The organism is Mycobacterium persicum (genome assembly GCF_002086675.1).
In the GTDB taxonomy this organism is placed as follows: domain Bacteria; phylum Actinomycetota; class Actinomycetes; order Mycobacteriales; family Mycobacteriaceae; genus Mycobacterium; species Mycobacterium persicum.
This window is the reverse complement of sequence record NZ_MVIF01000002.1, coordinates 57,672-173,014: the sequence shown is the minus strand read 5'-3', so window position 1 is coordinate 173,014 and position 115,343 is coordinate 57,672. Positions and strand designations below refer to the sequence as shown.

The 115,343-nt window shown below is 65.6% G+C and carries 93 protein-coding genes, 3 tRNA genes and 1 pseudogene (1 of these 97 only partly in view); 33 read left to right on the top strand and 64 right to left on the bottom strand.

Features of this window, described 5'->3' with window-relative positions:
* Positions 1 to 212 precede the first annotated feature (212 nt).
* The 3 genes from BST40_RS01925 (at position 213) to BST40_RS01915 (ending at position 3,144) form a co-directional block, all read left to right on the top strand.
* A complete protein-coding gene (locus BST40_RS01925) occupies positions 213 to 1,379 on the top strand; it encodes an acyl-CoA dehydrogenase family protein (protein ID WP_075549366.1) in 1,167 nt (388 codons plus the stop codon).
* Positions 1,380 to 1,386: 7 nt separating this feature from the next.
* Positions 1,387 to 2,496 (top strand): acyl-CoA dehydrogenase family protein, encoded by a 1,110-nt coding sequence (locus BST40_RS01920; RefSeq protein ID WP_083153232.1) that lies wholly within the window; start codon positions 1,387 to 1,389, stop codon positions 2,494 to 2,496.
* Positions 2,497 to 2,571: 75 nt separating this feature from the next.
* Positions 2,572 to 3,144, top strand: a complete 573-nt coding sequence (locus BST40_RS01915; protein ID WP_075549368.1) for a VOC family protein — start codon at positions 2,572 to 2,574, stop codon at positions 3,142 to 3,144.
* A 72-nt stretch (positions 3,145 to 3,216) separates the two neighbouring features.
* Here BST40_RS01915 and BST40_RS01910 read toward each other — a convergent pair whose 3' ends face one another.
* A complete protein-coding gene (locus BST40_RS01910; RefSeq protein ID WP_075549379.1) occupies positions 3,217 to 4,410 on the bottom strand; it encodes a GNAT family N-acetyltransferase in 1,194 nt (397 codons plus the stop codon).
* Positions 4,411 to 4,510: 100 nt separating this feature from the next.
* Here BST40_RS01910 and BST40_RS01905 point away from each other — a divergent pair, with 100 nt between their 5' ends.
* The 4 genes from BST40_RS01905 (at position 4,511) to BST40_RS01890 (ending at position 10,786) form a co-directional block, all read left to right on the top strand.
* A complete protein-coding gene (locus BST40_RS01905) occupies positions 4,511 to 5,560 on the top strand; it encodes an NAD(P)H-dependent amine dehydrogenase family protein (protein ID WP_083153230.1) in 1,050 nt (349 codons plus the stop codon).
* 174 nt (positions 5,561 to 5,734) lie between these two features.
* Positions 5,735 to 6,154 (top strand): MmpS family transport accessory protein, encoded by a 420-nt coding sequence (locus BST40_RS01900; protein WP_396669940.1) that lies wholly within the window; start codon positions 5,735 to 5,737, stop codon positions 6,152 to 6,154.
* Positions 6,151 to 9,030: an MMPL/RND family transporter gene (locus BST40_RS01895; RefSeq protein WP_083153226.1), complete on the top strand. Its 2,880-nt coding sequence runs from the start codon at positions 6,151 to 6,153 to the stop codon at positions 9,028 to 9,030. Before BST40_RS01900 ends, BST40_RS01895 begins: the two co-directional genes overlap by 4 nt.
* A 229-nt stretch (positions 9,031 to 9,259) precedes the next feature.
* On the top strand, positions 9,260 to 10,786 hold the full coding sequence (locus tag BST40_RS01890) for a PecA family PE domain-processing aspartic protease (protein WP_083153224.1): 1,527 nt from the start codon (positions 9,260 to 9,262) through the stop codon (positions 10,784 to 10,786).
* 4 nt (positions 10,787 to 10,790) lie between these two features.
* On the opposite strand, the gene BST40_RS01885 is transcribed toward BST40_RS01890, so the two are convergent.
* The 6 genes from BST40_RS01885 to BST40_RS01860 form a co-directional block, all read right to left on the bottom strand.
* Positions 10,791 to 11,627 carry a DegV family protein gene (locus BST40_RS01885; RefSeq protein WP_075549372.1) on the bottom strand — a complete coding sequence of 279 codons (837 nt, stop codon included), beginning with the start codon at positions 11,625 to 11,627 and terminating at the stop codon, positions 10,791 to 10,793.
* 3 nt (positions 11,628 to 11,630) lie between these two features.
* On the bottom strand, positions 11,631 to 12,368 hold the full coding sequence (gene octT, locus BST40_RS01880; protein ID WP_075549373.1) for a diglucosylglycerate octanoyltransferase: 738 nt from the start codon (positions 12,366 to 12,368) through the stop codon (positions 11,631 to 11,633).
* Complete coding sequence (gene gpgP / locus BST40_RS01875) at positions 12,358 to 13,023, bottom strand: glucosyl-3-phosphoglycerate phosphatase (protein WP_075549374.1); 666 nt, start codon at positions 13,021 to 13,023, stop codon at positions 12,358 to 12,360. Before gpgP ends, octT begins: the two co-directional genes overlap by 11 nt.
* A complete protein-coding gene (gene rsfS / locus BST40_RS01870; protein ID WP_075549375.1) occupies positions 13,020 to 13,400 on the bottom strand; it encodes a ribosome silencing factor in 381 nt (126 codons plus the stop codon). Before rsfS ends, gpgP begins: the two co-directional genes overlap by 4 nt.
* A complete protein-coding gene (nadD, locus tag BST40_RS01865; RefSeq protein WP_083153222.1) occupies positions 13,397 to 14,062 on the bottom strand; it encodes a nicotinate-nucleotide adenylyltransferase in 666 nt (221 codons plus the stop codon). The genes rsfS and nadD overlap by 4 nt, the downstream gene beginning before the upstream one ends.
* Before the next feature lie 461 nt (positions 14,063 to 14,523).
* A complete protein-coding gene (locus tag BST40_RS01860) occupies positions 14,524 to 14,712 on the bottom strand; it encodes a hypothetical protein (RefSeq protein WP_122511600.1) in 189 nt (62 codons plus the stop codon).
* Positions 14,713 to 14,853: 141 nt separating this feature from the next.
* Between BST40_RS01860 and BST40_RS01855 the strand changes: the two genes are divergently transcribed.
* On the top strand, positions 14,854 to 15,846 hold the full coding sequence (locus BST40_RS01855; RefSeq protein ID WP_075548340.1) for a class I SAM-dependent methyltransferase: 993 nt from the start codon (positions 14,854 to 14,856) through the stop codon (positions 15,844 to 15,846).
* 6 nt (positions 15,847 to 15,852) lie between these two features.
* Here the strand turns inward: BST40_RS01855 and BST40_RS01850 are convergent, their stop codons facing one another.
* The 3 genes from BST40_RS01850 to BST40_RS01840 are packed head-to-tail and all read right to left on the bottom strand — an operon-like array spanning position 15,853 to position 19,508.
* Entirely contained in the window at positions 15,853 to 17,292 is a 1,440-nt protein-coding gene (locus BST40_RS01850) for a vWA domain-containing protein (RefSeq protein ID WP_075548341.1), read from the bottom strand.
* Positions 17,293 to 17,305: 13 nt separating this feature from the next.
* Positions 17,306 to 18,181, bottom strand: a complete 876-nt coding sequence (locus BST40_RS01845) for an AAA family ATPase (RefSeq protein ID WP_075548342.1) — start codon at positions 18,179 to 18,181, stop codon at positions 17,306 to 17,308.
* Positions 18,182 to 18,206: 25 nt separating this feature from the next.
* A complete protein-coding gene (locus tag BST40_RS01840; protein ID WP_075548343.1) occupies positions 18,207 to 19,508 on the bottom strand; it encodes a glutamate-5-semialdehyde dehydrogenase in 1,302 nt (433 codons plus the stop codon).
* A gap of 192 nt (positions 19,509 to 19,700) precedes the next feature.
* Between BST40_RS01840 and BST40_RS01835 the strand changes: the two genes are divergently transcribed.
* Positions 19,701 to 21,413: an amidohydrolase gene (locus tag BST40_RS01835; RefSeq protein ID WP_082275538.1), complete on the top strand. Its 1,713-nt coding sequence runs from the start codon at positions 19,701 to 19,703 to the stop codon at positions 21,411 to 21,413.
* A 17-nt stretch (positions 21,414 to 21,430) separates the two neighbouring features.
* Here BST40_RS01835 and BST40_RS01830 read toward each other — a convergent pair whose 3' ends face one another.
* The gene (locus tag BST40_RS01830; protein WP_075548344.1) at positions 21,431 to 22,834 is read right to left on the bottom strand and encodes a mechanosensitive ion channel family protein; all 1,404 of its coding nucleotides are present in this window, start codon (positions 22,832 to 22,834) and stop codon (positions 21,431 to 21,433) included.
* Positions 22,831 to 25,014: an adenylate/guanylate cyclase domain-containing protein gene (locus BST40_RS01825; RefSeq protein WP_083153220.1), complete on the bottom strand. Its 2,184-nt coding sequence runs from the start codon at positions 25,012 to 25,014 to the stop codon at positions 22,831 to 22,833. Before BST40_RS01825 ends, BST40_RS01830 begins: the two co-directional genes overlap by 4 nt.
* Positions 25,015 to 25,244: 230 nt before the next feature.
* Between BST40_RS01825 and BST40_RS01820 the strand changes: the two genes are divergently transcribed.
* The 8 genes from BST40_RS01820 to BST40_RS01785 all read left to right on the top strand — a co-directional run bounded on the left by BST40_RS01820 (position 25,245) and on the right by BST40_RS01785 (position 33,294).
* Positions 25,245 to 25,925: an esterase gene (locus BST40_RS01820; protein WP_083153218.1), complete on the top strand. Its 681-nt coding sequence runs from the start codon at positions 25,245 to 25,247 to the stop codon at positions 25,923 to 25,925.
* A gap of 616 nt (positions 25,926 to 26,541) precedes the next feature.
* Entirely contained in the window at positions 26,542 to 27,801 is a 1,260-nt protein-coding gene (locus BST40_RS01815; RefSeq protein WP_131808334.1) for a DUF4878 domain-containing protein, read from the top strand.
* A gap of 37 nt (positions 27,802 to 27,838) precedes the next feature.
* A complete protein-coding gene (locus BST40_RS01810) occupies positions 27,839 to 28,840 on the top strand; it encodes an AAA family ATPase (protein ID WP_075548348.1) in 1,002 nt (333 codons plus the stop codon).
* Positions 28,841 to 28,847: 7 nt separating this feature from the next.
* Entirely contained in the window at positions 28,848 to 29,720 is an 873-nt protein-coding gene (locus tag BST40_RS01805; RefSeq protein WP_083153216.1) for a DUF58 domain-containing protein, read from the top strand.
* Complete coding sequence (locus tag BST40_RS01800) at positions 29,710 to 30,183, top strand: hypothetical protein (RefSeq protein WP_083153214.1); 474 nt, start codon at positions 29,710 to 29,712, stop codon at positions 30,181 to 30,183. The genes BST40_RS01805 and BST40_RS01800 overlap by 11 nt, the downstream gene beginning before the upstream one ends.
* The gene (locus BST40_RS01795; protein WP_083153212.1) at positions 30,174 to 31,268 is read left to right on the top strand and encodes a hypothetical protein; all 1,095 of its coding nucleotides are present in this window, start codon (positions 30,174 to 30,176) and stop codon (positions 31,266 to 31,268) included. The genes BST40_RS01800 and BST40_RS01795 overlap by 10 nt, the downstream gene beginning before the upstream one ends.
* Positions 31,265 to 32,323, top strand: a complete 1,059-nt coding sequence (locus BST40_RS01790; RefSeq protein WP_083153210.1) for a vWA domain-containing protein — start codon at positions 31,265 to 31,267, stop codon at positions 32,321 to 32,323. The genes BST40_RS01795 and BST40_RS01790 overlap by 4 nt, the downstream gene beginning before the upstream one ends.
* Positions 32,323 to 33,294, top strand: a complete 972-nt coding sequence (locus BST40_RS01785) for a hypothetical protein (RefSeq protein WP_083153208.1) — start codon at positions 32,323 to 32,325, stop codon at positions 33,292 to 33,294. Before BST40_RS01790 ends, BST40_RS01785 begins: the two co-directional genes overlap by 1 nt.
* A gap of 52 nt (positions 33,295 to 33,346) precedes the next feature.
* On the opposite strand, the gene BST40_RS01780 is transcribed toward BST40_RS01785, so the two are convergent.
* Both BST40_RS01780 and BST40_RS01775 read right to left on the bottom strand, forming a co-directional pair.
* Positions 33,347 to 34,750 (bottom strand): mechanosensitive ion channel family protein, encoded by a 1,404-nt coding sequence (locus tag BST40_RS01780; RefSeq protein WP_075548354.1) that lies wholly within the window; start codon positions 34,748 to 34,750, stop codon positions 33,347 to 33,349.
* Positions 34,747 to 36,954: an adenylate/guanylate cyclase domain-containing protein gene (locus BST40_RS01775; protein WP_083153206.1), complete on the bottom strand. Its 2,208-nt coding sequence runs from the start codon at positions 36,952 to 36,954 to the stop codon at positions 34,747 to 34,749. The genes BST40_RS01780 and BST40_RS01775 overlap by 4 nt, the downstream gene beginning before the upstream one ends.
* Before the next feature lie 127 nt (positions 36,955 to 37,081).
* Between BST40_RS01775 and BST40_RS01770 the strand changes: the two genes are divergently transcribed.
* Positions 37,082 to 37,945: a ribokinase gene (locus BST40_RS01770; RefSeq protein ID WP_089024970.1), complete on the top strand. Its 864-nt coding sequence runs from the start codon at positions 37,082 to 37,084 to the stop codon at positions 37,943 to 37,945.
* Here the strand turns inward: BST40_RS01770 and BST40_RS01765 are convergent.
* On the bottom strand, positions 37,938 to 38,753 hold the full coding sequence (locus BST40_RS01765; RefSeq protein ID WP_075548356.1) for a GntR family transcriptional regulator: 816 nt from the start codon (positions 38,751 to 38,753) through the stop codon (positions 37,938 to 37,940). The genes BST40_RS01770 and BST40_RS01765 overlap by 8 nt on opposite strands.
* An 82-nt stretch (positions 38,754 to 38,835) precedes the next feature.
* On the opposite strand from BST40_RS01765, the gene BST40_RS01760 reads away from it, so the two are divergent.
* Genes BST40_RS01760 through BST40_RS01750 form a run of 3 tightly spaced genes read left to right on the top strand, consistent with a single transcriptional unit; the run spans position 38,836 to position 41,470 of the window.
* Complete coding sequence (locus BST40_RS01760; protein ID WP_075548357.1) at positions 38,836 to 39,723, top strand: isocitrate lyase/PEP mutase family protein; 888 nt, start codon at positions 38,836 to 38,838, stop codon at positions 39,721 to 39,723.
* On the top strand, positions 39,714 to 40,961 hold the full coding sequence (locus BST40_RS01755) for an aconitase/3-isopropylmalate dehydratase large subunit family protein (RefSeq protein ID WP_083153204.1): 1,248 nt from the start codon (positions 39,714 to 39,716) through the stop codon (positions 40,959 to 40,961). Before BST40_RS01760 ends, BST40_RS01755 begins: the two co-directional genes overlap by 10 nt.
* Positions 40,958 to 41,470 (top strand): LeuD/DmdB family oxidoreductase small subunit, encoded by a 513-nt coding sequence (locus BST40_RS01750; RefSeq protein WP_075548359.1) that lies wholly within the window; start codon positions 40,958 to 40,960, stop codon positions 41,468 to 41,470. The genes BST40_RS01755 and BST40_RS01750 overlap by 4 nt, the downstream gene beginning before the upstream one ends.
* Positions 41,471 to 41,664: 194 nt before the next feature.
* Here the strand turns inward: BST40_RS01750 and BST40_RS01745 are convergent.
* Positions 41,665 to 42,052, bottom strand: a pseudogene (locus tag BST40_RS01745) (DUF222 domain-containing protein); the annotation flags it as partial.
* A gap of 250 nt (positions 42,053 to 42,302) precedes the next feature.
* Positions 42,303 to 44,378, bottom strand: coding sequence for an NAD(+) synthase (locus tag BST40_RS01740; protein ID WP_083153202.1), 2,076 nt, complete (start codon positions 44,376 to 44,378; stop codon positions 42,303 to 42,305).
* A gap of 71 nt (positions 44,379 to 44,449) precedes the next feature.
* Here BST40_RS01740 and BST40_RS01735 point away from each other — a divergent pair, with 71 nt between their 5' ends.
* Positions 44,450 to 45,304: a Sir2 family NAD-dependent protein deacetylase gene (locus BST40_RS01735; protein WP_371687245.1), complete on the top strand. Its 855-nt coding sequence runs from the start codon at positions 44,450 to 44,452 to the stop codon at positions 45,302 to 45,304.
* Here the strand turns inward: BST40_RS01735 and BST40_RS01730 are convergent.
* A complete protein-coding gene (locus BST40_RS01730) occupies positions 45,301 to 46,575 on the bottom strand; it encodes a cytochrome P450 (protein ID WP_075548362.1) in 1,275 nt (424 codons plus the stop codon). The two genes, BST40_RS01735 and BST40_RS01730, sit on opposite strands and share 4 nt — an antisense overlap.
* A 69-nt stretch (positions 46,576 to 46,644) precedes the next feature.
* Between BST40_RS01730 and BST40_RS01725 the strand changes: the two genes are divergently transcribed.
* The gene (locus tag BST40_RS01725; RefSeq protein ID WP_075548363.1) at positions 46,645 to 47,283 is read left to right on the top strand and encodes a TetR/AcrR family transcriptional regulator; all 639 of its coding nucleotides are present in this window, start codon (positions 46,645 to 46,647) and stop codon (positions 47,281 to 47,283) included.
* A 2-nt stretch (positions 47,284 to 47,285) separates the two neighbouring features.
* Here BST40_RS01725 and proB read toward each other — a convergent pair whose 3' ends face one another.
* The 17 genes from proB to clpX form a co-directional block, all read right to left on the bottom strand.
* The gene (gene proB, locus BST40_RS01720; RefSeq protein ID WP_075548364.1) at positions 47,286 to 48,392 is read right to left on the bottom strand and encodes a glutamate 5-kinase; all 1,107 of its coding nucleotides are present in this window, start codon (positions 48,390 to 48,392) and stop codon (positions 47,286 to 47,288) included.
* The gene (gene obgE, locus BST40_RS01715) at positions 48,392 to 49,831 is read right to left on the bottom strand and encodes a GTPase ObgE (protein WP_075548365.1); all 1,440 of its coding nucleotides are present in this window, start codon (positions 49,829 to 49,831) and stop codon (positions 48,392 to 48,394) included. The genes proB and obgE overlap by 1 nt, the downstream gene beginning before the upstream one ends.
* 53 nt (positions 49,832 to 49,884) lie before the next feature.
* A complete protein-coding gene (rpmA, locus tag BST40_RS01710; RefSeq protein ID WP_075548366.1) occupies positions 49,885 to 50,151 on the bottom strand; it encodes a 50S ribosomal protein L27 in 267 nt (88 codons plus the stop codon).
* A gap of 14 nt (positions 50,152 to 50,165) precedes the next feature.
* Positions 50,166 to 50,477: a 50S ribosomal protein L21 gene (gene rplU, locus BST40_RS01705; RefSeq protein WP_075548367.1), complete on the bottom strand. Its 312-nt coding sequence runs from the start codon at positions 50,475 to 50,477 to the stop codon at positions 50,166 to 50,168.
* Between the two features lie 214 nt (positions 50,478 to 50,691).
* A complete protein-coding gene (gene rne, locus BST40_RS01700; protein WP_083153200.1) occupies positions 50,692 to 53,622 on the bottom strand; it encodes a ribonuclease E in 2,931 nt (976 codons plus the stop codon).
* Positions 53,623 to 53,944: 322 nt separating this feature from the next.
* The gene (ndk, locus tag BST40_RS01695) at positions 53,945 to 54,355 is read right to left on the bottom strand and encodes a nucleoside-diphosphate kinase (protein ID WP_075512939.1); all 411 of its coding nucleotides are present in this window, start codon (positions 54,353 to 54,355) and stop codon (positions 53,945 to 53,947) included.
* A 49-nt stretch (positions 54,356 to 54,404) separates the two neighbouring features.
* A complete protein-coding gene (locus BST40_RS01690; protein ID WP_075548369.1) occupies positions 54,405 to 54,791 on the bottom strand; it encodes a DUF4233 domain-containing protein in 387 nt (128 codons plus the stop codon).
* Positions 54,788 to 56,221 carry a bifunctional tetrahydrofolate synthase/dihydrofolate synthase gene (gene folC, locus BST40_RS01685; RefSeq protein WP_083153199.1) on the bottom strand — a complete coding sequence of 478 codons (1,434 nt, stop codon included), beginning with the start codon at positions 56,219 to 56,221 and terminating at the stop codon, positions 54,788 to 54,790. The genes BST40_RS01690 and folC overlap by 4 nt, the downstream gene beginning before the upstream one ends.
* Complete coding sequence (locus BST40_RS01680; RefSeq protein ID WP_082275539.1) at positions 56,218 to 58,881, bottom strand: valine--tRNA ligase; 2,664 nt, start codon at positions 58,879 to 58,881, stop codon at positions 56,218 to 56,220. The genes folC and BST40_RS01680 overlap by 4 nt, the downstream gene beginning before the upstream one ends.
* Positions 58,882 to 58,957: 76 nt before the next feature.
* Positions 58,958 to 59,572, bottom strand: coding sequence for a LysM peptidoglycan-binding domain-containing protein (locus BST40_RS01675; RefSeq protein ID WP_075548371.1), 615 nt, complete (start codon positions 59,570 to 59,572; stop codon positions 58,958 to 58,960).
* Between the two features lie 44 nt (positions 59,573 to 59,616).
* The gene (locus tag BST40_RS01670; RefSeq protein WP_075548372.1) at positions 59,617 to 60,210 is read right to left on the bottom strand and encodes a DUF937 domain-containing protein; all 594 of its coding nucleotides are present in this window, start codon (positions 60,208 to 60,210) and stop codon (positions 59,617 to 59,619) included.
* 72 nt (positions 60,211 to 60,282) lie between these two features.
* Positions 60,283 to 61,539, bottom strand: coding sequence for a saccharopine dehydrogenase family protein (locus BST40_RS01665; RefSeq protein ID WP_075548373.1), 1,257 nt, complete (start codon positions 61,537 to 61,539; stop codon positions 60,283 to 60,285).
* 114 nt (positions 61,540 to 61,653) lie between these two features.
* Positions 61,654 to 62,277 carry a transglycosylase family protein gene (locus BST40_RS01660; RefSeq protein ID WP_075548374.1) on the bottom strand — a complete coding sequence of 208 codons (624 nt, stop codon included), beginning with the start codon at positions 62,275 to 62,277 and terminating at the stop codon, positions 61,654 to 61,656.
* 1,076 nt (positions 62,278 to 63,353) lie between these two features.
* Positions 63,354 to 63,959, bottom strand: a complete 606-nt coding sequence (gene mobA / locus BST40_RS01655) for a molybdenum cofactor guanylyltransferase (RefSeq protein ID WP_083153197.1) — start codon at positions 63,957 to 63,959, stop codon at positions 63,354 to 63,356.
* Position 63,960: 1 nt separating this feature from the next.
* On the bottom strand, positions 63,961 to 65,052 hold the full coding sequence (locus tag BST40_RS01650; RefSeq protein ID WP_075548375.1) for a 2-oxoacid:ferredoxin oxidoreductase subunit beta: 1,092 nt from the start codon (positions 65,050 to 65,052) through the stop codon (positions 63,961 to 63,963).
* A gap of 68 nt (positions 65,053 to 65,120) precedes the next feature.
* Positions 65,121 to 67,082 carry a 2-oxoacid:acceptor oxidoreductase subunit alpha gene (locus BST40_RS01645; protein WP_083153195.1) on the bottom strand — a complete coding sequence of 654 codons (1,962 nt, stop codon included), beginning with the start codon at positions 67,080 to 67,082 and terminating at the stop codon, positions 65,121 to 65,123.
* A 371-nt stretch (positions 67,083 to 67,453) separates the two neighbouring features.
* Positions 67,454 to 68,734: an ATP-dependent Clp protease ATP-binding subunit ClpX gene (gene clpX, locus BST40_RS01640; RefSeq protein ID WP_023365883.1), complete on the bottom strand. Its 1,281-nt coding sequence runs from the start codon at positions 68,732 to 68,734 to the stop codon at positions 67,454 to 67,456.
* A gap of 293 nt (positions 68,735 to 69,027) precedes the next feature.
* Here clpX and mmuM point away from each other — a divergent pair, with 293 nt between their 5' ends.
* Entirely contained in the window at positions 69,028 to 69,912 is an 885-nt protein-coding gene (gene mmuM, locus BST40_RS01635) for a homocysteine S-methyltransferase (protein ID WP_089024973.1), read from the top strand.
* A gap of 2 nt (positions 69,913 to 69,914) precedes the next feature.
* On the opposite strand, the gene clpP2 is transcribed toward mmuM, so the two are convergent.
* The 4 genes from clpP2 to BST40_RS01615 form a co-directional block, all read right to left on the bottom strand.
* On the bottom strand, positions 69,915 to 70,550 hold the full coding sequence (gene clpP2, locus BST40_RS01630; protein ID WP_023365890.1) for an ATP-dependent CLP protease proteolytic subunit ClpP2: 636 nt from the start codon (positions 70,548 to 70,550) through the stop codon (positions 69,915 to 69,917).
* Positions 70,547 to 71,155, bottom strand: a complete 609-nt coding sequence (gene clpP1 / locus BST40_RS01625) for an ATP-dependent CLP protease proteolytic subunit ClpP1 (RefSeq protein ID WP_089024968.1) — start codon at positions 71,153 to 71,155, stop codon at positions 70,547 to 70,549. Before clpP1 ends, clpP2 begins: the two co-directional genes overlap by 4 nt.
* A 105-nt stretch (positions 71,156 to 71,260) precedes the next feature.
* Entirely contained in the window at positions 71,261 to 72,742 is a 1,482-nt protein-coding gene (gene tig, locus BST40_RS01620; protein ID WP_082275541.1) for a trigger factor, read from the bottom strand.
* A 36-nt stretch (positions 72,743 to 72,778) separates the two neighbouring features.
* A tRNA-Pro gene (locus BST40_RS01615) sits at positions 72,779 to 72,855 on the bottom strand.
* A gap of 147 nt (positions 72,856 to 73,002) precedes the next feature.
* Here BST40_RS01615 and BST40_RS01610 point away from each other — a divergent pair.
* Positions 73,003 to 73,073: transfer RNA gene (locus BST40_RS01610), tRNA-Gly, on the top strand.
* Positions 73,074 to 73,102: 29 nt separating this feature from the next.
* Entirely contained in the window at positions 73,103 to 74,287 is a 1,185-nt protein-coding gene (locus BST40_RS01605; RefSeq protein ID WP_075548377.1) for a serine hydrolase domain-containing protein, read from the top strand.
* A gap of 72 nt (positions 74,288 to 74,359) precedes the next feature.
* On the opposite strand, the gene BST40_RS01600 is transcribed toward BST40_RS01605, so the two are convergent.
* The 3 genes from BST40_RS01600 to BST40_RS01590 are packed head-to-tail and all read right to left on the bottom strand — an operon-like array spanning position 74,360 to position 76,329.
* Positions 74,360 to 75,166, bottom strand: a complete 807-nt coding sequence (locus tag BST40_RS01600) for an Fpg/Nei family DNA glycosylase (RefSeq protein ID WP_075548378.1) — start codon at positions 75,164 to 75,166, stop codon at positions 74,360 to 74,362.
* 25 nt (positions 75,167 to 75,191) lie between these two features.
* Positions 75,192 to 75,671, bottom strand: a complete 480-nt coding sequence (locus tag BST40_RS01595) for a ribose-5-phosphate isomerase (protein WP_075548469.1) — start codon at positions 75,669 to 75,671, stop codon at positions 75,192 to 75,194.
* A gap of 46 nt (positions 75,672 to 75,717) precedes the next feature.
* Complete coding sequence (locus BST40_RS01590; RefSeq protein WP_075548379.1) at positions 75,718 to 76,329, bottom strand: Rv2466c family mycothiol-dependent reductase; 612 nt, start codon at positions 76,327 to 76,329, stop codon at positions 75,718 to 75,720.
* 154 nt (positions 76,330 to 76,483) lie between these two features.
* Here BST40_RS01590 and pepN point away from each other — a divergent pair, with 154 nt between their 5' ends.
* Positions 76,484 to 79,087: an aminopeptidase N gene (gene pepN, locus BST40_RS01585; RefSeq protein ID WP_075548470.1), complete on the top strand. Its 2,604-nt coding sequence runs from the start codon at positions 76,484 to 76,486 to the stop codon at positions 79,085 to 79,087.
* Positions 79,088 to 79,164: 77 nt separating this feature from the next.
* On the opposite strand, the gene BST40_RS01580 is transcribed toward pepN, so the two are convergent.
* The 3 genes from BST40_RS01580 to BST40_RS01570 form a co-directional block, all read right to left on the bottom strand.
* Positions 79,165 to 79,632, bottom strand: coding sequence for a DUF5130 domain-containing protein (locus tag BST40_RS01580; protein WP_075548380.1), 468 nt, complete (start codon positions 79,630 to 79,632; stop codon positions 79,165 to 79,167).
* A complete protein-coding gene (gene ctaJ / locus BST40_RS01575; RefSeq protein ID WP_075542532.1) occupies positions 79,619 to 79,846 on the bottom strand; it encodes an aa3-type cytochrome oxidase subunit CtaJ in 228 nt (75 codons plus the stop codon). The genes BST40_RS01580 and ctaJ overlap by 14 nt, the downstream gene beginning before the upstream one ends.
* A 63-nt stretch (positions 79,847 to 79,909) precedes the next feature.
* Entirely contained in the window at positions 79,910 to 80,584 is a 675-nt protein-coding gene (locus BST40_RS01570; protein WP_075548381.1) for an HNH endonuclease, read from the bottom strand.
* A gap of 220 nt (positions 80,585 to 80,804) precedes the next feature.
* Between BST40_RS01570 and BST40_RS01565 the strand changes: the two genes are divergently transcribed.
* From BST40_RS01565 to BST40_RS01550, 4 genes are all read left to right on the top strand, one after another.
* Positions 80,805 to 81,542 (top strand): hypothetical protein, encoded by a 738-nt coding sequence (locus tag BST40_RS01565; protein WP_075548382.1) that lies wholly within the window; start codon positions 80,805 to 80,807, stop codon positions 81,540 to 81,542.
* Positions 81,543 to 81,615: 73 nt separating this feature from the next.
* A complete protein-coding gene (locus BST40_RS01560) occupies positions 81,616 to 82,011 on the top strand; it encodes a globin (protein ID WP_075548471.1) in 396 nt (131 codons plus the stop codon).
* Positions 82,011 to 83,600, top strand: a complete 1,590-nt coding sequence (locus BST40_RS01555) for a glycoside hydrolase family 13 protein (RefSeq protein WP_075548383.1) — start codon at positions 82,011 to 82,013, stop codon at positions 83,598 to 83,600. The genes BST40_RS01560 and BST40_RS01555 overlap by 1 nt, the downstream gene beginning before the upstream one ends.
* Positions 83,601 to 83,610: 10 nt before the next feature.
* A complete protein-coding gene (locus BST40_RS01550) occupies positions 83,611 to 84,207 on the top strand; it encodes a class I SAM-dependent methyltransferase (protein WP_075548384.1) in 597 nt (198 codons plus the stop codon).
* Between the two features lie 16 nt (positions 84,208 to 84,223).
* On the opposite strand, the gene BST40_RS01545 is transcribed toward BST40_RS01550, so the two are convergent.
* From BST40_RS01545 to lipQ, 9 genes are all read right to left on the bottom strand, one after another.
* Complete coding sequence (locus tag BST40_RS01545) at positions 84,224 to 84,898, bottom strand: DUF8010 domain-containing protein (protein WP_075548472.1); 675 nt, start codon at positions 84,896 to 84,898, stop codon at positions 84,224 to 84,226.
* An 8-nt stretch (positions 84,899 to 84,906) separates the two neighbouring features.
* Positions 84,907 to 85,323 carry an acyl-CoA thioesterase gene (locus BST40_RS01540; RefSeq protein WP_083153194.1) on the bottom strand — a complete coding sequence of 139 codons (417 nt, stop codon included), beginning with the start codon at positions 85,321 to 85,323 and terminating at the stop codon, positions 84,907 to 84,909.
* Positions 85,320 to 90,143: an NAD-glutamate dehydrogenase gene (locus BST40_RS01535; protein WP_075548386.1), complete on the bottom strand. Its 4,824-nt coding sequence runs from the start codon at positions 90,141 to 90,143 to the stop codon at positions 85,320 to 85,322. The genes BST40_RS01540 and BST40_RS01535 overlap by 4 nt, the downstream gene beginning before the upstream one ends.
* A gap of 184 nt (positions 90,144 to 90,327) precedes the next feature.
* Positions 90,328 to 92,004 (bottom strand): energy-dependent translational throttle protein EttA, encoded by a 1,677-nt coding sequence (gene ettA / locus BST40_RS01530; RefSeq protein WP_063470914.1) that lies wholly within the window; start codon positions 92,002 to 92,004, stop codon positions 90,328 to 90,330.
* Positions 92,005 to 92,081: 77 nt separating this feature from the next.
* Positions 92,082 to 92,597 (bottom strand): single-stranded DNA-binding protein, encoded by a 516-nt coding sequence (locus BST40_RS01525; RefSeq protein WP_036392933.1) that lies wholly within the window; start codon positions 92,595 to 92,597, stop codon positions 92,082 to 92,084.
* Positions 92,598 to 93,506: 909 nt separating this feature from the next.
* On the bottom strand, positions 93,507 to 95,897 hold the full coding sequence (locus BST40_RS01520) for a glycerol-3-phosphate 1-O-acyltransferase (RefSeq protein WP_075548387.1): 2,391 nt from the start codon (positions 95,895 to 95,897) through the stop codon (positions 93,507 to 93,509).
* Positions 95,894 to 97,672, bottom strand: coding sequence for an HAD-IB family hydrolase/lysophospholipid acyltransferase family protein (locus tag BST40_RS01515; RefSeq protein ID WP_075548388.1), 1,779 nt, complete (start codon positions 97,670 to 97,672; stop codon positions 95,894 to 95,896). Before BST40_RS01515 ends, BST40_RS01520 begins: the two co-directional genes overlap by 4 nt.
* Entirely contained in the window at positions 97,669 to 99,141 is a 1,473-nt protein-coding gene (locus tag BST40_RS01510; protein ID WP_075548473.1) for a WS/DGAT/MGAT family O-acyltransferase, read from the bottom strand. Before BST40_RS01510 ends, BST40_RS01515 begins: the two co-directional genes overlap by 4 nt.
* A 212-nt stretch (positions 99,142 to 99,353) precedes the next feature.
* Positions 99,354 to 100,607 carry an esterase LipQ gene (gene lipQ / locus BST40_RS01505; protein WP_075548389.1) on the bottom strand — a complete coding sequence of 418 codons (1,254 nt, stop codon included), beginning with the start codon at positions 100,605 to 100,607 and terminating at the stop codon, positions 99,354 to 99,356.
* A gap of 187 nt (positions 100,608 to 100,794) precedes the next feature.
* On the opposite strand from lipQ, the gene BST40_RS01500 reads away from it, so the two are divergent.
* Positions 100,795 to 100,868 (top strand) — tRNA-Arg (locus tag BST40_RS01500).
* Positions 100,869 to 101,099: 231 nt separating this feature from the next.
* Here the strand turns inward: BST40_RS01500 and BST40_RS01495 are convergent.
* Positions 101,100 to 102,860, bottom strand: a complete 1,761-nt coding sequence (locus BST40_RS01495; RefSeq protein ID WP_075548390.1) for a PE family protein — start codon at positions 102,858 to 102,860, stop codon at positions 101,100 to 101,102.
* Positions 102,861 to 103,935: 1,075 nt separating this feature from the next.
* On the opposite strand from BST40_RS01495, the gene BST40_RS01490 reads away from it, so the two are divergent.
* Positions 103,936 to 105,207: a PPE family protein gene (locus BST40_RS01490; protein ID WP_075548391.1), complete on the top strand. Its 1,272-nt coding sequence runs from the start codon at positions 103,936 to 103,938 to the stop codon at positions 105,205 to 105,207.
* Between the two features lie 46 nt (positions 105,208 to 105,253).
* Here the strand turns inward: BST40_RS01490 and BST40_RS01485 are convergent, their stop codons facing one another.
* From BST40_RS01485 to BST40_RS01440, 9 genes are all read right to left on the bottom strand, one after another.
* A complete protein-coding gene (locus tag BST40_RS01485) occupies positions 105,254 to 106,450 on the bottom strand; it encodes a dihydrolipoamide acetyltransferase family protein (protein WP_075548392.1) in 1,197 nt (398 codons plus the stop codon).
* Positions 106,447 to 107,508: an alpha-ketoacid dehydrogenase subunit beta gene (locus tag BST40_RS01480; RefSeq protein WP_075548393.1), complete on the bottom strand. Its 1,062-nt coding sequence runs from the start codon at positions 107,506 to 107,508 to the stop codon at positions 106,447 to 106,449. Before BST40_RS01480 ends, BST40_RS01485 begins: the two co-directional genes overlap by 4 nt.
* 10 nt (positions 107,509 to 107,518) lie before the next feature.
* Entirely contained in the window at positions 107,519 to 108,610 is a 1,092-nt protein-coding gene (gene pdhA, locus BST40_RS01475) for a pyruvate dehydrogenase (acetyl-transferring) E1 component subunit alpha (RefSeq protein WP_075548394.1), read from the bottom strand.
* Between the two features lie 321 nt (positions 108,611 to 108,931).
* Positions 108,932 to 109,753 (bottom strand): HpcH/HpaI aldolase/citrate lyase family protein, encoded by an 822-nt coding sequence (locus BST40_RS01465; protein ID WP_083153192.1) that lies wholly within the window; start codon positions 109,751 to 109,753, stop codon positions 108,932 to 108,934.
* Positions 109,750 to 110,307, bottom strand: a complete 558-nt coding sequence (locus BST40_RS01460; protein ID WP_089024966.1) for a MaoC family dehydratase — start codon at positions 110,305 to 110,307, stop codon at positions 109,750 to 109,752. Before BST40_RS01460 ends, BST40_RS01465 begins: the two co-directional genes overlap by 4 nt.
* Positions 110,304 to 111,470 (bottom strand): acyl-CoA dehydrogenase family protein, encoded by a 1,167-nt coding sequence (locus tag BST40_RS01455; RefSeq protein ID WP_075548398.1) that lies wholly within the window; start codon positions 111,468 to 111,470, stop codon positions 110,304 to 110,306. The genes BST40_RS01460 and BST40_RS01455 overlap by 4 nt, the downstream gene beginning before the upstream one ends.
* Positions 111,467 to 113,440, bottom strand: coding sequence for an acetyl/propionyl/methylcrotonyl-CoA carboxylase subunit alpha (locus BST40_RS01450; RefSeq protein WP_075548474.1), 1,974 nt, complete (start codon positions 113,438 to 113,440; stop codon positions 111,467 to 111,469). Before BST40_RS01450 ends, BST40_RS01455 begins: the two co-directional genes overlap by 4 nt.
* 4 nt (positions 113,441 to 113,444) lie before the next feature.
* Positions 113,445 to 115,025, bottom strand: coding sequence for a carboxyl transferase domain-containing protein (locus BST40_RS01445; RefSeq protein ID WP_075548399.1), 1,581 nt, complete (start codon positions 115,023 to 115,025; stop codon positions 113,445 to 113,447).
* On the bottom strand, positions 115,022 to 115,343 hold the 3' end of the coding sequence (locus BST40_RS01440) for a CoA transferase subunit B (RefSeq protein WP_075548400.1). 326 nt of this gene lie beyond the right edge of the window; 322 of the gene's 648 nt are visible here — the last part of the coding sequence; the start codon falls outside the window, past its right edge; its stop codon occupies positions 115,022 to 115,024. Before BST40_RS01440 ends, BST40_RS01445 begins: the two co-directional genes overlap by 4 nt.

Sequence of the window (115,343 nt, the reverse complement as noted above, 5' to 3'; positions counted from 1 at the left end):
CGTGCCGTCCGTACCGCCCGCGACGTATCAGATTTGGCTCGCCGGCTCCCTGTGGTGGCGACGACCGGAGCCGACCGCTGCCGCGCCACCCCGGTTGACGTTCGGCACCACCCGACGCCTAACGTGCAGGGCAGGATTGCCGGTGGCCATGCGGATGGTTCCAGCTCCACGAGGGGCACGCACCGGCGGTCACCCGACACAGGAGGCTACCGATGAAGCTGGCGCTGACGACCGACGAAGCCGCCTTCCGCGACGACCTTCGCACCTTCTACACCACGCGGATCCCCCAAGACATTCGTGACCGGGTGCGCCGCGGCGACTCGCTGAGCAAGGATGACATCGTCGGCTGCCAGAAGATCCTCAACGATCACGGGCTGGCGGTACCGAATTGGCCGGTCGAATGGGGCGGTAAGGACTGGACACCCACCCAGCACCAAATCTGGGCCGACGAGATGCAACTCGCATGTGTCCCGGAGCCGCTGAACTTCAATACCAAGATGGTGGGGCCGGTGATCGCCGAATTCGGCTCCCAGGAGATCAAGCAGCGGTTCCTGCCGCCGACGGCCAGCATCGACATCTGGTGGTGTCAGGGCTTCTCCGAGCCGGAGGCCGGTTCCGACCTCGCCTCGCTGCGCACCACCGCGGTCCGCGACGGCGACAGTTATGTCGTCAACGGGCAGAAGACGTGGACGACGCTGGGCCAATACGCGGACTGGATTTTCTGTCTGGTGCGCACCGACCCGCAGGCGCCCAAACGGCAGGCCGGCATCTCGTTTCTGCTCGCCGACATGGCCACGCCCGGCATTACCCTGCGCCCGATCAAGACGATCGACGGCGGCCACGAGGTCAACGAGGTGTTTTTCTCCGACGTTCGGGTGCCCGCCGACCAGCTTGTCGGACAAGAGAATCAGGGCTGGACCTACGCGAAGTTCCTGTTGGGCAATGAGCGCACCGGAATCGCCGGGGTGGGCCGTACCAAGGTGCGCCTGGCCGAGGTGAAAAAACATGCCGCGCAGACGGGTTTGCTGCTTGATCCGCTGTTTGCGGCGCGGCTCGCCGAAGCCGAAAACGAGCTACTGGCACTGGAACTCACCCAAGCCCGGGTGGTCTCGGACTCCGCAGACGGTAAGCCGAATCCGGCGTCGTCGGTGCTCAAGCTGCGCGGCAGCCAACTGCAGCAGATCGCCACCGAATTACTGGTCGAGGTGGCCGGGCCCGATGCGCTACCGGCAGACGGCTCCCACGGCGACGAGATCGCTTCGCCGCCATGGGCACGAACCAGCGCGTCCCGCTACCTCAACTACCGCAAGACGTCGATCTACGGCGGCAGCAACGAAGTGCAGCGCAACATCATCGCGTCCACCATTCTCGGATTGTGAGGCAGTCATGGATTTTCAGCTGAGCGACGAACAGACGCTGCTGCGCGACACCACCCGCGACCTCCTGTCGCGCAGTTACGACGCGGAGAGCCGCAACAAGGTCATCGGCACCGATCTCGGGTGGAGCCGCGAGGTCTGGAGTCAACTCGCCGACACCGGGATCTTGAGCCTCGGATTCGACCCTGCCGAGTCCGGGCAGATCGAGATCATGGTGGTGATGACCGAAGTCGGGAGGCGGCTGGCGCCCGAACCCGTGGTGCATGCCGCGTTGGCCCCGGGAGCGCTCATCGCCGAGCTGGGCAACGACGCACAGCTACAGCTGCTCGACGACGTCGCCGCCGGGCAGCTGCTGCTGGCGTTCGCGCACTCAGAGCCCGGCCACCGGACGCCATCCGCCGATATCTCTACTCACGCTGTACGCCAAGGAGATTTGTGGCTGCTCAGCGGACGCAAGAATCCGGTGATGGCCGGCGACTGCGCCGACACGCTGGTGGTCAGCGCCGCGCTGCCCGACGGTGGCGTCGGGTTGTTCCTGGTCGACGGTGAGGCCGTCACCCGCCACCCGTACCCGACGTTCGACGGCCACCGGGGCGCCCAGGTCGATCTGGACCAGACGCCCGCTGAACCTCTGGGTGAGGCCGCTGAAGACGCGTCATCGGCGATCCGTGACGCCATCATTCGTATCCAGGCGGCGTTGTGCTCGGAAGCGGTCGGCGCGATGTCCGAAGCCCTGCGCCTGACCACCGATTACCTCAAGACCCGCAAGCAATTCGGCGTCACGCTCAACAAGTTCCAGGCGCTGACCCAGCGGGCCGCCGATATGTACGTGTCGCTGGAGATGGCCCGCAGCATGGATCTCTACGCAGCGATGTCGATCGCCGACGGCAACCTCGACCCGCTGATCGCGTCCCGGGCGAAGTTGCAGGTGGGCCGGTCCGCTCGGCACATCGCGCAGGAGTCGATTCAGTTGCACGGCGGCATCGGGATGACCGCGGAATATCCGGTGGGGCATTACGCGGCCCGACTCACCGCGATCGAGCACACTCTGGGTTCCGGCCAGGACCACCTGCACGTCCTTATCGACCACCTCGGCGACTACGAGCTTGTCCGGCTTTGATTCGGGCATCGACACGGTTGGCCGGACCGACGTAGCGAGTCGCCGGATTGCACCGGGTGGGCAAGGTTCGGCGAGATGGCCACACTGACCTGGCTCGGCGTGCCCGGCGATGAACAGGCATGGATCACACTCGGATTCACCGTCGACGATGGTGACATCCGGATCGGTCGGGTGTGTTGTACACTCACCGACGAGCGTTGCTGGGGTTTCGACGAAACCCACGACGACGCAGCGATTCTCGGGATACCGACGACGGTCCGGCCGGCGATGACCGGTGCCGTGCACCCATGTGGGGTGACCCAGGTCGACCACGTCGTGTATACGGTGCCAGACTTGGACGTCGGAATCTCCGCTCTCACAGCGACATTGGGCACCCCGCCGCGCCGGCGTTTTCATCCGCGCGGGCCAGACGGTCCGGAAATGGCGTTCTATCGTGTTGGTGAGGCATTCATCGAGGTGGTGGCCAGCGGCGCGGAGCCGGCGCTGATCGGGCTGGCATTGCGTTCTCCTGACCTGGATGGCAGCGTGAACGCGATCCGAGCGGCCGGTGGTCCGATCTCGGACCCGAAACCCGCGGTCCAAGGCGGTCGCATCGCCACCGTATGGCACGGCCACCTCGGTTGGGGCCTGGCCATCATGGGGCCATAGGATTTTCGGATCGCTGACCGGCCGCGCAACTGAGGCCGCGAGCGACTGTGGTAAGCAGCTCTGGCGGGTCCTTCAGAACTCGAACGCCGTTTGAGCGGGGACGTAGCTGGCAAACGCTGCATCGAGCCGACTCACCAAGCCAGAGTCCTTGGTGCGCAACCGGTTCGCCGCGGCCAACGTGGACGCCCGGTGCACCCCGAGGTACAGGCTGCCCAGCACGTCGCGACCCAACACGACGTCCGCCGCCGCATCCGTCGGGCTACAGCTGGCACGTCCGTCCCGGATCTGCAGCCGATATCGACCCCCATCAGATACGCCGATCACTGTGGCGAGGTCGGCACAATAGCCGCGCGCCTCGAGCGCGGCCGGGATATCCATAATTCGCAGCCACAGACCATCTTGGCGAAATGTCGGGCTGGCCAGACGCGTATCGGTGAGCAGGAACGCCAGCGGGTCGTCCGGATGGGTGATAACTCTGACTCGCTCCATCGAGTCAAGCCCGAGCAGCGCACGCCATAAGGAGATGTGCGCGTCGGCGGTTACAGCACGCAGCTCCTCGACCCGCGCCAACTTCTGATCCGAGGCGTCCACCCGATACAACGCATAGCCGTCGGTGTGCAGGAAGCCAAACAATCTTGCGTCACCGCGTGGTGAATTCGTGCATTCACCCAGCGCGTCTTCCCAAAGCACGTCAGGACGGACCAGCCCGCCGGGCACCTGTTGGCGCCAGCGCTCGTAGATCGCAGCGAACTCGTCGCGATGCTCGGCGGGGTTAACCAACCGGACCCTTCCGCCGTCGGGTGCGTCGAGGTGGAACCGGGCGAAACGCCGGTCGAGGGTCAACTCCTGCAGTACGGTGGCAGGCCCATAGCCGAACCGGCCGTAGATACCACCCTCGCTGGCATACAACGCCGCCATCGGGTACCCCGAATCGGCTATACGCCAGTGCAATTCGGCACACATCGCGCGCAACACGCCCCGACGGCGATGCGTCGGCGCGACCGCGACAAAGCTCAGGCCGGCGGTCTGCAGCACCGCGCCGCCGGGAACCGTCAACCGCAGATCCAGGTACAGCGCCATGCCCACGATGTCGCAACCGTCGCAAACCACCACTGCACCGTCAGCGGGTATCAGACTGCGCCAGGTGTTGGCCGGACGAGGACCCATGAAGTCCGGAAAGCTGGCGGCCGCCAGGAAGTACATTGACGGCCAGTCGTCCTCCGTTGGGCTACGGAGTATCAGGGATGTCGGTAAATCCTTTGGCACGGCGACGGTCACGAAACCGACTCTGGCACATACCCGCGCCCCCGCGCATCTGAATATCGCGGCAATAATGGTCCAATCGCACCCGGCAAAGGAGCCCTCGATGAACACAGACCGCCCGCTGCGGGTGATCCAGTGGACCACCGGAAACATCGGGCGGCGATCGCTGCACGCCATCATCGACCGGCCCGACATGCAACTCGTCGGGGTGTATGCCCACGGGCCGGACAAAGTCGGTGTGGACGCCGCCGACCTGGCGGGCTGGCCCGAGCCGACCGGAGTGCACGCCACCGACGACGTCGACGCGCTGCTGGCGCTGGGCGCCGACGCGTGTTGCTATAACCCGTTGTGGCCCAACATCGATGATCTGGTGCGTCTGCTGGAAGCGGGTGTCAACGTGTGCACCAGCGCCGCCTGGATCACCGGCGGCAAGCAGACGCCGCAGGATCGAGACCGCATCATCGCTGCCTGCGAGCATGGCGGCTCGACGATCTTCGGCAGTGGAGCGCATCCCGGCATGACCAACATGGTCGGCATGGTGCTCAGCGCCGCGTGCGAACGCGTCGACGAAATCCGCATCACCGAATCCGTGGACTGTTCCACCTACGAATCGGCGGAAACGCAGACGGCGATGGGCTTTTCGCGGGACCCCGACACCCCGGGCCTGGCCGAGAGTGTGCGTGCCGAAAGCGAGGTCTTCGCCGAATCGGCAGCCATGATGGCCGACGCGATCGGGGCCAAGCTGGACAGGATGACCTTCGACGTCACCTTCACCGCGGCCACCGCAGATACCGACCTGGGCTTCATGACGATCCCCGCCGGCACGGTCGGCAGCGTGTACGGCTACCACCGCGGCTGGCAGGGCGACCGCAACGTCGTCAGCGTCGGATTCAACTGGACCATGGGCAACCACGTGGTGCCGCCCAAACCGCTGGAGCACGGTCACGTCATCCAGGTCTTCGGCCTGCCGAACATGCGCACCGTGCTGCACTGCCTGCCGCCGAAGGATTGGACGGAGCCGGGTTTCATGGGCCTGGGCATGATCTACACGGCGATGCCGGTCACCAACGCGGTTCCGGCGGTGGTGGCCGCCAGACCGGGGATCGTGACGCTGGCCGATCTGCCGCCCATCACCGGCCGGGTGGCGCGCTAGCACTGAACCCGGGTATCCGACCGGCACCCCCGAGGAACGGTCACGTGCACTAAGGGTAAGGTGCTTAGCCAAGCAAAGGTTCTGTCTGCACCGGGCCTGGCTTACCGGGTGGGCCGCGACGACCTTTGGCGGTGAGCGGAAGGCGGTCAAGTGAAAACGATTCGCATTACCACCGTGACCAGGCACCTATGGATACCGCTGGTCCTGGTGATCGTGCTCGCGGTCTCCGGTTTGGTGGTGATGCGGCTGCACCGGATCTTCGGTTCCCAGGACCTCAACGCAAACGTCGGCGGCGGGATCGAGATCGTGCAATTCAACCCCAAGGTCGTCACCTATGAGGTCTTCGGTCCGCCCGGGAGCACCGCCAACATCAACTACTGGGACGCCGACGCCAACACTCACCAGGTCAACGCCGTAGCGCTGCCGTGGTCGGTGACGGTCTCGACGACGCTGCCCTCGGTGAGCGCCAACATCATGGCGCAGGGCGACGGCAGCCGGATCGGCTGTCGGATCACGGTGGACGGTGTCGTCCGGCAAGAGAAGAAGTCCGACGGCGTCAACCCGCAGACTTTCTGCCTGGTGAAATCCGCATGAGCCACGCGGAAGACCCGACCACGAGCGTGATCAGTACCCACCACGCCGAGACACGCCCCAGCAGCCACCCGCACCGGCCCGTCATCCCGCACACCATCCGTATCTTCGCGGTGCCGCTCATCCTGGCCTGGGTAGTGCTGACCGTCATCGTCAACGTCGCCGTGCCGCGACTGGAAGTCGTCAGCGAGGAACATTCCGCGCCGATGACGCCATTGGACGCCCCGTCGATGAAGGCAATGATGCTGTTGGGGCACAACTTCCGGGAGTTCGATTCCAACAGCACGGTCATGATCGTCCTGGAAGGTCAGCAACCCCTCGGCGACGACGCGCACCACTACTACGACAACTTGATTCGCCAACTGCGCCAAGATCCCAAGCACGTCCAGCACATCCAGGATTTCTGGGGAGACCGGCTCACGGCGGCCGGCGCGCAGAGCGCCGACGCCAAGGGCGCCTACGTCATGCTGAACCTCGCCGGCAACCAGGGCACCACGCTGGCCAACGAATCCGTCGAGGCCGTCCGCAAGGTGATCGACCACAACCCGCCGCCGCCCGGGGTGAAGGCCTACGTCACCGGTCCCGCCGCGCTCAGTGACGACATGCACATCATCGGCAACGCCAGCCTGGCCAAGATCACGCTGTTCACCCTCGGCGCCATCGCCATCATGTTGCTGCTGGTCTACCGCTCAATCGTCACCACGCTGGTCCAGTTGTTCATGACCGGCATTGCGCTGGCTTCCGCGCGCGGGGTGGTCGCGGTTCTGGGGTACCACAACGTCTTCGGGCTCACCACGTTCGCCGCCAACATCCTCACCATGCTGGCGATCGCCGCCGGAACCGACTACGGGATCTTCCTCGTCGGCCGTTATCAGGAGGCGCTAAGAGCCGGCGAAGATCGAGAAACCGCCTACTACACCACCTTTCGCGGGGTGGCCCCGGTGGTGTTGGGCTCGGGACTGACCATCGCCGGGGCGACCTACTGTCTGAGCTTCGCGCGGCTGCCCTGGTTCAACACCATGGGAGCGCCCGTGGCGATCGGCATGCTCGTGGTGGTGTTGGCCGGGGTGACGCTGGGTCCGGCGGTGGTGTTCGTGGGCAGTCGTTTCCACCTGTTCGCGTCCAGGCGGTCAGCCGGGAAGGGTCGGCTGTGGCGGCGGGTCGGCACCGCCGTGGTGCGTTGGCCGGCACCGATTCTGGCGGTCAGTGGGGCGATTGTGCTAGTGGGCATGGTGGCGCTGCCGACATTCAAAACCAGCTACAACGACCGCTACTATCTGCCGGCCGCAGCCTCCTCCAACCTCGGGCAAGCCGCCGCCGACCGGCATTTCTCCCAGGCGCGGATGAACCCGGACATGCTGATGATCGAGGCCGATCACGACATGCGAAATACCGCAGACATGCTGGTCTTGGACAAAGTGGCCAAAAACGTCATCCGGGTTATCGGTATCGCCATGATCCAGGACATCACCAGACCGCTGGGCATCCCAATTCAACACAGCTCCATACCATTTCAGAACAGCATGCAAAGCCAGACGACCATGCAGAACATGGCGTTCCTGAAGGACCGCATGGCCGACATCACCAAGATGGCCGACGAAATGCAATTCATGATCGACACGATGCAGCGCATGTACCGGGTGACCCAAGAGCTTTCCAGCGCCGCCGACGACAGCGCACGGACCACGGCCGAAACAGCGGAGATAACCAACCGATTGCGGGACCACATCGCCGATTTCGACGACTTCTGGCGTCCGATCCGTAGTTACTTCTACTGGGAGAAGCACTGCTTCGACATACCCATCTGCTGGTCGTTGCGGTCCCTGTTCGACTCGTTGGACGGCTTCGATCAGCTGGCCGGGCAATTCGACGAACTGACCGCAGACATCCGGCGCACTGCCACCGCCACCCACGAGATGCTGGTGCTGATCCCGCCGATGATCGAGACCATGAAGACCACCAAGGCGCTGACGCTGACCATGCAGGCCACCTTCTCGGCCATGCTCGACCAGATGGACGAGCTGAGCAATACCGCCATCGTCATGGGGCAGAGTTTCGACGCCTCCAAGAACGACGACTTCTTCTACCTGCCGCCCGAAGCGTTCGACAACCCCGACTTCCAGACCGGGCTTCGGATGTTCTTGTCGCCGGACGGCAAGTCCGCGCGCTTCTTCATCACCCACCAGGGCGATCCAATGACCCCGGAAGGAATCTCGCGAGTCGACGCCGAGCGCACCGCCGCCCAGGAGGGCCTCAAGCAGTCGTCGCTCTCGGATGCCAAGGTTTATCTCGGCGGAACCGCCGCGACGTTCAAGGACATGGCCGACGGCGAAAAGTACGACCTGATGATCGCGGTGGTGTCGGCACTGACGCTGATCTTCATGATCATGCTGTTGCTGACCCGAAGCGTGGTCGCCGCACTGGTCATCGTCGGCACCGCGGCGAGCTCGATCGCCGCGTCCTTCGGGTTGTCGGTGCTGATTTGGCAGGATCTGTTCGGCATCAAGATCCACTGGATCGTGGCGGCGCTGTCCGTCATCATCCTGCTGGCCGTGGGGTCCGACTACAACCTGCTGTTGGTCTCGCGGTTCCGGGAAGAGATCCATGCCGGACTTAAGACCGGAACCATCCGCTCCATGGCCGGCACCGGCGGGGTGGTGACGGCCGCGGGTCTGGTGTTCGCCTTCACCATGGCCGCCATGCTGGGAAGCGAATTGCGGGTGCTCGGCCAGTTCGGGTCGACCGTCTGTATCGGCCTGCTGCTCGACACGTTGATCGTGCGCACCCTGCTGATGCCGTCGATCGCCACGCTGCTGGGCCGCTGGTTCTGGTGGCCCCAGGTGGTGCACCCCCGCGGCCACAACGCCCGGAGAGCGTAATGCCCGCGAAAATCGTTCGGGTACTTTGATTTTCAAGTCCCGCGCGGTTGATGCCGGATCGATAAGCACACCAGGTGGCTTGGTTGCTCCGCACAGCAGCGCCGAACGTATTTGATGCAACCGTGTACAAGCCACCAAAGGCGATATCAGAATAATTTCATCGCTGTTTCATCGCCGCTGCAGATCCTCATCTGGCGACAGCGCAAGTGCGACGGACGGGAGGTACGAGATGTCGTACGTGAGCCTGGCGCCCGAGCTGGCGACGGTCGCGACGACGGACCTGACCCGTATCGGCTCAGCAATCAGCGCCGCAAACACCGCCGCCGCCGCCCCGACAACGGCGCTGCTGGTCGCCGGCGCCGATGATGTCTCGGCAGTGATGGCCACGCTGTTTGCCGAATACGGTCGCCAGTATCAGGCAATGGCCGCACAGGTCGCGGCATCTTATGACCAATTCACCCGCTCGGTGGTGGCCGGCGTGAACGCGTATGCGGCCGCCGAGGCCGCCAACATCACCCGGCTTGCGACGAGCGTGGTCAATGCGGTCAATGAGCCCGTCCTCGAGCTGACCGGGCGCCCGCTGATCGGCGACGGCGCCAACGGATACACCAACGCTCAAGGCGTGGGGACGGCCGGCAAACCCGGCGGCTGGTTGTACGGCAATGGCGGTACCGGTGGCACCAGCACTCGCGCCGGAGTGCCCGGGGGTGCCGGCGGGGCCGCGGGTCTGATCGGCGCCGGCGGTACCGGCGGCAGCAGCGTTTACGGCGGGGCGCCCGGCGGTGCCGGCGGGCCCGCGATCCTGATCGGCGACGGCGGCACGGGCGGGGCCAGCGGGCCCGGCGGGGTCGGTGGCGTTGGCGGCCGCGCCGGTTTGCTGTGGGGGCACACCGGCACCGCCGGCATCAGCACCCTGCTTTCGCCGAACCAAACCCTGATCTATGTGGATCAATACGGCAACCCGCTACTCAACATCTCGGTGGGCGGCGGACCCAGCTTGCCCGTCATCGTCGACTCCGGCTCCACGGGGCTCTTGGTCCCACCGCAATACGTCAATCTGGCGGCTCTCGGCCCGCCCACCGGGACGGGCTCCGTCAGTTACGGCCTCAGCAGCACCGGTCGGCTCTACATCGACTACCAGACATATCAAACGACGGTGAATTTCGGGAACGGCATCCTCACCGATCCGACCACCGTTGGCGTCGCCACCTCCGCATATCTGGGTACGCCAAGTAACCCCATTGACGTTTCGCTGTTACCCGCCTATCTGGGCGTCGGTCCCAACAACATGTACCCGTTCGCCACCCCCACCAACGCGGCGTTACCGGTGAACATGAATCAGGGCGTGCTCATCAATATGCCCCGGGGTTTGCTGGAGTTCGGCCCAAATTCGCTGCCGCCCATCGTCCAGCTCAATGGAGCACCGGGAACCATGGTTCAGGTACAGATCAACAACGGATTGCCGCAGACCGTCCCCGCATACATCGACTCCGGCGGCGTGGGCGGAACCATCCCACAATCGTTGGTGCCTGGCCTGGCGGTCGGCAATCACCTTCCCGCAGGCACCACCATCACCGTCTCCACGATCAACGGTGTGCCGCTCTACACGCAGACGGTCACTGCGGCCGATTCGCCGACCGTTGTGTCCGCGGGCAATCCGTTCAATACCGGGAATTACCCCTTCTCCATCGGGCCGATCTATATCTGGAACGATCCCAGCCCGATAGGAACGACGGTCTTCGACCGACTGGCCTGAGGCGTCAGCGGTAGCGGTCAACGTGCAGGCAGACCGCGACCGCCCCGGCGCCCACGTGTACCGCCAGCACCGGTCCCAAGTCGGTCACGATTGCCGGTTCACCCGCCGGCAGCCGCCGGGCCAGCTCCGCCGCCACTTCCCCGGCGCCGCCGGAGTTGGCGACGTGTTGCACCGCAACGGCAGCAGGGCCTTCGCCGACCACCTCGCACACCCGGTCGATCATCGCCGCCATCGCGTGTTTGACGGTGCGAACACGTTGGGCCAGAACAAGTTTCCCGTCGTCGATGCGAAGTATCGGCTTGAGAGCCAGCGCGGTACCCAGCCATGCCTTGGCGCCGCCGATCCGTCCGCTGCGGCGCAGGTTGTCCAGCCGGTGTACGACGATGAACGCCTGCGTGTGCCGCACCGCTTCCTGCGCTGCGCGAGCAACGGCATCCAGGTCATCGCCGGCGGCGGCGGCACGCGCGGCGGCCAGCACAGCGAATCCGGTGCCCATCGCCGCCGACTTCGAGTCGATGACCCGCACGGCCGGGCCGAGGCCGGCCGCGGTCAGCTCGGCAGCACGAAAGGTTCCCGACAGTCCCGACGAGATATGTACCGCCACCACTCCGTCTCCGTCGCTGTCGGCCAGCGCCTGCCGGTAGGCGGCATCCAGTTCGGCCGGGGTCGCCGCGGCGGTGGTGGCAGGACGCTGGTAGATGTCGGCGGGTATCGCATCGACACCGTCGCGCAGGTCGGCGCCGTCGAGCAGGATGTGCAGCGGCACTTCGCGTATCGCCCAGGTGTCACGCAGATCGGCCGGCAGGCGCGCCGACGTATCCGTCACCACCACGACAGACATGGCTCAGTGGCGCGGTTTCTCGTTCGGCACCCCTGCTTCGGCCAGCGCCTTGAGCATCAGTTCCGCGACTGCCTGATGGGCTTCGAAGTTCCAGTGAATGCCGTCCGGATTGCCTCGCCCAGTCATAATGTGCTCGGCGACAGCGGCTTTGAGGTCCACCAGGGGAATATCGTGGCCCTGCGCCCATTCGGTGATGGCCGCCGCGGTAGCCGCCCGCCCGTGGTGCGCCCTGCGGTAGGTCTCGGCGATGTGCACCGACGGCAGGGAGGCCACCACCGGGATGCCGGGCCGGTTGAAATCTATTGCCCCGCGGGTCTGTTCGAGGTATTCGACGGTCAGATGCGGGGGTAGCGCGGACCGGGCCACCGGCGAAAACCGAGGCTGCACCCAGGCGTAGCCGTCGCGCGCCCACCGCCGTAACCGAGGTGGGCGGACGTAGCGGATGAGTTCACGCAGCGCGGTCGGCAACACCGACGGCAGCGAATCCATCCCGCTGGTGGCGAAGACCACCGCTCCCGCCCGGGGCAGCGCCGCCCACGATCGCGGGTCCTGGGTCGCCGCCCACCACACGTCCCGGCAGGTCCAGCCGATGCGGCCGATCAGTTCCAGATCCCAATCTAGTTGGGCTGCAACGATATTAGGCCAGATTCGCGGGTCGTCGGCGGGCAGGCCGCCGGTGGGCCCGTAATAGGCCAGCGAGTCGGCGAAGACCAGCAGCGCCGGCCGAGTCTCAGAGCACATCGCCGATAACCTGAGCCGAGGCATTCCACACGTCGAGGCGCCAGCGGATGTGGCCATCGGCACCCGTCGAATGTCCGCTGAGTTGTGTCCAACTGGCATTGCCCATACCACCGAGGGCGGGCCAGTGGGCTACCGGCAGCTGCAGCAGCGCGGCGGTCAGCGCGGCGATGAGCCCTCCGTGGGTCACCAGCACCACCGGTCGATCCGGTTGCTGGGGGTCACCCCATCCCGGTTCGCTGGACACCAGTTCGGTGACCACCGGCAGACTTCGGGCGGCGACGTCGATCCTGGTTTCCCCGCCGTGCGGTGCCGACGTCGCATCCTCCCGCCAGGCCAGCCGCGCACCGGGTGCTTCGTCGTCGATCTCGGCGTGGGTCATGCCCTGCCAGTCGCTGATGTGAGTTTCGCGCAACCGGCGGTCAACCCGGACCGGCAATCCGGTCCGTTCTCCCAGCGTCATCGCCGTGTCGTAAGCGCGCCGCAGATCCGACGACACGATCAGCAACGGCTGCATCTTGCCCAGCGCTTCGGCGGCGGCGACCGCCTGCGCTCGGCCCAGGTCAGTCAGGTGGGTGTCGAGGTGACCCTGCATCCGGCTGCCGAGGTTGAAATCGGTTTGCCCGTGGCGCAGCATCACCAGCCGCCGCACGCTCATTGCCGATCCTCGGAGGTGGGCGCCAGGTCCACCGGCACCACCGGGCAGTCGCTCCACAGCCGGTCCAGGGCGTAGAAGTCGCGGTCATCCTGGTGCTGGACATGCACGACGATGTCGCGGTAATCCAGCAACGTCCAGCGGCCTTCCCGGGCGCCCTCGCGCCGCGCCGGCCGGTAACCCGCCCGGCGCATCTTCTCCTCAACTTCGTCGACGATCGCGTTGACCTGCCGTTCGTTGGACGCCGAGGCAATGACGAAACAGTCCGTGATGACCAGTTGCCCGGAGACGTCGATGACCACGACGTCGTCGGCGAGCTTGGCTGCGGCCGCACCGGCGGCCACCGTCGCCATATCGATGGCTTCTTTAGTGGCGGTCATGCGCTGTTCCCCGCGGTCAGGCTGGAACTCGTGGGGTTCGCTGGCTCCTCGGCTTTGCGGTAGAGGCCGCGTTTGGAGACGTACTGCACGACGCCGTCGGGCATCAGGTACCACAAGGGCCGTGATTCCGCGGCCCGCTGACGGCAGTCGGTGGAGGAGATGGCCAGCGCCGGGATCTCGACCAGGGTCAAGGCATCCTCGGACAGCCCGGCCACGGCGGCGGTGACATGGTCGTGGCGCAGGTCGTAGCCGGGCCGGCTGACACCGACGAACCGCGCCAGCTCGAACAGCTCCTCCCAGCGGTGCCACGACAGAATCGACGCCAGCGCGTCGGCGCCGGTGATGAAGTACAGCTGCGCCTGCGGATCCAGGTCGTGCAGATCGCGCAACGTGTCCTTGGTGTAGGTGGGGCCGCGGCGGTCGATGTCGACTCGGCTCACCGAAAAGCGGGGATTGGACGCGGTCGCGATCACCGTCATCAGATAGCGGTCCTCGGCGGCGGAAACGTCGCCGCCCTTCTGCCATGGCTGGCCGCTGGGCACGAACACCACTTCATCCAGGTCGAACCGGTCGGCCACCTCACTGGCGGCAACCAGGTGGCCGTGGTGGATGGGATCGAACGTCCCACCCATCACTCCTAGCCTGCGACGGTGCTTTTGCACGATTTGCCAGCTTACTTCGACCTGTCACGGATCTTGTCGCGCGGTTCAGCTGGCCGGCGTCCGGCTTCGTCGACGACGCGCTGGCCGGTGCGGCCGCCGAAGAGCATCGGCTGCCCCTGGCATCCCGGAATCGGCTGCCGCCGAAGGCTACCGCGGCTCACTCGGAAATTCATGGTGACCACGAATGCGGCTGGTCAACGAATATCCTCGTGCGCGGCCCTTGATGCCTGGCTCTGATGTCGGCACACCTCGGCCCTGTTTTGGCACGCCGATATCGCACCGTCGCTCAAACCGTTCGTGATGGCAGGCGTTCCGGAGATGCTCAGGTGCTCACCGAATCGGCGGCCATGCCACCGTATCGAGTGTGCAGTGACGGCTTTGACTGTGTATGTAGGGCGGGCACATCCACGATCGGCCGCCCTGACGGCACACCCGGCGCCGCCAGCGCACACCCGGCGCCGTCAGCCCACACTCGGCGCCGTCAGCGCACACCCGTCGGCGCACACCCGGCGCCGTCGGCCACCGACCCAACCGCACCAGCACCCGATCTCCATCCCCCACACCGGTTCGCAGCCCCAGGACCGCTCGGAGCTGGACATCGAATCACTGACCTGGGCGCCGCGATCCGTCAGCCATTCGTTGGCCGGCACAGTTCCGGAGGAAACCGGGCCGAAGCCGGGCCAAGCCATTGCTCGAATGCCGGTGTAACCGCGCGCTAGGTCGTGTAAAAGGTGTCTGTGGATAATTTGGCGCCCAGCCCGGACCGGCCCACAGCATTGCTGAAGGAGTCCATGACCCGGCGGTTCTACACCCGCTCGCAGGTCACCGGCGAGATCACGTTGCCGGCCGTGCCGGGCATGATCGACGAATACGTGGCGATGTGCGCCAAGCTCTTCGCCACCGTGGGCCGGCAGTTTTCCGACGACGAACTTGCCCATGTCAGAAAGGTCCTCGAGGCCCAATTGGCCCAGGCGTACGCGGCGTCGCATCGCTCGAACATCATCATCTCGTTCAACGCTCCCATCGGCCCGACCTTGCACTACCAGGTGCGGGCCCATTGGCGGACCGTGGCGCAGGAGTACGAGAGCTGGATCAGCACCCGCGAGCCGCCACTTTTCGGCACCGAACCCGACGCCCGGGTATGGGCGCTGGCCAACGAGGCGGCCGAACCACGCACGCATCGGGTGCTGGAGATCGGGGCAGGCACCGGCCGCAACGCCTTGGCGCTGGCGCGGCGCGGGCACCCGGTCGACGTGGTGGAGATGACGCCGAAGTTCGCCGACATCATCCGCTGCGACGCCGAACGGGAATCCCTCGACGTGCGGGTCATCGCGCGGGATGTCTTTTCGAGCATGGACGAGCTGCGGCGCGACTACCAGCTGATTGTGCTCTCCGAGGTGGTGTCTGATTTCCGGACGGCACAGCAGTTGCGCGGCCTGTTCGAGCTGGCGGCGCAGTGCCTGGTTCCCGGCGGACGCTTGGTGTTCAACGCCTTCCTGACGGACCTGGACTACATGCTCGACGAGGCCACCCGGGAGTTCGGGCAACAGGTGTACACCAGCATCTTCACTCGACCGGAGATGTCGGCTGCCGCGGCCGGGCTTCCGCTGGAGCTCGTCGGCGACGACTCCGTCTACGACTACGAGAAGGCGCACCTGCCCCCTGGCGCCTGGCCACCCACCAGCTGGTACGCCGACTGGGTCAGCGGCCTCGACGTGTTCCCCGTCGAGCGGGAGACGAGCCCGATCACGATGCGCTGGCTGGTCTTCCGCAAAACCCGCTGAGCCGGGTCACACCGGCAACAGCTGGTCGATCACCTCGGCCAGCTGCTTGGCCGAGCGGCATTCGTGCATGGCGATCACTTCCTGATAGCGCGGCACCGCCGAATCACCACTGCCCCACAGGTGTTTCGGCTCGGGGTTGAGCCAGTGCGCGTGCCGGCTCGCGGTGACCATGTCGGCCAGCACGTCGACGGCCGGGTTGCGGTAGTTGGTGCGGCCGTCGCCGAGTACCAGCAGTGAGCTGCGCGGCGACAGCACGCTCGGGAAAGCCTGCAGGAACGAGACGAAAGCGTTGCCGTAGTCGGAATGGCCGTCGCGGTTGTACACGCCCGCTTCGCGGGTGATCCGCTGGATCGCCACGGCCAGATCGGCTTCCGGGCCGAACATGTGGGTCACTTCGTCGGTGGTGTCGATGAAGGCGAACACCCGAACTCGGGAAAACTGTTGGCGCAGAGCATGGACCAGCAGCAGCGTGAAGTGACTGAACCCGGCGACCGAACCGGAAACGTCGCACAACACAACCAGTTCCGGACGGGCCGGACGCGGTTTGCGCAGCACCACGTCGATCGGGACACCGCCGGTGGACATCGACTTGCGCAGCGTCTTTCGCAGGTCGATCGATCCGGCGCGGGCCCGGCGCCGGCGCGCCGCCAGCCGGGTCGCCAGCGTGCGGGCCAGTGGGGCCACCACCCGGCGCATCTGGCGTAGTTGCTCACCGGAAGCCCGCAGGAACTCGACGTTCTCGGAAAGCTGTGGGATGCCGTACATCTGGACGTGGTCCCGGCCGAGCTGCTCGGCGGTGCGCCGCTTGGTCTCGGCGTCGACCAACTTACGTAACTGTGAAATACGTTGTGCTGCAAGCGCTTTAGCTATCTGCTCCTGGGTGGGGGTGGGCTCGTCGCCGTAGGGGGCCAGTAGTCCCGCCAGCAGCTTGCCCTCCAGTTCGTCCAGCGCCATCGCTTTGAGCGCCTGATACGAGGAGAACGACGGGCCGCGGCTGGAGCTGTATTTGCCGTAGGCCTCGACGATGCGCGCGATCATCGCCACCAGCCGTTCGTCCATATCGGCCAGGTCGGAGTTGTCGGTCAGCAGATCCAACAGCATCTGCCGCATCGCCTCGACGTCGTCGGGCGGCAGCGAACCGTCGTCGTCGGCGTCGTCTTCGGTGACCGCCGCGCGGGCGCCCAGCGCTGCGGGAAACCACAGGTCGAACATCGCGTCGTAGGTCTCGCGGTGATCGGGCCGGCGCAGCACCGCGCACGCGATGCCCTCCCGCAACACGTCACGATCGCCCAGACCCAGCGTTGCCATCACCCGCCCGGCATCCACCGTCTCCGACGGACCCACCGAAATCCCAACGGCGCGAAGTGCTTCCACGAACCCGACCAGATGACCGGGCAGCCCGTGCGGGGCCAGCGGGCGGGTGGGACGGATACGTCGGGTGGCCATCGGCGCAGCCCCTTCAGTTGAGCCGCAGCTCGCCGGCCGCGCGTTGCTGGTCGGATTGGTGTTTGAGCACGACGCCGAGCGTGGCGGCGACCACGGCGTCGTCGATGGTGTCCAGGCCCAGCGCCAGCACCGTCCGGCCCCAGTCGATGGTCTCGGCGATCGACGGCACCTTCTTGAGCTGCATGCCGCGCAGCACGCCGATGATGCGCACCAGCTCCTCGGCCAGGTGCCCGGGCAGCTCGGGGACTCGCGACAGCAGGATGCGCCGCTCCAGCTCGGGACTGGGGAAGTCGATGTGCAGGAACAGGCAGCGACGCTTGAGCGCCTCCGAGAGTTCGCGGGTGGCGTTGGAGGTCAACACCACGAACGGCGCCCGCTCGGCGGTGAGCGTGCCCAGCTCGGGAACGGTCACCGCGAAATCGGAAAGCACCTCCAGCAGCAGTCCTTCGATTTCGATGTCGGCTTTGTCGGTTTCGTCGATCAGCAGCACCGTCGGATCGGTGCGCCGGATCGCCGTCAGCAACGGACGCTGCAGCAGGAACTCCTCGCTGAACACGTCGTCTTTGGTGGTCTGCCAGTCGCCCGAGCCGGCCTGGATGCGCAGGATCTGCTTGGCATGGTTCCACTCGTAGAGGGCCCGAGCCTCGTCGACGCCCTCGTAGCACTGCAGCCGGACCAGTCCGGATCCGGTGGCCTGGGCGACGGCACGCGCGAGTTCGGTTTTACCGACGCCGGCCGGGCCTTCCACCAGTAGCGGCTTACCGAGCCGGTCGGCTAGAAAGACGGCCGTCGAGGTGGCGGTGTCGGGCAGGTAACCGGTCTCGGCCAGCCGCCGCGAGACGTCGGCGATATCGGCGAATAGTGGCGTGGACCGAGCGGGTAACGTCACAATCAGTTCTCCTTAGCAGGGCCGGCTAGGCCGGACGAGTATGGCCGTCTCCCCACACGATCCACTTGGTCGAAGTCAATTCCGGCAGTCCCATCGGACCGCGGGCATGCAGTTTCTGGGTGGAGATGCCGATCTCGGCGCCGAAGCCGAACTGCTCGCCGTCGGTGAACGCCGTCGACGCGTTGACCATGACTGCGGCGGCATCGACCCGTTCGGTGAACCGTTGAGCCGCAGCAAGATTGGTGGTCACGATGGCTTCGGTGTGTCCGGTGCCGTACTCGTTGATGTGAGCGATCGCCGCGTCGACACCGTCGACCACAGCCACCGCGATCTCCATCGCCAGATATTCCCGGCGCAGGTTGTCGTCGTCGGCATTCGGATGCACGGTGACACCGGCGTCCTGCAGCGCCGCCAGTAGCCGGGGCAGCGCGTGATCGGCGATGTTCGCGTCGACCAGCAGGGTCTCGGCCGCGTTGCAGACGCTGGGCCGGCGGGTCTTGGAGTTCAGCAAAACCCGTTCGGCCACGTCCAGGTCGGCGGCTTCGTGGACGTAGACGTGGCAGTTGCCCACACCGGTTTCGATGGTGGGCACCTGGGCGTCGCGAACCACGGCCTCGATCAGGCCCGCTCCCCCGCGCGGAATGGCCACGTCGACCAGGCCGCGCGCCTGGATCAGGTGGGTGACGGTGGACCGGTCGGCGGCCGAGAGCAGCTGTACCGCATCGGTGGGCAGGTCCTGGCCGGCCAGCGCGCTGCGTAACACCGTGACCAGCGCTTCGTTGGACCTCGCGGCGGAGGAGCTGCCGCGCAGCAACGCGGCGTTGCCCGACTTCAGCGTGAGGCCGAAGGCGTCGACGGTGACGTTGGGCCGGCCCTCGTAGATCATGCCGACCACACCGAGCGGGACGCGTTGCTGGCGTAGTTGCAGCCCGTTGGGCAGCGTGTAGCCGCGCAACACCTCGCCGACCGGATCGGGCAGGCCGGCGACTTGGCGCAGACCGGCGGCGATACCGTCGATACGCTGCGGGTTCAGGGCAAGCCGGTCGAGCATCGCGGCGGGTGTGCCGGCGGCGCGCGCCGCATCGAGGTCTTCGGCATTGGCGGCCAGAATCTGGTCGGCGCGCGACAAGATCTCGTCGGCGGCGGCATGCAACGCGCGGTCTTTAACCGTCCTGGGCAACACGGCCAGCAGCCGGGCCGCCACCCGCGCCCGGCGGGCGGCATCGTGCACCTGTCGACGGTAGTCCGGCTCTCGTTCCTGAGTCGTCCCCCGGGCCTGGGGGCGGGAGGTGCCCCCAGCGCTCGGGGACGGCGCTTGCACACTCATTGCCCCAGCGTAACGGGCGTTAGCCGACCGGGTACGACGGCCCGGTTCTGGGCTGCCGCGGGAAAAGCCGGGGACGAACGGCGGGTTCGGCACAATGGGGCCTCGTGATCCGATGCGACGTGATCCGATACGACCGAGTCGTGCGCGCTTGCGGAACGCGGCAGGCCGGGAGGACGGGAAAGGACCACATGCATGCCATCTGATAAATCGGCTCACAAAAAGAGGCCGGCCCAGAAGCTCACGCACCAAGAATTCGAGAAAATCACCGTCTTCCCGGCGCGCGAGATCATCACCATGTGCGAGGCGATGCCGACGGCAACGGCAGTGGCCGTGGGCGGCGGAAGGATCGTCGCCGTCGGCACGCTGGACATGTTGCGGCCGTGGCTCGACCGCTACGAGTACGAAGTCGATGACCGGATGAAGGACAAGGTCCTGATGCCGGGCTTCATCGACCCGCACGTGCACCCGTCCTTGCCCGCCGTCTTGACTCAGTATCCGTTTCTGGCGCCCGACGACTGGACCCTGCCGACCGGGAAGTTCCCCGGGGCGAAAACTCCGGAGTCTTACCTTGCCGGGCTCGACAAACTGGTTGCGGCACACCAGGATTGGACGCTGCCGTTCGTCACCTGGGGCTACCATCCGCTGTGGCACGGAAAACTCACCAAGTCCGACCTGACTCAGCGCTACGGCGACAAGCCGATCATCTTGTGGCATCGGTCGTTTCACGAGCTCTTCCTCAACGACGCCGCGCTCAACTGGACCGGGGTCACGTCAGAGCAGTTCAGCGGGCATCCGGACGCCAACTGGGAAGAAGGACATTTCTGGGAGAACGGGGCGCAGCTATTGAACGCGTCTCGGCTGGGCAGATTGCACTTCGATCCGGACCGTTATCGCAAGGGGATGCAGAACTTCCTGGAAATGGTGCATATGGCCGGCGTGACCACGTGCCTGGACATGGGAGTTGGCATCTTCGGCGACCCTGTCGGCGAGACCAAACTGATCCGCGACACCGCCGAGTCGACGCAGGCGCCCTGCCGCATCATTCTCACGCCCACCACGGCCGACTTCATCCCCCGCGGCGTCAACCCGGCGGCAGCGCTCGAGGCGGCCGAAGAGTGGGCAACGCACAACAGCGCGCGGGTGATGTTCGACCGTCACTTCAAGCTGCAGGCCGACGGCGCGATCTACAGCGGACTCTCCCAATGCGCTTTCCCGGGTTATCTGGACGGCCACCAGGGCGTGTGGATGGCCCCGCCAGAGCTGCTATACAGCTACGCCGAACCATTCTGGAAGGCCGGCTACCAGTTGCACGCCCACATCAACGGCGATCTCAGTTCCGCAACCTACATTGACATCATCCGCAGGCTGCTGGACGTCAAGCCGCGCTTCGGCCATCGCGCCACGCTGGAGCACTATGCCTTCAACAGCGAGGACCAGTGCCGGCAGATGAACGAGATCGGCATGCTGGTCTCGTGCAACGCGTACTACCTGTACATGCTCAGCGATATCTTCAGCGAGCAGTGGCTGGGCCCGGATCGCGGAGCGCAGATGGTGCGGCTGGGGATGCTGGAGCGGATGGGTATGCCGTTCACCGTACACTCCGACTGTCCGATGGCGCCGTTGTCGCCGCTCACCCTGGCGTGGGTGGCGGCCAACCGGGTGACGATCAACGGCAACCTGAATTGTCCGCAGGAGCGGGTCAGCCTGCATACCGCGCTCAAGGCGATCACCATCGATGCCGCCTGGATCCTGCGCAAAGAAGACGAGCTCGGCTCCATACGCGCCGGCAAGAAAGCGGACTTCGCGGTGCTCGAGGAAAACCCCTATGACGTTGGCGCCGAGGCCCTCAAGGACGTCGGCATCTGGGGCACGGTGTTCGAAGGAGAAGTGCATCCGCTCGGGTGAGGGCAGGCTCGACCGCTTCAGTTGAACCACTCCCGATGCAGACTCTGGCGCACCTGGCTTTGTCGCTCTTCGAGAATGTGGCCGAAGTCCTGCAGCAGCAACGGTTGACGCATCACGAGATGCTCGACGTGCTCGCGACCGATCTCCACCGTGGTCACCTCGTCGATCGCGTATGCGCTGGAGAGATTGGGCTGCCGGGTCAGCGCGGTCAGACCCAGAAATCCGCCTTCTTCCAGGGTGGTGATCGGCACCACCGATCCGTCGTCGGCCGTCGCGGTCAGCCGCACCAAGCCGGTGACGACGAACATCATCTCCGCGGGCACCTCACCCGCACACTGCACGATTTCGCCGGCGCCGTATCGCAGCATCCTCGCGTGCGACTGCAACGACTGCTGGTCGGCGTCGCTGAGCCGCAACGCCGGTCCGACCACCGTTTTCAGGGCGTCCCGCAGGCGCTCGGTGGTCGAGAAGTCGTCGTCGGCGCCGTCGAGGTGCAGGTTTTCCCGCCGGGCGGCATACCAGATCCAGCGCAGAAATGTCGCTCGCGCGGCACTTTCGTCAGCGGGTGACCGTAAGCCGATGGTGGTGCAGTACTCGGCGCCGCCGACCGGCTCGGAGGTAGGGACGGAACCGCTGTGGAGTTGCGGCAGCGCGCCGGCAATCCGCGACAGCATCGCACAAACCCGGTCGGGCGAGTCCGCCTCGGAAAATGTGGTCTTCACCGCCAGTTGGTAGCCGCCCGCCGGCCGGCTCAGATTGGTGAACGGTGTGCTGGCCAGCACCGAGTTCGGGGTGATCCGCAGGCCGCTGCCGGTGTCGATGTGGACGGCGCGCCAGTTCACCTCGACGATTCGTCCCCGCGCGGTGGCGGTGTCGAGCCAGTCGTCGATCTGAAAGGGCTGCTCGAACAACATGAACAGGCCGGACACAATCTGGCCGACTGAGTTCTGCAACATCAGGCCGATGACCACCGAGGTCACACCCACGGCGGTGAACAGTCCGCCGATCCGCACACCCCAGACATAGGACAGGATCACCGCAAGCCCGGCTCCGATGAGCACGAACCGGGCCACGTCCAGGAAGATCACCGGTAGCCGCTTGCGCCAGGAACCTTGCGGAGCTGCGGCGAAGACGGTCGCGTTGAGGCCGGACAACAGCAGCACTAGCACCAGGAAACCGAATACCGTGGTCAGAATCCGGACGGCGTTGTCGTGGGCCGGGACGCCCTCCGAATTCACGATGAGCAGCAGCAGCGCGCCCAGCGGCAGCAAGTAGTTGCGCAGCAGGCTGATCTGCCTGGCGAGGTGACTTCCCCTGCGGCGCAACGTGTGCTGCAACTCGGTGAGAATGACGATCAGGACGGGCAGTCCCAGCGCGACCGAGACCGCCCAATAGAACCACGAGGCGGTGAAGATGTTCATTGGCGTTCCACCAACCGCCAGATCTGCTGATCCGAACCTCCGACCGAAATGGTTCCGGCCGGCACGAACTTCCAGATGTCGCGCATCGCCTCGTACACCTGTGATGTGACGTAGATGCCGGGTTGCAGTGAGCCACTGTGCATTTGATAGGCCAGACTTACCGCGGCACCCCACATGTCGTAGGCGAGGCTGGCGCGACCGACCAAGCCGCTGATGACCTTGCCGGTATTGATGCCGACCCGCAGCCGGAGCTTGTGCCGTGACCGGCTGTTGAACCTGTCGATGATGCGCTGGATCTCGATGGCGAAGTCCACGCTTCGGTGGATGTTGTCCAGTCGCGGGGTGGTGGCGCCGCAGCTAGCCAGGTAGCCGTTGTGGAACGTTCGAATCCGCTCCACGCCAAGCGCTTCAGCCGCGGAGTCGAACTGCCGGAAAAGTTCGTTGACGACCGCGACCAGTTCGTCTCCGGAAAGGTCGTCGGACATGTCGTCGAGCCCCACCATGTCGGCGAAGATCACGGCGACGTCCTGGTGCTCCTGCGCGACGGTCTGGGCCCCCTCGCGATACCGCTGCACGACCGGTTCGGGCATCAGTGACAGCAGTAACCGATCGTTTTCGTTGCGTTGCTCGTTGAGCAACTCTTCTTTGATCTTGAGGTTGCGGCTCATCTCGTTGAAAGCCGCGGTGAGGTCCCCGAGCTCGTCGCGTGACCGCACCGGAACGGTCACCTCGTAGTCGCCGGCGGCGATTCTCTCGGTGCCGGCCTCTAGCCGTCGGATCGGGCGCACGAGCAGCTTGGCAAGCAGCATCGATACCACGCAGATCGCCAAGGTGATCCCGGCGACCGCCAGTACCAGAGTCTTGCCGAACGTGGACAGCCGCTGATAGGCATCCCAATCGTCCCTGGTCGCCAAGATCGACCAGTGCAGATCGGAGTTCGGCACATCCACCGGCGCATAGGCTTCCAGCTCCCGATTGCCCAGGTAGTCGGTGTCCTTCGTGACGCCGGTCTGTCCGCGTTGGGCCGCGCGAACCCCGGCGCTCGGGACCGGCTGCACCAGAACGGTGGTTTCCAGCCGGATCGCGCTGTCCACCACGTCGCGTGGAGTGCCGCCCGCCATCGCCTCCCGCCGATACTTGTCCCGGTCCTGCAGGAACAGCCGTGAATCGGAACGCATCAAGTTGTCCGGGCCCACCAGGTAGGTCTCGGTCGAGCGGCCCATGCCGACGGCTTCCCAGTGTTTGTGGGCGTTCATGATGTCGTTGATCTTCGAGATCGGCAGCGGCAACGCCATAACGCCTTCGATCTTGCCCGCCATCCCGATCGGCGACACCACCCATGCGGTGGGGGCGTCCAGCTGCGGCTGATACTGCTGGAAATCGGTGATCCATACGAAGTCAACGTTGTTGGAGCGCAACGCTTTCCGGTATGCGTCCCGCAAGACCGTTTCCCGATAGGGGCCGGTGAAGATGTTGGTACCCAGGTCGGGGCCCTTGCTCACGGTGTAGACGACATTGCCGTGAAGATCGAGCAACAGCGCGTCTCGATAGTCGAAGCGCGTGACGATCCCGCGGAAGAAGTCGTTGTAGCGGGCATTGGCCGCCGACCAGGCGCTGCCGTCACCGGCGTCGCCGCACAACACCGATTCGATCGCCGACGCGCACTGTGCGGTGTAGTTGGCCTGAAGGTACTTCTGCGAGTTGGAGGTCGGCAGCAGCGCATTGATGTCGACATCGTCACCGGTCAGCTGATTGATCGGTTTGACCATCGCGTTGCTGTAGTAATTGACGATCGACTCCTGCTGGGCCGGGCTGATCGTGGCGTTGGACAGCTGGTTGAAGCCATCGGTGAACGCCTCGATCGCCTGGACCGCACTGAAACCGCTGCTATACACCTCCAGGGAATTGGTGAACTCGCCGAATAGCCCCTCCAGCTGCCGCTTGTGCGACTCCCGCAATTCGAGCAGCCGCTCCGTTGCCACTTGCTGTAACGCATTGCGACCGGTCACATATCCGGTGAGACCGACCACCGCCACCGACATGATGCTGCACAGCAGCAGCGTCACCAATAACTTCGATTGGATGCCCATCCGGAACAACCGCAGCAGCCGGCGCCCACGACTCCCGGTTGGTGCCGGCTCTTGTTGGGATACCGGTTGCGTTGGCTGCCCCGATGTCACTCGGCTTCCTTTCGCTTACGGCGGCAAGACCGGCAGATCACGCAGCAGACTAACGCGAAAATGCAGGGAAAATCGGGTTTGGCCGAAAACATGCCGCCCCAGGGCCTGCTGCCCCCAGGAACGCCGCGGGTGCCCCGATGGCTTATGTTGGTCGATGGCCCGGTCATCACCGCGGCCGGACACTGGTCCGTTACCCCGGCGCCGCAACTTTGCCTCGGAGGGAACCTCGCATGCGAATCACAGCGCCCCTGGTTGTCCTGGCCGTCGTCGCGCTCGGCAGTCCGGCAATCGCCGCGGCCGCACCCAAGACCTACTGCGACGAGCTGAAGGGCGCCACTACCGGTCAGGTATGCCAGATTCAGGTTTCGGACCCGGCATACACCATCAATATCAGCCTCCCGAGTAACTACCCCGACCAGAAGTCGCTGCAAAGTTATGTCGCCCAGACCCGAGACGACTTCCTCAACGTCGCCAAATCGTCTGCTCCCCGCGATGCGCCCTACCAGTTGGAAATCACCTCGACCAACTACGAATCGGCGATACCGCCTCGCGGTACCCAGTCCTTGGTGCTCAAGGTCGTTCAGAACGTCGGCAGCGGGCAGCCGACGACGAAGTACAAGGCGTTCAACTGGGATCAGGGATATCGCAAGCCAATTACCTACGACACGCTGTGGCAGCCCAAGACCGACCCGCTGCCGATCGTCTTTCCCATCGTGCAGACTGCCCTGCAAAAGCAGACCGGACAGCAGGTAGCGCCCGCAGCCGGGTTGGATCCGGCAAACTACCAGAATTTCGCCATCACCAACGACGGAGTGACCTTTTTCTTCAACCCGGGTGAACTACTGCCCGAGTCCGCCGGCCCCACCCAGGCATCGGTCCCACGCTCCGCTATCGACTCGATGCTGGCTTAGCCGCGTGGCAAGGCAATTTGGCTGAAGAGCAAGACGGTGGTCTCGGAGCCGCTGACGCGACAGAAGTGGTTGCGGTTGTTTGGTGAGTTTGATCACCGCCACGGCTGGACGATGAACCCGGATCCGGGTTTCGGTCCGGACACGACGATCCGCTGAGGCCCCGCTCCGACTGTGCCGCTCGCAGTTGCCGAATCGGTGGTGCCCACCGTGAACGGTGGGGCCGGCGGCACATGCTGTCTCCGGTTCGGCGAACCGGCTGAGTTGCGAGATCGGCCGGTTCGGGTTTACTGAATGCGTTTGATTTCCGCGAACAAGGGAGGCAGTGTGCCAGGTGGCTGCGAAGGCAGCGCACCACCAGCAGGAGAACGCTTTTCATACCGGCCGGGGCAACAACTCTGCTTGACGTCGGGTGGGCTGGTGATGACGGCAGCCAGCTACCCCAGGCTATCGCTCCCAAACCGACGAGCGCGGCGACTACCCGCCCACCAACTCGATCAGGGTTTGTTTTGCACCCGAGTACCGATGCCCGACGTGGTTTGTGGCGTGGGCGGTGCCGAACGCGCTCACAACAAGATGGCGCACTGAATGTTCGGTGCCCTTAGCTGTGGAGGTTGTCGTGACTGATTGGTCGGGTGGGCGGTTTGGCGGCCCGAACCCGGTGGGTGGGTCGGATGCCGTCGATCCGGCTGCTGATCGCTGGCAATCGCAGGCCTCGCCACCGGGTCCGTGGGAGCACCAGCAACCGCCGGCCGCGGGGCCCTGGCAGCAACATCAGCCACTGCAGAACGGTTGGGGCAGCCCGCCGCCTCCGGTCGGCGTCGGCTGGCACCCACAGCCGGCTGGACCGGCGCCCATCGGGCCGCCGCTGCCGGGGCCACCGCCGGGCTGGTCACCGTCGCCGGGACTGCGCAAGAGCCGTAAGCCGTTATGGGTGACGCTGGCGGCCGGTGGCTCGGTGCTGGTGGTGGTGGCCATTGTCTTGGTCATCACCTTGGCCGGCGGTGGTGGCTCGGGCGGCGGCGGGTCGGCCGGCGACATGGTGAAGGGTTACCTGCAGGCACTGGCCCGCGGAGATGCCGAGACCGCGCTGTCCTACGGCGCCGACCAGCCGGCCACCAAGGAACTTCTCACCAGCGAGATCCTCAAAAAGCAGATCGCGCAATGGCCGATCAGCAACATCAGGATTCTCAGCGATGATTCGACGGGGGCTGGGGCGGCGGTCGGCTTCGCTCAGGTACATGTGGTCGTCAACTTCGGCGACAAGGTTTCCGACACCACCCTTTCGGTGAAAAAGGACCACGGCAGCTGGAAACTCCCGTCGGCGGCGATCAAGGTCAAGCCCGGAATCGCCGGCGACAGGGATGCTGCCGGCAAGACGGTGACATTCTTCGGTAAGCCCGTCGGTGACTCCACGGTATACGTGTTTCCCGGCTGGATCGACGTCGGCACCAGCAACCCGTACATCACGGTGACGGCCAAACCAATTTTGCTGGACCAGGTTTCGCTGATCAGCGAAACCTGGATACAGCCGACCTTCGTGCTCTCGGACAAGGGCCGCGACGCGGCCCGGGACCAGCTCGTCGCCGCGATGGCCAACTGTCAGAAGTCCAACCTGCTGGCCCCACCCGGCTGCCCGATGAGCGTGGATCCCTACGGCTTGGCCGACGGCACCGCTGCGTGGGGGCCCGCGGATATCAGCGCAGTCAAATTCGACAGCTTCGATCCCTATCGGCTGGCGCTGATGTTTTTCGGCGAGGCCAAAGCGCCGATAACGGTCAGGACCACCGGAGGCGCCACCAAGCAAGGCGAGGCAAGCCAGTTCCTTTCGGGCACCGCAGATCTGGCCAAGACACCGCCGGAACTGAAATTTCGATGAACCCCGACACCCTGTTGTCGATGTGTGAAAGGCCGCGATGACCGCCGTACGAGTGCAACCCAACCACCACGACATCGACGCCGCGCAGCGCAGCATCGCCGCGCTGTCACACGCGTTCACCACCAAGGTGGTCGGGCAGGACAATCTGCGTGAGTCGCTGCTGATCGGGTTGCTCGCCGGCGGGCATGTGTTGATCGAAAGCGTTCCGGGACTTGCCAAAACAACGGCAGCCAGGGTGATCGCCGAATCGATCCACGGCCGGTTCCAGCGCATCCAATGTACGCCGGACCTGCTACCCAGCGACATCCTCGGCACCCAGGTATACGAGGCCGAGACCAACTCATTTGCCACCCAACTGGGTCCGGTGCACGCCAACATCGTGCTCCTCGATGAGATCAACCGCTCCAGCGCCAAGACTCAAAGCGCGATGCTCGAGGCGATGGAAGAACGCCAGACCACGATCGCCGGAACGGTGTACCCGATCCCCCAACCGTTCCTGGTGATCGCCACCCAAAATCCGGTAGACCAGGAGGGCACCTACCCGTTGTCGGAAGCTCAGACCGACCGCTTCATGCTCAAAGACATCCTGCGCTATCCGAGCGCCCAGGAAGAGGTGGAGGTCATGGTCCGCCGCGACGCCGGTATCTATGACAAGGACCGGCCGATCGATCCAGTAATCGGTTTGGACGATGTGCGCCGCCTGCAAGCGGTGGTGCGCAATATCCACATGGATCCCGCCTTGATGCACTACGCGAGCCAGCTGGTTGCGGTAACCCGCAACCCATCACAGTTGTTGCCGCCGCAGCTGGCCCGCATGGTCGAGTACGGCGCCTCGCCGCGGGCCACTATCGCATTCTGCGAAAGCGCTCGAGCACTGGCACTGCTGCGCGGCCGTAACCATGTGCGGCCGGAAGACATTCAGCAGCTGGCCCATCGAGTGTTAGGACACCGGCTGATCCTGGGCTTTGAAGCCAGCAGCGCCAAGATCACTCCGCAGGTCGTCGTCGACGCGGTCCTGCAAGCGGTGCGGGTGCCCTAAACACACCATGGGCAAACACCTCAATCGAGCCAAACAGTACTTCGGCACCGACACCCGTGGACTTCTCGAAGGGGGCCGTTACGCGCTGCTGCACACCCGCAGCCTGGAATTCGACGACTTACGCCCCTATGTGGCCGGCGACGACATCCGTGACATCGACTGGAAAGCCTCGGCGCGCTCCGGGTCCGTGCTGATCAAACGCTACGTCTCCGAAAAGCACCACAAGATCCTGCTGATCGCCGATGCCGGACGCAACATGACCGCACTGGCGCCCAGCGGCGAGGTCAAACGCGACGTCGCGCTGCACGTCATGGGTGCGATCGGGTTGATCACGCTGAGCCGTTCCGACGAACTGGGCATGGTGTATGGAGATTCCCGCGGCAGCGCCAATATCCGGGCGCGCCGCGGCGAAACCCACGTCGAAAGTGTGCTGCACCGCTTCTACAGCCACACCTTCAGTCAACCCGCCACGAGTGACATTGTTACCCAATTAACCTACGTGGCAACGGGTTACCGTCGCCGCATGTTGGTCATCGTGATCTCCGACGAACCCGACGCCGATGCCCGGCTGGCCGGCGCGCTGCAACAGCTGTCCGGGCGTCACGACCTGATGTGGGCGATGGTCTCCGACATGCCTGCAGTGGGATCCGTCGAAGGCGAACGCGACGGCTACGACGTGGCCACCGGTGGCTACGTCATCAACGGCGCCACCCTGGGAACCCGGATCGTCGACGCGTACCGTCGCCGCGAAGCTGCACGGATCACCCAACTGGACGAGTTCTTGACCACGCGCGGTGTCCAATTCACTCGTGTCGGCAGTAGCGCCGAGATTCGCGCCAATATCGTCGCATTGACCGAGGCGTTCCAGCATGCCGGGTGACCTGCTGCGCTACCTTGGCGGCCCCACCGGATTCTCCAGCTGGTGGTGGGCGGTGGCCGCGATGTGCATTGCCACCACCCTCGCCTACTACGCCGGGGTATATGTGTGGACATTGCCCGCCGCGCGGCTGCGCCGTATCCCGGTTATCCGTGGGGTGCACGCGTATCTGCTGCGTAGGCGCTTCACCCGAACTGTCGCCATCATCGGCGGCCATTATGGCGCGGGTCGGCTGTCAGACGGGCAGGCCGCCGCGGCCATCAGCCGCACGCTGCGGAGTTTCCTGCACGTGTCCACCGGTGCACGGGTGCAGTACCTGCACATCGACGCCATCGCCGAGAATGCGCAACTCGCTTCGGCCGCACCGGTATTCATCGCGCTCAACGATGCCCAGTTCGCCACCGAACGCGTCGACATGCACGGCGTCATTCGCGCCGCAATGGAGGTGATCCGTACGTGGAGCTGAGATGGTGGGCCGTCTTCATCCTCGGCGCCGTCGCGCTGGCTGCGGTGATCGTCGCGGCACTGCTGGCGCCGATGGCCAAAATCACCAAGGTGCTGCGACCGCTGGCCCACGTCGATCGGCTCACCGGAATGCCCGAATACGCTCGCGTGGCCCGGATCCAATTCTGGTCGATGCTGACCGCCCTGGTGCTGCTGCTGGCGTTATTCGCCACGGCACTGCTGACCACCTCTCGCCCGGTCGGATTCTCCTCGGCCAGCCGCAATTTCGAAGCTGTACATCCCGAAGACATCATGGTCTGCGTTGGCGAGCCGGTCACCGACCCCACCACGGCCGGACTCTTGACCTACTTCGCCCGGCAGATCAAAACGTATGACACCCAACGCATCGGAATGACCTCAACCACGCTTCGGGTCGTGCCGTTGACCCGAGATTACGACTACGCCGGCACCCGATTCAGCCACTACGCCGAGATGGCTGCCCTGCAGCACCAGCTGGAGACCACCAAAGAGCTTCCTGGGCCCGAAGCCGAGGAACTGCGTGCCGGTATCAACGGCTTTTCCCGAAGACTCAGCTATGACGACTATGCGCGCAGCGTGCAAGACGCCTTGGCCCTGTGCATAACCGGGTTTCCCTCCTTCGAGGACAAGAGCACCCGGCGTCGCTCGCTTATTTATCTGGGGTACAGCAGCTTTCGCGCCCCGGAGGAGTCCCGACCGGCACTGTTCACCGACCAGCAGGTCAAGGACTTGGCGACCGGCGCGGGTGTGCAGATCAACGTCATCGCGCGCGCAGACGTGGTCAAGTCACCCGAGCAGTCCAACCAGGCGCTGGCCGCGATCGCCAACGCCACCGGCGGCCGCTACAGCGTCTACAACCCGGCCGGCACGGCCGGTGACACCAGCGCCGGCACCGACCCCACCCTGTCCGCTCTGCTGGACAAGATCCGTGCCAGTCCCCCCAACGTGGTATTGCCCAGCGGTACCATCGTCACCAGCCGATCCTGGGATTACCCCAACGTGCCGCTACTCTGCTCGCTGGCGGTGGCTGGACTGCTGTTCGTGTCGTTGGCGGTGCTACGGCGGTGACATTTGATCCGATCGTTCCGGCCGCCGCGCTGATCGTCATCGCCGTCGTGCTCATCACCATCCGGATGGCGGCCCTGTACCGGGTGCTGGTGCGCACCGGCACCGGCCGCTACCTGCGGGTGGTCCTGCGCTGGGGTGCGCTCACCGCAGCCGGGCTGCTCCTGGTTCTTGCCGCGGCCCGGCCCGGCCTGCCGCACGGCGACCCACACCGGCAAGCCGAGCCAAAACCCGCCAGCGGCTCGTCGGCCAATGCCAACGTGTTCTTTGTCGTCGACCGCTCGGTAGACAGCCGAGTCGAGGATTACGCCGACGCCAAGTCGCGTATGTCGGGCATCCGCGGCGACATCGCCGCGCTGATGGATCAATATCCGCGGGCACGTTTCGCGGTCATCAGCTTTGCCGCCAGGGCCGGCCTGGACTGGCCGTTATCTGACGATGTGTGGAGCCTCAAGCCGTTCGTCAAGGGGCTGTCGACCTACACCGAGGTCCCGCAGGACGCGATGTTTCAGGTCAACGCGGCCGCCGCCAACGACCTGCTGCGCGCCAAGCTCGCCGAAGCTGCCGGGCAATACCGTGATTCCAAGAACCTCGTGTTCTACTTCGGCGAGGGCGCTGGCGGCTCACGAGCCGCCCAGGGGGGCTTCGACATACCCCACGACACGATTGCGGGCGGCGCAGTGCTGGGCTACGGCACCCCCGCCGGTGGCCCGATCCCGCAGGCCTACGTCAACGGCGATCTTGTCTATATGTGGGACAAGCAAACCAACCGGGCCGCAAACTCCGGACTCAACGAAGACGCTCTCAAGGCGATCGCCGGCCAGCTTGGCGTGCCGTATTTTCACCGGGACAACAGCCCCATCACCCCCGTCGTGCCCGCCGTCGACCTGACCGGCACCCGATCAACAGCATCACCGGTGGTCGCGTCGGTCACCGTGGAGCGCACCGAGTTGTATTGGGCGTTCACCGGGCTGGCCTCAATACTGGCGCTCGGCGAAATTTCGTTGACACTGCGCGAATTCCGGCGCAATCGGATACCCCGACGAGCGAGGTCTTGATGCTGCGACGCGACCCCCGGCCCGCCGTGTACCGGGCCTGGCAACGCGCGACCTGGTGGTGGCAGCGCGGACCGCACCGGATCCGACTGCGACGACACCTGGTGGCCTACTCGGCGCCGATCGCGCTGGTGTTGCTGGCGACGGCCGGCAAGATCACCTCCACCATGCTGACCGGCGACGCTGCGGTGTCGGATTTCGCACATCACGACATCGACGCGCTGCGCGCCGACGTCGCCACCCTGAGCACGTTGAATATCATTGAGCCCGCCCGGGTGTCCTATATCGCCGGTGATCTCGCCGTGCTGGAAGGCCGACTCGAGGACGCCGAAAAGGACTTCACGAACGTGTTGGACCGCACCGGCGGTGCCGACTCCTGCGCGGCCCGGGTGAACCTGGAGCTGGTTCGCGAGACCCAAGGCGACCTGGCGGCTCGCAGTGCTGACATTTCCCGCGCCGAGGAGCGCTATTCTAGTGCGCTGCAACTCATTTCGAGCGCGCCGCCGCGCTGTTTCCAAGACAATACCGACCCCAACCCCGATCGTCGGCGCATCCGCAATGACGCCGCTGCGCGGCTCACCGACAAAATCAAAGCTCTACACCTGCCGCCGAGCCCGCCGCCGCCTACACCACAAACCGTCAACCCCCAGCCGCCCCCGACATCACTGACATCCACGTCACTGCCGCCACCGCCGCCACCTGGTGCCACGTCGACGCCGACACCGCCGCCCACGCCGCCCGGCCCTGGCGGCAACGGCCCGGTCTTCGGTCCCGGGGGCGGCGGGCCAAACGGCGGCCCCGACGTCATCAACGACGTCAGCCCGGATCGTATCCCCGTGTCCGGCAATGGCTCTGCGCCATCACATCGGCTGGGTACCGGCGATGGCGGCAACCCGCTCGATCGTCTTCAAAACGCCCTCGGCGACGCCGACGCCACCGGTGCCAGCAGCGAAGACGCCGCCGCTCACGCGTAACCCGCTGCCAAGACCGCCATTGCCAACGGTCACCGGCAAGATCGAAGCTGGCTTAGCCCACCCGCTCACGCCGTGTCACCCGCTGCGCCTTGCTTTGCCGTTCATCGATGAGCCGGCCCAGCTCTTGCAGCAACAGCGGCTTGTTCATGACGACGTGCTCGAGGTGTTCCCGGTCGATCTCGAGGGCGGTCATCTCCTCCACTGCCACCGCGCCGGCAGGGTTGGGTTGCCGGGTCAGGGCGGTCACCCCCAGAAACGCGCCCTGGTTGAGCGTGCCGATCGGGACAACGGAGCCGTCCTCCGCCGTCGCGGTCAGACGAACGCTGCCGGCGACGATGAAGGCCATTCCCGTGGGGACGACGCCCGCATGCTGCACGATCTCATCGGCGCCATAGCGCACCACCCTCGCGTAGGGAACCAGCGACTGCTGCTCGGTCAGACTCAGCCGCAGCTCCGGCCCCACCATCGTGCGCAACGCGTCCTGCACGCGGTCGGACGTCGAAAATTCGTCATCGGCCTCGTCGAGGTGCAGCGCTTCCCGTCGGGCGGCGTACCAGACCCACGGCAGAAATGTCGCCTGTGCGGCGCCGTCGTCGGCGGGTGATCTCAGCCGTACGGTGGTGCGGTACTCGCCGCCACCCAGTGCGACCGTTTCCGGCATGGTTCCCGACTTGAGCTGGGGTAGCCCGGCGGCAACCCGGGTCAGCATCGCACACACTTTGTTGGGTGCGTCGGCGAGGGCGAATTTCGTTGTGATGGTGCATTTGTGCGAGCCACCCGGCCGGGACAGATTCGTGAACGACGTGGTTGCCAGCATCGAGTTCGGGGTGATCCGCAAGCCGGTTCCGGTCTCGATGTGCACCGCGCGCCAGTTCACCTCCACAACGCGCCCCCGTGCGGTGGGCGTGTCCAGCCAATCGTCGATCCGGAACGGCTGCTCGAACAGCATGAACAACCCCGACACGATCTGGCCCACGGAGTTCTGCAGCATCAGGCCGATGACGACCGAGGTCACCCCCAAAGCGGTGAATATGCCCCCGACCCGGACCCCCCAGACGTAGGACAGGATCATCGCCAGGCCGACGCCGATCAGTGCAAACCGGGCCACGTCGAGGAAGATGGTGGGCAGCCGCTTGCGCCAACTGTCTTCCGGCGCTGACTGAAATACCGTGGCGTTGAGCGCCGACAATAGCAATACCAGCACCAGGAAGCCGAACAGTGTGGTGAGGATTCGCACCGCGGCGTCTCCGGCGGGGATCTGGGACGCCTTGACCAGGAGCAGCAGCAGGGCACCCAGCGGCAACAGATAGTTACGCAGCAGGCCGACCTGCCGGGCCAGATGGCTCTTGCGGCGGACCAGAGAGTTGTGCAACTCGGTGAGGATGATCAGCCCGACCGGTAATCCGATGGCGATGGCGACAGCCCAGTAAAACCACGGCGTACTCAGGACATTCATGATCGCTCCGACAATCGGTAGATGGGCTGGTCTACTCCGCCGACGGAGATGGCGCCCGCCGGGGTGAACTGCCGCACATCCCGCATCGCCTCGTACACCGGCGAGGTGACGTAGATTCCGGGTTGCGGTGAGCCACTGTGCGTTTGGTAAGCCAGGCTCACCGCGGCACCCCACATGTCATAGACGACGCTGGATCGGCCGACCAGCCCGCTGATGACGTTGCCGGTGTTGATGCCGGCCCGCAGGCGCAGTTCGTGACCCGTTTGCCGGTTGAACCGGTCGATGATGCGCCGCATTTCCAGCGCGAAGTCGATGGTCCGTGCGACATTGTCCAGCCGCGGCGTCGTCACCCCGCAACTGGCCAGGTAGCCGTTGTGTAATGTACGAATCCGTTCGACCCCAAGGGATTCCGCCGCTGAGTCGAACTGCCGGAACAAGTCGTCGACGATTCCGACCAGCTCGTTGCCCGAAAGGTCCCTGGAAATATCGTCGAGCCCCAGGATGTCGGCAAAGATCACCGTGACGTCTTGGTGCTCCTGGGCAATGGTCTTCTCCCCCTCGCGGTAACGCTGCACCACCGGCTCGGGCATCATCGACAGCAGCAGCCGGTCGTTTTCCCGACGCTGGTCGTTGAGCAGACCCTCCTTGATTTCCAGGTTTCGGCTCATCTCGTTGAAAGCCGCTGTGAGATCACCGATTTCGTCACGCGTGGTTACCGGAATGGTGACGTCGTAGTCGCCGGCGCTGATCTTCTGGGTACCAGCCTCCAGCCGCCGGACCGGCCGCACCATCGCCTGGGCGATCAGCATCGAAGCGACACAAATGCCGAGAATGATGGCCACGGTGACCAACACGAGGGCCTTGGTGAACGCGGCCACCGCCGCGAATGCCTCGGAGTTGTCGCGTGTCGCCAGAATCGACCAATGCAGGTCGGAATTGGGCACATCCAGCGGCGCGTAGGCCTCCAACTCCTTGTTGTCGGTGTAGTCGGTGGCGGTGATGGTTCCGGTTTGACCTCGCTGGGCGGCGCGCAAACCCGCGCTTGCGACGGGCTGTAGCAGCGTCGTGCCACCGAGTTGGATCGCGCGGTTCACCACGTCGAGCGGGGTGCCCGCGGCCACCGATTGTCGCCGGTATTCGTCGGGGTCCTCGACGAAGAGCCGCGAATCCGAACGCATGAGACTGTCCGGGCCCGCGAGATAGGTCTCCGTGCCCCGGCCCATGCCCGCGGCCTGCCACTGCTGGTTGGCGGTCATGATCCGGTTGATCTTGGCGATCGGCAGCGGCAGCGCGATCACACCTTGGGTTCTCCCGTCGGCCTCAACCGGCGCCACCAGCCATGCCGTCGGCACGTCCAGTTGCGGCTGATACGGCTTGAAGTCGGTGATCCAGATGAAGTCAACGGCGTTGGCGCCCAGCGCTTTAAGATAGGCGTCGCGCAGGTTGGATTCCCGGTACGGCCCGGTCAGGATGTTGGTGCCCAGGTCGGGATCCTTGCTCAGGCTGTAGATGATATTGCCCCGGGTGTCCAGCAACACCGCATCGTCGTAATCGAACCGGGTGACGATTTCGCGGAAGTAGCCGTTGAATCGCGCGTTGGCGGCCGACCATGCGCTGCCGTCACCGGCGTCGTCGAATCGCATCGAATCCTGATCCGACGTGAACGGCGCGGTGTAGTAGGCCTGCAGATACTTCTGGGCCGGCGACGTCGGCAGCAACGCGGTGATATCGAGCTTTTCGCCCGTCGTTCGTTCCACCGGTTTGATGAGCTGGTCGGTGTAGTAGTTGACAATCGCCTGCTGCTGAGCCGGGTTGATGGTCGCGTCGGCCAATTGGTCAAACCCGGCGGTGAACTGCGTGACCGCCTGCACCACCGTCAATCCCCGCGCATAGATGACCAACGAATTCGTCAGATCGGCAAACAGCGTCTCGATCGCCCGCTTCTGCGATTCGCGCAATTCGGTCAACCGTTCGTATGCGGCTTCCCGTAGTGAGGCACGGCCGGTTTGGTAACCGACGATAACGACCGCGGCCACCGAAACGATGCTCGACAGCAGCAGCAGCACCATGAGCTTGGACTGGATGCTCACCCGGAACCGCGGCCGGCGGCGGCTCTCTTTCCTCAAGCTCTTGGGAATGATGCTGGTCTGAACCGGGGCGGCGGGTGCCTCCGGCACGGAATCTGTTGCCTCGCCCGATATCACCGGCTTCCTTCCTACTTCCTCGGTACAGAGCACCGAACCACCTCGCAGACTAGCGCCGTCACGCGCTGGTAAACGATGTTTGCCAACAATGTGATGACCAGGGCCGAGCGTTGTTAACGTCGGCACAATGACGGCGCGGCGGGTCTGTGTGGTGGGCAGCCTGAACATGGATCTGACGTTCGCCGTCACCACGCTGCCGCGCCCGGGCGAGACGGTGCTGGCATCGACGGTGAACCGTGCGCCCGGAGGCAAGGGAGGCAATCAGGCGGTGGCCGCCGCACGCGCGGGCGCGCACGTCCAGTTCATCGGCGCCGTGGGCGACGACGCGGCCGCCGAGCAGCTGCGGGCCCACCTGTTGGCCAACGGTGTCGGCATTGACGGAATGGTCCGGGTGCCCGGCCCGAGCGGGACGGCGATCATCGTGGTCGACACCGGCGCCGAGAACACCATCGTGGTCGCTCCCGGCGCGAATGGGCAGTTGACGCTGCCGCCCGCGGCGGTCGGCGACTGCGACGTGTTGCTGACCCAGTTGGAGATTCCGCCGGACGCGGCGGTGGCCGCGGCCCGGCAGGCCCGGTCGGCCGGCGCGGTCGTCATGGTCAATGCCTCCCCGGCCGGCCGACTACACGGCGCGGGGCCCGAACTGGCGGCGGTGGCCGACGTCGTGATCGCCAACGAGTCCGAAGCCCAGCAATGGCGTTGGTCGCCGGCCCACCTGGTGGTCACCCGCGGCGCGCGCGGTGCCCGCTACGTCGGTGTCGACGGCGAACTGGACGTGGCCGCCCCCGCAGTGACCGCGGTGGACACCACCGGAGCCGGTGACGTATTCGCCGGGGTGCTGGCTGCCCATTGGCCACCGGACCCTGCTTCGCCCGCTCAACGACTGCGCGCTTTGCAACGGGCCTGCGCGGCAGGGGCACTGGCGACCACGGTGGCGGGCGCCGGAGATTGTGCGCCGCCCGCCGAAGCGATCGAGGCGGCACTCACGTAGGTTCGCGGCGCACGTCGTGGGCGATCGCCAGACCGTCGGCCGCCTCGAGCTCATCGGAGGACTGCGTCAGCAGCAACCGGCTGCGGGTCGGCGACAACAGCACCGACTGGTAGTGGTGCGGCGTGCGCGCCGCGAAGATGAGCCGATTGATCCGCAGCAGCGCGGCGCCGATCGCGGTCTCGAGCAGCTGCGCATTGCGGGGACCGGCGATCTCGGCGGTGATCTCGTGCTGCACCCGGTCCACGACCGCCCCGGTTCGTTTCACCAGTTCGTATAGCGGGGCCTCGCGCAGCGCGGATTCGGTCAGCGTGCCGGCCAATTCGGCCGGCAACCAGACGTCGCTGACGATCAACGGCTCGCCGGTGCGGCGTTGCCGCCGCAACCGCACCACGTGCAGTAGCTCGCCGGTCGTCTGCAGCGCTCGAGCCACCGCCCGCGGCGGTCGCCGCACGCCGAGTTCGATTATCTCGGCTCCGGTTTCGAACTGGGTCTGGCGCAACCCCTCCAGATACGAGCGGACGGGTGCTGACTGGTCAACTGGAACCTCTTCGGGCACAAAGGAACCCACACCGTGCCTGCGCTGGATATAGCCCTGCTCGGCCAGGTCGGCCAGGGCGCGCCGCACGGTGATCCGCGAAACCCCGAATTGCTCGCACAACGCCTGTTCGGTGGGTAGCGCATCCCCGGGGGCGAGCACGCCGCGCTCGATCTCATCGTGCAGCACCAGGTAGAGCTGCCGGTGCAGCGGCACGCCGGCGCTGGCCGACACGGGTGCGGTTTTGCCGCCGGCTTGATGCACGGTGCCCATGCTTTCACATCTCTGCGGTTGCCACCCCCCATCGGGTTGTTATATGTATATAACAACTTCGTCACAGAGAGGACCGACATCCATGCCAACCACACCGGCCCGCCGCCGACTGCGAGCCCTGCTTGACACTCGTGAAATCGTGGTCGCCCCAGGTGTTTTCGACGGGATCTCGGCGCACCTGACCAAGCGCACCGGTCACGTCGCGGCGTATCTGACCGGCTCCGGTGTGGCGGCCTCCGGTTTCGGCCTACCCGACATCGGCCTGGTCACCGCATCGGAGATGGCCGAGCGGGCGCGGATGGTCGTCGGCGCACTGGGCGACGTGCCGCTCATCGCCGACGCGGACACCGGCTACGGCGCCCCCAAGAACGTGGTGCGTACCGTCCGCTCCTACGACAACGCCGGGGTGGCCGCCATCCAGTTGGAAGACCAGGCATTTCCCAAGCGATGCGGCCATCTGCCGGACAAACGGGTGGTGGACGCCGCGGTGTTCGAGCAGACTCTTGCGGCGGCGCTCGACACCCGCTCCGACGACGGGCTGTTGATCGTGGCGCGCACCGACGCCAGGGCCCCGCTGGGCCTGGATGCCGCCATCGAACGCGCCAACCGCTACGCCGCCGCGGGCGCCGACATCGTCTTCGTCGAGGCTCCGCAGAGTATCGGTGAAATCGAGCGCATCGCAGCCGAAGTCGAGGCCCCGCTATTGATTAATCTGGTGATCGGCGGCCTGACTCCGCAGCTGCCGGTGACGCGACTGCAGGAACTGGGTTACGCGGTGGCGATCCATCCGGGTCAGCTGGTGCGACGCGCGACGGCGGCCATGCTGGCGGCGCTGTGTGAACTCAACGGGACCGACTCCGCGGCCCACCGGGCCGGGACCCCCGCCGACTTCTTCGACCTGGTCGGTCTGAAGGAGTGGTCGGACATCGAAGCCAGGTACACGCCGACGGAGGCCTGCGCATGGGCATGACCATCATCGAGAAGATCTTCGCCCGCAAGACCGGTCAAAGCACGGTGTCACCTGGCGACATCGTCGTCGTCGATGTCGACACGACCGTGTTGATCGATCTTCAGTTCGCCAGGGAATGGGTGCAGCCCAACCGAATTCATGATCCCGAGAAATTAGCGGTGGTGATGGATCATGCCGTGCCGGCGCCGACCGTCCGGGACGCCGCCGGCGGTCAGCGTGCCCGTAAATTCGTCGCCGACTTCGGGATCCGGCGCTTCTACGACGTTGGCCGGCATGGCATCAGCCATCAGGTCATCGCCGAGAACGGACTGGCCCGGCCGGGAGAAGTACTGGCGTGTAGTGACTCCCATACCTGCGCCGCCGGCGCCTACAACACCGCGGCCCGTGGACTGGGAGCCGCCGAGGTGTACTCCATCATGTGCACCGGCCAAACCTGGTACCACGTCGCACCGACCATCCGCTACGAGTTCTACGGCGTCAAACCGGACACCGTCAGCGGCAAAGACATCTTCCTGCACATCGCCAACCGCTACGGTGACGCCGCCAACCGCAATCTCGAGTACGGCGGCGGCGGTCTGGCCAGCATCCCGATATCCGATCGGCGCACCATCGCCACCCAGGGAGCCGAGTTATCGGCGGATTTCAGCATTTTCGAGGCCGACGACGTGCTGACTGGTCACCTGCAAGACGCTGGTGTCAGCGGATACCGCGTGGCGACACCTGATTGCGATGCCGATTACCATGACGTCCGCCCCGTCGACCTGGCGACCCTCGAACCCTACGTGGCTCTTCCGGGCACCGTCAGTCGCAACGGTCTGCCCGTTTCGCAGGTGGGCACCCAGCGTGTCGACCAGGCATTCATCGGATCCTGCGCCAACGGCCAACTCGAGGACCTCGAAATCACCGCGCGGGTGCTGCACGGCCGCAGCATCGCGCCCGGGGTGCGACTGCTGGTCACGCCCGCATCCCAAGCGGTGTACCGGGAGGCCATGCGGCTGGGCTACTTACAGGACATCGCCGACGCCGGCGCCGTCGTCACCAACTCCACCTGCGGCGCCTGCTTCGGCTACCACATGGGACTGGTCGGCCCCGGCGAAGTGTGCATCACCTCGAGCACCCGAAACTTCACCGGTCGGATGGGCAGCACCGAGGCGCGCATCTTCATGGCCGCACCGGCGACCGTCGCCGCCTCCGCGGTCACCGGTTACATCACCGACCCGAGGAGTTTGGTTGCATGACGCTCACTTTCAGCGGCAGGGTGTGGGTCTTCGGTGACAACCTGAACACCGACGCCATGTACCCGGCCTATGCCATGAAAATGGATCCGTCCGAGGCGGCCAGGCATGTTTTCCACCAGCTACGCCCCGGCTGGACCGACGAGGTGTCGCCCGGCGATATCCTGGTGGCCGGCAAGAACTTCGGCGTCGGATCGTCGCGGCCGGTTGCGGCCCTGTTCGTCGAGCTCGGTATCGCCGGGCTGGTCGCCGAGGAATTCAACTCCCTGTTCTTCCGCAATGCGGTCAACGCCGGACTGCCCGCAATGACGATGCCCCAGGCCACCAGCGTCTTTGACGAAGGCGACCACGCAACGTTCGATCTCGCCGAGGGCAGTTGGCGCAACGACACCACCGGAGTGCGCGGAACGGTGCCCGCCCTGCCCGACTTGATCCTCGAGATCATCGACGGCGGCGGTGTCCTACCGCGGCTGGCGGCACAGGGTTATCTGCCGCCTCACCAAAAGGATTGACCCGTCAAACGCGTTGGTCGTCGCGGTCGCTGAGGAATCGTTCGGGGTGGTGGTAAGCGTTGGTGCGGGGCTGTCCGCGATCGAGGTGCGCCGGCGGTATCCATTCGGTATCGCCTCGGGTGTTCTTGCGGGTGCGCCAGCCTTTTTCGGCGAGTCGGTTGTCGACTCCGCGGGCCAGGGTGAGGTCGTCGATGTCGGTGCGCCCGGTGGTGGCCCTCTGCGCCGATCAGGCCGTCTCGTTGGGCGGCCGGCCGCGGTGGCGGACAACTGCGGCGCCAACCGCTCACCGGTCAGCGCCCGCCGCGGCCCCAGATCAGCCGCTTCATCGATGCGCCGCCCGGCCTCGACCTTGGTGATGCGCAACCTGTCGGCCAGCGCCGAACGCAGCGTGCCGCCCAGCTCGGTCTCGCCGGCCTGCGCGCCGAGCTGATTGATCAGCGCATGCTGCGGGGTTCGCAGCCGCCGCGCCGCGCGCTCCAAACGCTCCAGCGCACGCGATCGCTCGGGGGTGGTGAGCACCGCAAAAGACAACTCACACAACCGGTCCAGCTCCGCATCGAGCGCATCGAAGACCTCGACGATGTCGTCACGACCGCTCGCACCATGCCTGAAATCTTACGAACACCCACCGACATGAATTGCCGTCATGTGACCATAGAAACCACAGTGACACAAGGGATTAGATCAAATCAACGATGTTCTGGTATCTGGAAGATTCATGGTTATCGAGAAAGGCCTGAGACATTGAAAGTCCTGCCGGCGCAGGCACTCACTAGTAGCTCGTCACCGACCGCCGTCTACAGACGTCCCGCCACAGATCCCACGCGGCGATTCACCCTATTGCCGCAACACCTCTACATCGCCTTCCGTCGTGCGGCACTTCCCGCTCGATCTGGTCGAGCCAGGTTCGCGCCGGCATATCCGACGGCGCACGCCAATCCCCACGTGGTGACAACGCGCCCCCGTGCGACACCTTGGGCCCGTTGGGCAATGCCGAACGTTTGAACTGGCTGAACGAATAAAACCGCTCGACGAAAACCTGCAGCCAGTGCCGAATCTCGGACAGCGAGTAGGACGGCCGCTTGTCGTGCGGGAAGCCGGGCGGCCACGTGCCGCGCTCGGAGTCACTCCATGCATGCCAGGCCAGGAACGCGATCTTCGACGGCCGGAACCCGAAGCGCAGCACCTGGAACAGCGAGAAGTCCTGCAACGCAAAGGGTCCCACCTTCGCCTCGCTGCTCTGCAGTTCCTCCTCTTCGCCGCTGGGAACCAGCTCCGGGGTGATCTCGGTGTCGAGCACCGACTGCAGCACCTCGCACACCTGCTGGTCGAATTCGCCCGAGGAGATGACCCAGCGGATCAAGTGCTGGATCAGCGTCTTTGGCACCCCGGCATTGACGTTGTAGTGCGACATCTGATCGCCCACTCCGTATGTCGACCAGCCCAGGCCAAGCTCGGACAGATCCCCGGTGCCCAGCACGATTCCGCCGCGCTGGTTGGCGATGCGGAACAGGTAATCGGTGCGCAGGCCGGCCTGCACGTTCTCGAAGGTGACATCGTAGACCTTCTCCCCCCGCGCGAACGGATGGCCCATTTCGTTGAGCATCAGCGCGGCGGTGTCACGGATATCGATTTCCTCGAAGGTGGCGCCGAGCGCCCGCGCCAGCTTGACCGCGTTGCTCTTGGTGCGATCACCGGTGGCGAAGCCGGGCAGGGTGAACGCCAGAATGTCGCTGCGCGACCGGCCTTCGCGGTCCATGGCACGGGCGGCGACGATCAGCGCGTGCGTGGAATCCAGACCGCCCGAGACGCCGATGACCACCTTCGGATAGTTCAGCGCCCGCAACCGCTGCTCGAGGCCGGACACCTGAATGTTGTAAGCCTCATAGCAATCCTGTTGCAGCCGTTGCGGATCGGCGGGCACGAACGGGAACCGTTCCACGACCCGCCGCAACCCGATGTCGCCGGTGGGCGGATCGACCCGGAACTCGATGCGCCGGAACGACTCCACTGCTGCCCGGTGGTGACGCCGGTTGTCGTCGAAGGTGCCCATCCGCAACCGCTCCGATCGGAGCAGCTCGGTGTCGACGTCGGCCACCGAGCGACGCTCCCCCTTCGGGAAGCGCTCGGACTGCGCCAGCAACACCCCGTTCTCCCAGATCATCGTCTGGCCGTCCCACGCCAGGTCCGTCGTCGACTCCCCCTCTCCCGCGGCGGCGTAGACGTAGGCGGCCAGGCACCGCGCCGACGCCGAGCGGGCCAGCAAGCAGCGGTCCTCGGCGCGCCCGATGGTGATCGGGCTACCGGACAGGTTGGCCAACACGGTCGCTCCGGCCAGCGCCGCCTCGGCGCTGGGCGGTAGCGGGACGAACATGTCCTCGCAGATCTCGACGTGCAGGACAAAGCCGGACAGGTCCGACGCGGTGAAGAGCAGATCGGGGCCAAACGGCACGTCCGATCCGCCGATCCGCAGGCTGCCGCGCTCGTCATCGCCGGCGGCGACCTGCCGGCTCTCGTAGAACTCCCGGTAGGTGGGCAGATAGGACTTCGGGACCACACCCAGCACGGAGCCGCGGTGAATGACAGCCGCGGTGTTGTAGATGCGGTGCCGATATCGCAGCGGCGCGCCGACCACCAGGACCGGCAGCAGATCGGCGGACTGGGCCACCACGTCCAGCAGTGCGTCCTCAACGGCGTCGAGCAGGGCGTCCTGCAGCAGGATGTCCTCGATCGAGTACCCCGACAATGTCAACTCGGGAAACACCGCCAGCGCGACGCCGTCGTCGTGACACTGGCGCGCCAGGCCCAGTACCGAGGCGGCATTGGCCGCGGGGTCGCCGATGGTGGTGTGGTGCGTGCACGCGGCGACGCGCACGAACCCGTGCCGGTATGCGGAATAGAAGCTCATTGCCCTCCATTGTCGCGGTAGCACGATCGAGATCGGGTGACGGGGTGTCGACTCCCATTAGGCTCGGTTGGGTGGACTCCTGCGACCTCGTCGCGCTGCTGGCCGGGCGCCGGGTCGCGGCACTCACGGGCGCGGGAATTTCTACCGACTCGGGCATACCCGATTACCGGGGACCTGACTCACCGCCGAGCAATCCCATGACCATCGGCCAGTTCACCTCGGATCCGCGGTTTCGCCGGCGATACTGGGCCCGCAATCATTGCGGCTGGCGGCACATGGACGACACCGTACCCAATGCCGGCCATCGGGCGCTGGCCGCGCTCGAGCGGGCCGGGGTGGTGACCGGCGTGATCACCCAGAACGTCGATCTGCTGCACACCAAGGCCGGCAGCCGCAACGTGGTCAACCTGCACGGCACCTACGCGCAGGTGAGGTGCCTGAGTTGCGGTCATATCACCAGCCGCGCCGCGATGGCCGAAAAGCTCGAAGCGCTCAACCCCGGATTTATCGAGCGCGCCGCGGCGGTCGGCGGACTGGGGGTGGCTCCCGACTCGGACGCCGTCATCGCCTCGGCCGCCGACACCGCATCGTTTCGCTACCTCGACTGTCCGTGCTGCGGCGGCATACTCAAGCCCGATATCGTCTACTTCGGCGAAAACGTGCCTAAAGACCGTGTGGCCCAGGCATATTCACTGGTCGAAGGGGCCCAGGCGCTGCTGGTGGCCGGCTCGTCGCTGACGGTGTTCTCCGGCTACCGATTCGTGCGCCGCGCCGCCGCCCTGGCGATCCCGATCGCGATCGTCAACCGGGGACCCACCCGCGGCGACGGCTTGGCCGCGGTGAAGATCGACGGCGGATGCTCGGAGACGTTGACGCGGCTGGCCGCCGAGCTGGCGAGCCCGCGGCCCATTAGAGCGGCCCCTTAGAACGTGCACGGCATGCTGCGAATGGCGTGCACGAAGTTGCCCGGCACGTAGGCCGGATCGCCGGCCTGGATGTCCGGCAACTGCCGCAGCAGCTCGCCGAAGATGGCGCGCAGTTGCGTCCGGGCCACATGAGCGCCCAGGCAAAAGTGCACTCCTCCGCCGCCGAACCCGACATGCGGGTTGGGACTGCGGCTCAAGTCGAAGCGGTCGGGATGGTCGAAGGCGTCCGAGTCCCGGTTGCCGGACGCATAGAACATCACCACCTTCTCGCCGGCCCGGATGGTCTGGCCGGCCAGCTCGAAATCTGTTGCGGCCGTGCGTCGAAACGTCATCACCGGGGTGGCCCAACGGATGAACTCCTCGACCGCGGTGCCGATCCGAGTGTCGAAATCCGCGACCAGCCAAGCCTTCTGGGCGGGAAAGTCGGTGAGCGCGCGCAGCGTGTGACTGGTGGCTTGGCGAGTGGTGTCATTGCCGGCCACCGCAAGCAACACGAAGAACGCCGCCACATCGGCATCGGAGAGCCGGTCGCCGTCCACTTCGGCGTTCACCAGGCCGCTGAACAAGTCATCGCCCGGGTGGTCGCGCCGTTCGGCAGCCAGCTCGGCGGCAAGCTGATGCAGATAGGCCTGATTCTCGAACAGCACTTGCACCGGGTTGCGCCCGTCGAGGTAGACCGAGTCGGCCCAGGAGACCAGCGCGTCGGCGGCATGAGCCACCGGCTCACGTTCGGATTCGGGAATCCCGACCATGTCCGACAAAGTGCGCATCGGCAGTTCCTTGGCGCAGCGCTCGACGAAATCGACACCGCTGCCGGCCGTGCGTAGCTCTTCGACGATGACCTGGGCGTTGGTCTTGATCGAGTCCTCGATGCGGCGCACCTGCCGCGGCGTGAACGCCGCGCTGATCAGCTTGCGCAGCTTGGTGTGTCGCGGCGGGTCCATCGCCAGGAACGACTGCGACCCTTCCAGCAACTCGACGGGCACGTTTTCGAAGAGCACGCCCTTGCCGGACAGGAACACCTCGTTGGTGCGACTGACCGTGACGATGTCGGAGCGCCGGGTGACCGCCCAGAAACCAGGGTCGCCGGGATCCTGGAGCAGGGCGTCGTCGACCGGTCGGTGCCAGCTCACCGGACGCTCGGCGCGCAGCACCGCGAACGAGCGTTCCCGCTCGGCGGCGGTCAAGGCCCAGAACTTGCGCGAGGACAGGTCGATCGGGTCGTAGGCACGGATACCGGCAGCCACGACCACGACCATAGAATTGGACATAGTGTCTAGTCAAGATGTCGAATTCACGGTTATGCTCGCCCGAAGCGGAAGGGAGGCGCAGAACGAGACATGCCATCGGTTACTCGCAACACCCAGGCCAGCCGCCGGCAGCGACGAGAGCAGCTGGAACGGCGGCTGCTGGACGCCACCGAACAACTGATGAACGAGGGCGCGAGCTTCACCGAGCTCAGCGTGGATCGGCTGGCGACCGCGGCTGGCATCTCCCGCGCCAGCTTCTACATCTATTTCGAGGACAAAGGCCACCTGCTGCGCCGGTTGGCCGGCCAGGTTTTCGACGACCTGGAGCACCGCGCCGCACAGTGGTGGGACGTGGCCTGGCGACACAATCCCGAGGATGTCCGCGCCGCCATGGCGGGCGTCATCTCCAGCTTTCGGCGTCACCAACCGCTGCTTGTGGCGCTCAGCGAGATGGCCGGCTACGACCCGATGGCGGCACAAACCTATCGCGATCTGCTGACCGCCATCTCCGAGCGCCTGGCCCGTGTCATCGAGGACGGCCAGGCCGACGGCTCCATTCGGGCCGAACTGCCCGCGGCCACCACCGCCGATGCGCTGACCTGGATGGTCGAGCGGGTCTGTCAGCAGAGCTTGCCGGGCAAACCATCCGAGTTCGACGCCGAGCTGGCCACCACGATGACCGAAATAGTCTGGGGCGCACTGTATCTGGAAGCCGCTTCGGCTACGTGAGGTTACTCGGGCACCAGGTCGTCGGCATGCACCGCGGGCCGGCGTAGTTCACCGGACAGCTCCGAGGTGGACCGGCCCATCATCGCGGCCAGCTCGGCCGCGTCGTAGGCGACCACACCGCGGGCCACCGTGGTCGCGTCGGGTCCACGAAGTTCGACCACGTCGCCGGCGAAAAACTTGCCCGACACCGCGGTAATTCCCGCCGGCAGCAGCGACCGGCGTTGCCGCACGACCGCATGCACCGCACCCGCGTCGAGCGTCAGCCAACCCGCGGCCTCGGCGGCATACCGTACCCAGAACCGCCGCGCCGACATGCGCCCGGGCCGCGGCGCGAACACCGTACCCACCGACGCATCGGTGAGCGCCGTCGCCGCGTCGGCCGCGGGAGCCAGCAGCACCGGCACCCCCGCGTCCGCGGCCAGCAACGCCGACGACACCTTGGACGCCATCCCGCCGGTACCCAGATGACTGCTGCGGCCGGCGACAACGCCCTCAAGATCCGCGAGCCCGGACACTTCGGGGATAAACCGGGCCCCCTGGTGCTTTCGGGGATCGCTGTCGTAAAGCCCGTCGATGTCGGACAGCAGCACCAGCGCCTCGGCGCCCACCAGGTGAGCCACCAGCGCCGACAGCCGATCGTTGTCGCCGAAGCGGATCTCGTTGGTGGCCACCGTGTCGTTCTCGTTGACGATCGCCACCGCGTGCAGCGCCCGCAGCCGGTCCAGGGTGCGCTGGGCGTTGGTGTGCTGGACCCGCATCGAGATGTCGTGGGCGGTCAACAGCACCTGCCCCACCGTGCGGCCGTACCGGGCGAACGCGGTGCTCCACGAGTTCACCAGCGCCACCTGCCCGACGCTGGCGGCGGCCTGTTTGGTCGCCAGATCTCTTGGCCGACGCGATAATCCGAGCGGTTCGAGGCCGGCGGCGATCGCGCCCGAGGACACGATGACGACGTCGGTGCCCGCCTTCATCCGCGCCTCGATAGCGTCGGCGAGCTCGGCCAGCCGGCCGGCGTCGAACATCCCCGACGGCGTGGTCAGCGCCGTCGTCCCGACCTTCACGACGAGGCTGCGCGCGGTCCGAATGACTTCCCGGTGCGGACTGGCCATCAGCTCTCACCGCGTTCGCGTCGCTGCCGGCGGGCCGCCTTGCGTTCGGCGGCGCCGACCCGATCGCTGCGCTCCAGGCGCGCATCGGTGCCCCGGCCCGACATCGCGACGTGACCGCCCGCGGGAGTTTGCGGCTCCCAGTCGAAAGTCATGTCACCGATCGTCACCGCGCACCCCGGCTGGGCGCCCAGCCGCAGCAGCTCGTCCTCAACACCCAGGCGCGCGAGGCGGTCCGCGAGGTAGCCGACGGCCTCGTCGTTGTCGAAGTCGGTCTGGCCGATCCAGCGTTCGGGTCGGGCACCGGTCACCACGAAGCCGCCGCGGCCGTCGGGCTGCACGTCGAAACCACTGTCGTCGATGGGCACCGGGCGAATGACCGGCCGTCGCGGCACCACCTGAGGCTGTGCGGCGTGGTATTGCGCAACCATGTGCCACAGCCCGAAGATCAACGGCTGCAGGTTCTCCCGGGTGACTGTGGACACCAGGAACACCGGCCAACCGCGTTGGGCGATCTCGTCGCGAACGAACTCGGCGAGCTCCCGCGCCTCGGGGACATCGATCTTGTTGAGCACCACCGCCCGGGGCCGCTCGGTGAGATCGTCGAGCACCGCGTCGCCTCGCAGCGTGGGTGTGTAGGCCGCGAGTTCGGCTTCCAGCGCGTCGATGTCGGAGATCGGGTCGCGGCCCGGCTCGTTGGTCGCACAGTCCACGACATGCACCAGCACCGCGCAGCGCTCGATGTGCCGCAGGAAGTCCAGGCCTAGGCCGCGGCCCTGGGCAGCGCCCGGGATCAAGCCGGGCACGTCGGCGACGGTGTATGCGTGCTCGCCCGCCGAGACCACGCCGAGATTGGGCACCAGGGTGGTAAACGGGTAGTCGGCGATCTTGGGTTTGGCCGCCGAAATGACCGACACCAGCGACGACTTTCCGGCCGACGGGAATCCGATCAACCCGACGTCGGCGACGGTCTTGAGTTCCAGGGTGAGATCGCGCGACTGTCCGGGTTCGCCGAGCAGCGCGAACCCGGGGGCTTTGCGGGCCCGTGACGCCAGCGCGGCGTTGCCCAAGCCGCCGCGGCCACCGGCGGCGGCCGCAAAGCGGGTGCCGGCGCCGACCAGATCGGCCAGCAACCGCCCGGTTTCGTCCAGCACGACGGTGCCGTCGGGAACCTTGACCTCCAGATCGGCGCCCGCTGCGCCGTCGCGGTTGCTGCCCATCCCCGGTTTGCCCGACGGCGCGGTGATGTGGGGATGGAAATGGAAGTCGAGCAGGGTGTGCACCTGCGGGTCCACCACAAAGATGACGCTGCCGCCGCGACCGCCGTTGCCGCCGTCGGGACCACCTAGCGGCTTGAACTTCTCCCGATGAACCGAGGCGCAGCCGTTACCACCCGAGCCCGCCCGCACGTGAACAACGACCCGATCGACGAACCGAGGCATCGGGCATCCCCTCAATCGACCCCGAGTGTGCAGCTAGTGCACAACCACGACGCTCAGTCGGTCGCTTGCCCGGCCGCGACGATGTTGACGGTCTTGCGCCCACGCTTGATGCCGAACTCGACCGCACCGGCCGCCTTGGCGAACAACGTGTCATCGCCGCCGCGGCCGACGTTGATGCCGGGATGGAATTTGGTGCCACGCTGACGAATCAGGATCTCGCCGGCCTTGACGACCTGGCCGCCGAACCGCTTGACACCCAGCCGCTGCGCGGCCGAGTCCCGACCGTTGCGCGAGCTGGAAGCGCCCTTCTTGTGTGCCATTTTTGTCGCCTCCGCTATTTGATGTCGGTGACTTTCAGGACCGTCAGCTGCTGACGGTGGCCCTGCCGCTTGTGGTAGCCGGTCTTGTTCTTGAACTTGTGGATCCGGATCTTGGGCCCCTTGACGTGCTCGAGGACCTCGCCGGTCACCGCGACCTTGGCCAGGGCGTTGGCATCGGTGGTGACGGTGGCACCGTCGACGACCAAGGCGACCGGCAGCGACACCTTCGAGCCGGGGTCGGATTCGAGCCTTTCGACTTTGACCACGTCTCCGACGGCAACCTTGTATTGCTTGCCGCCGGTCTTGACGATTGCGTAGGTCGCCATCGTGGGTGCACCTCTGCTCGTTGTCGTGCTTACTCTTGCGGGCACGCGTCAGCAGTCGCTGACACGTGCGGATCTGGTTCGCGATTCGGCACCACAGCGCCACCGCAGGCGCGATTGGACCGGATCGGCGTCGTAGGCTGGCAGCCCGGCGACAGCTGACCCAGGTTACGTGACCAGCGGCTAGAGGGTCAAACCGGCCCAGCGGTTGGGGCGCTCAGTCCACATGTATCGGCGGGCCGGCCGGCCTGCCCGCCGCGCGTCGCCGGCGCGGACGTTCCGGCGACGAGGAAGCCTCGACGGGTCCGGGCCGGTCAGGACTGTCGTCGGGCTCGGAGTCGGTGTCCTCGTCGTCGGTGTCGGAATCATCGACGTCGAGCTCGTCATCGAGGTCGTCATCACCGAGATCGTCGTCGTCGAGCTCGTCGTCGTCGAGCTCCTCGTCGTCGAGCTCTTCGTCCTCGTCGGCATCTTCGTCGGTGTCCTCGAAGTCTTCGATGTCATCGGGCTCCCCGGTGTCTTCGTTGTCTTCGAGGTCTTCGATGTCGCTGGACACCGCCATCGCGGTGTCCTCGTCGATCGCGGCGGCGAGTTCCTCACCGGACTCCTCGGGTTCCCCGTCTCCACGGCCCGGTCCCAGCGACGAGCCGGCGGCCATCGCTTTGAACATCGGATGCTCGCCGGGGGCGTGAGCGGGGACCTTGGCCACGATCCCCTTCTCAGTGGGCTCTTCGGCGCGGCTCTTCTTCGAGCGCCTGTTTCGGCGACCCCCGGATTCCGACTTTCGCCCGGTCGCCGGCGCCGCATCCACCGGATCGGCATGCAGCAGGATCCCACGCCCGTTGCACTGGGCACACGACGACGAGAAGGCCTCGATCAGGCCGGTTCCCAAACGTTTGCGGGTCAGCTGGACCAAGCCCAGCGAGGTCACCTCTGACACCTGGTGACGAGTGCGGTCGCGGGCCAGCGCCTCGGTCAGCCGGCGCAGCACCAGATCGCGGTTGGATTCCAGCACCATGTCGATGAAGTCGATGACCACGATGCCGCCGATGTCACGCAGCCGCAGCTGACGCACGATCTCCTCGGCCGCCTCCAGGTTGTTCTTGGTGACGGTTTGCTCGAGATTGCCCCCGGAGCCGGTGAATTTGCCGGTGTTGACGTCGATCACCGTCATGGCCTCGGTCCGGTCGATCACCAATGTCCCGCCCGACGGCAGCCACACCTTACGGTCCATCGCCTTGGTCAGCTGCTCGTCGATGCGATGCACCGCAAAGACGTCGGGGCGCGTCTGACTCTCGGCAAGCTCGGCCGGCTCATACTTGGTCAATTTCGAAACCAAGTCGGGCGCAACGGAATTCACGTAGTCATTGATCGTGGCCCAGGCCTCGTCGCCGGAAACGATGAGTCCGGCGAAGTCCTCGTTAAACAAGTCGCGGATGACCTTGACCAGCACATCCGGTTCTTCGTAGAGGGCCACCGCAGCGCCGGCCGCCTTCTGTTTGACCTCGGCGGCCTTGGCTTCGATCTGTTGCCAGCGTTCCTGCAACCGGGTGACGTCGGCACGGATGTCGCCCTCTTTGACTCCCTCGGACGCGGTGCGGATGATCACTCCCGCGTCGGACGGCACCACCTCGCGCAAGATCTCCTTGAGCCGCTGGCGTTCAGTGTCGGGCAGCTTGCGACTGATCCCGGTCGACGACGCGCCCGGCACGTAGACCAGATAGCGGCCGGCCAGCGACACCTGCGTGGTCAGCCGTGCGCCCTTGTGGCCCACCGGGTCCTTGCTGACCTGGACGACGACGTAGTCGCCGGGTTTGAGGGCCTGTTCGATCTTGCGGTCGGCCCCGCCGAGTCCGGCTGCGTCCCAGTTGACTTCACCGGCGTAGAGCACACCGTTGCGGCCGCGACCGATGTCGACGAAGGCCGCCTCCATCGACGGCAGCACATTCTGCACGATGCCCAGGTAGATGTTGCCCACCAACGACGCGGAAGCAGCCGAAGTCACGAAATGCTCGACGACGATGCCGTCTTCCAGCACGGCGATCTGGGTGTAACGGGTGCCCGGGTGCGGCGGCTCGGTGCGGACTCGGTCGCGCACCACCATGACCCGCTCGACGGCCTCGCGCCTGGCCAGGAATTCGGCTTCGGTCAGAACCGGTGGGCGGCGCCGCCCGGCGTCGCGGCCGTCCCGGCGACGTTGCCGTTTGGCTTCTAGCCGGGTCGAGCCGTCGATGCCCTTGATCTCGTTGCCGCCGGACTCGTCGTCTCCGGAGCCGCCGTTGCGGGGCGCGCGTTCATGCACAACGGTGTTGGGCGGATCGTCGGGCGCCGGGCCCTCGTCGCCGTCCTCTCCGGATCCCGACTTGCGCCGTCTGCGGCGCCGGCGGCGCCGGCTGGCGCCCTCTGCCGAACCGTTGTCCTCGTCGCCGGCGTCGGTGTCGGTGTCGGTGTCGTCGGAGTCCTCTGAATCGTCACCCTCGGAGTCGTCGGAACGGGCAGAATCGCCAACCGCCTTCCGGTCGCCCTCATCGCCGTCATCTTCGCCTGGGCCGTCGGATCCACCCTGTTCACCGCGTCCCCGACCACGGCCCCGACGGCCACGCCGACGCCGCCGACCGCTCGGCCGGTCGATCTGCTCCTGTTCGTCGTCATCGTCGGCATCGTCGGCCGCCTCGTCATCGGTGCCGTCGTCCTCGTCGATCGCCTCGGGAATCGGCTGCGGCGCGACGAACAACGGCAGGTAATGCGGGCGCTCCACCCGGGTCTCGACGACCTGGACCGTTTCCTGCGTTTCCAGCAGCAGCCGGGATTCGGGTTCCGGGGCTTCGTCAGCTTCGTCCGGTGCAACAGCCGCCGCGGCGACACTGGGTTCAGCGTTTGGTTCTTCTTTGGCTTGGTTGGCTTGGTTGGCTTGGTCCGCTTCGTCGGCGGGCGTTTCGGCCAGCAGGTCGCGCACCCGGACCGCGTCGACCCGGTCCACACTGGAATGTGCGCTGCGGATTCGACCGTCCAGCGCATTGAGGGCATCGAGCACCCGCCTGCTGCTGGTCCCCAGCGTTCGTGCCAGCGAATGGACTCTCAGTCGGTCCGGCAGTTCCTCACGCTGTGTCGGCTCTTTTGGGTCTGAAGATGGGGCACCGTCTACCACGTATTCTCCTCAAGCCCCCGGGCGCGTCGTTTCGACGCGGCCACGCGAGGGCTCCGCTATGTGCCCGGGTCACTTCTCCCGGACTTGTGATGGTCTTGCTCCGAGCCGCTCAGGCGAGCACACTCGGCGCCGTGCTGAATGACGGCTTGACACGCCGCGCCCCATCGAATGGCGATGGTCGCGCTTGCCGAAGTCTTCATTCGGGTGTTCGACGCCGGTCCGGCGACGTTCACCCGCAGTCAGTATCCCATATCACCGGGCCGGATCACCCTCGTCTGAGTCGTACGCCGACGAATCCGGCTCGCAAGCACTTCTCCCGGCGCTAGGCGCCGGCAAACCAGAGCGCGATCTCGCGCTGCGCCGACTCGGCCGAATCGGAGCCATGCACCAGGTTGAACTGGGTTTCCAAGCCGAAGTCGCCGCGGATGGTGCCGGGCGTGGCCTTGTCCACCGGGTCGGTGCCGCCGGCCAGCTGGCGAAAAGCCGCGACCGCTCGCGGCCCCTCCACGACGGCCGCCACCACCGGCCCCGAGGTGATGAATTCGAGCAACGACCCGAAGAACGGCTTGCCTTCGTGCTCGGCGTAATGACGGCCGGCCAGCTCGTCGCTGACGTTCCTGAGCTCCAGCGCCGCGATGGTCAGGCCTTTGCGCTCGATGCGGCCGATGATCTCGCCGATCAGTCCGCGTTGCACACCGTCCGGCTTGATCAGCACGAGGGTCCGTTCAGTCACGGTGGCTAAGAGTAGATGGCCAACGCTGACTTCGCACGGCAGGCCCGGCTCAGCCCGGCGGCGGCGCTCCCCCTCGCTCCCGGCGCCGGACCTCGGCCCGAAAGTACGCGATCAGCACCCATACCCCGGTGAACAGCACTCCGATGAAGCCGACGCCCGGGTACACGGCGAACCCGGCGAGCAGCACCAGCTGGACGCCGAGGTTCACCCAGATCGCCCAGGGTCTGCGCTGCAGCCCGGCAAGCAGGATCAATGCCACGGCCAGTCCGATCAGGTACCCCAGCGATGCCGGACCCAGCCCGCCGCCCACCGCGCCCACCACGGGTATCGCCAGCAGCACCACGATCGCCTCGAGAAGCAGTGTCGCGGCCATGACCGCACCGAAGCTCTTCCACGGGTCGGCCGGTGGTGTGGGCGCTGCCGGTTGCTCGGTCATTCCGGGTCACGACCAAACAAGGTGCGGGCAGCGCCGGCGGTGACAACCGAGCCGGTGATGACAATCCCGGTGCCGGAAAACGCGTCGCCCGGGTCCGCCACCGCCCCGTCGACCAGCGCGGTTGCCGTGTCGATGGCATCGCTCAGGTTCGCGGCGGACAGCACCCGATCGGGTCCGAACCGCTCCCGGGCCGCCGCGGCCAGCGACTCGACATCCAGCGCGCGCGGTGACCCGTTGTGGGTCACCACGACCGAGTCGAACACCGGCTCCACCGCTTGCAGAATGCCGTCGACGTCCTTGTCGGCCAGCACACTGATCACCCCGACCAACGTCCGGAAGTCGAACTCGTCGGCCAGCGTCCGGGCCAGCGCAGCCGCCCCGGCCGGATTGTGGGCTGCGTCGATGAACACCGCCGGTGCGCTGCGCATCCGTTCCAGCCGGCCCGGGCTGGTGACCGCGGCGAATCCCGCCCGCACCGCCTCGACGTCGAGTTGACGCTGGGCACCCGCGCCGAAGAATGCCTCGACCGCGGCCAGCGCCACCACCGCGTTGTGCGCCTGGTGTTCACCGTGCAGCGGCAGGTAGATGTCGGAGTACACCCCGCCCAGACCTTGCAGTTGCAGCACCTGACCGCCGACGGCGACCTGTCGGCCCAACACGGCGAACTCCGAATCCTCCCGGGCGACCGCGGCGTCCGAGCGGACGGCCTGACCCAGCAGCACCTCCATGACCTCCGGGCGCTGACGCGCGATGACCGCGACCGTTTCCGACGAGCCCTCTTCGGCTCGACGGATAATCCCCGCCTTCTCGCCCGCGATCCCGGCGATGTCGTTCCCGAGGTAGTCGACATGGTCCTTGCTGATCGGGGTGATCACCGCCACCGGCGCATTGATCACGTTGGTGGCGTCCCATCGTCCACCCATACCCACCTCGACCACCGCGACGTCGACGGGCGCGTCGGCGAACGCGGCGAACGCCATCGCGGTGAGCACCTCGAACTTGCTCATCGCCGGCCCGCCTGCATTCTGCGACTGCTCATCGATCATCTGCACGAACGGCTCGATTTCCCGGTACGTCGCCACGTACTGCGCCGGGCTGATCGGCTTTCCGTCGATCGAGATGCGTTCCACCACCGACTGCAGGTGCGGGCTGGTGGTGCGGCCGGTCCGTTGCTGCAACGCGGTGACCAATGCGTCGATCATCCGCGCCACCGACGTCTTGCCGTTGGTTCCGGCGATGTGGATCGAGGGATAGCCACGTTGCGGTGATCCCAGCAGGTCCAGCAGCGCGCTGATCCTTGTCAGGCTCGGCTCGATGCGAGTCTCCGGCCAGCGCTGGTCCAGCAGGTGCTCGACCTGCAGCAGCGACGCGATCTCGTCCGGCGTGGGAGCCATGCCGGTAGATGGCCGGTCTGTCGACTCGAAACTCATTGCAGCGCAGCCAGCCTGGCCGTGATGCGGTCGCTTTCCTCGTGCGCCAGCCGCTGCCGGTCGCGGATCTTGTCGACGACAGCTTCGGGCGCCTTGGCCAAGAAATCCGCGTTCGCCAATTTGGCGCCGGTTGCTGCCAGCTCCTTTTGCGCCGCGGCCAATTCCTTTTCCAGCCGGCGGCGTTCAGCGGCCACGTCGATCGTGCCGGAGGTGTCGAGTTCAACGACGACCCTTGCCCGGCTCAGCCGAACCTCCAATGACACCGACGGGCGGAAATCCGGACCCGCAGCGGTGAGCCATGCCAGCGATGTCACGGCGGCAACCTGGGTATTGAGGTCCGACTCGTCGATACCGGCCAGTCGGGCCGGCACCTTCTGCCGGTCGGCCAGCCCCTGGTCGCTGCGGAATCGTCGGACCTCGGTCACCAGCTTTTGCATATCGCTGATGCGCTGCGCAGCAACGGGATCCAAAGTAATCCCGGAGGGCTGCGGCCAGTCGGCGACCACCAGCGACTCTTCGGGGGTCTCCCCATCCATCAGCGCCTGCCAGAGCGCCTCGGTGACGAACGGGATCACCGGGTGCAGCAGCCGAAGTAACGTGTCCAACGAGGCCGCCAGTACCGCTGTGGTATGCGAGCGTCCCTCGGCCAGTTGGGTTTTCGCCAGTTCGACATACCAGTCGCAGAACTCGTCCCAGGCGAAGTGATACAACGCCTCGCAGGCGCGGCTGAACTCGTAGCTGTCGAAGGCCGAATCCACTTCGGCGCGAACCTCTTCCAGTCGTCCCAGGATCCAGCGGTCGGCATCGGTCAGCTCGGCCGGTGCCGGCAAGGGCGCCAGCACGGCGCCGTTGAGCAGTGCGTAGCGGGTCGCGTTGAACAGCTTGGTGGTGAAGTTGCGCGACGCCCGGACGGCGTCCTCGCCGATCGCCAAGTCGCCACCGGGGCTGGCGCCGCGGGCCAGCGTGAACCGCAACGCATCGGCACCGAAGGTGTCCATCCACTCCAGCGGGTCGATGACGTTGCCCTTGGACTTACTCATCTTGCGGCCGAACTCGTCACGAATCAGCCCGTGCAGGAACACGTCGGTGAAGGGCACCTGGGGGCCGCGGCGACCGTCGAGCGTGATGGCGTCGTCGCCGCCGACGAAGGTGCCGAACATCATCATCCGCGCTACCCAGAAGAACAAAATGTCGTAGCCGGTGACCAGAACACTTGTCGGATAGAACTTTTCGAGCTCCGGTGTCTTTTCGGGCCAGCCCAGAGTGGAGAACGGCCACAGCGCGGAGGAGAACCAGGTGTCCAGCACGTCGGGGTCCTGCTCCCAGCCCTCGGGGGGCGTTTCGTCCGGTCCGACACATACCTTTTCACCGTCGGGTCCGTACCAGATCGGGATGCGATGACCCCACCACAGCTGCCTCGAGATGCACCAGTCGTGCATGTCGTCGACCCAGGTGAACCAGCGCGGTTCCAGGCTGGCGGGGTGAATCACGGTGTCGCCGTTGCGCACCGCGTCGCCGGCGGCCTTGGCCAACGACTCCACCCGGACCCACCACTGCAACGACAGCCGCGGTTCGATCGGCTCCCCGGTGCGCTCGGAATGCCCCACGCTGTGCAGGTAGGGGCGCTTCTCCTCGACGATGCGGCCTTGGGCGGCCAGCGCCTCACGCACCGCAACCCGTGCTTCGAATCGGTCCATGCCGTCGAATTGGGTTCCGGTGTCGGCGATCCGGCCCTTGGTGTCCATGATCGAGGGCATCGGCAGGCTATGCCGGATCCCGATCTCGAAGTCGTTCGGATCGTGAGCGGGCGTGACTTTGACTGCGCCGGTGCCGAATTCGGGATCCACATGCTCGTCGGCGACGATGATCAGCTGCCGGTCGACAAACGGGTGCGGCAGGGTGGCGCCGACCAGGTCGCGGTAGCGATCGTCGTCGGGGTGCACCGCGATGGCGGTGTCGCCGAGCATCGTCTCCACCCGCGTGGTGGCGACCACGATGTGCGGTTGCGAATCGTCCAACGAGCCGTACCGGAACGACACCAGCTCGCCTTCGACGTCGAGGTAGTTGACCTCCAGATCCGAGATCGCCGTCTGCAGCACCGGCGACCAGTTGACCAGCCGCTCGGCCTGATAGATCAGCCCGGCGTCGTAGAGCCTCTTGAAGATCGTCCGCACCGCCCGCGACAGCCCCTCGTCCATGGTGAACCGGTCGCGGCTCCAGTCCACCCCGTCGCCGAGCCGGCGCATCTGGCCGCCGATCGCCCCGCCCGACTCCCGCTTCCAGTCCCAGACCAAGGCGGCGAACAGCTCACGACCGAAGTCCTCCTTGGTCTTGCCGTCGACGGCCAGCTGCTTTTCCACCACGCTTTGGGTGGCGATACCGGCATGGTCGGTGCCCGGCTGCCACAGCACCTCGTAGCCCTGCATCCGTTTTCGGCGGGTCAGCGCGTCCATCATGGTGTGTTCCAGTGCGTGGCCCATATGCAGGCTGCCGGTCACGTTCGGCGGCGGCAGCACGATCGAGTAGGCGGGCTTGCTGCTACCGGGATCCGCGGTGAAGTAACCGGCATCCAGCCACTTCTGGTAGATGGCGCCCTCCATCGCACCCGGGTCCCACGACTTGGGCAGCTGGTCGGCGTCAGAGCGGGCGCGCGAGGTCACCGGTCAATTCTAGGAACCGCCGCGTAGCGGCGCGGAGGCGCCTAAAACCGCAGGTGGACGACCATCAAGGAGTCGATCACGGAATCGTGAGCACCTGGCCCGGATGGATCAGGTCGGGATTAGGGATCGCGTTGGCGTCGACCAGCACCTGGTATTTGTTCCCGTCACCGTAGAAGCGTTCGGCGATGCCCCACAAGGTGTCACCGGAAACCACGGTGTACGTGTTGAGCGCGGGCTCAGCCGGCTCGTCGGCGACCGTCGCTGCGATGGGCGCCGCTTCCCCGACGGGTTGCGCCGCCTGTGCCGCGCCGGTCACCTCCGGGGCGCCAACAGATTTCTGCAGGTCCGCCGGCGGCGTGTCGATCTGCGTCCCGGTGGCCCAGGCCGGGCCGTCGGCGGCGTAGAGCACCAGGTTGCGGTCGTCCTGGAGCACCAGTCTGACGCTCGTGCTGCCCACGGTGTGGCTGTGCCAGACCGGTCGCTCCGGTGTGTAGAGGACGAAGTTGCCATCGGTCTGCAGCTCGGCGCGCACCACGTCCTGGCCGTCGGTAGCAGTGGCCCATACCGGCGTGCCGTCAGCGGCGAGCACCAGGTTGCCGTCTTCTTGCAGGGTCAAGGTGTAGGCCCCGTTGTTGGAGACCAGGGATTGCCCTCGCTGCAGCCGCTGTCCTTCGCCGAGCGTGTCTGACATGCTTTGCCTTTCGTTATCCGGTCCGGCCGACTGATTGCGCCGGGTTACTTCTTGCCGCCGAGGAGCCCGCCGATGATGTCCCCCAGCGCGCGGCCCCTGCCACCCAGGAGGTTGCCGAGGGACGTTTCATCATTTCCGCCGCCAAGGATCCCGCCGAGCAGCTGAGCCAGGCCGCCACCGGAGCCTGTTTCCTCATGCTGAACCGCAGTACCCTGCAGTGCGCCGCCCGGCCGGAGCTGATTTCCCAGGTATGCCAGCACCTTCGGGAGCACCAGCGGCAACAACCGCTGCAGAAGTTCTCTCCTTCCGGCGCCACCACTGGCCAGTGCCGATGCCACGCTGTCGCTGTCATTGCCGGCGAACAGTGTGGCGACGACCTCTTCGGCCTGTTCTCCGCCGCGCCGGTCAACCTGGTCGAGCGCCCCGCCCGCGTCGAGCAGGCCACGCGCGGCATGGCTGCTGGCGACCGACTCGATCCGGCCGGCGCGTTCGGGATCCTGCGAATGCTGGTGCAATCCGGTAAGCAGCACCGGTACCAGCGTGCGGACCGCCGCGTCCACCTCGGTTTCGTCTGCGCCGAGCGTGCGCGCGATGTCAGATGTAGGAATCTGGGTGTAGAGATCATCAAGACCGGGCATCGGTGCAGGCTGCCTTCGGGGTCGGATATCAAGCCACCACCCTTCTGACCCTAGACGTACGCCGTCACCGGCTCAGACCAGCCGCTCGGTGTGCAACGACACGCCGGCGGCCGGGAAGCGCGCCAGCAGCGCGTCACCCATCGCGGCGGCCGGGGTCAGCACCCCGCGCAGATCCGAGAGCTTGTCGCGATCGAATGCCAGCGCCAGACCGCACTCCCCTAGCAAGACCGACGTCGCCTTGTAGCCGGGATCGCCGTCCTGCTTCATGCGCGCCACATATCGGGCGCCCGAGGTTGTGGTGGTGTAGGTCTCGATCCGGTAGTAGCCACGGTCGCGAGCCGCCGCGCTCGGGCCGGAGCCCGGCTTGGGCACCACCCGCTGCACCAACCCTTGTGGTAGCAGCCGGAAATAACGGCTGCCCAATCCGGTCGTCACGTTGCCGACACCGCTGATGACGGCCGACGCCAGCGGCGCCAGCGGCGATGATCCCAGGCTCATGTGCTCGCTGTACCGGAACCGCCTACCGTAGGCCCAATCCAACAGCGCGTTACTACGGCGCACGATCCTGGTATTGGTCGGCGCCATCAGGAACCCGGCCGTCCACAGTCCGCTCAGCTCGGGAGCGAGTTGACTGCCGCGCCGCCATGGCAGATCGGGCTGCGGGCCGAGTTCGGGCTCGGCGGCGCGGTCGGTGCTCAGCGTGTACGGGTCGGCGAATTGCCGACGCAGGTCAGGGTTGGCGGAGACGGCACGCAGAATCTCCAGCATCGAGGCGATCGTGCCGCCGGATAGCCCGCCGGCGAAAGACCGGACCACAAAGTGCGTGTCGCCCAGATCCCCGGCGCCGTCGTCGTGGGCGGCATGGTACAGGGCGTACACGCTCAGGTCTGACGGGATCGAGTCGAAGCCGCAGGCATGCACGATCCGGGCACCCGTGTCGGCGGCCTGCTTGTGGTGCTGATCGATGCTGTCGCGGACAAACGGTGGCTCGCCGGTCAGGTCGGCGTAATCGGTGCCGGCGGCGGCGCACGCCGCCACCAACGGCAGCCCGTAGCGCATGTACGGCCCGACCGTGGTGACGACGACTCGGGTGCGGGCCGCCATCTGCTCGAGGGTCGCGGGCGACCCGGCGTCGGCGGCGACGACCGACCAGGACTGCGCGGGTTCTCCCAACGTGTCGCGAACGCCGCGCAGTCGCTCGGTCGACCTGCCGGCCAGCGCGATTCGCGCGTCTCCGCCGGCTCGAGCCAGGTATTCGGCGGTCAGTTTGCCGACGAAACCCGTGGCCCCGTAGAGGATGATGTCGAATTCACGCGGCGCTGCGGTCACTGGCCAGACGCTACCCGCGGTGCGCGACCCAGCACGCATGCGACCCCGAATACACCGGGTGCCGGGCCCGAAGGCCCGGCACCCGGTGTTCGGCTATATCGCCTGGCGGTGTGGTCAGCCGCGACGACCGCAGACCGGCCAGGCGCCGATCCCCTGCGAATGCAGTACGTTCTCGGCCACGCGGATCTGTTCCTCACGGCTGGCGCTGGCCGCCGAGCCGGAGCCGCCGTTGGCATGCCAGGTGCCGGCGGTGAACTGCAGGCCGCCGGAGTAGCCGTTACCGGTGTTGATGGCCCAGTTGCCGCCCGACTCGCACTGGGCGATGGCGTCCCAGTTCACGCTGTAGGCCTTGGGAGCAGCCGGCGGAGGAGGAGGCGGAACGTCGGGGGCCGGCGGTGGCGCCATGTTCGGGTCGAAGTCCACCGGTTCCGGGGCCGGCGGCGCGGCGTCCGGGGCCGGCCCATCCGGCAGGTCGACCGGCGCGATCACGGCGTCCGGAGCCGCAGGCGGAGGCACGCTTGGGTCGAACCCCACTAGCTCAGGGGCCGGTGCGTCGTCCGGGGCGCCCGGAGCAAAGGCGTCCGGGGCCGCAGGCACGTTAGGGTCGAAGCCCACCGCATCGGGGCCGGGCGCCGCGTTCGGGTCAAGGCCCTCGTCCGCGGCGGCGGTACCGGACGGCACAGTCACGAGCGTCCCAGTGATCGCGGCGACGATGAGCGTCTTACGGACGTTCTTCAAGATTGTTCCTTTCGCGGTGCGCGCGCCAAAGCGAGCCAGCCCACGGCGGTGGGTTGGATGCGATGTCCAGGTGGAATTGCTGCTTTGGGACGTGCCGTCTCGTTTCGGCACGACAGCGGAGGGCCCGAGTTGCCCGTCGGGGGTTTCTATGCCCGACTGCTGCGACGGCTGTACTAGATCCGTGCCGCCCGCAGCTCCGCTCACACGCGGGATCCGTGGATTCAATTGTGTTCAACTACTGATGCCCGGTTTCGGGCTAAACGCACCGTACGATAACGATTTGGATTCGTCATCCCAGCCGAAGTGATATTTCGGTTCTATAACGAGCGGATCACGACGCGGTCGCACAATGGTCTCCGCAGGTCAAACACCTGTTTATTACTGCGTTCGGACCTGCCTGCCTCCGGTGCCACGGTGAGCCGAATCACGGGTATTTTGTGAGCTGCGCCACGCATTTGGCCGCATGTGGTCGCCGGGCTATTCAACGAATCCGTCGGCAGCCGCTCGTGACCCAGCTCATAGCGCACCGCTTCCGCTATGGCCGGTAGTCCTCGCCACCACGTAGGCCGCGGCCGAAACCACATCCCGGAAGACGTCCGGGGCCGATACCAAACTCACCGCTCAGTGAAAGTGCATATCCGCTAAGGCTTTACGTGTTCCATGGCCTCTTTGCCGAGGTTCGGCACGGTAGCCGCGCACCCCGGCGCGCCGAGGCCGGCCCAGCCGCTGATTGCACACCACCCCCCAGATGCCTGCCGTCGGTGCGCTGCCGTTCATAGACACATTTGTCGGCGATGGCAGCGGAACGATTTCCAGATAGCTGTCAGCCGAAAGGCACTGTGCTACAACAACATTGGGATTCGCAGCACAAGGGGCATGGTCCTTCTTGGCTGAAAAGCAGCCCTAACAACGGAAGAATTCTAAATCTACTAATAACATTTAAATGAGAAAACAAACAGAAGTAAAAGACTCACGCCGGGTCAAAGAATTCGATTGCACTCAATCCGGAGAGCAAACAGACGCGAACCGGGCATGAATTTTGCAGCCCGTCGCACGGGCACGGTAAGAGCTGACGGTCAGCGCCGAGGCTGTGCTGGTACGCGCAAGTCGGCCGCGGTATTGACATTCGACAGCGGCCGGGAATTCGACATCACGATCCGTTGAGCGTCGCAAGCATCGACGAAGGCGCTCATCCTGCGCTCACCGGCGGCAACCCATGCATCAACCCGATCGGCCAACTCCGTCCGGTATACCGCAGCCAAATAGTGGCTGCGACCGTCCCACGGCAGCACCACTTCGGCATTGGTCTGCACCGCACGGCGCACCAGATCATCGATCAATTCGACTGTCAGCAAAGGCATGTCGACGGCGCACACGAACGCAAGCCGCGCGCCGGCCGCGGCGGCCGCACGCAGTCCGCGCCCAGTCGCCGGCAATGGACCGAGCCCCCGCACTTCGTCGCGCAGCACGTCAGCCGGCAACGGCGGCAATGGTTGTCCAGGAGCCGCCATCACGAATATCGGGTCGCAGCGCTGTCCGACAACACCGACCACGTGCTCGACCAGCGTTGTGGTCCCTCCTGGCAGCGGTAGCGTCGCTTTGTCACGACCCATCCGCCGCGACTCTCCGCCGGCCAGGACGACCCCGGCAAGTGACTCTGCGCCCGGCACCGGTTCGCCCACGTCAGCCGACAGTCCAGGTGTCACGCCCGCGGAGCAGTGCTTGCAGCGCGGTGGCGTCGGACGGAACCGCACTCTGGGCGGCGCTGACCTGAGACCGTGCCGCGTCGTCGTAGGTGGGCCTACTGATGTGGCGGAAGATTCCGAGCACGGTGTGTTCGAGGTTTTGATCGGACAGCCGTGACAACGCGAACGCATACGCCGCGTCGTCGGCGTGCGCGTCGTGGACCACGATGTCCTCGACAGCCACGTCGGCGGTCTTGGCCACGTCGAGGCTGAAGCCAGACCGCACGACGCAGTATTCACCATTGGCGCCGAACACGATCGGTTCACCATGTCGGACGTTGATCACCCGCTCTTCCGCCCCCTCCTTGCGCAGCGCGTCGAAAGAGCCGTCGTTGAATATCGGGCAGTCCTGCAGGATTTCGACCAGCGCGGCACCGCGGTGCTGGGCGGCAGCGCGGAGCACCTCGGAAAGCCCGGCGCGGTCGGAATCCAGCGCGCGACCGACGAACGTCGCCTCGGCACCCAAGGCCAACGAGACCGGGTTGAACGGAGTGTCCAGCGAACCCATCGGGGTCGACTTGGTGATCTTGCCGACTTCCGATGTCGGTGAGTATTGCCCCTTGGTCAGCCCGTAGATCCGGTTGTTGAACAGCAGGACCGTGATGTTGACGTTGCGGCGCATCGCATGGATCAGGTGGTTACCACCGATCGACAACGCATCCCCGTCTCCGGTGACCACCCACACCGACAGGTCCTCGCGGGCCAGCGCCAGCCCGGTCGCGATCGCCGGCGCGCGGCCGTGGATCGAGTGGAATCCATAGGTCTCGAGGTAGTACGGGAAGCGGCTGGAACATCCGATGCCGCTGATGAACACGATGTTCTCGCGGCGCAGTCCGAGTTCGGGCAGAAAGTTGCGAATGGTGTTGAGGATGACGTAGTCCCCGCACCCCGGGCACCAGCGGACCTCCTGGTCACTGGTGTAATCCTTGGCCTTCTGCGGTTCGTTCGTCATGGGCACCCGCGAGTTCTTGGTCAAACTCGGGGTTAGACCGAGGTCTGTGCCCGCCAGATCGCCGGTCGCGCTAGTCATGAGCGCCCTTCCTTCTCATTGCCTGGTCCCGCGCTGACGGACGGCGCACCACTGGGGCGCGGCGCCGGTCATTCGACAGCTCCCGCTCCAATGGGGGCCGCCCCCAATTTGGCGACCATCGTCTTGTCTTGCTCAATCTCGGCCAGCGTCCCGCCCAATGCCGCGCGGATAACTCGGCCGATTTCGTCGGCCAAGAACGACAATCCTTGAACTTTGGTGACCGATTGAATGTCGACCAGATACTTTCCGCGTAGCACCAGCGCCAACTGGCCCAGGTTCATCTCAGGTGCCACTACCTGCGGATAACGTCGCAGCACGTCACCTAAGTTCGCCGGCAATGGGCTGAGGTACCGCAAGTGGGCATGAGCGACCCTGATCCCCTTGCGCCGCGCCCGCCGGCACGCCTCACCGATCGGCCCGTAAGAACTGCCCCAGCCGATCAATAACAGCTCGGCGTCCCCCGTCGGGTCGTCGACCTCGAGGTCGGGAACCCGGATTCCGTCAATCTTAGCTTGGCGAATCCGAACCATGAGGTCGTGATTCATCGGCTCGTAGGAGATGGCACCGGAGCCATTGGCCGCTTCCAGCCCGCCGATGCGGTGCTCCAGACCGGGAGTGCCGGGAACGGCGAACTGACGGGCCAGAGTCTCGGGGTCCCGGTTGTACGGCTGGAAGGGCTCGTCGGGTTTGGCGAACTTATGCACGATGGGCTCAAAGGTGGTGATGTCGGGAATCCGCCACGGTTCGGAGCCGTTGGCAATGGCCCCATCGGACAACACGATCACCGGGGTCTGGTAGGCAAGGGCGATCCGCACCGCCTCGACGGCGACCTCAAAGCAGTCGGCCGGCGACCGCGGCGCGAGCACCGCTACCGGCGACTCACCGTTGCGGCCATACAACGCCTGCAGCAGGTCGGCCTGCTCGGTCTTGGTGGGCAGGCCGGTCGACGGCCCACCTCGCTGCACATCGATGACGATCAATGGCAGTTCGGTCATCACGCCAAGGCCTAGTGCCTCGGACTTCAGCGAAATACCCGGCCCCGACGTGCTGGTGACACCGATCGCACCGCCGTACGCCGCACCCAGGGCCGCACAGATACCACCGATCTCGTCTTCGGCCTGGAAGGTGATGACATTGAAGTTCTTGTGTTTGGACAGCTCGTGCAGGATGTCGGACGCCGGCGTAATCGGATAGCTGCCCAGCACCACCGGAGCATGGGCGAGCTGGCCCGCTGCAACGATCCCGTACGCCAAGGCGGTATTTCCCGAAATTTGCCGGTATTCGCCGGGCGGCAAGGCCGCCGCCGGAACTTCGTACGTGGTGCCGAATGCCTCGGTGGTCTCGCCGTAGTTCCACCCCGCCTTGAGGGCCAGCACATTGATCTCGGCGATGTCGGGCTTGCGCGCAAACTTCTCTCTGATGAAGTTTTCACTGGTCCGTATCGGCCGGCCGTACATCCACGACAACAACCCCAAGGCGAACATGTTCTTGGCGCGCTGGCCGTCTTTCTTCGACGCGCCAACGGTTTCCACTGCCGCCAGGGTCAACCCGGTCATCGGCACGGAATGCACGACGTACTCGTCCAATTCATCGGACTCCAGCGGATTGGTGACGTATCCGACCTTCATCAGGTTGCGCTTGGTGAACTCGTCAGAGTTGGCAATCACCATCCCCCCGCGGGGCAGGTCACCGAGATTGGCCTTCAGCGCTGCCGGGTTCATCGCGACCAGCACGTCCGGCCGGTCACCGGCCGTCAGGATGTCGTAGTCAGCAATCTGAATCTGAAATGACGACACCCCGGGCAGGGTGCCTGCCGGAGCCCGGATCTCGGCGGGATAGTTCGGCTGGGTGGCCAGGTCGTTGCCGAAGATGGCCGCTTCCGAAGTGAACCTGTCGCCGGTCAGCTGCATCCCGTCGCCGGAGTCGCCGGCGAAACGGATGACGACATGTTCCAGGCGCCGCCGCTCGTGCCGGGCATGCGACGCCACGGCATGAGACTCTGACTCGGCTCCGCTGCCATTCGGATCCACGTCTCCGCCTTCCGTCCGTAATCAGGCTTTTAATCAGGCCCTAATCAGGAGAAGCACTCCGGTGCGGTTTCAGGTTACGCCGTCGGAATGGCTCCCCCACCTCACGTTTTGGTGTCACTGGCGGTATCAAGTATGACACTTGTTCCTGCGCGTTTAGCCGTCACCGAACCTCGGCAGAGTGCGGTCGATTTACTAAAAGCCGACGTCAGGGAGGGGACGGTTGTGGTGGCAGCCCAAACTGTGGTCTTGGTCACTTTCTCACCAGCTGCGCCTGAGACCGCTCGATCGTGTCTCAGCTGGGCGACGCGCGGGTACAGAGCTAGGTCGCGACGGGCTCGGTTCGTAGCGTCGGAGCCCGTCTCCTCCCGACGCTAGGCGCTCTTGTCGCGGCGCTCGGAACGGGACGGCTTGCGCGGCACGATCGTCGGCAGCACGTTGTCCTGCACCGTCTCCTTGGTGACCACGACTTTGGCGACATCGTCGCGGCTGGGGATGTCATACATGACCGGCAGCAGAACTTCTTCCATGATCGCCCGCAAGCCGCGAGCGCCGGTGCCGCGGTGGATCGCTTGGTCCGCGATCGCTTCCAGCGCATCGTCGGTGAACTCCAGCTCCACCCCGTCCATTTCGAAGAGCCGGGTGTACTGCTTGACCAAAGCGTTCTTCGGCTCTGACAAAATCTTGACCAACGACTCCTTGTCCAGGTTGGTGACCGAGGCAACCACCGGCAGGCGGCCGATGAATTCGGGAATCAGACCGAACTTGATCAGGTCCTCGGGCATCACTTCGGCAAAGTGGTCGGTGGTGTCGATCTCGGCCTTGGACCGGACTTCGGCGCCGAAGCCCAAGCCACGCTTGCCCACCCGCTCGTAGATGATCTTCTCCAGCCCGGCGAATGCGCCCGCGACGATGAAAAGCACGTTGGTGGTGTCGATCTGGATGAACTCTTGGTGCGGATGCTTGCGGCCGCCCTGCGGGGGAACCGATGCCTGGGTGCCCTCGAGAATTTTCAGCAGGGCCTGCTGAACGCCTTCTCCCGAGACGTCGCGGGTAATCGACGGGTTCTCGCTCTTGCGGGCAATCTTGTCGACCTCGTCGATGTAGATGATGCCCGTCTCGGCACGCTTGACGTCGTAGTCGGCTGCCTGGATCAGTTTGAGCAGGATGTTCTCGACGTCTTCACCGACATAACCGGCCTCGGTGAGGGCCGTGGCGTCGGCGATGGCGAACGGCACGTTAAGCATCTTGGCCAGCGTCTGGGCCAGATAGGTCTTACCGCAACCGGTCGGTCCCAGCATCAAGATATTGGATTTGGTCAGCTCGACCGGCTCGTGCCGGGAGTCTCGGCTCTTCTCGCCGGCCTGGATGCGCTTGTAGTGGTTGTAGACCGCGACGGCCAGGGTCCGTTTGGCGGTGTCCTGTCCGATGACGTAGCCCTCGAGGAATTCCCGGATCTCAACGGGCTTGGGCAGTTCATCGAGTTTCACATCGTCGGCGTCGGCGAGTTCCTCTTCGATGATCTCGTTGCAAAGGTCGATGCACTCATCGCAGATGTACACTCCGGGACCGGCGATGAGCTTCTTGACCTGTTTTTGACTCTTCCCGCAGAACGAGCACTTCAGCAGGTCACCGCCGTCTCCTATGCGCGCCATGATGGTGAGGGCCTACTTCCTGTTCGCCGTTCGTCTTACCGTGCCGCGTGTACTCCCCGACGCTACCCGCTTGCTGCGGCCCACCGCGACTGTTGGCGCCGAATAGCGTCTTTGATATTCCTTGGTATTCATAGCCTCGTGTCTGAATGAAACATATCGCCCAGCGGCGCGCGGCACTCGTCGAGACGCGCAATCGTTGTCTCTGGCGTGTCGCGGTCGTGATGCAACCGTTGCTCATCAACCGGCATCCGGTGGCGGCCCGCACCCCAGGCGACCACCCTACAGTGACGTTTGTGCGGTTGGCTGCTGATTCCGTGGTGATCAGCGACGGCGGCCTGGCCACCGAGCTCGAGGCCCGCGGTCACGACCTCACCGACCGGTTGTGGTCAGCGCGGCTGCTGACCGACGCGCCACAGGAGATCACCGCGGTGCATGCGGAGTACTTCCGCGCCGGCGCCACAATCGCCACGACAGCCAGCTACCAGGCGTCGTTCGACGGATTCGCGGCGCACGGGATCGGCCGAGACGGCGCGGTCGCGTTGCTGCGCCGCAGTGTCGAACTCGCCGCGACCGCGCGGGACGAGGCCGGCACGGCCGGCCTTCTGGTGGCCGCCTCGGTCGGACCCTACGGCGCCGCACTCGCCGATGGGTCGGAATATCGAGGCCGCTACGGACTCAGCGTCCGGGCTCTAACTCGGTGGCATCGCCCCCGGTTGGAGGTGCTGGCCGCCGCCGGCGCGGACGTGCTGGCACTGGAAACCATCCCCGATGTCGACGAGGCCGAAGCACTCGTCAGCCTGGTGCGCCAGGTGGGGGTGCCGGCGTGGCTCAGCTACACGATCGAGGGAACCCGAACCCGAGCCGGGCAACCGCTGGCCGCCGCGTTCGCGGTGGCCGCCGGCGTTCCGGAGATCGTCGCGGTGGGCGTCAATTGCTGTGCTCCCGAAGACGTGTTGGCGGCAGTGACGTGCGCCGACGTGGGCAAGCCGGTGATCGTGTACCCCAACAGCGGCGAGCATTGGGACAGCCGGCACCGTTCTTGGGTAGGCCCGCGGCGGTTTTCTGGTGAGCTCGCCGCGCAGTGGGTTGCCGCGGGAGCGCGCATCGTCGGCGGATGCTGCCGGGTGGGGCCGGCGGACATTGCCGAGCTCCGGCGGGCACTGGCCGTTGAGGCCTAAGTTCAGGCCTTTTGCGCGGACAGCTTCCGGTACTCCAGAACGGTGTCGATGATGCCGTAGTCCTTGGCCTCTTCGGCGGTCAGGATCTTGTCCCGGTCGGTGTCCTTGCGGATCACCGCGGCGTCCTTGCCGGTGTGGCGCGCCAGCGTGGTCTCCATCAGCGTGCGCATCCGCTCGATCTCGGCAGCCTGGATCTCCAGATCGGAGAACTGACCCTGGATCACCCCCGACAATGACGGCTGGTGGATCAGCACCCGCGCGTTGGGCAGCGCCATCCGCTTACCCGGCGTCCCGGCAGCCAACAGCACAGCCGCCGCCGAGGCGGCCTGACCGAGACACACCGTCTGGATATCGGCCCGCACGTACTGCATGGTGTCGTAGATCGCCATCAGAGAGGTGAACCCACCGCCGGGCGAATTGATGTACATGGTGATATCGCGGTCGGGGTCCAGCGACTCGAGCACGAGCAGCTGCGCCATGATGTCGTTGGCCGATGCGTCGTCGACCTGGACACCAAGGAAGATGATGCGCTCCTCAAACAGCTTGTTGTAGGGGTTGGACTCCTTGACACCGAAGCTGGAGTGCTCGATGAACGACGGCAGGATGTATCGCGCCTGGGGCTGGCTCTGAGGATTCATTGCATTTCTCCATTGGTGACGCTTGCGGCGCGGGTGATGATGTGGTCGACGAAACCGTATTCCAGGGCTTCGGGGGCGGTGAACCAGCGATCGCGATCCGAGTCCGCCTCGATGCGCTCGATCGGCTGGCCGGTGAATTCGGCATTGAGCCGGAACATCTCCTTCTTGATGACCGCGAACTGCTCGGCCTGGATTGCGATGTCAGCCGCGCTGCCGGTGACGCCGCCCAGCGGCTGGTGCATGAGGATGCGAGCGTGCGGCAGCGCGTAACGCTTGCCCTTGGTGCCCGCGGCCAGCAGGAACTCGCCCATGGAGGCGGCCATCCCCATCGCGTAGGTGGCGATGTCGCAGGGCGCCAAGGTCATGGTGTCGTAGATCGCCATGCCGGCGCTGATCGATCCGCCCGGGGAGTTGATATACAGCGAGATGTCCTTGGTGGGGTCCTCCGCCGCGAGCAGCAGAATCTGCGCACACAGCCGATTGGCCACGTCGTCGTTCACCTCTGAACCCAGGAAGATGATGCGCTCGGAGAGTAAACGCTCATATACCGAGTCCGTGAGGGAAAGGCCCTGCGAGTTTGAACGCATGCCAGTCACTTGGCTCACAGTGGGACACCTGCTTTCTTGAGTTCCGTATGAACCGACCCTAACCAACCGCACTGGCTGTGTGGCGCTCCCGCACCCCTGAAATGGGCGCGTTCGCTCACAGCGTCACGCGCTGTGTTCGTGGCCGGGCGGATCGGTCGCGTCGGTCACGGCTGGGGCATCGGCAGTCTCGGCCGGGGCGTCGGCAGCCTCGGCCGGGGCGTCGGCGGTCTCGGCTCCCGCCTCGGGCTCTTCGGCACCCGCGTCGGGCTCTTCCGAAGCCTCGGGACTCGTGCCGAACAACTCGCCGGTGTCGATCGTGTTGCCGTCGCTATCGGTGACGGTTGCGGCCCGGGCGACGGCCCGTACCGCCAACTCGCGCCGAACGTCGGCGAACATCGACGGCAGCTGGTTGTTCTCCTGAAGGTAGGCGAACAGTTGTTGCGGCTCGACGCCGTACTGCCGCGACGTCGTCAACAGTCGTTCGGTGAGGTCCTCCTGACCCACTTGGACTTTCAGCTCATCGGCGAGGGCATCCAACAGCAGCTGCCTCTTGACATCCTTCTCCGATGCGCTGCGGGCCTCGGCATCGAACGCCTCACGCGACGAGCCTTGTTCGGCGAGCAGCTCGTTGAACCGGGCCTCGTCGTGGTTGATGCCACTCAGTGCGCTGTGGATGACGCTGTCGTACTGCGCCTGGACATAGGACTCCGGCACCGGCACGTCGACCTGCTCGAGCAGGATGTCGATGGTGGCGTTGCGGATCTGCTCCGCCTGCTGGGCGCGCTTTGCCTGCAGCACCTGCTCACGCAGGTTGGCCCGCAGCTCCTCGATGGTGTCGAACTCGCTGGCCAACTGGGCGAACTCGTCGTCGGGGTCGGGCAGCTCGCGCTCCTTGACGGACTTGACGGTGACGGTGACCTCCGCGTCGCGCCCGGCGTGTTCGCCGGCTGCCAGCGTGGCGGTGAACACCCGGGACTCGTCGACGGACAGGCCGACGATCGCGTCGTCGAGCCCTGCGATCAGGCGACCGGAGCCGACTTCGTGCGACAGTCCCTCGGCGGCGGCGTTGGGCACCTCCTCCCCGTCGACGGTTGCCGAAAGGTCGATCGTGACGAAGTCGCCGACCGCCACCGGCCGCTCGACCGGGTTGAGCGTGCCGAAGCGGACGCGCAGGGACTGCAGCTCAGTCTCGACGTCGTCGTCGCTGACCTCGATGGGCTTTACCGAGACCGCCAACTGGCCCACGTCGGGCAGCGTGATCTTGGGCCGGACGTCGACCTCCGCGGTGAAAGCCAGATCCTGGCCGTATTCCTTCCGGGTGACCTCGATGTCGGGCCGGCCCAGTGGCTGGATTTCCGACTCGGCCAGCGCCTGTCCGTACCGGCTGGGCAGAGCATCGTTGACGATCTGATCGAGCATCGCCTCGCGGCCGAAGCGCGCCTCGAGCAGCCGGATCGGCGCCTTGCCCGGCCGGAACCCAGGCAGCCGAACCTGTTTTGCCAGCTCCTTGTAGGCCCGCTGGAAATCGGGCTCGAGCTCTTCGAAGGGCACCTCCACATTGATGCGAACCCGAGTGGGGCTCAAATGCTCGACGCTGCTCTTCACGGATGTGCTCCTCGATGGTCGTTCCGGACGGTCGGCTGGTCGGGGTGACAGGATTTGAACCTGCGGCCTTCCGCTCCCAAAGCGGATGCGCTACCAAGCTGCGCTACACCCCGCGCTGACCTCGCGATCCTACGGCCCCGGCGGCACCGGGCCGGCAGCGACCTCCGGGGACCTGACAGCGCATGCGACACGCGTCACATACCTGCGTCGATTAGATTTGATCTTGGCCACCACGTAGAGTTTCGCTCGACTTAATGCATGCGGGCGTAGCTCAATGGTAGAGCCCTAGTCTTCCAAACTAGCGACGCGGGTTCGATTCCCGTCGCCCGCTCAGACTTAGCTGCCCCGGGGGAGTGCGCCATGTGTAATGCCGACGTCAAAGGCACATGCGCACCCGCCTTCGGCAAAGTACGTGACGCCTTCGAGCGCAACTTTCGGTCGGGCCAGGAAGTCGGCGCGGCAGTCGCCGTATGGGTGGACGGCGATCTCGTCGTCAACCTCTGGGGCGGTTCGGCGGACGCTGCCGGCACCCGGCCGTGGCGACAAGACACTCTGACGAACGTGCTATCCGGCACCAAGGGCCTGGCGGCTACCTGCATCCACCAACTCGCCGACCGCGGTGAGTTGGACCTGCAGGCACCGGTGGCCCGGTATTGGCCCGAGTTCGGGCAAAAGGGCAAGGAAGCCGTGACCGTGGCCATGGTGCTGAGCCACCGATCAGGCGTGATCGGACCGAACAAGCGACTGAGCTGGGAGCAAGTCACCGATTGGGACTTCGTCTGCGATCAGCTGGCTGCCGCGGAACCCTGGTGGGAGCCGGGCACTGCTCAGGGCTACCACATGACCACGTTCGGTTTCATCCTCGGCGAAGTGTTTCGCCGGATCACCGGTCGCACGATCGGCCACTACCTGCGCACCGAGATCGCCGAACCGATCGGCGCCGACATCCACATCGGCCTGCCCCGCTACGAACAGCATCGCTGTGCCGACATGGTGAACGAGCCGAAGGTGCGCGGGATGCTCGCCGACGTGCAAGCCCCCGACTGCCCGGCCAGCCTGGACGAACACCCCAAGGCCGCGCTGTCGGTCTCGATGGGATACGCCCCCGCCGACGAAGTCGGCAACAACGACATGCAACTGTGGCGTGAGCTGGAGTTCCCCGGCACCAACGGCCTCGTCTCGGCCCTGGGTTTGGCGACGTTCTACAACGCGCTCGCGCAGGAAAAGCTGCTCAGCCGCGAACACATGGAACTGGTCCGGGTGTCGCAAGGCGGCTTCGACACCGACCTGGTGCTCGGTCCGCGGGTGGCCGATCACGGGTGGGGATTGGGCTACATGCTCAACCAGCGCGCCGTCAACGGCCCAAATCCGCGCACCTTCGGCCACGGCGGCCTCGGTGGTTCGTTCGGGTTTGTCGATCTGGAACACGGGATCGGCTACGCGTACGTGATGAACCGCTACGACGCCAGCAAGGCCAACGCCGACCCGCGCAGCGTCGCCATGAGCAACGAGGTCTACGCGACGCTCGGTGTCACGCCGGGCTGACCCGGCCTAACCCTGGCCTAACCCGGTCAACGAGTACCCGGATGCCCGACGCGCAAACTGGCGCGCGCGTCGTCACCGTTGGCAGGCCGGGCACCAGAACACGTTGCGGCCTTCCAGCTCGGCAGTAAGCACCGTGGTCCCGCAGAGTCGGCATGGCTCGCCCGCGCGCCGATAGACGTAGGTGCGGGGCCGGCCCGGGCGGTACGACGGGGCGCCGTGGTCGTGCTCGGCGCGGACGGCAATGATCTTGCCGCGCCGCAGGCCCACCTTCATCAAGGCCACCAGGTCGGTCCAGGCCGCGTCGAACTCTGCCTCGGTGATCCGCTGACCGGTCCGGTAGGGGTCGATGCGGTGACGGAACAACAGCTCGCTGCGAAAGACGTTGCCCACCCCTGCCATCACTGTCTGGTCCATCAGGAGCGCACCAATGGGCCTGCGGGACTTCATGATTCGGGCCCACGCCCACGACGGGTCAGCGTCCGGGCGCAGCGGGTCGGGCCCTAGCCGGGCAATCACGTCGGCGACTTGGCTCTCGTCGATCACCTCGCATACCGTGGGGCCGCGTAGGTCGGTGCCGTATTCGGCGCCGATCATGCGCATCCGCACCTGTCCCACCGGTTCGGGAAGACGATCGGCCGCCGGACGTTCCCATTCGGTGAAGGTGCCGTAGAGCCCGAGGTGCACATGGACGATCCCGCCGCCGGCATAGTGATGGAACAGGTGTTTGCCCCACACACTGGTTCGCCGCAGCACCCGGCCGTCCACCGCGACGGCCGAATCGGCGAAGCGGCCCTGGGGGCTGGATACCGCCACCGGCGAACCGGCGAACCGGCGCTGATGCAGCCGGGCCAACCGGTGCAACGTATGCCCTTCGGGCACGGCAGTCCTTGTCTGGGTTCAGGTCTCAGGCCACCGCACCGGGTACCGGCGGCGCTTGGTGGGTGCGTTCGTATTCGGCGAGAATGTCGATTCGGCGCTGATGGCGTTCGGCTTTGGACCATTGCGCGGACACAAACGCATCGACAATGGCTAGTGCCTCGGCGACGGTGTGCATGCGGCCGCCGATGCCGATCAGCTGAGCATTGTTGTGTTCGCGGGCGAGCGACGCCGTCTGCACACTCCACGCCAGCGCGCAGCGCGCGCCGGGAACCTTGTTGGCCGCTATTTGCTCACCATTGCCGGACCCCCCCAACACGATGCCCAAGCTGCCCGGATCGGCCACCGTCCGTTCCGCGGCGGCGATGCAAAACGCCGGGTAGTCGTCGTCGGCGTCGTAGCTGAAGGCACCGCAGTCGACCGGTTCGTGTCCCGACGTCGTGAGGTGCTCGATGATGTGCTGCTTGAGTTCGAATCCGGCATGGTCAGACCCCAGGTAGACGCGCATGCCCGACATTGTGCCCGACACCCGCCGCGGGTCGTCGTCGCCCGGCCTATTCGAACTCGGGGCGCTCGGTGCGAGTCCTCTTGAGCTCGAAGAAGTGTGGGTAGGCGGCGAACGTCAAGGATGCGTCCCAGAGCTTGCCGGCCTGCTCGCCGCGCGGGATCTTCGACAGCACCGGTCCGAAGAACGCCATCCCGTTGAAGTGGATGGTCGGCGTGCCCACGTCGTCACCCACGGCATCCATCCCGGCGTGGTGGCTCTTGCGCAGGACATCATCGTAGGCATCGGTGGTAGCGGCCGCGGCCAGTTCGGCCGGCAGCCCGACCTCCGCCAACGATTGGGTGATGACCTCCTCGAGGTCCTTGTTGCCCTCGTTGTGAATCCGGGTGCCCATCGCGGTGTACAGCGGCGCCAATACGGCAGCGCCGTGGGCCTGCTCCGCGGCGATCGCCACCCGTACCGGACCCCACGCCCTCGTCATGTTCTCGCGATACTGCTCCGGCAGCCCTTCCCGGTTTTCGTTGAGCACCGCCAGGCTCATGACGTGGAAATTCACCTCGATATCGCGGACCTTTTCCACCTCGAGAATCCAGCGCGACGTGATCCATGCCCACGGGCACAGCGGGTCGAACCAGAAATCGGCAACAGACTTTTCGGGCATACTGCGATCCTCTCCTGCAAAGTTCGAAGACGGTGAGAACACCGTCCAGCACAACCACGGCCGCGGTTCGGGTGTTCCCAGGGTCACGGCGACGCGGCGCCACCGCAACCAGGATCCGTCGGAACCGGTAGCGCCAGCCGATATGTTGGAGCCCGTGGCCCTTCCGAATCTCACCCGCGAACAAGCAATCGAACGCGCCGCCCTGATCACCGTCGACAGCTACCAGATCAACCTCGATCTGACCGACGGGCATGGCGGGCCAGGCGAACAGACTTTCCGATCCACCACCACGGTGGTATTCGACGCGCTCGCCGGCGCCGACACGGTGATCGACATCGCCGCCGACACCGTCCGCAGCGCCAGCCTCAATGGCGCGGAACTGGACGTCTCCGGCTACGACGAGTCGACCGGGATCCCGCTGCGGGGGCTGGCCCACCGCAACGTCGTCATCATCGACGCCGACTGCCGCTACTCCAACACCGGCGAAGGTTTGCACCGCTTCGTCGACCCCGTCGACGGCGAGACGTACCTGTACTCGCAGTTCGAAACCGCCGACGCCAAGCGGATGTTCGCCTGCTTCGACCAGCCCGACCTCAAGGCCACGTTCGAGCTGCGGGTCACCGCGCCCCGGCACTGGAAGGTGATCTCCAACGCCGCCGCCACCCCGGTAGACAATGGGGCGGACGACGGGGTGCACACCTTTGCCACCACCCCGCCGATGAGCACCTATCTGGTGGCGCTGATCGCCGGACCGTACGCCGCCTGGCATGACACCTACCGCGACGAGCACGGCGAGATCCCGCTGGGCCTCTACTGCCGGGCGTCGTTGGCGCAATATATGGACGCCGAGCGGTTGTTCACCCAGACCAAGCAGGGATTTGGCTTCTACCACACGCACTTTGGGCTTCCCTATGCGTTCGGCAAGTACGACCAGCTGTTCGTGCCCGAATTCAACGCCGGTGCGATGGAAAACGCCGGCGCGGTGACCTTCCTCGAAGACTATGTGTTCCGCAGCAAGGTCACCCGCGCCTCCTACGAGCGGCGCGCCGAGACGGTACTGCACGAGATGGCGCACATGTGGTTCGGCGACCTGGTCACCATGAAATGGTGGGACGACCTGTGGCTCAACGAGTCCTTCGCCACCTTCGCGTCGGTGCTGTGCCAAAGCGAGGCGACCGAGTTCACCGAGGCCTGGACGACATTCGCCACCGTCGAAAAGTCCTGGGCCTACCGCCAGGACCAACTGCCGTCGACGCACCCGATCGCCGCCGATATTCCCGACCTGGCCGCGGTTGAGGTGAACTTCGACGGCATCACCTACGCCAAAGGCGCGTCGGTGCTCAAACAGCTGGTCGCCTACGTCGGGCTGGAGCATTTCCTGGCCGGGCTGCGCGACTACTTCCGCGCCCACGCCTTCGGCAACGCCACGTTCGAGGATCTGATTGCCGCGCTGGAAAAGGCTTCCGGCCGCGATCTGTCGACCTGGGGTCAGCAGTGGCTGAAGACCACCGGGCTCAACACGCTGCGGCCGGACTTTGACGTCGACGTCGACGGTAGCTTCACCCGGTTTGCGGTGCGGCAGAGCGGGGCCGCGCCGGGCGCGGGTGAGACCCGGGTGCACCGGCTGGCGGTGGGCATCTACGACGACGATGTCGCCAGCGGGTCGGGCAAACTGGTCCGGGTGCACCGCGAGGAACTCGACGTCGCCGGTGCGGAATCGGAAGTGCCTGCGCTGGTTGGCATTCCGCGCGGCAAGCTGATTCTGGTCAACGACGACGACCTGACCTACTGCTCGCTGCGACTGGACGCCGAGTCGCTGCGGACAGCGCTGCAGCGGATCGCCGACATCGCCGAGCCGCTGCCCCGCAGCCTGGTGTGGTCGGCGGCGTGGGAGATGACCCGCGAGGCCGAGTTGCGCGCCCGCGAGTTCGTGGCGCTGGTGTCAGGCGGTGTGTACGCCGAGACCGAGGTCGGCGTGGCGCAGCGGTTGCTGATGCAGGCGCAGACGGCGCTGGGTTCCTACGCCGAACCGGGCTGGGCGCGTGAGGATGGTTGGCCGCAGTTTGCCGACCGGCTACTGGAATTGGCCCGCGACGCCGCGGCCGGCTCCGATCATCAGCTGGCCTTCGTCAACGCGTTGTGCGGGTCGGTGCTGTCGCCTCGCCACGTCGAAACCGTGGCCGCGCTGCTCGACGGTGACCCCGCCGAAGTGGGACTGGCGGGCTTGGTCGTCGACACCGACCTGCGGTGGCGCATCGTGATCGCGCTGGCAACCGCGGGCGTCATTGACGCCGACGGGCCGCAGTCACCGAGGATCGATGCCGAAGAACAGCGCGACCCGACCGCCACCGGCAAGCGGTACGCCGCCCAGGCCCGGGCAGCGCGGCCGCAATTCGAGGTCAAGGAGAGGGCCTTCACCACCGTGGTCGAAGACGACACCCTGGCCAACGCGACCAGCCGCGCGATCATCGCCGGCATCGCCGCGCCGGGGCAAGCTGAACTGCTCAAGCCGTTCACACCACGTTATTTCGAGGCGATCCCGGCAGTGTGGGCACGGCGATCCAGCGAGGTCGCCCAATCGGTGGTGATCGGGCTGTATCCCGGTTCCGACATCAGCGAGGACGGCATCGCCGCCGCCGACAACTTCTTGTCCGCCCCGGACTCCGAGCTGCCGCCGCCGTTGCGCCGGCTGGTGCTGGAGGGCCAAGCCGGCGTCAAACGGTCGCTGCGGGCCCGGCGATTCGACGCGGCCGAATAGCGCGCAGGTAGCGTCCGCGCCTGCATCGCGAACCGCCGCAGGTGCGTGCGACCGCGCACGGTCGCGCGCGGCTGGAACTACGCCGCCGAGATCCCGGCACTGATTACGCGGATCGCGCTGATCAGCCCGTCGATCAGGTGACCCTGCTCGAATGCCGACGACGCGGCGGCCACGCCGAGCGGCGCAGCCGACTCGGCACCGCGACCTCGCAACCCCGAGCCGTAGACCACCTCGATGACGGACTGGTTGGGTGAAACCGCGATCAGCACCGCGTCGTTGGGGGTGGGCACCTTCGCCAGAATCTCCCGCGCCCGTGCGGCGGTGTCCCCACCGAGATCACCCAGGTAGACGGCGAAGCGAGCCTTGGACGCCCGCGAGCTGTAGACCAGCGCGTCGTCCAAAGCCACGAGGTCCTTGGTCGGGAACGGATAGTGCACCGACAGGTCTCCGGGCTCGGTGACCCCGGAGATCCGGCCGCTGCTGGTGATCACCCAGCCCTTCGGCAGATCGGTGGGTTCGATCGTCGCAACGTCACCATGTGCCACTGGCGCCACCTCCAACCGAGAACTCTGACGAACCATGTCCGCCGTGGGAGCCACCGACGTCTTCGTCGGTCGCGGCCCACAGGATCGGTGGATGTGTCCAACGCTCCGACATTTCATAGGTCGCCGGGTGCGGTCCCTTGCGGGTGAAGATCATCAATGCCAGCACGACCACCAGCAACAGCGGGATTCCGACGAACAAGAGGTGAATCTCCATAGCGTTCACGACGCAAACCGTATCCCACCGAAGGCCGGTCAGGGCACTGAGGACAGCAGAAAATCAGGCTGCGCCTTCACCGAGGTATCGCTCCCACGACGGGTCCAGCTCTTTGACCGTGGACAGCAGCCGCCAGTGCTGCCCGGTCGGCGGCAGCGGCTTGCGGCGCAGTGACCAGCCGAGTTCGGTCAGCAGCTTGTCGCCCTTGCGGTGATTGCATGTCGAGCAGCACGCGACGCAGTTCTCCCACGAGTGCTCACCCCCCCGGCTGCGCGGCACCACATGGTCGACGGTATCTGCCTTTGCCCCGCAATAGGCGCAGCAGAAGCGATCGCGGTGCATCAGCGCAGCACGGGTCATCGGGACGCGGGCCCGGTAGGGAACCCGGACGTAGGTTCGCAGCTGGATGACCGATGGCACCACGATCGAGCTGGTCGCCGAGTGGATGACCGGACCGTCGGGATCGTCGTGTACTACGTCAGCCTTACCGCAGATCACCATGACGACCGCCCGCCGCATCGGCAACGCGGTGAGCGGCTCGTAGGTGGAATTCAGCAGCAATACCCGCCGGCGGTTCCAGATCGATGCGCTTTCTGAGCGGTTGGGTGGATGGGTTTCGACACCCAGGGCGGGTCGGTGGGAGTGGGCACTGTGCAGGCATGACGCGATTGCAGGCCCTGTTCCACCTGCCGCGGCACCGCCATTGCGATGGCCGCGGCGCTTTTTGCCCTGCGCCATAGATCCTCCGCGGAACAGTCCACCATGATTTATTGCCGACCGCACGCCAATTGCCTGGACCACGCCGTGTCGATCGGGTGAACACCGGGGTGCCAGCTGATCCCTGCCCGACGGATACCGCCGCTAGGCGCCGGCAGCGGCGGTAGCGGAGTGCAACACTGGCATCACTTGTCGAAATCCCGCTGCGCTTATCCGCCGGTCAAGAACAGGAGCTGACGACATGCCGGGTGATTCGGGTCCTTCAGGCGATCCCGGTGATCAGGACACGACCGCAGAACGCTACCGCCACACCGCGCGGAACCCGCTCACTCCCCGTGCCGCCGTGGCGGAACTGCTCGCCTCGATGAATCGCGTCATCGAAATCACCGAGCCGGATCCACAGTTGCCGGCAGCGCTGAGTTTCTCCCGATCCCGGCAAGCCGCGCTGGACGCCAAGCGCGGGATAGCGAAAGGATTGGCTGAACGAGATGCCGCCGATCGCGCGGAGCCTCGGCGCCGAGAACTGCCCGAACGGCTCCAAGGCGCACTGCGCGCGATAGATGACTGCATTTGCGGAATGCAGCACCTCGACGGGAAAAGGTTGGAGATCGCGGCCGCCGCAAGCCGGGAAGGCTTCGCGGTGGCATCAGACGGCTGCGTCAGCATCGGGACAGCAGCTCAACACTTGGCGGGCGACGAGGCCACTATGCGCCGCGCCCGCTACGAGCATCGCCTCATGTCGGTGCTCGCGGAGATGGCTGCGGTGCAGGAGCGTTCGGTGGCCACGATCGCCGAACGGTTGGGTGCCGACGAACCGGGGATACCCTGGTCTTTCATCGAGTGCGCCAAGGCCGGGGTCGAACTGAGCACTTTCGAAACGGGTGGCGCAGGCCTGCCGCCGTCGCCGCTGCGCGACCTGTTGGACCGGCTTGCTGCCGACATGGCGAGCGCCAAGCGACGATTTGGCTCCAATCTCTAGGATGCTCGGACCGGAGGCGAAGGTGAGATCGACATCACGCGACGTCGGCGATTCATAGACCACAATGGAAGCAATGGAACCGCAACAACAATCCTTCTACGACGCCGTGGGCGGCGCCAAGACGTTCGACGCGATCGTGTCACGCTTCTACGAACAGGTCGCCGAAGACGAGATCCTGCGTCCGCTCTATCCCGAGAAGGACCTATCGGGCGCCGAAGAACGACTGCGGATGTTCCTCGAGCAATATTGGGGCGGCCCGCGAACCTACTCCGAACAGCGCGGGCATCCCCGGCTGCGGATGCGGCACATGCCGTTTCGGATCACGCCGATCGAGCGCGACGCCTGGTTGCGGTGCATGCACACCGCGGTCGCCTCCATCGACGCACAGACCCTGGACGACGAGCGCCGCCGCGAGTTGCTCGCCTATCTCGAGATGGCAGCCCACTCGTTGGTGAACTCCGCGTTTTGATGGCCGCCGCAGTGGATCGAGAAGATCAGCCGCGGTCGTGGTGGTCGGACGCGGTGTTCTACCAGGTGTATCCGCGCTCGTTCGCCGACAGCGACGGAGACGGGGTTGGTGACCTCGACGGGCTCACGGCACGCTTGGAATATTTGCAGCAGCTCGGTATCGACGGTATCTGGATCAACCCGGTCACCGTCTCGCCGATGGCCGACCACGGTTATGACGTTGCCAACCCTCGGGACATCGATCCGCTTTTCGGCGGGATGGCAGCGTTCGAACGACTGGTCACGGCCGCACATCAGCGCGGCATCAAGGTCACCATGGACGTGGTGCCCAACCACACCAGCTCCCAGCACCCGTGGTTTCAAGCGGCGCTGGCCGCCGGTCCTGGCACCGACGCGCGGGATCGCTATTTCTTTCGCGACGGCCGGGGCCCGGACGGGTCGCTGCCGCCGAACAACTGGGAGTCGGTCTTCGGCGGACCGGCATGGACCCGGGTGACCGAACCGGACGGCAACCCAGGCCAGTGGTATCTGCACCTCTTCGACGCCGAGCAGCCCGACCTCAACTGGGACAACCCAGAGGTTTTCGACGACTTCGAGAAGACACTGCGCTTCTGGTTGGAACGCGGGGTGGACGGGTTCCGCATCGACGTGGCCCATGGCATGGCCAAGCCCGCTGGTCTGCCCGACGCCGCCGACGAAGCCAAGATCTTGCGCCACACCGATGACGACCCGCGTTTCAACCGCCCGCAGGTACATGCGATTCACCGCGATATCCGCGCGGTTATCGACGACTATCCGGGGGCGGTCACCGTCGGCGAGGTCTGGGTGCAGGACAACACCCGATGGGCCGAATATGTACGGCCCGACGAACTGCACCTCGGCTTCAACTTCCGGCTGACCCGCACCGAGTTCGACGCCATCGAGATCCACGACGCCGTGCAGAACTCGCTGGCGGCTGCGGCGATAGAAAACGCCACGCCTACCTGGACGCTGGCCAACCACGATGTGGGACGGGAGGTCACCCGCTACGGCGGCGGCGCGGCTGGGCTGCGCCGGGCGCGGGCAATGGCGATGGTCATGCTCGCCCTGCCGGGCGCGGTATTTCTCTACAACGGTCAGGAACTGGGGCTGCCCGATGTGGACCTGCCCGACGAGGCGCTGCAGGACCCGACGTGGAAACGCTCCGGCCACACCGAGCGCGGCCGCGACGGGTGCCGGGTTCCGCTGCCGTGGTCGGGCGACGCTCCCCCATTCGGGTTTTCGACGTGCGCCGACACCTGGTTACCGATACCGCGCGAATGGGCCGCGTTGACCGTCGAGATGCAACGCGCAGATCCCGATTCGACGTTGTCGTTCTTTCGGAGGGCACTCGAATTGCGAAGAGCGCGAACCGAATTCGAGGGCAGCCAACTCGATTGGCTGGACGCGCCCGACGGTGCGCTGATATTCCGGCGGCGTGGCGGCGGACTGATGTGCGCTTTGAATGCGGGCCGTCACCCGACGACCCTGCCGCCGGGTGAGCTGCTCATGGCGAGCGGGCCGTTGGTCGACGGACAGCTGCCGCCGGACACCGCGGCCTGGTTGATTTAGCCCGCACAGCATGGCGGACTACTGGAACCACAACACCGCCTATCACCCATGGCTGGTCGATATCGCAGCGCAACACCACGGCGACGTCTTGGATGTGGGGTGCGGTGAGGGCCTGCTGGTGCAACGGCTCGCGGCGGTATCGCAGCGAGTCGTCGGCATCGAACCTGACGATGCCACACTCGAGCGGGCACGTCTGCGGCTGCACTCGACGACCAATACATCGGTCGACCGCTGCGACTTTCAGGGCTTTACCGCACCCGAGCAAAGCTTTGATGTCATCGTATTCGTGGCCAGCATTCATCACCAGCCACTACGAGAAGCGCTGGCCAAAGCGCGCCGACTGCTCAAGCCCGGCGGCGAGCTGGCCGTCGTGGGGCTTGCGGCGAACACGACGATCCGCGACCGGGCGTGGTCCCTGCTCTGCATGCCCATCGTTCGCATCGGATCGCGCCTTCATGGCGAGACCCGTGACATCGGCGTACCGGTCACCGAGCCACACGAAAACTTCGATCAGATCCGGCAGGTAGCCAACGAGGTTCTCCCCAACGCCCAACTCCGACGGGGCCTGTACTACCGGTACCGTCTGCACTGGCGAAATCCGCCCTAGCAAAAGCCCTCTCGCGTCAGCGCAGCACCAGAGCGGGATGACCGCGCCGCCGGTACACCGACCCGAAGCGGGCGTCGAGCCGCAACCAGGTCGGCAGCACCCGGACCCGGATCATCTCGTCGGCGTCGATCACCTCCGCCGGCTGCGGCAGGAAACCCATTGCGGTCAAAGCGAACACACAGCGCATCGGTAGCCCGACGACGACATCGCCGGAACTGACCTGGATCACCTCTTGATCCAGCAGCGAGGCCGGCGGACCCTGAGAACTGCCGTATTCCTTGGCCAGCCGCGCGCCGGTCGCCGCCAGATCCAGCATCACCCGGGCCGGCACGTCGTCGAGGTGGACGAAACCGGACTCCGGGGGCAGCGCACCGCGCCACGCCGAGTCCATTCCATAACCTGGATCGACATATCCCGACGTGTCCATCGCCTCCAGTCCGCGCGCCAATCCGGCTGCCCCCACCGAAAAATCGTCGGGCCGCACTCTGCCGGCCACCACCCGGCTGGCCAGCACGTCGAAACCCGTTGCCACCCAAGCCGTCAGCAATCCAGCCGATCGTGCCCGGATACGAATGATCGCCGCGTCGTCGAGTCGCATCGCACGCTCGACGAACGTGGCCAGATCCGCGCGATGCGCCGGGTCAGTCAGCCACAGGCCGCGCTCGCCTCCGCCCCCGGTTCCCCCCGCCAACGCTTCCCCTATTCGCGAAGCCACCGTTGCAGATTCTCCCGATGCTGTGGGGACAGTCGGACCACCCGCTGTTCTTCGATATGGAACGCGGCCAGCTGTGACTCGGCGAGGACGGCCGGCTTCGAGTCCGGTTCCGCGTTGACCGACCGTACTTCGTAACCCAGGGTGAAGTCCACCGCGCGCAGCCGCTTCACCCAAATCGTCACTTGCAGCGGCGAATCGGAAAGCCGCAGTTGACCTTTGTAGCTGACCCGGACGTCGGCGATGAGCAGGCCGGTGGTGGTGATGTCGGCCGCGAAGGCGTCCCTGAGAAACGGAACGCGCGCCTCTTCCAGGATGGTGACCATGGTGGCGTGGTTGACGTGCTGGTACATGTCGATGTCGGACCAGCGCACCGGCACCGGCGCGACGAAACCGACACTCATGCGGACGCCCCGCGCCCGCTGGTGCGGGTCATCCGGCGGATTTGACGCGCCGCCACCGACAGCGTCGCGAGGTCTTTCGCGCCGCATTCCCGGATTTCGTTGAGCGTGCGGCGAGCCCGCTCCACCCGGGATGCGCTGATGTGCTCCCACTCGGCGATCTTCTGCTCCCCGCTTTCGTCGGGTTCGCCGACGGCCAGCACGTCGAAACACAACGCCCGCAGCGAGGCGTAGATGTCGTCGCGGATCGCCAACCGCGCCAACGCTTGCCAGCGATCGTTGCGGGGAAGCTCGGAGACCGCAGTCAACAGCCCATCGGTGCCCAACCGGTCCATCAGGGCGAAGTAGGTGTCGGCGACTTCAGCCGTGTCGATCTCGATGATGTCGGCGATGTCGATGATGTCGAGCAAGCTGTAGCGGTACAGGCCCACGGCGACCCGATAGGCCAAGTCGTGGGGTGCGCCTTGTGCGGTGAAATCAGCCGCTTCCTTCTCGACGATGGCTTTGTCGTCGCCGCGCAACCACTCCGACATGCGCGGCGTCATGGCCTTGACCTTCGCGGCGAAACGGTTGATCTCGGCGCCCACGGCCAGCGGCTGCGGACGATAGTTGAGCAGCCAGCGTCCGGCCCGGTCGATCAGCCGACGGGTATCGAGCGTCAGCCGGTCCGACAGTGCGACCGGCAAATTCGCCGCGCGGATCCGCCGCCAGAGGTGGTTCACCCCGAAGATGGCGTCGATGGCGACGTAGGTGCGCACCGCGTCGATCGGGGTTACTCCGACATCCTCGGCGAGCCGGAATGCGTAGCTGATACCGGCATTGTCCACCAGATCGTTGATCAGCATCGTGGTGACGATCTCGCGACGCAGCTGGTGCGAGCGGATCTCCGGGGTGAACCGTTCCCGTAACGGCCGCGGAAAATAATCGGGCAATCGGGACGCGAATACATCCTGATCGGGCAGCTCGGTGGTCAGCACCTCCTCTTTGAGTGCCAGCTTGACGTGGGCCATCAACGTAGCCAACTCGGGCGAGGTCAGGCCGATACCCGCCTCGGCCCGCCGCGCAATCTCTTTCTCCGACGGCAGCGCCTCCAATTCCCGGTTGAGTCCCCGCTCGGCCACCAAGTGCCTGATCTGGTCGGCGTGCACCGGCAACAGGCTGGCCGCGTTGGCGCGGCTGGTGCCCATCAGGTCGTTCTGGTCCTCGTTGTCGGTGAGCACCAGCCGAGCCACCTCGTCGGTCATCGACTCCAGCAGCTGTTTGCGTTCGTCGGCTTTGACCTTGCCCGCGGTGACCAGCGAATCGATCAGGATCTTGATGTTGACCTCATGGTCGGAGCAATCCACGCCGGCGGAGTTGTCCATCGCGTCGGTGTTGATCCGGCCCCCCGACAGATCGAATTCGACGCGGCCCAGCGCCGTGACCCCGAGGTTGCCGCCTTCGCCGATCACCTTGGCCCGCACCTGGTTGGCGTTGACCCGCACCGGGTCGTTGGCCCGATCGCCGACATCGGAGTCCGATTCCGACTCCGCCTTGATGTAGGTGCCGATGCCGCCGTTGAACAGCAGGTCGACCGGCGCCTGCAGAATCGCGCGGATCAGGTTGGGTGGCGACATCTCGGTGACGTCGGTGTCGATGCCGAGCGCGGCACGGACCTGCGGGCTGATCGGAATGGCCTTCTGCTCGCGGCTGTAGACGCCGCCGCCCTCGCTGATCAGCGACATGTCGTAGTCGTCCCAGCTTGATCGGGGCAGCTCGAACATCCGCCGCCGTTCCTCCCAGGAGGCGGCGGCGTCTGGGTCCGGGTCGAGGAAGATGTGCCGGTGATCGAAGGCGGCGACCAACCTGATGTGCTTGCTGAGCAGCATGCCGTTGCCGAATACGTCGCCACTCATGTCGCCGACGCCGACGACGGTGAAGTCCTCGGTCTGCGTGTCGACCCCGATTTCCCGGAAGTGTCGTTTGACGGCCTCCCAGGCACCCCTGGCGGTGATACCCATGGCCTTGTGGTCGTAGCCCACCGATCCGCCGGAGGCGAACGCGTCACCCAACCAGAACCCGTAGGACTTGGCGACGTCGTTGGCGATGTCGGAGAACGTGGCGGTGCCTTTGTCGGCGGCCACCACCAGGTAGGCATCGTCGCCGTCGCGACGCACCACCTCCGGCGGTGGGCTGACTTTTCCGGTCGCGTGGTCGACGTTGTCGGTGACGTCGAGCAATCCGGAAATGAACAGCTGGTAGCACGCCACACCCTCGGCGCGGGTGGCATCGCGGTCGGCGGCCGCGTCGCCGGTGGGCAGCGGCGGCCGCTTGACGACGAATCCGCCCTTGGCGCCGACCGGCACGATGACGGCGTTCTTCACCGCCTGCGCCTTGACCAGGCCCAGGATCTCGGTGCGGAAGTCGTCGCGGCGATCCGACCAGCGCAAGCCGCCGCGCGCGACCGGACCGAACCGCAGGTGCACGCCTTCCACCCGCGGCGAGTACACGAAGATTTCGAACTTGGGGCGCGGCAGCGGCAGCTCGTCGACCAACTGCGCGTCCAGCTTGACCGCCAGCACATTGCGGCTCCGGGCCGAACTCTGTCGTGTCACAAAGTAATTGGTCCGCAATGTGGCCTGAACCAGCGAGGCGAAGGCGCGCAGGATGCGGTCGGTGTCCAGACCCACCACCGCGTCGATGTCGGCGGCCACAGCGGCCGCGGCCGCCTGCGCGTCGCGCCGCGAGCCCGCCGGCCTGGGATCGAACATTGCCTCGAACAGAGTCACCAGCGAGCGTGCGGTCGAGGCATGCTCGTTGAGCACCGATTCGATATAGGACTGGCTGTAGGGGAAGCCGGCCTGCCGTAGGTACTTGGCGTAAGCGCGCAGCACGACAACTTGCTGCCAGGTCAGCCCCGCGCGCATCACGAGTTCGTTGAACCGGTCGATTTCGATCCTGCCCTGCCAGATTGCGGTGACCGCATCGGCGAACCGTTGTGCGGCCGCGTCCCGTTCGGTGGTCGTCGTCGCGCGCGGGATGGTTCGATGCGGCGAGATCTTGAACTGATAGATCCACACCGGCAGCCTGTCGGGACGGGTCACCGTGAACGGCCGCTCTTCGAGCACCTCGACACCCATACTCTGCAGCATCGGCAGTAGCTCGCTGAGCGAGGCGGTGGATCCGCCGAGGAACCAGGTCAGCTGCGCGAGGCCCTGTTCGTCGCGGTCGGAGAACACCAGCTTGACCGAGTCGTCGGTCAGCTCGTTGATGATGGCGATGTGGTTTATGGCATCGGTCGGACTGACCGCCTGCTTGTAGGCCTCGGAGAAGGCAGCCGCATAATGCTCGGCGTCGTTGTGTCCGACGGAGCCGTCCGCCGCCGCGCCGATCAGCCGGTCGGCCCAGGTGCGCGCGGCCTCGCTCAGCAGCGCCTGGATCCGGAGCCGGTTGGCCTCGGATACGTCCACCGAGCCGGGCGGGGAGGCCGCGTCGTCCTTTTCGGGCAACCGGACCATGAAATGCATCAGAGCCCAAGGCGATTCACTGACCCGTGCGGTGAATTCCAGTCGCGTCCCGCCGAACTCGCGGACCAGGATGTCCTCGATCTGCAAGCGCACAGCCGTGGTGTAGCGATCGCGCGGCACGTAGACCAGGCACGAGACGAAGAACTGCAGCCGATCCACCCGCAGGAACAACAAAGCGCGTCGCTGGGATCCAAGGTCCACCACGGCTTTGGCCATCTCCAACAGCCGCTCGGCGCTCAGGGTGAAAAGCTCGGGGCGCGGGACGGTCTGGATGACATCGAGCAACAGCTGACCCGGGTGGGTTGGGTCGCTGCCGGCCAACTCGAGGGCCTCCCGAACCCGGCGCGAAATCGCCGGGATTTCCAGGACATCGGCGTTCATGGCGGCGACTGTGAACAGCCCGACGAAGCGATGCTCGGTTACGCTGCCATCGCCGACGTACTCGCGCACCGCGATGGCATAGGGGTAAGCGCCGTAACGCAGGTAGCTGCCGACACGTGCCTGCGCCAAGACCAGCAACTTGTTTTCATCGGTCAGCCGGGGCCGGATGCCTGCCCGCGCCCGCAGCACGCCGAGGCCGCTGGACCCGTCGCCAATGACCATGCCCTCGTCGACCCGGCAGGGCTGGTAACCCAGCAGCAGAAAGTTGCCATTGCCCAACCAGCGCAGTAACGCCGCGACCTCCTGACGATCCGGTGCCGCATAGTGGCCCTCGGTGTCAGTGTCGACCGCCACGGCCAATTCGCTCAGGGTGGCGATCATCGCCGCCGCATCCGTCGCTACCCGCTGGACGTCGGCCAGGACCCTCGGTAACAGCCGTTCGACTTCGGTCAGGGCGTTGCGGTCCACCGAGGGCGCGAGCTGGACGAAAATCCAGGCCTCGCCGGTATACGGTGACGCGCCAGCCGCTTTGGGTTCGATGCGCAACAGCTCACCGGCGGGGCTGCGGCGCACATCGAACACCGGCGTCATGATGGCGGTGTAGCCCACCCCGAGCCGGTGTAGCAGCACCGTCACCGAGTCCATCAGCATGCTGCCGTGCTCGGCGACCACCTGCAGCGCCGGCCCGAATCCCTCCGGATCGTCCGCGTGATACACCGCGACACAGCTCTCACCGGCCGCGCGGTGCTGACCGAGCCGATAGTGCGCACCCAACATGCGCGGCGTCAGCAGCGAGTCGGGGCTCTGCGACCCGTCGTCCGATTGGCCCCGGTAGCTCTCCAGATAGGCCTGCGAGATCCAGTCAGGGACGTCAGCGGACCGGGTGAACGTGGTCCATGCCCCGACATCCTGCTTAACTTCGGGATCGCTCGTCATACCGACTGCTTTCACTTGGCCCACTCCTCAACACCCGTACCGGCCGCATCGTCGTGGGGCCCGGTTCAATTGGCCCCACTCCTCAACACCCGTACCGGCCGCATCGTCGTGGGACCCGGTTCAATTGGCCCCACTCCTCAACGGCCGCACCGGCCACATCGTCGTGGGGCCGGCAGACCTGACACTAGTCGCGCGTCAGCCTCCGGTGGGTAACTCGGTGTGGACGCGCGGCTTCGATACCGAGCCGTTCCACCTTGTTTTCCTCGTAGGCGCCGAAGTTCCCCTCGAACCAGAACCACTTGGCCTCGTTGTCGGCATCACCTTCCCACGCCAGGATGTGGGTGCAGGTGCGGTCGAGGAACCAGCGATCGTGCGAGATCACCACGGCACAGCCGGGGAAGTTCACCAGGGCGTTCTCCAATGAGCTCAGGGTCTCGACGTCCAGGTCATTGGTCGGTTCGTCCAGCAGGATCAGGTTGCCGCCCTGCTTGAGGGTCAGCGCAAGGTTGAGCCGGTTGCGTTCGCCACCCGAAAGCACCCCGGCCGGCTTCTGCTGATCCGGACCCTTGAAACCGAACGCCGACACATAGGCCCGCGACGGTATCTCGTTTTGACCGACCTCGATGTAATCCAGGCCGTCGGACACGACCTCCCACACGGTCTTCTTCGGATCGATGCCGGCCCGGGCCTGATCGACGTAGCTCAGCTTGACGGTTTCGCCGATCTTGACCGTGCCGCTGTCCGGTTCTTCGAGCCCGACGATGGTCTTGAACAGTGTGGTCTTGCCGACGCCGTTGGGCCCGATGACGCCGACGATGCCGTTGCGCGGCAAAGTGAAGGACAGGTCCTTGATCAGCGTGCGTCCGCCATAGCCCTTGTCGAGATGATCGACCTCGACGATCACGTTGCCCAGTCGCGGTCCCACCGGGATCTGAATCTCTTCGAAGTCAAGCTTGCGGGTTTTCTCCGCCTCGGCGGCCATCTCCTCGTAGCGCTGCAGGCGCGCCTTGCTCTTGGCCTGGCGCGCCTTGGCGCCGGAGCGAACCCAGGCCAGCTCGTCCTGCAGACGCTTTTGCAGCTTGGCGTCCTTGCGGCCCTGCACCGCGATCCGCTCGGCCTTCTTCTCGAGGTAGGTCGAGTAGTTGCCTTCGTAGGGGTAGGCACGGCCCCGATCCAGTTCCAGGATCCATTGGGCGACGTTGTCCAGGAAGTAGCGGTCATGGGTGACGGCCAAGATAGCGCCGGGATAGACGGCGAGATGCTGTTCGAGCCACTGCACGCTTTCGGCGTCCAGGTGGTTGGTGGGCTCGTCGAGTAGCAACAAGTCGGGCTTTGACAGCAAGAGCTTGCACAATGCGACGCGGCGACGTTCACCTCCGGACAAGTTGGTCACCGGCTCGTCGGGTGGCGGGCAGCGCAGGGCGTCCATCGCCTGCTCCAGTTGCGAATCCAGGTCCCACGCGTCGGCGTGGTCCAATACCTCCTGGAGTCGGCCCATCTCCTCCATCAACTCGTCGGAGTAGTCGGTGGCCATCAATTCGGCGACCTCGTTGAATCGGTCGAGCTTGACCTTGATGTCCCCCAAGCCCTCTTCAACGTTGCCCCGAACTGTCTTTTCGTCATTCAGCGGCGGCTCCTGTTGCAGGATGCCGACGGTGGCCCCGGTAGCCAGGAAAGCGTCACCATTGTTCGGCTTGTCCAGACCGGCCATGATCCGCAAGACGCTCGACTTACCGGCCCCGTTCGGACCGACCACACCGATCTTGGCACCGGGGTAGAAACTCAACGTGACGTCGTCGAGGATCACCTTGTCGCCGTGCGCCTTGCGGACCTTTTTCATCGTGTAGATGAACTCAGCCATGCCGCGGTATTGCCTTTCTGGTCTTGCCGGGTTATCCGGGTTATCCCGCCGACCATCCTAGGCACCGCCTACCGGCATCAAGCCGACAGCGGTAGCGCGGTGTGGTCGGCGGCGTTCTGGGCGGCAGCCGCGTCCGGGACGGAATCAACCCGGGCCGCGAGGTAGTCGTCGTTCACGACGGTCCCGGACTGCCCTGTCATTCCGGCTGCCGGAGCGTTCTCGGAACTCGGGCCAGTGTAGCTGGGCTTCTCGATTCGCACGAAGACCCGCGAGAGGTCTGGACCGACTGACGTCGCCCGCATCTCCAACGAGGACCGGCGATTGCCGTCGCGGTCCTCGTACTCGCTGGTGTACACGTGGCCCACCACGATCACCGGCGCACCCTTGCCCAGCGCCGCGCCTACCCCGCTGACCAGCCTGCCCCAGCAGTTCACGGTGATGAACAGCGAGTTGCCCGGCTCCCAACCACCGTCGCTGGTGCGTCGACGTGAATTGCTGGCTACCCGGAACTTGACGACCTCTTGGTCTCCGACCTTCCGGCGCTGGAGGTCGTTGACGATGTGACCGACGACGGTCAGCTGCGTTTCAAACATGTGACTCCACATTCCTTTCCCATTCGTGTCCCATTGGTGCGAGGTAGTACTCGCGCTGATGCCCATTGAGCCCCGGGTCACCGACAAACCAGCGACTAACGGCGCCGGCGAGAGCCCTGGCGAGGTAGGCCTGTGGAAAAGGCCGGAACTGGGGATAACTGGGGGACAGCAGCCCCGCTTTCGCCATGGCCCGAGTGCCACCAGTTACACCGCTTGGCACCGGCGGCTAGGTGAGTTGTGCCCAATCAGCGACAATTCCGTTGTGCGCCTTAACTTGTCGCCGGTAGCCGGGCAAGACGTCAGAACCGATCACAAACAGTGGGACAGTTGCGACCCGAGTTAGTCACGATTCGCAGCACCGGGTCGCTACAGTCCTTTGATCGCGGATTCGCTTGCTGATGCGCCGAGTGTGCCGTCAGGGCGCCGAGTGTGCGCTGGCGGCGCCGAGTGTGCCGTCAGGGCGGCCGATCGCGGCGGTTACCGCCCTACACACACAGCCAAAGCCGTCACTGCACACTCGAAACGACGACATGACAGCCGATACGGTGAGCACGTGCGACATCCCCCGAACGCCTACTACCACGAGAGGTTTGAGTGAAGGTGCGGTATCGGCGTGCCGAAAACAGAGCCCAAGTGTGCCGAAAACAGCGCCAGCTATCCAAGGCTGCGCAAGAGCATATCGTTGAACCCCACATTCGTGGTCACCACGAATTCCCGGGTGAGCGGGGCACATCGCAAGTCGACCGACGCAGGAAACACATGGTGACGGTTGCGACCAATGCGACGTAGCCCCGACCGTGTGCACTCATTTGAGCCAAGCGAGACAAACTTGTGGGACGGCTGCGATTGCCGCGACATGGGACTGCGCCCGCGGATCCTGTGCAGGGCCCGGCGTCGCCGCCCGGCCGGCTACTGGACGGTGCTCGACGATTTCTCTTCGGCGTGTCCCCGACGCGCTTGGAACTCGCGGGCGATGAACTTGTTGCGCGCGACCTTTTCGACGTAGTCGAAGTCGTGCAGAATGTTTCGCAGTTCGCGCCGGAAGGCGATCCGGCGTTCCAACAGGTCCGAAGCGGGCCCGATCAGGTCCTGATCGACGGCAACCTGGCGCGCAGTGGCGAACAGCAGCGTCGACACCGGCTCGCTGCTGCGCACTCGCGACTGGGCCACGTACTGGCGGCCGACCCCGAGCGCCAATTCGGTCAGTTCCTTCTGCCCGATATCAGCAGGAGCGTCGCGCAACACGTCGGCGACAATCTCATAGGCCTCGAAGAACACCCGCAGCATCGCATCCGACATCAACGGCCGCTTGGCATAAAGGATCGCGTCGATCCCGTCGGCGCCGGCGGCGACTTGGCTCTCCCAACCTTGGTGCCAGGCCATCTCTTCGGCGATGTTGGCACGAAACGCTGCCGAATCGGCGAAATAGAAGTCAAATTTGAGCAGATCGCGCAACCGCATCGCCTGGTCCCAGAAAGCGGCCATGCGGTCACCGTCGGTGTGCCGGGCATGGGCGAGCGCCAGTTCGACGATCGAAGTCTCCAGGAAGGCATGGATAACCGAGTTCCGGTAGAACGCCGCCGCCAGTTCATCGTCGGGCGCTATGTACCACACCGCTTCCCGGCCGCTGTCCACCCGGGTGACCGGGTGTCCGTTGGACAATGCGTCGACCGCCGCGCGCACTCCTTCGCGCGAACGCAGCCGCAGCGTACTTGTCGACATCGGGGTCTGCTTGCGCTCCAGGTAGTCAAGTGAATCCTGCAGGGTGTGGTGCAGCTGATCGAGCGTCAGCGCGGTCCCGCGGGTAGTAAGCAGCAACGCAGACACCAGCCCGGTCGCGGTCACCGGCGTCGACTGCAAGATCCGCCATGCCACCTCAAACGTCATCTTTTGCAACGCAAGCCGTTTCGCGGCCGGGTCATCAGCCAGCGGACCATTCGGTTCGCCGAGATACTGTCGCATCGAAACCGCTTCGGGGAAACGGACATAGATCTTGCCGTAGTTGCGCTCCCCCTGCGCCTTGATAAACCGGTAGAGCCAGCTGAAACCCTCAGGCGTCTTCTCCGCACCGCGCGCGTAGGCGGCGTATTCGGCGATCTCGTGCAACTGGTCGAAGCAGATCGACACCCCTTGCAGCAAAATATCTTCGCTGCGACCGTCAAGGTAGGCGTCGGCCACATAGGTCATCAGTCCCAGCTTGGGCGGCAACATCTTTCCGGTGCGAGACCGGGTACCTTCAATGGACCAACTCAGATTGAAGCGCTTCTCGACGACGTAGCCGACGTACTCCCTGAGCACATACTTGTACAGCGGATCATCGCCGATATTGCGCCGGATGAAGATCATCCCCGAACGACGCATCAGGGGACCCATCACGCCGAACGATAGGTTGATGCCGCCGAACATGTGGACCGGCGGTAACCTGTTGTCCTGCATGGCCACCGGTATCACCGCGCCATCGATATAAGACCTGTGGGAGAACAGCAAGACCGCCGGGTGCGATTCCAGCGCGGAGCGCATGGCCGCGACCTGGTATTCGTCATAGTCGAATTCGGGATCGAAACCGCGGCTGATCATCTTGCCCAGGACGGAAATCAGGTCTACCGACACCTGACTCCAACCGGTGGCCAGTTCATCGAGAATTCTACCGGCCTCTTCGAGGGTGGCACCGGGTATTTGCTTCAGCCCGGCACGAAACCGCGCTGACGCCAACATCTCTGGCTTCACCAGCCGCGGAGACTTGTATTGCGGCCCGAGGATCCGGTATTCGGCACGTGCCAACGCCAGGATTGCCCTTCGGGTGACGAACTGGGCGAAATCGCGTTTGTTGTTGCCGACGGTGGTGTCTCGCCACTGTTGGCGCAACTCGGAGACCGTGGCGGCCTCCCCGGCCACCACCCTGGCCCGCCGTGGGTCCGAGCGCAGGATGCGGCGCTGCTGACGTGCGTTGGGGTGGTAAGGATCCCGGCCCGGAAGCAGCCCTGCCACCTTGGCCACTCTGCTGCGATCCGGTGGCGGCAGCCAGAACACCCGCACCGGCACGATCGATCGGTCCTCGAGACATTCGGAGTCAGCTTCGGGCCCGCACCCGAGCTGCTCGGCGAGTGCGGTCAGCGCCGCCGGTGGAGCATTGCGGGGTGGCAGCCTCAGAACGTCGAATTTCGCCTCGGGATGACGGGTCCGCTGTTCATCCAGCCAACGCATGATCAGCTGCATCTCGACCGGCGACTCCATCGAAGCCAGCACCAGCGTGTCTTCAGCCGTGAGGACTGCGCTGGTGTCGGCGACCGGTTTGGTCACGGCAGTCCTTTGGGCCCAGAGCTCGACGATTCGGGGGCATCGGCTTGGTCAGTGCCCGGCTGTTGAATCTCACCATCGGTGACGGCGATCTTCGACTCACGGCGGGGGTTCGCTTTGCCCGATGTGGTCTTCGCGGCCTTCTTTGCAGCGCTCTTGGCCGGAGCCTTCTTGGCTGGTTGCTTCTTCGCCGCGCTTCTGGCCGGGGCCTTCTTGGCCGGTTGCTTCTTCGCGGCCTGTGCTTTCTTTGCCGCCTTTTGCTCTGCGGACAAGTCGACTTCGGGCAGCTCGTCGACCGGCCAGTTCTTCAGGGTGTCCAGATACAGCTGGCGCACCTCGGCAATGCGGTCCGGCAGTGTGTCGAGAGACCAGTCGTCGACCGGGATCGGCGGAAAGACCGCGACGTCGACCGTGCCGGGATTGATCGTCGTGGAGTTTCGCGAGGCGACGATCTCGGCATTGCGAATCACGATGGGCACGATGGGGATTCCCGCCGCCATCGCGATCCGGAAGGGACCCTTCTTGAAGGGCCCGACTTCGGTGGTGTCCAACCGGGTGCCCTCGGGCGCGATCACGATCGACAACCCGTTTCTGGCGCGGTCCTCGACGGTGTGCAGCGTCTCCACCGCGGCCGCCGAGTCGTCGCGGTCGATGAACACCCCGTCCAGTAGCTTGCCGAGGGTGCCCATAATCGGGTCGTTCTGCAATTCCTTCTTGGCCACCGCAACCCAGTTGTCGCGTACCAGCGCTCCGGCGATAACCGGGTCAACTTGGTTGCGGTGGTTGAAGATAAAGACCGCCGGACGCTGGGCGGTCAGGTTTTCCTTTCCGATCACATTCAGGTGTACGCCGCTGGTGGCGAGCAACAACTGGGAGAAGTTGGAAGTGAAGAAGTTCACCCCACGCCGCCGGCTACCGGTCAGCACACCGAGGCCTACCGCCCCGGCCGCGACCGGGAACATCGTGCTGAAACCGGCGAGTGTTCGCAGCTGCCGCCGCAGACCCACACCGCCGCGGCTGTTGAACTTCAGAATCGGCCAGCCGCGGCGTTTGGCGACGGCGGCCATCTTGCCTTCGGGGTTGGTCGGCCGCGGATTGCCGACCAAGTACATCAGGGCGACGTCCTCGTCCCCGTCGGCGTAGAAGTAGCTGTCCTTGAGGTCGATGCCGTGTTCGGCCGCAAAACGCTGTACCGCTGCGGCTTTGCCGGGCCCCCACAAGATCGGCCGCACCACATCGCCGGTAAGCAGTCCGTCTGCATTGACCTCGAACTTGTTGGTGAGCATGTTGGTGATGCCCAGGAAACGGGCCACCGGTTCGACCTGGATGGTCAGCGCCGAGGAGCTCAGGACCACGGTATGCCCACGCGCCATATGGGCCCGAACCAGCTCACGCATTTCCGGATAGATCCGGGGCTCTATCCGCTGGTGAAACAGCCGCTCACCGATCTCCTCCAAATCGCTTAACTGCCGTCCCCGCAGCGCCGAAGACGCCTTGATGATGAGATCCTCGAACTCGATGCGTCCCAGCGTATGGTTCAGACCGGCCTGGACCATGCTGAGCAGCTCGCCGACACCCATATCGCGGCGGCGCAGCCGTTCTTGGGTGAGGATGACGGCGGTAAAGCCCGCGACCAACGTCCCGTCGAGATCGAAAAACGCGCCGACCTTCGGCCCCGCAGCGCTGGCCATGATCTCGGCCACCGATCCGGGTAACCGCAAGTCGCCGCCAGGCTTGCCGGTCTCGCGCTGTTCGCCTTGAGATTGCGACATGCTCATGAGCCCGACACCGAACGAGACGCCGCACCGGCCGGGGCGGTGAAGGATGCCGGAATCGCCCGCGGTGCGGGCTCACCGGCCAGCGCCAAGATCTCGTCGAAACCCTCGAGCAGGCACTGGGCGAACAAGTCGTCGTTTCGCACGGATGCCCGGTCGTAGCGCGCGGTGATGGTGCACCAGCCGCCCCGCGATATCAGGACCACCATCATGGCCACACCCGGCAGCGGGCCGATGCCGTACTGCCGCAATATCTTTGCACCGGCGACGAAGGTGTCGCCGGGGTAGACCGGGACATTGCTGGCCTGCACGTCCGAACCCACCACCGAGCCGGTAATCCCTTCGAGGACGGCTGTGGGCAAGATGCTCAACACCGGCGCGATGGACCCGACGATGTTCATCGCGGGCTCGTCGCGGCGCTGCGTCATCTGGGCACGGATCTTCTTCATCCGGGTCACCGGATCGACGGTGCCGATGGGCGCCGCCAAGTTGACTCCCGTGAATTGATTGCCGCCGGCTGAAGCGCCTTCGGCCCGCAAGTTCACCGGCACCGCCATCGGCAAGGTGCTGATCGGCAGGCCGTGGGCCTCGTGGTAACGCCGCAGCGCGCCGCACACGCCCGCGAGGTAGGCGTCGTTGATCGACCCGCCACCTGCCTTGGCGGCCCGGTGCAGTTCGGAGAGCCGGATGTCGATCGCCTCGGTGCGGGTGGTCAGGCTACGCCGCCGCAGCAGCGGCGACGGCTCGGCGGCGCGGTTCAACACCCGAACGCCCGACATCGCGTAGCCCACGATTCCGGACACCGTGGAGACGGGATCCAGAACCGCTCGCCCGGCCACCGACACCGCCCCGGACAGCGCGCCCAAAAGGCCGCCGACGATGGCCATGGGTAAATGGTTGATGCCCTCGCGCATCAAGTCGTTAGGCGACAGATCCTGCGGAATGGGTTGCGGTGGCGTCGGCCTCGGCGGTGGTTCCCGCTCCAAGTCGTAGATTTCAGCGAACATCTCGACACCACCGACACCGTCGGTGACAGCGTGGCTGACATGAAGAAGCATCGCGGCCTTGCCATCGGCCAGGCCCTCGACCAGTGTGGCTGTCCACAATGGCCGCGAGATGTCCAGCGGCGACTGCAGAATCACCTCGGCGAGATCGAAAACTTGTCGCAGCGTGCCGGGTTCGGCGACGCGCACCCGACGTACATGGAAGTCGAGATTGAAGTCGGGATCGACCACCCAACGCGGCGACGCGGTCGGCAGCGTCGGAACCACGACCTTTTGCCGCAGCCGCAACACCCGCCGGGAGGCGTTTTCGAAGCGGGTCCGGAAACGGTCCCAGTCCGGCGTGGCGTCGAGTAGTTCCAGCGCCATGATCCCCGAACGGGTCCGCGGATTGGCTTCGCCGCGATGCAGCAAATAGTCGACCGGTCCCAGGTCGTTGGACAATTCGGCGGCCTCGACCGGCTCAGCCATGGTCACGACCCCACCAGGATTGGATAACTCGACGCGCCAACCTTGTCACCGCCATCAAGCCTCCTGCGTCAGACCGTCAACCGAAATGCAGACACAACGCTAGTCCGGTCGCAGCGGCGGTGAAAGTGAGGATCCACACCTCGGCTCGGGTGCCCGGAGACCCGCACGGCGCGACCTCTTGTGGCGCACGAGTTCGGCTCGCGCCGGTGAGTTCAGCTGGCCGGAGTCGCCTGCAGGGCCAACGTGCTCAGCATCGAGCTGGCCCGCCGACCGTACACGACCCCGAGGAAATCAGCGACGGCATTGGCCGCGAGCCGGGATCGGACCGTCGGGGTGATGTCGAAAGCGTGGTGGGCATTGGCGAGCTCGGCGTAGGCCACCGTGCCGGCTCCCGCTCCGCGCAATGCCGCACAGAAGGCCCGTGCTTGCGCGCACGGCGCCAGCGGATCTTTGTCACCGTGCAGCACGAAGAACGGAGGCGCGTCCCGGTGCACATAGGAAATCGGTGAAGCCGAGGTAAAGCGCTCCGGGTCTTGGGAATACCGGGTCTTCATCACGAAATGCTCGAGGAACGGCAGCATCATCTCGTGCATGTTGTCGAAGTCGGTGAAGTCGTATACCCCGTAATACGGTGCCACCGCCTGAACCGTCGTGTCGGCATGTTCGAACCCGGGCTGAAACCTCGGGTCGTTGGGAGTGAGCGCCGCCAAGGAAGCCAGGTGCGCGCCGGCTGACCCGCCCGTGAGGGCGATGAAGTCGGAGTCGCCACCGTAGTCACCGATGTTCTCGCGGACCCAGGCGATGGCCCTTTTGACGTCGATGACGTGTGCGGGGAAACTGCAGCGTGGGCTTTTGCTGTAGTTGATCGACACGCAGATCCAACCCAGTTCCACCATCCGGCTCATCAACGTGTACGCCTGCGGGCGTTTGCCGTTGACGGTCCACGCACCCCCGGGAACCTGGATCAGCACCGGCGCACGGCGCCCCGGCGCCAGGTCGGGACGCCGCCAGATGTCGAGCAGATGCGCCCGACCACCTGGGCCGTAGGAAATGTCGGAGGTCTGGGCCGCGTAGCGGCGGCGAGGCCCCGACGGCAGCAGGCTGCCCCGCCGGGTGAACGCGGAAGGATCCCCGCTCGGGTGCGACACCAAGTCACGGAAGTCCGGACCAAAAGACTCCTCGAGCGCCGCGGTGAGCGCTAGGTCCGCTCGCTGCGCCGCCCAGGCGGTGCCGAATCGGCCGATCGCCGGGGGCGTCACCCGAGACAGCGCATGCCCGGTCAATACGTGCAGGGGAAACTCTGTGGACACCCAACCCGCGACCCAGCCGAGCGCAAACGGCGAACCCCGAAGCAACACGGCACCGGACCGAATGGTGTCTTTGGCGTCTGCCGCGAGCTGTGCTCCCTGCCGCAGCGCCTCGGCACCAGCACGTGAGCACCGCGAAGTCACACTGGCCATGCACATAACAAAGCCCACCCCTCGACGTCGGGCACACGCGTCGTTGCGGTTAACGGCCGCTTACCGGCCGGTGTTGTACGTGTGTCGAGGCTCACACCATAACCGATTTTCGGCGTAGCGGAAGACTTTTCGGATCCGTCGTGTCGCCGGGACTGATCTTGAATCCAGGTTTGGATAGACTGACCTGCGCATTGCCTCCGTAGCTCAGGTGGATAGAGCAAGGGCCTTCTAATCCCTAGGTCGCACGTTCGAGTCGTGCCGGGGGCACTGGCTGTGACCCTTGTTGTTTTTGTGTCAGGCGTGACTTGAGTTGGTGGTCGGCTCGACCCCATCGTGCACCTCCGGTGATTTTCGTTTGCTGTCGATCTCGGCTCAGACCGGCGACGCCGGTTGCCAGGCAGATGCGCTGTTTGCCAACGCGACGCGGCCTTCCCGAATCGCAGTTGGCCAAGCAGCGCCATCGGGTGTCCACCGGCGGTCCCGAAGCGGCTCGACCACTCATGCCGCGGACCCCGAGAACTCGGAAGCGATCGTCTCGGTCGCATCCACAAGGACCAATAGTTCGACACCGGCGCCGAGCACGAACAGTCCGGTGCTTGCCGCTAAGGGGTAGCCAACCGCGTTAACCAGCCCGAAAGGGTCGCCGGCGGCGAATTGCTCAATCCCGTCGAAGAAAAAGTTGAGGTTATACGCCGGGAGCGTGATCGCCAGGGCGCTCGTCATGTCGGCCGTAGCACGAAACGTTGCGTAGCCGGTAGCGGCCATCCTGCCGAGAGTGTCAGCAATATGGATATTCGCTGCCTGCAATTCGGCGAGGTCGATATACGTCAGGAAGCCGCCGGGCGTCCCGGCAGGAAAATTGAACGTCATCGCATCGACCGCGCCCGATAGGGAAAGGTATGGCAAACCTGCCGACGCCAGCTCGTGCGCGGCATCGGCAATGCCCTGATGCGTCCCGGCAACGAGGAGGTCGAGCACGGTCAGCGGGCTGACGTCGGGAAACAGTCCGAACGGAGTCGGCACGTTCGCCGGCGTGGTCGAATAGCCATAACGCGGGTCCCCGTAACCCAGGTTCACCAGCGTAGTCAAGTTGGGCTGGAGCAGGTCAGCCAGCGGGTTCCCGATGAACGGGATTGATCGCAGCGGGTACAAGAGCGGGAGGTCAGGGGTTCGAACCAAGTAGTAGCTGGTCATCGTCGGGCCGTCGGTCGGTAGTAGGATCGCGCCGCTGAGCTGCTCAGGGGTGAGACTCGGGATGGTGCCATGCAGATAGTAGATACCGGCTAAGGCGTTGAGGTCGGCTAGCAAATTGAGCGGATATCGTGGGAAATCGGCAATTCCGTCGTATTCGACGGTGTATACGGCGGTTGGGTAGAGATCGGCCGGGGTTGCGTCGCTGAATGTCAGTCCAATGCTCGGCACGAATAACCCGGCGAAGCGTGAAAAGAGGCCGCCGTTGGGACTGTTGGGGTTCCCGAACAGCACGAAAGACAGCTGATCTGGCGTCGGCGCGTTCGGCCCCAGGACGGCCAAGGCCCGCATTTCCAACGACGATATGGTGGCACTCTGCGAGTACCCGAATACGGTGACGTGATTTCCGGCGCCGATCTGCTGAGTAATCGCCTGGTGCAGGATCGCGACGCCACGAGACACCGACGTGTCAAACATCAGGTCCATGACGCCGGTGTACGGATATAGCGCTGCCGGGGTGGCGAGGCTCTGGGGAACCGCCCCCGGCGTATGCGGTTTGATGAAGGCCTCATAAACGCTGTCGAGATAGCTTTGACCAGGGATCGGGGTCCCACTTCCGCCCATAATCAGCGCTATATCTTGCGCAAGAGCAGCCGCCACCTTGGGTATCGACGTCGCCGCACTGCCGCCGAGAGCCGCCACGCCGGAGCCGCCGTCGACCAGCGAGTGCCCGAACGCCTGGGTGGACGCATTCGCTTCGCTGACTAGATCCTGCAGCGACGACGCAATGTCCGCCTCAGCACATGTGTAGGCCCGAGCACCCGCAGTCAGCGATTCCACGAATTCCTCGAGAAACGTCGCGGCTTGCGCGGTCACGGCTTGATAGCTTCGAGCGTGCGCGCTCAACAGCTCGGCGATCGCCGTCGATACCTCGTCGGCCGCTGGGGCTAGCACCCCAATGGTTGCGGCCGCCGCGGCGACGTTGGCCGCATCGACGCTCGACCCAAGAGCGGTCAAATCCGTTGCCGCGGAGGTCAACAGTGCCGGCGTCGTGGTCACGAGGGACATGCTTCCTCCGACTACCCGCGTACTCGAGGCCTCGGCGTGGAAACCCGCTCGCATCCGTTGATAGACTCCATCGCCCATCGCGCGGGCCCAAGAGCTTGACGCGTTGCTGATCCCAGGGGTGAATCGACTGTGACGGACATTTCGCCACCAACGGTGCCCGCCGCCCCTTCGGGAACGATTCGTCAATCATGAAATGCGCTGGTCGCGCAGGCAGGTAGGCACTCAGTGCCGACGAGGCCCGTCTACCGGCGCCGTGCCGGGACGATCCGACGGTGAGCGAGGTCTCCCCACGCGACGTCGCAGCTTAGCCATAATGCGCGTGGCCTCGACGGACCGCGATAGTCAATTGATTTGTCCGGCAAGCTAATCCGCCGGTAGTCAGGCTGAGCCGAGAATAATGTTGCGAGTCAACGCGACAACCAGCAGCATGGGCACGACCAAAACCCGTCAGCATTCCTGGGCTTTGCTCGTTTCCGACCCTTGCTCGCAAGGGCTCCGATGTCCCCCTGTCAGCGGACGTGCGACCCCCCCGTCTGGGGGGTTTGAATTTCCTCCGTTCGGGGGATGGTTGCGCTGCGTTCCAGCCGCTCATCATGGGTGCAGATAACCATTCGTTTGTATTGTCACCCAGTCATATGTATCGGATGGGTAGCTCGCGACGCACTCGCGCCCGGGTGACCGCAGTCCTACCGAAAGGTTGCGAGCACATGTTTCTCGACGACCGTCTAGAAGACCAGAGCCTCAACACCGGCACCCCAGTCGCCGCGATTGACGTCGATCCAACCTTGGTCGCCACCCGAGCGCCCAGATCGCGGCGCCGCATATGCATGTCCTGGGTGGCGATCGGAGCGCTGGCACTCACGGGCACGGAATCACCCCGGCGAGCGTCGTCGCGCACTGTGACAAGGACAGCACCTCATAGGCCGGATCAGCCGCCGGAGCCTTGGGCCGCTGCCGTCGCCACCGTAGCAACGAGGGCGACACCCCACAACGCCGCAGGCTTGGCCCGGTCGGCCAGTGACGCCGCCAACGACGAGTGGGCACTGGCCGGCGGCGGGGTTCATGGCGGTTTGTCATGACCGCGCCCATCTGGTTGGCCTCGCCACCGGAGGTGCACTCGGCGTTGCTGAGCGCCGGTCCAGGTCCGAGTTCGATGGTGGCGGCTGCCGCGGGGTGGTCGTCGCTGAGTGCAGAGTATGCATCAGTGGCTCATGAGCTCTCGACTGCATTGGGCGCCATTCAGGCGGAGGCCTGGCAGGGGCCCAGTTCCGAGATATGCCTGGCTGCCTATGCACCGTACGTGGCGTGGTTGATGCGGGCCAGTGCCGATAGTGCCGCCGCTTCCGCTGCCCACGAGTCTGCGGCCGGGGCCTACGCTACGGCGTTGGCCGCGATGCCTACTTTGGGCGAATTGGCTGCCAACCACGCGGCCCATGCTGTGCTGGTCACGACGAATTTCTTCGGCATCAATACGATTTCGATCGCGCTGAACGAGGCCGATTACGCGCGGATGTGGATCCAGGCCGCTACCACGATGAGTGTCTATGAGGGGTCGAGTACCGCAGTGTTGACCACGGCGCCTCGTACCCCGCCGGCACCCGTGATCATCAAATCCGGCACCGGCGAGACCAGCGACGTCGCGACGATCGGTCAGGCTCTCGCCAACGACCCGTTTCCACTATGGACTTTGCTGTGGGGCTTGGTGGAAACAATGTTGATAGAGATTATCGGTGTGCCTTTTTTTACGCTCTTCGTGATTGCGGTGATAATTCTATCGCCGTTATGGTTATTTGCCGCCTTCTTAGCGGGATTGCTTGGCTATTCGGCTTTTGTCGGTAACATTTTGCAGTATTTAAGTTACACGTGGTTTGCAATCGGTGTCATGGCGCTCGGCTTCATGATGATTCCCTTTGTGCTGGGCTACGACATCGCAAACGCGGTGATCTACTGGATTACCCACCTAAGCGTTGGGATTATTTCGACGCTGGCGAGTCCGCTGGCGGCAGGGGCGACAGTGTCGGCTGCAGGAGTCGCTACGAACGCGAGCACCACGTCGGGTGCCATTCTCGGGAGTGTGACGGGTGCGGCCATCGGCGGCGTGGCGCCGACGGCGGTCGCGTCAGCGACGTTGCCGGAAGCGCGTGTGGTCTCGGTGTTGGGAGATTCTCCGGGACCGCTGCCGACGGCTTCTGAGCGGGGTGTCGGCACGTTGGGTTTTGCCGGAACCGCCTCCAAGGCGGTCGTTACGCAGGCTGCTGGCTGGGCAACGGTTGGAGGTGGCGGGTTGGGCGAGCCGCCGCAAGCGCCGATGTTGCCGGGGTGTTGGAATCCGAATGTGATTTGCTGAGCCAATTTGGCTTCGATGATGAAACAACGCGCACCCTGACTTGTCGTTACAGGTCCAACAAAGCCGTCGCCGGCGACTCGATCAGGTCACGTAGTTCGCACAGGAATTGGGCCACCTGGGCGCCGTCCGCCACGCGGTGGTCGAAAACGCATGTCAACGTCATCGTCGGGCGAGCGACGATGTCGTTGTCGACGACCACCGGCCGCGTCTTGATGGCTCCCATCCCCAAGATGGCCGCTTCGGGGTGGTTGATCACCGGCACACCGTCGTCGACGCCCAACGCCCCGAAGTTCGACACGGTAAACGTCGAACCAGTCAACTCGGCCGGGGTGAGCGTGCCTTCACGCGCACCGCTAATCAATTCGGCTGTGCGGCAAGCAAATCCGCGGGTGGTCAGACGTTGCGCGTCAGTGATGACCGGAACCAACAGTCCCCGCTCGGTTGCCACGGCAAACCCCAAATGCACACGACGGTAGCCATGCACCTGCGGCCCGGAATCCGAGTCAACCCACGTCGAATTGAGAATCATGTTATGGGTCAACGCGATAACGACAAACCGCAGTGACAGCACGAATGGCGTGACGTCTCCCCCACAGCGGCCGCGAAGGGTCTCTGACAGCTGCAACAAACCGCTGCAGTCAACCTGCACGCTGGCTGACGCATCGGGGATTTCCTTGTGAGACGAAATCATTCGCTGTGCCATCCGGGCCTGCACACCGCGCACCGGTCGCACGTCGGTATCAATCCCCGACACATGAGCTGCGGCGAGCACGTCCGCGCGGGTGATCACGCGGGCGACGTCCGGCCCGCGCTGCAGTGCGGCCAGATCAACCCCTAATTCCTTGGCCAACATGCGAGCCGACGGCACCGCGCGCGGCCGAGCGCCTCGTCTACTGCGGTCGAAATCCGCGTCGGTCCCATACCCCACCAGCGTCGGTGCGCCAGCCTCAGCATCGCCAACCATTGCTGCTGCCATGACCCGATCCGGTGCGGTATCGATGCGCACCAACATCGCGCCCACGTGAAGGACATCGCCTTCGGCGCCACCGATCTCGACGATCCGCCCGGCGAACGGGCTGGGGATCTCGACCTGCGCCTTGGCAGTCTCTACCGAGCACAGGGTCTGGTTGAGCTGCACATCCTCACCGACCGAGACGTTCCAGGACGTCACCGTGACTTCGTCGAGTCCCTCCCCAAGGTCGGGAACCAGAAAGTCCTTGATCCGCTGCGGTTCGGGGTTCATGGCTGCCCCAAAACCCGCTCCACGCAGTCCAGCAACCGATCCGGGCCGGGAAGCCACGCCTTCTCCAGACGTGCCGGTGGATACGGCGTATCGAAGCCGCAGGCACGCAGCACCGGAGCCTCCAAGTCGTAGAACAACTCTTCCTGGATACGAGCGGCCAGCTCCGCACCATAGCCCACATTTCGCGGCCCCTCGTGCATCACCACACACCGGCCCGTCCGGCTGATCGATTCGGCGATCGTGGCGAAGTCCAACGGCACCAACGAACGCAAATCGACGATCTCGAGATTCCAACCTCGTTGCTGCTCAGCAGTATCCGCGGCGGCAAGCGCCGTAGCCACCAAGCCGCCGTAGGTCAGCACACTGACATCGCCACCGGCCCGCCGCACGACGGCCTGCCCGATCGGGGCCTCCGGCCGGCTGGTATCGACGACCCCGCGAGCCCAATACCGGCGCTTCGGCTCCAAGTACATCACCGGGTCGGGGCAGACGATAGCATGCCGCAACAGCCAGTAGGCATCCGACGGATCCGACGGAACGACCACCTTCAGACCCGCCGTGTGGGCCCAATACGTTTCGGTGGACTCCGAATGGTGTTCGGCCGAGCCGATACCGCCGAACGACGGAACCCGGACCGTGACGGGCATGTCCACCTGACCGTGGGTGCGGAAGCGATACTTGGCCAGGTGGCTGACAATCTGGTCGAACGCCGGATAGGTGAAGCCGTCAAACTGAATCTCGGGTACCGGCACAAACCCACGCAACGCCAACCCCACGGCGATCCCGATCACCGCGGACTCCGCCAACGGTGTGTCGAAACAACGGGCTTCGCCAAATGTTTCAGCCAGTCCTTCGGTCACCCGGAATACCCCACCCTGGGTCGCGACATCCTCACCGAAGACCAGGACCCGCTCGTCGGCGACCATAGCGTCGTGCAGTGCGCGGTTGATCGCTTGCACCATGGTGATCGGGTGCGGTGCCGGCCCCAGCGGTTGCGCTAACCGCGACAGCGGCAGCCGTTCCTCCGAGGGCGTTGGGCGATCGGCAATCTGAGTCATGGACGCCTCCCTATTCGGTCCGCGCCAATTCGGCGCGCAACTGCCGGCGCTGCGCTTCAAGCTCCGGTGTGATGTGGGCGTAGACCGCGGTGAAGAGTTCGTCGACGTCGAAATCGGGCGCGTCAAAGACGGCGTCGCGCAGTTCGGCCCGTTGCCCCCTCGAACGGGCGACGACCCGGTCCTCGAGGCTCTGCGACCACAGCCCCAGGCCCTGCAGGTAACGCCGAAAGCGTGGAATCGGGTCCAGATCCAGCCACCGATCCAGATCCTGCTGATCGCGATATCGGGTGGGATCGTCGGCGGTGGTGTGTGGGCCCAGGCGATAGGTCACCGCCTCGATCAGCGTGGGACCGTTACCGGCTCGGGCCCGAGCGGCGGCCTCGGCCATCACCGCATAGCACGCCAGCACATCGTTGCCGTCCACTCGGATGCCGGGTATGCCATAGCCGATTGCCTTGTGCGCGAGGGAAACAGCAGCCGTCTGCTTTCGTACTGGCGTCGATATCGCCCACTGGTTGTTCTGCACATAGAACAGGCACGGCACCCCGAATACACCGGCGAGATTCAGCGCCTCATGGACGTCGCCCTCGCTGGTGGCGCCGTCGCCCAGGAAGGCGACAGTCACCGAGTCCTCGCCGAGGCGTTGGGCGGCCATCGCGGCGCCGACGGCGTGCAATGTCTGGGTGCCGACCGGAACGGACATCGGAGCGCAGCACTTCCTCGTGAATTCCAGCCCGCCATGCCAGCTTCCGCGCCATGCGGCGCCCACGTGTCCGGGCGGGATGCCACGCACCAGGTATACGCCCAATTCACGGTATTGCGGAAACAACCAGTCGGTCGCGCGCAGGCATGCGGCCGCTCCCACCTGCGCAGCCTCCTGGCCACGACAGGGTGTGAACAGCGCCAATTCACCTTGGCGCTGCAGGTTGACGAACTCGTCGTCCAGCTCCCGCGTGACCACCATCATCTCGTAGAGCCAGCACAGCGTCTCCGCGGACAGATCGCGGCTGTAATGCTCGTCCGCGGTCGGTGTGCCGTCCGGGCCAACGAGTTGCACCGGCTCGAGGTCGACCGTCATCGGTGTCTGACACTTGCGAGCCATACCGCCTCCTCAGCTCACGCCGTCACGCCATGGTGAGGATGCCCGCCGGGCAGGCCGCATCTTCGCGTCGGCGCGCGTGGTGCGGCGGGTCAATAGCAAAGCTGAGCCAGCACTACATGGAGCCGGAGTCAGCGGCTGGCTGACCATTCGGCTCGGATCGCCGCAACACTGGCGCTTCTCCCATTATGCTCCCAAATCCGAAGACGCCGGGCTGATCGGCGGCGCCGGTGCGCACGTGTCGGGACACCCCAACTAGCCAGACGAGGCGGCCGGGCGCGGTCCGACGTCCGCGCCCCGGGACCACCGACAGCAAAGCCGTCGTCACCCGAGCGCGGATTCCCCCGCCCGCCGCAACAGCATTTCCGCGTGCCTGAGCACCGGTGAGTCGACCATCTGCCCCTCGAACGCGAACACCCCACGCTCGTTTCGCGAGGCGGCCAGCACTCGCCGCGCCCAGTCAAGCTTCTCGTCGCTGGGTCGATACGCCTTGCGCACCACCGGGACCTGGCTCGGGTGAATGCACACTGTGGCATCGAAACCCACCGCGGCAGCGTCGATCGCCTCCTGCCGCAGGCCCTCGATGTCGCGGATATCCAGGTGCACGGCATCCAGGGCCAAACGGCCGAACGCGGACGCCGCCAGCAGGATCGTTGACCGCACGTGGCGGGCCACATCCCGGTAGCCGCCGTCCGCGCGCCGGCTGGCGCTGCCGCCCAGGGTGGCGATCAGGTCCTCGGCCCCCCACATCATTCCCACGGTGCCGTCGACGGCGGCGATCTCGGCGGCAAATACCGCACCGCGCGCCGTCTCCACCAGCGCGATGACGTCGCGCGGTGCGAGCGCGGCCACCTGTGCCGCCGACTCGGCCTTGGGCAGCATGACCGTCTGATACGCGGTGGCCCCCAATGCCTCCAAGTCACGGGCCTGCTCATCGGTGCCGGCCGCGTTGATGCGCACCACGGTGCGTTCGGGGTCCAGTGGGTTGTCGCGCAGCGCTTGACGCGCGGCCGACTTCTCCGCCTGGGCCACACCGTCTTCGAGATCGAGGATCACCACGTCGGCGGCAGCGGCGGCCTTGGTGAAGCGCTCCGGGCGGTCGGCCGGGCAGAACAGCCACCCCGGGCCCGCCGCGCGTAGGTTCATCGCGCCTCCTCGACCGGCCGTTTCTGGACCAGCGTGGTGCGCACCGCGCGGGCCACTATCTCGCCGTGCTGGTTACGTGCGGTGTGCTCCAGGGTGACAATGCCTTCGCCGGGGCGGCTTTTCGACTCCCGCTTGCCGGTGCACACCGTCTCGGCGTACAGGGTGTCGCCGTGAAAGACCGGCTTGGGAAACGACACCTCCGCGAAACCGAGGTTGGCCACGATGGTGCCGAGCGTCAGCTGTGACACCGATAGCCCGACCATCGTCGAGAGGGTGAACATCGAGTTCACCAGCCGCTCACCGCGAAACCCCGGCTGCTGCGCCGCCCAGGCCGCGTCGAGATGCAGCGATTGGGTGTTCATCGTCAGTGTGGTGAACACGACGTTGTCTGCCTCGGTGACGGTGCGTCCGGGTCGGTGCAGGTAGGTGGTTCCGATCTCGAACTCTTCGAACCACAAGCCTCTCTGGACTATCGTTGCGCCGACTGTGGATTCTGCGACGCGACTCGCCGATGTGGTGTCGCCAGGTTCACGCTCGCCGGCAGGTCTGCTCACGACAGCCCCAGTGATCGTGCGATCAGCATCAGTTGCACCTCGGTGGTGCCCTCACCGATTTCGAGGACCTTGCTGTCGCGGTAGTGACGCGCCACCGGGTATTCGTTCATGAAGCCGTAGCCGCCGTGAATCTGGGTGGCGTCGCGCGCGTTGTCCATCGCCGCTTCCGACGAGACCATCTTGGCGATCGCCGCCTCCTTTTTGAAGGGCTTGCCCGCCAACATCTTTGCCGCAGCCTCGTAGTACGCTGTGCGCGCGACGTGGGCCCGCGCTTCCATCCGTGCGATCTTGAAGCTGATCGCCTGATACGAACCGATAGGCTGGCCGAACGACTGACGTTCCTTGGCGTACTTAACGCTCTCGTCGACGCAGCCCTGCGCCGCCCCGGTCGCCAGCGCGGCAATTGCGATACGGCCCTCGTCGAGGATGGACAAGAAGTTGGCATAACCCGTTCCCTGAGCGCCCAGCAGGTTTTCGGCCGGCACGCGGGCATCGGTGAACGTCAGCGGGTGGGTGTCCGACGCGTTCCAGCCGACCTTGTTGTAGACCGGCTCGACGGTGAATCCCGGTGTGCCGCTGGGAACGATGATCGTCGAGATCTCCTTCTTGCCGTCCGCCACGCTTCCGGTGACGGCCGTGACGGTGACCAGCGAGGTGATATCGGTGCCCGAGTTGGTGATGAACTGCTTGCTGCCGTTGATGATCCACTCATCCCCCTCGAGCCGAGCGGTGGTGCGGGTGCTGCCCGCGTCGGAGCCCGCACCGGGCTCGGTCAGTCCGAAACCGGCCAGCGCGCGGCCGGCGGTCAGATCCGGTAACCACTTGTGTTTCTGCTCTTCGGTGCCGAACCGGAAAATCGGCATCGCACCCAGACCGACCGCGGCCTCCAAGGTGATGGCCACCGACTGGTCGACCTTGCCGAGCTCCTCCAGCGCGAGCGCCAACGCGAAATAGTCGCCGCCCATGCCGCCGTAAGCCTCGGGGAACGGCAGGCCGAACAGCCCCATCTCACCCATCTTGGCGACGACTTCGTACGGGAAGCTGTGTTCCTCATCGTGTTTGGCCGATACCGGCGCGACCACGGTGCGCGCGAAGTCAGCCACCGTGTCTTTGAGGTCTTGGTATTCCTTGGGTAATGTCCCCGCGGTAATCATCGTCGTCATGATCCTTGATCCTTGATCCGGGCCAACACCTGGTCGACCTTCACCTGCTCTCCGACGGACACCAGCACCTCCAACTGCCCCGAAACCGGTGCGGTGAGCGCGTGTTCCATCTTCATCGCCTCCACCACCACCACCACGTCGCCCTCGGCAACCTCGGTGCCGGAGGCAGATTGCACCGCGATGACGTTGCCGGGCATGGGGCTGACGACTTCGGCCTGCCGCTCGCCGGCAGCGCGATGAATCTTGCGCTCTTCGGCCTCGCGGATATGCCAGGTTCCGCGCTCGTCGGCGATCCAGAGGTGGCGGTCGGCCTCGGCCCATCGGTAGTCACGGCGCACCCCGTTCAGCGTCACGCTCATCCGGTCCCGCGCGAGTTGCACACTGGCGCCCAGGATTTCACCGTCGCCGACCTGCACCCGGGCCGCCTCCGGTAAGCCCCACACCGACACCGTCTCGGTACGCAGCGGAGTCTGCATCGCGGTTCGCACCGGGGCACCACCGCCGCCCACTCGCCATCCGCTCGGGGCGGCCCACAGGTCGCCCGCAGCTTGGCGAGCCAACACCCATTGCACGTAGAGGCCACCCGCGGCGAACACATCGTCGGGCGCCGCCAGCGGCGCAAAGTCGGCCACCCGCTCGTCCAGCAGTGCGGTGTCCAAATCCCCGGACTGCACCCGCTCGTCGGCCAGCAGGAAGCGCAGGAATTCGACATTGGTCTGCACGCCCAGGACCGCGGTGTGCGCCAGCGCCTGGTCCAGCCGCGCCAGCGCCTGCTCGCGATCCGCCCCGTGCGCGATCACCTTGCTCAGCATCGGGTCGTAGTCACTGCCGACCACCGTGCCCGCCAGCAGCGACGAGTCCACCCGCACACCCGCACCGGCGGGTTCGATCACCCGCAACACCCGCCCGCCGGTGGGCAGAAAGCCGCGTGCGGGATCCTCGGCGTACACCCGCGCCTCGATCGCATGTCCGGACAGTTCGATGTCGTCCTGTGCAAATGGCAGCTTCTCGCCGGCAGCCACCCGTAGCTGCCACTCGACGAGATCCAGCCCGGTGACCGCCTCGGTGACCGGGTGTTCCACTTGCAGGCGGGTGTTCATCTCCATGAAGAAGAACTCGTCGGGACGCTCGGCGGAGACGATGAATTCCACCGTTCCGGCGCCGACGTAGTCGACACTGCGGGCGGTGTTGCAGGCGGCGGCGCCGATTCGCGCCCGCGTCTGCGTGTCGAGCAGCGCCGACGGCGCTTCCTCGATGACCTTCTGATGGCGGCGCTGCAGGCTGCACTCACGCTCGCCCAGATGCACCACGTTGCCGCGTGTGTCGGCAAGCACCTGCACCTCGATATGCCTGGGCCGCAATACGAATCGCTCCAGGAACAGGGTGTCGTCACCGAAGGAGGAGCCGGCTTCGCGACGCGCACTCACCAGCGCGTCACGCAGCCGCGCCGGGTCCTCGACCAACCGCATTCCCTTGCCGCCACCGCCCGCGGACGGCTTGATCAGCACCGGATAGCCGACCCCGGCGGCCGCCGCCACCAGGTCGTCGTCGCTGAGCCCCGGCTTGGCAACGCCGGGTACGACAGGCACGTCGAAGGCGGCGACCGCGTTCTTGGCGGTGATCTTGTCACCCATCACCTCGATCGCCCGCGTCGGCGGCCCGAGGAAAACGATCCCGGCACGCTCACAGGCTGCCGCGAAATCGGCCTTCTCCGAAAGGAACCCGTAACCGGGGTGGATCGCCTGCGATCCGGTACGCGCGGCGGCGTCGAGCACCTTGTTGATGTCCAGGTAGCTGTCGCGCGCCGGAGCCGGCCCCAGCCGCACCGCTTCGTCCGCTTCCAGCACATGCCGCGCGCCGGCGTCGGGGTCGCTGTAGACCGCCACCGAGCGGATCCCTAGCCGGCGCAGAGTGCTGATCACCCGCACCGCGATCTCGCCGCGGTTGGCCACTAATACCGTGTCAAACATCACGTCACATCCGGAAGACGCCGTAGGAAACCGGTTCCAGCGGTGCCCGAGAGCACACTGAAAGAGCAAGCCCGACAACAGTTCTAGTATCAGCCGGATCGATGATGCCGTCGTCCCACAGGCGGGCGGTCGAATAATAGGGGTTGCCCTGGCACTCGTACTGCTCACGAATCGGCGCCTTGAACGCCTCCTCATCGTCAGCAGGCCAGGGCGTGCCGGCCGCGGACAGCTGCTCACCGCGCACGGTGGCCAGCACCGACGCCGCCTGCTCGCCGCCCATCACCGAGATCCGCGCATTCGGCCACATCCATAGGAAGCGCGGCGAGTACGCCCGTCCGCACATCGAATAGTTGCCTGCACCATAGGATCCGCCGATCACGACGGTCAACTTCGGCACCCGGGCACAGGCCACGGCGGTGACCATTTTGGCGCCGTGCTTGGCGATACCGCCGGCCTCGTAGTCCCGGCCGACCATGAACCCGGCGATGTTCTGCAGGAACAGCAGCGGGATCTTGCGCTTGTCGCACAGTTCGATGAAATGCGCACCCTTGAGCGCGGATTCACTGAACAATACGCCGTTGTTGGCGACGATGCCGACCGGGTGTCCGTAGATGCGCGCGAAGGCGGTCACCAGAGTCTTGCCGTATTTTGCCTTGAATTCCGTGAATTCGCTGCCGTCGACCAGTCGCAGCAGAACCTCGTGCACGTCGTAGGGCACCCTCGGGTCGGGGGGAACCACGCCGTAAAGCTCGGCCTGCGGGTACTTGGGGTCGACCACACGCGTCACGTCCCACTGAGCCGGATCGCGGGGCGCGAAGGTGGCCGCGATGGAGCGCACGATGCGCAACGCATGTTCGTCGTCGTCGGCGAGATGGTCGGTGACACCCGATGTCCGCGAGTGCAAGTCGCCGCCGCCGAGCTCCTCGGCCGTGACGATCTCGCCGGTGGCGGCCTTGACCAGTGGCGGTCCGCCCAGGAAGATGGTGCCCTGCTCACGGACGATGACGGCCTCGTCGCTCATCGCCGGCACATAGGCGCCGCCGGCCGTGCAGGAGCCCAGAACTGCCGCCACTTGCGGAATTCCCTTGGCGCTCATGGTCGCCTGGTTGTAGAAGATCCGCCCGAAATGCTCGCGGTCGGGAAACACCTCGTCCTGGCGTGGCAGGAAGGCGCCGCCGGAGTCGACCAGGTAGATGCACGGCAGTCGATTCTGCAGCGCGATCTCCTGGGCGCGCAGGTGCTTCTTGACCGTGATCGGGTAGTAGGTCCCGCCCTTGACCGTCGCGTCGTTGGCGACGATCACGCACTCGCGCCCGGATACCCGGCCGATTCCGGTGATGATCCCGGCGCCCGGCGACTCGTCGTCGTACATTCCGTTGGCAGCCAAGGGCGCCAACTCCAGGAACGGGCTGCCCGGATCGAGCAGCCGATCCACCCGTTCCCGGGGCAGCAGCTTGCCACGGCTGACGTGACGCTCTCGCGCGCGTTCGCTGCCGCCCAGTGCGGTAGTGGCGAGCTTGGTGTTCAACTCGGCCACCAGCCTGCGGTGCTCGTCGGCGAAGGACGGTGCGGCGACGGCGGTCACGGGGTAACCAGATCCCGCAATATGAGCCGTGGTTCAGTTCTCGCCACGACCTCGTCGACCGTCACCTCGGGCGCGGTCTCGATCAAATGCAGGCCGTCGTCGCAGACATCGATGACCGCCAATTCCGTGACGATGCGGTCCACGCAGCCCACGCCGGTCAATGGCAGCGTGCACTGCTCGACGATCTTGGGGCTGCCGTCTTTGGCCGCATGCTCCATCATCACGATCACCTTGCGGGCGCCGTGCACCAGGTCCATCGCGCCGCCCATGCCCTTGACCATCTTGCCCGGGATCATCCAGTTAGCGAGGTCGCCGGTG

What these genes read in the sequence shown, in the direction of transcription:
- BST40_RS01465 (WP_083153192.1), bottom strand. Translation starts at nt 109,753, where the DNA reads ATGAACCTACGCGCGGCGGGCCCGGGGTGGCTGTTCTGCCCGGCCGAC.
- BST40_RS01895 (WP_083153226.1), top strand. Translation starts at nt 6,151, where the DNA reads ATGAGCCACGCGGAAGACCCGACCACGAGCGTGATCAGTACCCACCAC.
- BST40_RS01740 (WP_083153202.1), bottom strand. Translation starts at nt 44,378, where the DNA reads ATGAGCTTCTATTCCGCATACCGGCACGGGTTCGTGCGCGTCGCCGCG.
- BST40_RS01835 (WP_082275538.1), top strand. Translation starts at nt 19,701, where the DNA reads ATGCCATCTGATAAATCGGCTCACAAAAAGAGGCCGGCCCAGAAGCTC.
- proB (WP_075548364.1), bottom strand. Translation starts at nt 48,392, where the DNA reads ATGGCCAGTCCGCACCGGGAAGTCATTCGGACCGCGCGCAGCCTCGTC.
- BST40_RS01480 (WP_075548393.1), bottom strand. Translation starts at nt 107,508, where the DNA reads ATGACTCAGATTGCCGATCGCCCAACGCCCTCGGAGGAACGGCTGCCG.
- BST40_RS01560 (WP_075548471.1), top strand. Translation starts at nt 81,616, where the DNA reads ATGGAACCGCAACAACAATCCTTCTACGACGCCGTGGGCGGCGCCAAG.
- BST40_RS01840 (WP_075548343.1), bottom strand. Translation starts at nt 19,508, where the DNA reads ATGAGTGTGCAAGCGCCGTCCCCGAGCGCTGGGGGCACCTCCCGCCCC.
- BST40_RS01690 (WP_075548369.1), bottom strand. Translation starts at nt 54,791, where the DNA reads ATGACCGAGCAACCGGCAGCGCCCACACCACCGGCCGACCCGTGGAAG.
- BST40_RS01805 (WP_083153216.1), top strand. Translation starts at nt 28,848, where the DNA reads ATGGGCAAACACCTCAATCGAGCCAAACAGTACTTCGGCACCGACACC.
- BST40_RS01905 (WP_083153230.1), top strand. Translation starts at nt 4,511, where the DNA reads ATGAACACAGACCGCCCGCTGCGGGTGATCCAGTGGACCACCGGAAAC.
- folC (WP_083153199.1), bottom strand. Translation starts at nt 56,221, where the DNA reads ATGAGTTTCGAGTCGACAGACCGGCCATCTACCGGCATGGCTCCCACG.
- BST40_RS01550 (WP_075548384.1), top strand. Translation starts at nt 83,611, where the DNA reads ATGGCGGACTACTGGAACCACAACACCGCCTATCACCCATGGCTGGTC.
- BST40_RS01675 (WP_075548371.1), bottom strand. Translation starts at nt 59,572, where the DNA reads ATGTCAGACACGCTCGGCGAAGGACAGCGGCTGCAGCGAGGGCAATCC.
- BST40_RS01650 (WP_075548375.1), bottom strand. Translation starts at nt 65,052, where the DNA reads ATGACTAGCGCGACCGGCGATCTGGCGGGCACAGACCTCGGTCTAACC.
- BST40_RS01725 (WP_075548363.1), top strand. Translation starts at nt 46,645, where the DNA reads ATGCCATCGGTTACTCGCAACACCCAGGCCAGCCGCCGGCAGCGACGA.
- BST40_RS01555 (WP_075548383.1), top strand. Translation starts at nt 82,011, where the DNA reads ATGGCCGCCGCAGTGGATCGAGAAGATCAGCCGCGGTCGTGGTGGTCG.
- BST40_RS01535 (WP_075548386.1), bottom strand. Translation starts at nt 90,143, where the DNA reads ATGACGAGCGATCCCGAAGTTAAGCAGGATGTCGGGGCATGGACCACG.
- ctaJ (WP_075542532.1), bottom strand. Translation starts at nt 79,846, where the DNA reads ATGGAGATTCACCTCTTGTTCGTCGGAATCCCGCTGTTGCTGGTGGTC.
- BST40_RS01780 (WP_075548354.1), bottom strand. Translation starts at nt 34,750, where the DNA reads ATGAATGTCCTGAGTACGCCGTGGTTTTACTGGGCTGTCGCCATCGCC.
- BST40_RS01765 (WP_075548356.1), bottom strand. Translation starts at nt 38,753, where the DNA reads ATGGGCACCGTGCATCAAGCCGGCGGCAAAACCGCACCCGTGTCGGCC.
- BST40_RS01455 (WP_075548398.1), bottom strand. Translation starts at nt 111,470, where the DNA reads ATGACGACGATGATTACCGCGGGGACATTACCCAAGGAATACCAAGAC.
- BST40_RS01570 (WP_075548381.1), bottom strand. Translation starts at nt 80,584, where the DNA reads ATGGCGCAGGGCAAAAAGCGCCGCGGCCATCGCAATGGCGGTGCCGCG.
- BST40_RS01750 (WP_075548359.1), top strand. Translation starts at nt 40,958, where the DNA reads ATGACGCTCACTTTCAGCGGCAGGGTGTGGGTCTTCGGTGACAACCTG.
- rpmA (WP_075548366.1), bottom strand. Translation starts at nt 50,151, where the DNA reads ATGGCACACAAGAAGGGCGCTTCCAGCTCGCGCAACGGTCGGGACTCG.
- BST40_RS01590 (WP_075548379.1), bottom strand. Translation starts at nt 76,329, where the DNA reads ATGCCCGAAAAGTCTGTTGCCGATTTCTGGTTCGACCCGCTGTGCCCG.
- BST40_RS01785 (WP_083153208.1), top strand. Translation starts at nt 32,323, where the DNA reads ATGCTGCGACGCGACCCCCGGCCCGCCGTGTACCGGGCCTGGCAACGC.
- rsfS (WP_075549375.1), bottom strand. Translation starts at nt 13,400, where the DNA reads ATGACCGCCACTAAAGAAGCCATCGATATGGCGACGGTGGCCGCCGGT.
- BST40_RS01485 (WP_075548392.1), bottom strand. Translation starts at nt 106,450, where the DNA reads ATGAACCCCGAACCGCAGCGGATCAAGGACTTTCTGGTTCCCGACCTT.
- BST40_RS01850 (WP_075548341.1), bottom strand. Translation starts at nt 17,292, where the DNA reads ATGGCCACCCGACGTATCCGTCCCACCCGCCCGCTGGCCCCGCACGGG.
- rplU (WP_075548367.1), bottom strand. Translation starts at nt 50,477, where the DNA reads ATGGCGACCTACGCAATCGTCAAGACCGGCGGCAAGCAATACAAGGTT.
- BST40_RS01770 (WP_089024970.1), top strand. Translation starts at nt 37,082, where the DNA reads ATGACGGCGCGGCGGGTCTGTGTGGTGGGCAGCCTGAACATGGATCTG.
- BST40_RS01855 (WP_075548340.1), top strand. Translation starts at nt 14,854, where the DNA reads ATGACCCGGCGGTTCTACACCCGCTCGCAGGTCACCGGCGAGATCACG.
- BST40_RS01890 (WP_083153224.1), top strand. Translation starts at nt 9,260, where the DNA reads ATGTCGTACGTGAGCCTGGCGCCCGAGCTGGCGACGGTCGCGACGACG.
- BST40_RS01490 (WP_075548391.1), top strand. Translation starts at nt 103,936, where the DNA reads ATGACCGCGCCCATCTGGTTGGCCTCGCCACCGGAGGTGCACTCGGCG.
- BST40_RS01760 (WP_075548357.1), top strand. Translation starts at nt 38,836, where the DNA reads ATGCCAACCACACCGGCCCGCCGCCGACTGCGAGCCCTGCTTGACACT.
- pdhA (WP_075548394.1), bottom strand. Translation starts at nt 108,610, where the DNA reads ATGGCTCGCAAGTGTCAGACACCGATGACGGTCGACCTCGAGCCGGTG.
- BST40_RS01670 (WP_075548372.1), bottom strand. Translation starts at nt 60,210, where the DNA reads ATGCCCGGTCTTGATGATCTCTACACCCAGATTCCTACATCTGACATC.
- BST40_RS01525 (WP_036392933.1), bottom strand. Translation starts at nt 92,597, where the DNA reads ATGTTTGAAACGCAGCTGACCGTCGTCGGTCACATCGTCAACGACCTC.
- ettA (WP_063470914.1), bottom strand. Translation starts at nt 92,004, where the DNA reads ATGGCTGAGTTCATCTACACGATGAAAAAGGTCCGCAAGGCGCACGGC.
- BST40_RS01915 (WP_075549368.1), top strand. Translation starts at nt 2,572, where the DNA reads ATGGCCACACTGACCTGGCTCGGCGTGCCCGGCGATGAACAGGCATGG.
- BST40_RS01820 (WP_083153218.1), top strand. Translation starts at nt 25,245, where the DNA reads ATGCGAATCACAGCGCCCCTGGTTGTCCTGGCCGTCGTCGCGCTCGGC.
- BST40_RS01605 (WP_075548377.1), top strand. Translation starts at nt 73,103, where the DNA reads ATGTGTAATGCCGACGTCAAAGGCACATGCGCACCCGCCTTCGGCAAA.
- BST40_RS01595 (WP_075548469.1), bottom strand. Translation starts at nt 75,671, where the DNA reads ATGCGCGTCTACCTGGGGTCTGACCATGCCGGATTCGAACTCAAGCAG.
- BST40_RS01540 (WP_083153194.1), bottom strand. Translation starts at nt 85,323, where the DNA reads ATGAGTGTCGGTTTCGTCGCGCCGGTGCCGGTGCGCTGGTCCGACATC.
- obgE (WP_075548365.1), bottom strand. Translation starts at nt 49,831, where the DNA reads ATGCCTCGGTTCGTCGATCGGGTCGTTGTTCACGTGCGGGCGGGCTCG.
- BST40_RS01515 (WP_075548388.1), bottom strand. Translation starts at nt 97,672, where the DNA reads ATGAGCATGTCGCAATCTCAAGGCGAACAGCGCGAGACCGGCAAGCCT.
- BST40_RS01510 (WP_075548473.1), bottom strand. Translation starts at nt 99,141, where the DNA reads ATGGCTGAGCCGGTCGAGGCCGCCGAATTGTCCAACGACCTGGGACCG.
- gpgP (WP_075549374.1), bottom strand. Translation starts at nt 13,023, where the DNA reads ATGAGCGTGCGGCGGCTGGTGATGCTGCGCCACGGGCAAACCGATTTC.
- BST40_RS01730 (WP_075548362.1), bottom strand. Translation starts at nt 46,575, where the DNA reads ATGTCCAATTCTATGGTCGTGGTCGTGGCTGCCGGTATCCGTGCCTAC.
- clpX (WP_023365883.1), bottom strand. Translation starts at nt 68,734, where the DNA reads ATGGCGCGCATAGGAGACGGCGGTGACCTGCTGAAGTGCTCGTTCTGC.
- lipQ (WP_075548389.1), bottom strand. Translation starts at nt 100,607, where the DNA reads ATGTGCATGGCCAGTGTGACTTCGCGGTGCTCACGTGCTGGTGCCGAG.
- BST40_RS01920 (WP_083153232.1), top strand. Translation starts at nt 1,387, where the DNA reads ATGGATTTTCAGCTGAGCGACGAACAGACGCTGCTGCGCGACACCACC.
- BST40_RS01755 (WP_083153204.1), top strand. Translation starts at nt 39,714, where the DNA reads ATGGGCATGACCATCATCGAGAAGATCTTCGCCCGCAAGACCGGTCAA.
- BST40_RS01565 (WP_075548382.1), top strand. Translation starts at nt 80,805, where the DNA reads ATGCCGGGTGATTCGGGTCCTTCAGGCGATCCCGGTGATCAGGACACG.
- BST40_RS01495 (WP_075548390.1), bottom strand. Translation starts at nt 102,860, where the DNA reads ATGTCCCTCGTGACCACGACGCCGGCACTGTTGACCTCCGCGGCAACG.
- BST40_RS01450 (WP_075548474.1), bottom strand. Translation starts at nt 113,440, where the DNA reads ATGTTTGACACGGTATTAGTGGCCAACCGCGGCGAGATCGCGGTGCGG.
- BST40_RS01810 (WP_075548348.1), top strand. Translation starts at nt 27,839, where the DNA reads ATGACCGCCGTACGAGTGCAACCCAACCACCACGACATCGACGCCGCG.
- BST40_RS01925 (WP_075549366.1), top strand. Translation starts at nt 213, where the DNA reads ATGAAGCTGGCGCTGACGACCGACGAAGCCGCCTTCCGCGACGACCTT.
- BST40_RS01800 (WP_083153214.1), top strand. Translation starts at nt 29,710, where the DNA reads ATGCCGGGTGACCTGCTGCGCTACCTTGGCGGCCCCACCGGATTCTCC.
- clpP2 (WP_023365890.1), bottom strand. Translation starts at nt 70,550, where the DNA reads ATGAATCCTCAGAGCCAGCCCCAGGCGCGATACATCCTGCCGTCGTTC.
- BST40_RS01885 (WP_075549372.1), bottom strand. Translation starts at nt 11,627, where the DNA reads ATGTCTGTCGTGGTGGTGACGGATACGTCGGCGCGCCTGCCGGCCGAT.
- octT (WP_075549373.1), bottom strand. Translation starts at nt 12,368, where the DNA reads ATGTGCTCTGAGACTCGGCCGGCGCTGCTGGTCTTCGCCGACTCGCTG.
- BST40_RS01830 (WP_075548344.1), bottom strand. Translation starts at nt 22,834, where the DNA reads ATGAACATCTTCACCGCCTCGTGGTTCTATTGGGCGGTCTCGGTCGCG.